The sequence below is a fragment of the Nitrospirillum iridis genome (genome assembly GCF_014205765.1).
Lineage (GTDB): Bacteria > Pseudomonadota > Alphaproteobacteria > Azospirillales > Azospirillaceae > Nitrospirillum > Nitrospirillum iridis.
The window spans coordinates 1-112,302 of record NZ_JACIIZ010000008.1 but is presented as its reverse complement, the minus strand read 5'-3'; the positions used below and the strand labels follow the sequence as shown (position 1 = coordinate 112,302).

At 67.7% G+C, this 112,302-nt stretch carries 103 protein-coding genes, 2 tRNA genes and 1 other RNA gene (1 of these 106 only partly in view); 50 read left to right on the top strand and 56 right to left on the bottom strand.

Translation table 11 applies throughout. The features are described from left to right. Positions 1-1,344: the 5' portion of a DNA helicase RecQ gene (gene recQ / locus FHS74_RS15195; RefSeq protein ID WP_246463153.1), read on the bottom strand. Its footprint begins 654 nt before the window's first position; 1,344 of the gene's 1,998 nt are visible here — the first part of the coding sequence; the start codon lies at positions 1,342-1,344; its stop codon lies off the left edge, out of view. 541 nt (positions 1,345-1,885) lie between these two features. On the opposite strand from recQ, the gene FHS74_RS15190 reads away from it, so the two are divergent. Then, positions 1,886-3,145 carry a polyhydroxyalkanoate depolymerase gene (locus FHS74_RS15190; RefSeq protein WP_184802368.1) on the top strand — a complete coding sequence of 420 codons (1,260 nt, stop codon included), beginning with the start codon at positions 1,886-1,888 and terminating at the stop codon, positions 3,143-3,145. A 96-nt stretch (positions 3,146-3,241) separates the two neighbouring features. Here FHS74_RS15190 and FHS74_RS15185 read toward each other — a convergent pair whose 3' ends face one another. Genes FHS74_RS15185 through FHS74_RS15175 form a run of 3 tightly spaced genes read right to left on the bottom strand, consistent with a single transcriptional unit; the run spans position 3,242 to position 5,001 of the window. After that, complete coding sequence (locus FHS74_RS15185) at positions 3,242-3,793, bottom strand: hypothetical protein (protein WP_184801991.1); 552 nt, start codon at positions 3,791-3,793, stop codon at positions 3,242-3,244. 31 nt (positions 3,794-3,824) lie between these two features. Further along, complete coding sequence (locus FHS74_RS15180) at positions 3,825-4,514, bottom strand: hypothetical protein (RefSeq protein WP_184801989.1); 690 nt, start codon at positions 4,512-4,514, stop codon at positions 3,825-3,827. 13 nt (positions 4,515-4,527) lie between these two features. Further along, positions 4,528-5,001 carry a GNAT family N-acetyltransferase gene (locus FHS74_RS15175; RefSeq protein WP_246463152.1) on the bottom strand — a complete coding sequence of 158 codons (474 nt, stop codon included), beginning with the start codon at positions 4,999-5,001 and terminating at the stop codon, positions 4,528-4,530. Positions 5,002-5,071: 70 nt separating this feature from the next. Here FHS74_RS15175 and FHS74_RS15170 point away from each other — a divergent pair, with 70 nt between their 5' ends. Both FHS74_RS15170 and FHS74_RS15165 read left to right on the top strand, forming a co-directional pair. After that, positions 5,072-5,743, top strand: a complete 672-nt coding sequence (locus FHS74_RS15170) for a glutathione S-transferase family protein (protein ID WP_184801988.1) — start codon at positions 5,072-5,074, stop codon at positions 5,741-5,743. Positions 5,744-5,914: 171 nt separating this feature from the next. After that, a complete protein-coding gene (locus FHS74_RS15165) occupies positions 5,915-6,637 on the top strand; it encodes a hypothetical protein (protein WP_184801986.1) in 723 nt (240 codons plus the stop codon). Positions 6,638-6,667: 30 nt separating this feature from the next. On the opposite strand, the gene FHS74_RS15160 is transcribed toward FHS74_RS15165, so the two are convergent. Then, the gene (locus tag FHS74_RS15160) at positions 6,668-7,564 is read right to left on the bottom strand and encodes an SDR family oxidoreductase (protein WP_184801984.1); all 897 of its coding nucleotides are present in this window, start codon (positions 7,562-7,564) and stop codon (positions 6,668-6,670) included. A gap of 189 nt (positions 7,565-7,753) precedes the next feature. Between FHS74_RS15160 and FHS74_RS15155 the strand changes: the two genes are divergently transcribed. Beyond that, the gene (locus FHS74_RS15155) at positions 7,754-8,608 is read left to right on the top strand and encodes a tetratricopeptide repeat protein (protein WP_184801982.1); all 855 of its coding nucleotides are present in this window, start codon (positions 7,754-7,756) and stop codon (positions 8,606-8,608) included. Between the two features lie 7 nt (positions 8,609-8,615). On the opposite strand, the gene FHS74_RS15150 is transcribed toward FHS74_RS15155, so the two are convergent. Beyond that, positions 8,616-9,389, bottom strand: coding sequence for a hypothetical protein (locus FHS74_RS15150; protein ID WP_184801980.1), 774 nt, complete (start codon positions 9,387-9,389; stop codon positions 8,616-8,618). 266 nt (positions 9,390-9,655) lie between these two features. Between FHS74_RS15150 and FHS74_RS15145 the strand changes: the two genes are divergently transcribed. After that, positions 9,656-10,015 carry an acid-shock protein gene (locus FHS74_RS15145; RefSeq protein WP_184801978.1) on the top strand — a complete coding sequence of 120 codons (360 nt, stop codon included), beginning with the start codon at positions 9,656-9,658 and terminating at the stop codon, positions 10,013-10,015. A gap of 71 nt (positions 10,016-10,086) precedes the next feature. Here FHS74_RS15145 and FHS74_RS15140 read toward each other — a convergent pair whose 3' ends face one another. After that, positions 10,087-10,677, bottom strand: coding sequence for a class I SAM-dependent methyltransferase (locus tag FHS74_RS15140; RefSeq protein WP_184801976.1), 591 nt, complete (start codon positions 10,675-10,677; stop codon positions 10,087-10,089). Between the two features lie 158 nt (positions 10,678-10,835). Here FHS74_RS15140 and FHS74_RS15135 point away from each other — a divergent pair, with 158 nt between their 5' ends. Continuing rightward, a complete protein-coding gene (locus FHS74_RS15135; RefSeq protein WP_184801974.1) occupies positions 10,836-11,318 on the top strand; it encodes a DUF1178 family protein in 483 nt (160 codons plus the stop codon). Positions 11,319-11,324: 6 nt separating this feature from the next. Here the strand turns inward: FHS74_RS15135 and FHS74_RS15130 are convergent, their stop codons facing one another. Then, positions 11,325-11,504, bottom strand: coding sequence for a hypothetical protein (locus tag FHS74_RS15130; protein WP_184801972.1), 180 nt, complete (start codon positions 11,502-11,504; stop codon positions 11,325-11,327). A gap of 77 nt (positions 11,505-11,581) precedes the next feature. Beyond that, positions 11,582-12,325 (bottom strand): bifunctional 2-polyprenyl-6-hydroxyphenol methylase/3-demethylubiquinol 3-O-methyltransferase UbiG, encoded by a 744-nt coding sequence (ubiG, locus tag FHS74_RS15125; RefSeq protein ID WP_184801970.1) that lies wholly within the window; start codon positions 12,323-12,325, stop codon positions 11,582-11,584. Positions 12,326-12,722: 397 nt separating this feature from the next. Here ubiG and FHS74_RS15120 point away from each other — a divergent pair, with 397 nt between their 5' ends. The 11 genes from FHS74_RS15120 to FHS74_RS15070 all read left to right on the top strand — a co-directional run bounded on the left by FHS74_RS15120 (position 12,723) and on the right by FHS74_RS15070 (position 27,103). Continuing rightward, complete coding sequence (locus FHS74_RS15120) at positions 12,723-13,958, top strand: aspartate kinase (RefSeq protein WP_184801968.1); 1,236 nt, start codon at positions 12,723-12,725, stop codon at positions 13,956-13,958. A 179-nt stretch (positions 13,959-14,137) separates the two neighbouring features. Next, positions 14,138-15,235, top strand: coding sequence for an NAD(P)H-dependent flavin oxidoreductase (locus FHS74_RS15115; RefSeq protein WP_211106326.1), 1,098 nt, complete (start codon positions 14,138-14,140; stop codon positions 15,233-15,235). A gap of 161 nt (positions 15,236-15,396) precedes the next feature. Further along, positions 15,397-17,604: a phosphoenolpyruvate--protein phosphotransferase gene (gene ptsP / locus FHS74_RS15110; protein WP_184802362.1), complete on the top strand. Its 2,208-nt coding sequence runs from the start codon at positions 15,397-15,399 to the stop codon at positions 17,602-17,604. A gap of 141 nt (positions 17,605-17,745) precedes the next feature. Next, complete coding sequence (locus tag FHS74_RS15105; protein ID WP_184801966.1) at positions 17,746-18,966, top strand: helix-turn-helix domain-containing protein; 1,221 nt, start codon at positions 17,746-17,748, stop codon at positions 18,964-18,966. After that, positions 18,966-20,540, top strand: coding sequence for a GH39 family glycosyl hydrolase (locus FHS74_RS15100; RefSeq protein WP_184801964.1), 1,575 nt, complete (start codon positions 18,966-18,968; stop codon positions 20,538-20,540). The genes FHS74_RS15105 and FHS74_RS15100 overlap by 1 nt, the downstream gene beginning before the upstream one ends. Before the next feature lie 142 nt (positions 20,541-20,682). Continuing rightward, positions 20,683-21,819 (top strand): flavodoxin-dependent (E)-4-hydroxy-3-methylbut-2-enyl-diphosphate synthase, encoded by a 1,137-nt coding sequence (gene ispG / locus FHS74_RS15095; RefSeq protein ID WP_184801962.1) that lies wholly within the window; start codon positions 20,683-20,685, stop codon positions 21,817-21,819. Between the two features lie 175 nt (positions 21,820-21,994). Then, a complete protein-coding gene (prfA, locus tag FHS74_RS15090; RefSeq protein WP_184801960.1) occupies positions 21,995-23,080 on the top strand; it encodes a peptide chain release factor 1 in 1,086 nt (361 codons plus the stop codon). Continuing rightward, positions 23,077-23,943 carry a peptide chain release factor N(5)-glutamine methyltransferase gene (gene prmC / locus FHS74_RS15085; RefSeq protein ID WP_343066923.1) on the top strand — a complete coding sequence of 289 codons (867 nt, stop codon included), beginning with the start codon at positions 23,077-23,079 and terminating at the stop codon, positions 23,941-23,943. The genes prfA and prmC overlap by 4 nt, the downstream gene beginning before the upstream one ends. Before the next feature lie 360 nt (positions 23,944-24,303). Next, positions 24,304-24,753, top strand: coding sequence for a DUF4167 domain-containing protein (locus tag FHS74_RS15080; RefSeq protein WP_184801958.1), 450 nt, complete (start codon positions 24,304-24,306; stop codon positions 24,751-24,753). Between the two features lie 243 nt (positions 24,754-24,996). After that, positions 24,997-26,406, top strand: a complete 1,410-nt coding sequence (gene leuC / locus FHS74_RS15075; protein WP_184801956.1) for a 3-isopropylmalate dehydratase large subunit — start codon at positions 24,997-24,999, stop codon at positions 26,404-26,406. Positions 26,407-26,635: 229 nt separating this feature from the next. Then, positions 26,636-27,103, top strand: coding sequence for a GFA family protein (locus FHS74_RS15070; protein ID WP_184801954.1), 468 nt, complete (start codon positions 26,636-26,638; stop codon positions 27,101-27,103). A 3-nt stretch (positions 27,104-27,106) separates the two neighbouring features. On the opposite strand, the gene FHS74_RS15065 is transcribed toward FHS74_RS15070, so the two are convergent. From FHS74_RS15065 to FHS74_RS15020, 10 genes are all read right to left on the bottom strand, one after another. Beyond that, complete coding sequence (locus tag FHS74_RS15065) at positions 27,107-27,652, bottom strand: NUDIX hydrolase (protein WP_184801952.1); 546 nt, start codon at positions 27,650-27,652, stop codon at positions 27,107-27,109. Between the two features lie 198 nt (positions 27,653-27,850). Then, a complete protein-coding gene (gene ptsN / locus FHS74_RS15060) occupies positions 27,851-28,309 on the bottom strand; it encodes a PTS IIA-like nitrogen regulatory protein PtsN (RefSeq protein ID WP_184801950.1) in 459 nt (152 codons plus the stop codon). A 171-nt stretch (positions 28,310-28,480) separates the two neighbouring features. Beyond that, complete coding sequence (gene hpf / locus FHS74_RS15055) at positions 28,481-29,116, bottom strand: ribosome hibernation-promoting factor, HPF/YfiA family (protein ID WP_184801948.1); 636 nt, start codon at positions 29,114-29,116, stop codon at positions 28,481-28,483. Between the two features lie 138 nt (positions 29,117-29,254). Then, positions 29,255-30,796 carry an RNA polymerase factor sigma-54 gene (rpoN, locus tag FHS74_RS15050; RefSeq protein WP_184801946.1) on the bottom strand — a complete coding sequence of 514 codons (1,542 nt, stop codon included), beginning with the start codon at positions 30,794-30,796 and terminating at the stop codon, positions 29,255-29,257. 61 nt (positions 30,797-30,857) lie between these two features. After that, complete coding sequence (gene lptB / locus FHS74_RS15045) at positions 30,858-31,691, bottom strand: LPS export ABC transporter ATP-binding protein (protein WP_184801944.1); 834 nt, start codon at positions 31,689-31,691, stop codon at positions 30,858-30,860. Further along, positions 31,688-32,713: an LptA/OstA family protein gene (locus FHS74_RS15040; RefSeq protein ID WP_184801942.1), complete on the bottom strand. Its 1,026-nt coding sequence runs from the start codon at positions 32,711-32,713 to the stop codon at positions 31,688-31,690. The genes lptB and FHS74_RS15040 overlap by 4 nt, the downstream gene beginning before the upstream one ends. Further along, positions 32,710-33,357, bottom strand: coding sequence for an LPS export ABC transporter periplasmic protein LptC (gene lptC / locus FHS74_RS15035; protein ID WP_184801940.1), 648 nt, complete (start codon positions 33,355-33,357; stop codon positions 32,710-32,712). Before lptC ends, FHS74_RS15040 begins: the two co-directional genes overlap by 4 nt. 425 nt (positions 33,358-33,782) lie before the next feature. After that, on the bottom strand, positions 33,783-34,394 hold the full coding sequence (locus FHS74_RS15030; RefSeq protein WP_184801938.1) for a ribonuclease D: 612 nt from the start codon (positions 34,392-34,394) through the stop codon (positions 33,783-33,785). A gap of 154 nt (positions 34,395-34,548) precedes the next feature. Further along, positions 34,549-34,635 (bottom strand) — tRNA-Leu (locus FHS74_RS15025). Between the two features lie 258 nt (positions 34,636-34,893). After that, positions 34,894-34,980, bottom strand: a tRNA-Leu gene (locus FHS74_RS15020). 297 nt (positions 34,981-35,277) lie between these two features. On the opposite strand from FHS74_RS15020, the gene FHS74_RS15015 reads away from it, so the two are divergent. Beyond that, the gene (locus tag FHS74_RS15015; RefSeq protein ID WP_184801936.1) at positions 35,278-36,285 is read left to right on the top strand and encodes a complex I NDUFA9 subunit family protein; all 1,008 of its coding nucleotides are present in this window, start codon (positions 35,278-35,280) and stop codon (positions 36,283-36,285) included. Between the two features lie 114 nt (positions 36,286-36,399). On the opposite strand, the gene FHS74_RS15010 is transcribed toward FHS74_RS15015, so the two are convergent. Continuing rightward, positions 36,400-37,215, bottom strand: a complete 816-nt coding sequence (locus FHS74_RS15010; protein WP_184801934.1) for an undecaprenyl-diphosphate phosphatase — start codon at positions 37,213-37,215, stop codon at positions 36,400-36,402. A 495-nt stretch (positions 37,216-37,710) separates the two neighbouring features. Here FHS74_RS15010 and FHS74_RS15005 point away from each other — a divergent pair, with 495 nt between their 5' ends. Continuing rightward, positions 37,711-39,159 (top strand): NAD(P)-dependent oxidoreductase, encoded by a 1,449-nt coding sequence (locus FHS74_RS15005; protein ID WP_184801932.1) that lies wholly within the window; start codon positions 37,711-37,713, stop codon positions 39,157-39,159. Between the two features lie 22 nt (positions 39,160-39,181). After that, positions 39,182-43,756 (top strand): glutamate synthase large subunit, encoded by a 4,575-nt coding sequence (gene gltB / locus FHS74_RS15000; RefSeq protein WP_246463170.1) that lies wholly within the window; start codon positions 39,182-39,184, stop codon positions 43,754-43,756. Between the two features lie 189 nt (positions 43,757-43,945). Here gltB and FHS74_RS14995 read toward each other — a convergent pair whose 3' ends face one another. The 6 genes from FHS74_RS14995 to glpK all read right to left on the bottom strand — a co-directional run bounded on the left by FHS74_RS14995 (position 43,946) and on the right by glpK (position 51,516). After that, positions 43,946-45,046, bottom strand: coding sequence for a retroviral-like aspartic protease family protein (locus FHS74_RS14995; protein ID WP_184801930.1), 1,101 nt, complete (start codon positions 45,044-45,046; stop codon positions 43,946-43,948). 95 nt (positions 45,047-45,141) lie between these two features. Then, positions 45,142-46,194 (bottom strand): retroviral-like aspartic protease family protein, encoded by a 1,053-nt coding sequence (locus tag FHS74_RS14990; protein ID WP_184801928.1) that lies wholly within the window; start codon positions 46,192-46,194, stop codon positions 45,142-45,144. A 113-nt stretch (positions 46,195-46,307) separates the two neighbouring features. Then, complete coding sequence (locus FHS74_RS14985) at positions 46,308-47,396, bottom strand: retropepsin-like aspartic protease (protein ID WP_184801926.1); 1,089 nt, start codon at positions 47,394-47,396, stop codon at positions 46,308-46,310. A 201-nt stretch (positions 47,397-47,597) separates the two neighbouring features. Further along, positions 47,598-48,563: a retroviral-like aspartic protease family protein gene (locus tag FHS74_RS14980; protein ID WP_184801924.1), complete on the bottom strand. Its 966-nt coding sequence runs from the start codon at positions 48,561-48,563 to the stop codon at positions 47,598-47,600. Positions 48,564-48,840: 277 nt separating this feature from the next. Then, entirely contained in the window at positions 48,841-49,920 is a 1,080-nt protein-coding gene (locus FHS74_RS14975) for an aspartyl protease family protein (RefSeq protein WP_184801922.1), read from the bottom strand. A 108-nt stretch (positions 49,921-50,028) separates the two neighbouring features. After that, positions 50,029-51,516 (bottom strand): glycerol kinase GlpK, encoded by a 1,488-nt coding sequence (glpK, locus tag FHS74_RS14970; protein ID WP_184801920.1) that lies wholly within the window; start codon positions 51,514-51,516, stop codon positions 50,029-50,031. A 692-nt stretch (positions 51,517-52,208) separates the two neighbouring features. On the opposite strand from glpK, the gene FHS74_RS14965 reads away from it, so the two are divergent. Further along, entirely contained in the window at positions 52,209-52,922 is a 714-nt protein-coding gene (locus tag FHS74_RS14965; protein ID WP_246463150.1) for a M48 family metallopeptidase, read from the top strand. A gap of 205 nt (positions 52,923-53,127) precedes the next feature. On the opposite strand, the gene FHS74_RS14960 is transcribed toward FHS74_RS14965, so the two are convergent. Next, entirely contained in the window at positions 53,128-54,321 is a 1,194-nt protein-coding gene (locus FHS74_RS14960) for a phosphoglycerate kinase (RefSeq protein WP_184801916.1), read from the bottom strand. A gap of 153 nt (positions 54,322-54,474) precedes the next feature. Between FHS74_RS14960 and FHS74_RS14955 the strand changes: the two genes are divergently transcribed. From FHS74_RS14955 to FHS74_RS14945, 3 genes are all read left to right on the top strand, one after another. Beyond that, on the top strand, positions 54,475-55,059 hold the full coding sequence (locus FHS74_RS14955) for a hypothetical protein (RefSeq protein WP_184801914.1): 585 nt from the start codon (positions 54,475-54,477) through the stop codon (positions 55,057-55,059). Between the two features lie 124 nt (positions 55,060-55,183). Continuing rightward, positions 55,184-56,845 carry a CYTH and CHAD domain-containing protein gene (locus FHS74_RS14950; RefSeq protein WP_184801912.1) on the top strand — a complete coding sequence of 554 codons (1,662 nt, stop codon included), beginning with the start codon at positions 55,184-55,186 and terminating at the stop codon, positions 56,843-56,845. A gap of 36 nt (positions 56,846-56,881) precedes the next feature. Further along, positions 56,882-57,508 carry a ParA family protein gene (locus FHS74_RS14945; RefSeq protein ID WP_184801910.1) on the top strand — a complete coding sequence of 209 codons (627 nt, stop codon included), beginning with the start codon at positions 56,882-56,884 and terminating at the stop codon, positions 57,506-57,508. A 54-nt stretch (positions 57,509-57,562) separates the two neighbouring features. Here the strand turns inward: FHS74_RS14945 and FHS74_RS14940 are convergent, their stop codons facing one another. Further along, positions 57,563-59,491, bottom strand: a complete 1,929-nt coding sequence (locus tag FHS74_RS14940; protein WP_184801908.1) for a di-heme-cytochrome C peroxidase — start codon at positions 59,489-59,491, stop codon at positions 57,563-57,565. A 234-nt stretch (positions 59,492-59,725) separates the two neighbouring features. On the opposite strand from FHS74_RS14940, the gene FHS74_RS14935 reads away from it, so the two are divergent. The 3 genes from FHS74_RS14935 to FHS74_RS14925 all read left to right on the top strand — a co-directional run bounded on the left by FHS74_RS14935 (position 59,726) and on the right by FHS74_RS14925 (position 62,566). After that, positions 59,726-60,487, top strand: a complete 762-nt coding sequence (locus tag FHS74_RS14935) for an SDR family NAD(P)-dependent oxidoreductase (protein ID WP_184801906.1) — start codon at positions 59,726-59,728, stop codon at positions 60,485-60,487. 231 nt (positions 60,488-60,718) lie between these two features. Next, on the top strand, positions 60,719-61,291 hold the full coding sequence (locus FHS74_RS14930; RefSeq protein WP_184801904.1) for a PAS domain-containing protein: 573 nt from the start codon (positions 60,719-60,721) through the stop codon (positions 61,289-61,291). Between the two features lie 135 nt (positions 61,292-61,426). Continuing rightward, entirely contained in the window at positions 61,427-62,566 is a 1,140-nt protein-coding gene (locus FHS74_RS14925) for a TAXI family TRAP transporter solute-binding subunit (protein WP_343066922.1), read from the top strand. On the opposite strand, the gene FHS74_RS14920 is transcribed toward FHS74_RS14925, so the two are convergent. Continuing rightward, on the bottom strand, positions 62,563-63,225 hold the full coding sequence (locus FHS74_RS14920) for a glutathione S-transferase family protein (protein WP_184801901.1): 663 nt from the start codon (positions 63,223-63,225) through the stop codon (positions 62,563-62,565). The genes FHS74_RS14925 and FHS74_RS14920 overlap by 4 nt on opposite strands. A 174-nt stretch (positions 63,226-63,399) precedes the next feature. Here FHS74_RS14920 and FHS74_RS14915 point away from each other — a divergent pair, with 174 nt between their 5' ends. Continuing rightward, on the top strand, positions 63,400-64,794 hold the full coding sequence (locus FHS74_RS14915) for a leucyl aminopeptidase family protein (RefSeq protein WP_184801899.1): 1,395 nt from the start codon (positions 63,400-63,402) through the stop codon (positions 64,792-64,794). A gap of 79 nt (positions 64,795-64,873) precedes the next feature. On the opposite strand, the gene FHS74_RS14910 is transcribed toward FHS74_RS14915, so the two are convergent. Then, positions 64,874-65,098, bottom strand: coding sequence for a hypothetical protein (locus tag FHS74_RS14910; protein WP_184801897.1), 225 nt, complete (start codon positions 65,096-65,098; stop codon positions 64,874-64,876). 429 nt (positions 65,099-65,527) lie between these two features. Here FHS74_RS14910 and FHS74_RS14905 point away from each other — a divergent pair, with 429 nt between their 5' ends. The 6 genes from FHS74_RS14905 (at position 65,528) to FHS74_RS14880 (ending at position 70,721) form a co-directional block, all read left to right on the top strand. After that, entirely contained in the window at positions 65,528-65,971 is a 444-nt protein-coding gene (locus tag FHS74_RS14905; protein WP_184801895.1) for a MarR family transcriptional regulator, read from the top strand. 6 nt (positions 65,972-65,977) lie between these two features. Further along, complete coding sequence (locus tag FHS74_RS14900; RefSeq protein ID WP_184801893.1) at positions 65,978-66,850, top strand: C40 family peptidase; 873 nt, start codon at positions 65,978-65,980, stop codon at positions 66,848-66,850. Positions 66,851-66,960: 110 nt separating this feature from the next. Continuing rightward, entirely contained in the window at positions 66,961-68,490 is a 1,530-nt protein-coding gene (locus tag FHS74_RS14895; RefSeq protein WP_184801891.1) for a PAS domain-containing sensor histidine kinase, read from the top strand. Then, the gene (locus FHS74_RS14890; protein WP_184801889.1) at positions 68,480-69,133 is read left to right on the top strand and encodes a response regulator transcription factor; all 654 of its coding nucleotides are present in this window, start codon (positions 68,480-68,482) and stop codon (positions 69,131-69,133) included. The genes FHS74_RS14895 and FHS74_RS14890 overlap by 11 nt, the downstream gene beginning before the upstream one ends. A 229-nt stretch (positions 69,134-69,362) precedes the next feature. Further along, positions 69,363-69,746, top strand: coding sequence for a response regulator (locus tag FHS74_RS14885; protein ID WP_184801887.1), 384 nt, complete (start codon positions 69,363-69,365; stop codon positions 69,744-69,746). Between the two features lie 261 nt (positions 69,747-70,007). After that, positions 70,008-70,721 carry a cyclic nucleotide-binding domain-containing protein gene (locus tag FHS74_RS14880; protein ID WP_184801885.1) on the top strand — a complete coding sequence of 238 codons (714 nt, stop codon included), beginning with the start codon at positions 70,008-70,010 and terminating at the stop codon, positions 70,719-70,721. 85 nt (positions 70,722-70,806) lie between these two features. Here the strand turns inward: FHS74_RS14880 and FHS74_RS14875 are convergent, their stop codons facing one another. From FHS74_RS14875 to FHS74_RS14865, 3 genes are read right to left on the bottom strand one after another with little or no spacing between them, the layout of a single operon-like run. Beyond that, entirely contained in the window at positions 70,807-71,739 is a 933-nt protein-coding gene (locus tag FHS74_RS14875; protein WP_184801883.1) for a 2-hydroxyacid dehydrogenase, read from the bottom strand. A 21-nt stretch (positions 71,740-71,760) separates the two neighbouring features. After that, positions 71,761-72,645, bottom strand: a complete 885-nt coding sequence (locus FHS74_RS14870; RefSeq protein ID WP_184801881.1) for a prephenate dehydratase — start codon at positions 72,643-72,645, stop codon at positions 71,761-71,763. A gap of 15 nt (positions 72,646-72,660) precedes the next feature. Next, positions 72,661-73,440 carry a 3-deoxy-manno-octulosonate cytidylyltransferase gene (locus FHS74_RS14865; RefSeq protein WP_184801879.1) on the bottom strand — a complete coding sequence of 260 codons (780 nt, stop codon included), beginning with the start codon at positions 73,438-73,440 and terminating at the stop codon, positions 72,661-72,663. A 273-nt stretch (positions 73,441-73,713) separates the two neighbouring features. Here FHS74_RS14865 and FHS74_RS14860 point away from each other — a divergent pair, with 273 nt between their 5' ends. Further along, positions 73,714-74,256 carry a c-type cytochrome gene (locus tag FHS74_RS14860; protein WP_184801877.1) on the top strand — a complete coding sequence of 181 codons (543 nt, stop codon included), beginning with the start codon at positions 73,714-73,716 and terminating at the stop codon, positions 74,254-74,256. 121 nt (positions 74,257-74,377) lie between these two features. Next, positions 74,378-75,181, top strand: a complete 804-nt coding sequence (hisN, locus tag FHS74_RS14855) for a histidinol-phosphatase (protein ID WP_184801875.1) — start codon at positions 74,378-74,380, stop codon at positions 75,179-75,181. A gap of 16 nt (positions 75,182-75,197) precedes the next feature. Here hisN and nudC read toward each other — a convergent pair whose 3' ends face one another. Continuing rightward, on the bottom strand, positions 75,198-76,154 hold the full coding sequence (gene nudC / locus FHS74_RS14850; RefSeq protein WP_425491300.1) for an NAD(+) diphosphatase: 957 nt from the start codon (positions 76,152-76,154) through the stop codon (positions 75,198-75,200). 133 nt (positions 76,155-76,287) lie between these two features. Between nudC and ffs the strand changes: the two genes are divergently transcribed. The 5 genes from ffs (at position 76,288) to recR (ending at position 80,555) form a co-directional block, all read left to right on the top strand. Further along, an RNA gene (gene ffs / locus FHS74_RS14845) (signal recognition particle sRNA small type) lies at positions 76,288-76,385 on the top strand. Positions 76,386-76,466: 81 nt separating this feature from the next. Next, complete coding sequence (locus tag FHS74_RS14840) at positions 76,467-78,455, top strand: DNA polymerase III subunit gamma/tau (protein WP_184801871.1); 1,989 nt, start codon at positions 76,467-76,469, stop codon at positions 78,453-78,455. A 3-nt stretch (positions 78,456-78,458) separates the two neighbouring features. Further along, a complete protein-coding gene (locus FHS74_RS14835) occupies positions 78,459-78,782 on the top strand; it encodes a YbaB/EbfC family nucleoid-associated protein (protein WP_184801869.1) in 324 nt (107 codons plus the stop codon). 171 nt (positions 78,783-78,953) lie between these two features. Beyond that, positions 78,954-79,868 (top strand): hypothetical protein, encoded by a 915-nt coding sequence (locus FHS74_RS14830; protein WP_184801867.1) that lies wholly within the window; start codon positions 78,954-78,956, stop codon positions 79,866-79,868. A 78-nt stretch (positions 79,869-79,946) separates the two neighbouring features. Continuing rightward, the gene (gene recR / locus FHS74_RS14825; protein WP_211106324.1) at positions 79,947-80,555 is read left to right on the top strand and encodes a recombination mediator RecR; all 609 of its coding nucleotides are present in this window, start codon (positions 79,947-79,949) and stop codon (positions 80,553-80,555) included. Positions 80,556-80,571: 16 nt separating this feature from the next. On the opposite strand, the gene FHS74_RS14820 is transcribed toward recR, so the two are convergent. The 3 genes from FHS74_RS14820 to FHS74_RS14810 all read right to left on the bottom strand — a co-directional run bounded on the left by FHS74_RS14820 (position 80,572) and on the right by FHS74_RS14810 (position 83,350). After that, positions 80,572-81,087 (bottom strand): energy transducer TonB, encoded by a 516-nt coding sequence (locus tag FHS74_RS14820; RefSeq protein WP_184801865.1) that lies wholly within the window; start codon positions 81,085-81,087, stop codon positions 80,572-80,574. 94 nt (positions 81,088-81,181) lie between these two features. After that, entirely contained in the window at positions 81,182-82,336 is a 1,155-nt protein-coding gene (locus tag FHS74_RS14815; RefSeq protein WP_184801863.1) for a TonB family protein, read from the bottom strand. A 159-nt stretch (positions 82,337-82,495) separates the two neighbouring features. Further along, complete coding sequence (locus tag FHS74_RS14810; RefSeq protein WP_184801861.1) at positions 82,496-83,350, bottom strand: TonB family protein; 855 nt, start codon at positions 83,348-83,350, stop codon at positions 82,496-82,498. A 237-nt stretch (positions 83,351-83,587) separates the two neighbouring features. Between FHS74_RS14810 and def the strand changes: the two genes are divergently transcribed. The 3 genes from def to truA all read left to right on the top strand — a co-directional run bounded on the left by def (position 83,588) and on the right by truA (position 85,910). Next, complete coding sequence (def, locus tag FHS74_RS14805; protein WP_184801859.1) at positions 83,588-84,094, top strand: peptide deformylase; 507 nt, start codon at positions 83,588-83,590, stop codon at positions 84,092-84,094. Positions 84,095-84,226: 132 nt separating this feature from the next. Beyond that, positions 84,227-85,168, top strand: coding sequence for a methionyl-tRNA formyltransferase (gene fmt / locus FHS74_RS14800; protein WP_184801857.1), 942 nt, complete (start codon positions 84,227-84,229; stop codon positions 85,166-85,168). Between the two features lies 1 nt (position 85,169). Continuing rightward, complete coding sequence (gene truA, locus FHS74_RS14795) at positions 85,170-85,910, top strand: tRNA pseudouridine(38-40) synthase TruA (protein WP_184801855.1); 741 nt, start codon at positions 85,170-85,172, stop codon at positions 85,908-85,910. Positions 85,911-85,916: 6 nt separating this feature from the next. Here the strand turns inward: truA and FHS74_RS14790 are convergent, their stop codons facing one another. From FHS74_RS14790 to FHS74_RS14770, 5 genes are all read right to left on the bottom strand, one after another. Further along, a complete protein-coding gene (locus tag FHS74_RS14790; RefSeq protein WP_211106323.1) occupies positions 85,917-87,275 on the bottom strand; it encodes an eCIS core domain-containing protein in 1,359 nt (452 codons plus the stop codon). 93 nt (positions 87,276-87,368) lie between these two features. After that, positions 87,369-87,974, bottom strand: coding sequence for a hypothetical protein (locus FHS74_RS14785; protein ID WP_184801853.1), 606 nt, complete (start codon positions 87,972-87,974; stop codon positions 87,369-87,371). Then, positions 87,974-89,197 carry a succinyl-diaminopimelate desuccinylase gene (gene dapE, locus FHS74_RS14780; RefSeq protein WP_184801851.1) on the bottom strand — a complete coding sequence of 408 codons (1,224 nt, stop codon included), beginning with the start codon at positions 89,195-89,197 and terminating at the stop codon, positions 87,974-87,976. Before dapE ends, FHS74_RS14785 begins: the two co-directional genes overlap by 1 nt. Before the next feature lie 5 nt (positions 89,198-89,202). Continuing rightward, complete coding sequence (gene dapD, locus FHS74_RS14775; protein WP_184801849.1) at positions 89,203-90,048, bottom strand: 2,3,4,5-tetrahydropyridine-2,6-dicarboxylate N-succinyltransferase; 846 nt, start codon at positions 90,046-90,048, stop codon at positions 89,203-89,205. A 165-nt stretch (positions 90,049-90,213) separates the two neighbouring features. Next, the gene (locus tag FHS74_RS14770) at positions 90,214-90,945 is read right to left on the bottom strand and encodes a pyrimidine 5'-nucleotidase (protein ID WP_211106322.1); all 732 of its coding nucleotides are present in this window, start codon (positions 90,943-90,945) and stop codon (positions 90,214-90,216) included. Between the two features lie 236 nt (positions 90,946-91,181). Here FHS74_RS14770 and FHS74_RS14765 point away from each other — a divergent pair, with 236 nt between their 5' ends. Next, positions 91,182-92,969 (top strand): sensor domain-containing diguanylate cyclase, encoded by a 1,788-nt coding sequence (locus FHS74_RS14765; protein ID WP_184801845.1) that lies wholly within the window; start codon positions 91,182-91,184, stop codon positions 92,967-92,969. Further along, positions 92,969-94,219 (top strand): DUF2336 domain-containing protein, encoded by a 1,251-nt coding sequence (locus FHS74_RS14760; RefSeq protein ID WP_184801843.1) that lies wholly within the window; start codon positions 92,969-92,971, stop codon positions 94,217-94,219. The genes FHS74_RS14765 and FHS74_RS14760 overlap by 1 nt, the downstream gene beginning before the upstream one ends. 264 nt (positions 94,220-94,483) lie before the next feature. Here the strand turns inward: FHS74_RS14760 and FHS74_RS14755 are convergent, their stop codons facing one another. Further along, positions 94,484-97,213: a TonB-dependent receptor gene (locus FHS74_RS14755; protein ID WP_246463149.1), complete on the bottom strand. Its 2,730-nt coding sequence runs from the start codon at positions 97,211-97,213 to the stop codon at positions 94,484-94,486. Between the two features lie 422 nt (positions 97,214-97,635). Between FHS74_RS14755 and FHS74_RS14750 the strand changes: the two genes are divergently transcribed. Next, on the top strand, positions 97,636-98,448 hold the full coding sequence (locus tag FHS74_RS14750; protein WP_184801839.1) for an IclR family transcriptional regulator: 813 nt from the start codon (positions 97,636-97,638) through the stop codon (positions 98,446-98,448). Positions 98,449-98,510: 62 nt separating this feature from the next. Here FHS74_RS14750 and argB read toward each other — a convergent pair whose 3' ends face one another. The 6 genes from argB to rpmH all read right to left on the bottom strand — a co-directional run bounded on the left by argB (position 98,511) and on the right by rpmH (position 103,105). Further along, the gene (gene argB, locus FHS74_RS14745) at positions 98,511-99,437 is read right to left on the bottom strand and encodes an acetylglutamate kinase (protein WP_184801837.1); all 927 of its coding nucleotides are present in this window, start codon (positions 99,435-99,437) and stop codon (positions 98,511-98,513) included. Positions 99,438-99,566: 129 nt separating this feature from the next. Beyond that, positions 99,567-100,232, bottom strand: a complete 666-nt coding sequence (gene yihA / locus FHS74_RS14740) for a ribosome biogenesis GTP-binding protein YihA/YsxC (RefSeq protein ID WP_184801835.1) — start codon at positions 100,230-100,232, stop codon at positions 99,567-99,569. A 105-nt stretch (positions 100,233-100,337) separates the two neighbouring features. After that, the gene (gene yidC, locus FHS74_RS14735) at positions 100,338-102,065 is read right to left on the bottom strand and encodes a membrane protein insertase YidC (RefSeq protein ID WP_184801832.1); all 1,728 of its coding nucleotides are present in this window, start codon (positions 102,063-102,065) and stop codon (positions 100,338-100,340) included. 123 nt (positions 102,066-102,188) lie between these two features. Next, positions 102,189-102,518 carry a membrane protein insertion efficiency factor YidD gene (gene yidD, locus FHS74_RS14730; protein ID WP_184801830.1) on the bottom strand — a complete coding sequence of 110 codons (330 nt, stop codon included), beginning with the start codon at positions 102,516-102,518 and terminating at the stop codon, positions 102,189-102,191. Continuing rightward, a complete protein-coding gene (gene rnpA, locus FHS74_RS14725) occupies positions 102,515-102,961 on the bottom strand; it encodes a ribonuclease P protein component (protein WP_184801828.1) in 447 nt (148 codons plus the stop codon). The genes yidD and rnpA overlap by 4 nt, the downstream gene beginning before the upstream one ends. 9 nt (positions 102,962-102,970) lie before the next feature. Beyond that, positions 102,971-103,105, bottom strand: a complete 135-nt coding sequence (gene rpmH / locus FHS74_RS14720) for a 50S ribosomal protein L34 (RefSeq protein WP_044558639.1) — start codon at positions 103,103-103,105, stop codon at positions 102,971-102,973. A gap of 294 nt (positions 103,106-103,399) precedes the next feature. On the opposite strand from rpmH, the gene FHS74_RS14715 reads away from it, so the two are divergent. The 3 genes from FHS74_RS14715 to FHS74_RS14705 all read left to right on the top strand — a co-directional run bounded on the left by FHS74_RS14715 (position 103,400) and on the right by FHS74_RS14705 (position 105,246). Next, positions 103,400-103,987, top strand: coding sequence for a VTT domain-containing protein (locus FHS74_RS14715; RefSeq protein WP_246463166.1), 588 nt, complete (start codon positions 103,400-103,402; stop codon positions 103,985-103,987). Positions 103,988-104,040: 53 nt separating this feature from the next. Next, positions 104,041-104,808 (top strand): methyltransferase domain-containing protein, encoded by a 768-nt coding sequence (locus FHS74_RS14710; protein ID WP_184801823.1) that lies wholly within the window; start codon positions 104,041-104,043, stop codon positions 104,806-104,808. Positions 104,809-104,886: 78 nt separating this feature from the next. Continuing rightward, a complete protein-coding gene (locus FHS74_RS14705; protein ID WP_184801821.1) occupies positions 104,887-105,246 on the top strand; it encodes a hypothetical protein in 360 nt (119 codons plus the stop codon). Positions 105,247-105,290: 44 nt separating this feature from the next. On the opposite strand, the gene FHS74_RS14700 is transcribed toward FHS74_RS14705, so the two are convergent. The 7 genes from FHS74_RS14700 to FHS74_RS14670 form a co-directional block, all read right to left on the bottom strand. Further along, positions 105,291-106,361 (bottom strand): cation diffusion facilitator family transporter, encoded by a 1,071-nt coding sequence (locus FHS74_RS14700; RefSeq protein ID WP_184801819.1) that lies wholly within the window; start codon positions 106,359-106,361, stop codon positions 105,291-105,293. 86 nt (positions 106,362-106,447) lie between these two features. Beyond that, positions 106,448-107,446 carry a response regulator transcription factor gene (locus FHS74_RS14695; protein ID WP_184801817.1) on the bottom strand — a complete coding sequence of 333 codons (999 nt, stop codon included), beginning with the start codon at positions 107,444-107,446 and terminating at the stop codon, positions 106,448-106,450. Between the two features lie 221 nt (positions 107,447-107,667). Beyond that, positions 107,668-108,990 (bottom strand): thymidine phosphorylase, encoded by a 1,323-nt coding sequence (deoA, locus tag FHS74_RS14690; RefSeq protein ID WP_184801815.1) that lies wholly within the window; start codon positions 108,988-108,990, stop codon positions 107,668-107,670. A gap of 69 nt (positions 108,991-109,059) precedes the next feature. After that, positions 109,060-109,875 (bottom strand): deoxyribose-phosphate aldolase, encoded by an 816-nt coding sequence (deoC, locus tag FHS74_RS14685; protein ID WP_211106320.1) that lies wholly within the window; start codon positions 109,873-109,875, stop codon positions 109,060-109,062. Positions 109,876-109,899: 24 nt separating this feature from the next. Further along, positions 109,900-110,364, bottom strand: coding sequence for a cytidine deaminase (gene cdd / locus FHS74_RS14680; RefSeq protein WP_184801813.1), 465 nt, complete (start codon positions 110,362-110,364; stop codon positions 109,900-109,902). A gap of 196 nt (positions 110,365-110,560) precedes the next feature. Further along, complete coding sequence (locus FHS74_RS14675; RefSeq protein ID WP_184801810.1) at positions 110,561-111,397, bottom strand: protein phosphatase CheZ; 837 nt, start codon at positions 111,395-111,397, stop codon at positions 110,561-110,563. Positions 111,398-111,402: 5 nt separating this feature from the next. After that, on the bottom strand, positions 111,403-111,792 hold the full coding sequence (locus tag FHS74_RS14670; RefSeq protein ID WP_044558558.1) for a response regulator: 390 nt from the start codon (positions 111,790-111,792) through the stop codon (positions 111,403-111,405). Positions 111,793-112,302 lie beyond the last annotated feature (510 nt).

The window sequence follows — 112,302 nt, the reverse complement described above, 5'->3', positions numbered from 1 at the left end:
GTTGCCGGGATGCTCCTCCCCGAAATAGGTCAGCAGCACCTGGCGGCGGCAGTGGGCGGTCTCGCAGAAGCCCAGCAGCGCGTCCAGCTTGCGCCGTTCCGTCCGCTTGTGCTGCTCGCTGCTGTCCGACGCGTCCATCATCTGGCGCAGCATGACCACGTCCTGCAGGCCGTACAGCATCAAGGCGTTGGCGGGCAGTCCGTCGCGGCCGGCGCGGCCCGTCTCCTGATAATAGGCCTCCAGGCTCTTGGGCGCGTCCATGTGCGCCACGAAGCGGACGTTGGGCTTGTCGATGCCCATGCCGAAGGCGATGGTCGCCACCACCACCACGCCCTCGCCCTTGATGAAGCGGTCCTGGTTGGCCTGGCGGATGGCCGGGTCCAGGCCGGCGTGGTAGGGCAGGGCGTCCAGTCCCTGTTCCCGCAGCCAATCGGCCAGCGCCTCCACCCGGGCGCGCGACAGGCAATAGACGATGCCCGCGTCCTCCGCATGGTGGCGGCGGATGAAGTCCAGCAGCTGTCGACGCTCATTGTCCTTGGGCGCCACGCGATAGGTGATGTTGGGCCGGTCGAAGCTGGAGACGAACTGCCGCGCCTCACCCAGGGCCAGGCGTTCCACGATGTCGGCCTGGGTCTGGGCGTCGGCCGTGGCCGTCAGGGCGATGCGCGGCACGGTGGGGAAGCGTTCATGCAGCACCGACAGCTGCAGATACTCCGGCCGGAAGTCGTGGCCCCACTGGCTGACGCAATGCGCCTCGTCCAGCGCGAACAGGGAGATGCGCGACCGCTCCAGCAGTTCCAGGAAGCGCGGGGTCACCAGCCGCTCCGGCGCCACGTAGAGCAGGTCCAGGTCGCCGCGCTCGCAGGCCCGCTCCACGTCCAGGGCCTCACGCCAGTCCAGGGTGGAGTTCAGGTAGGCCGCCCGCACCCCGGCCTGACGCAGGGTGTCGACCTGGTCGCGCATCAGGGCGATCAGGGGGCTGACGACGATGGCGACCCCCGGCCGGGCCAGCGCCGGAATCTGGAAGCACAGCGACTTGCCGCCGCCCGTGGGCATCAGCACCAGGGCGTCGCCGCCCTGGATGACGTGGGTGATGATGTCTTCCTGGTTGCCGCGGAAGGCCGAATAGCCGAAGACGCGCTTCAGGATGTCACGGGCCGCCGTCACCGGGTCCCGCGTCACCTGGGGGCCTTCGTCGTCCGGCCAGTCGCCGTGGACGATGCTGGGCTCGGGCGCTTCGCCGTAATGGTCCGGCACGAAGTCGCCCATGTCCGGGTGGCCGCTCTCCGGAAAATCGGGTTCCTGATCGAACAGGCTGGTGGGAAGGGGCCGGGCGTTGGACATGACGGCTCTGGGGCAGGGGCCGGCCCCAGGCAGGCCAAAGGGGCCAGGATGCCAAGGCAGGGGCCAGGGATAGCGGGTATCGGCGCAGGATAAGCCCATATCTAGGGGCCATAGGGGGGCTATGTCCACTGCTTCCTGTGGGGCGGGTCTCATCGCCGGAACATCCAGGGAACGTCGGCGGTTTCGACGTGTGGGCGTGACGCTGTTTCAGCGCGGGCCGCGTCGCCGTCGCCGGGAGCCAAGGGGCCGTCGACGCAATATTCTTGAACATTTTGGCGGAGTGTGTGAATGGATATTGCGGAAATGTGACCGGTATCGTTTGGTGCCCTCACCCTTCATTAAGGGCCTTTTCATCCTTACCCAGCTAGGATAAGGGACGAGGCCGAGTTGAAAGGCCGCCTACCCCCTTGGAGATGGACCCCGAGGCTGGCAGTTGGGTAAGCGGCGTGCCTGGGGCCGCCTTCGCGGCAAGCCTGCTGTCCCCGAGACGCCGACCCCAAGACACAAGGGGCCCCCGGCGCCGCCACGTCCAATGACGAGGATGATCCGCGTGCTGTACCAGCTGTTTGACCTGCACCATGCCGCTTTGACCCCGCTCCGCCTGGTGGCGGAGGCGACACAGGCGACCTTCCGCCACCCCTTCGTCCCCGCCTCCTACACCGGGATGGGCCGTGCCATGGCCGCGGCGGGCGAACTGATCGAGCGCACGACGCGCCGCTGGGGCAAGCCGGACTTCGGCCTGAACATCACGCACATCGATGGCCGCGAGGTGGCGGTGACGGAGGAGGCGGCGCTGCGCAAGCCCTTCTGCGTGCTGCGCCACTTCCAGCGCGCCACGCCGCACAGCGACCCCAAGGTGCTGGTGGTGGCCCCCATGTCGGGCCACTACGCCACCCTGCTGCGCGGCACGGTGGAGGCGCTGCTGCCCGCCCACGACGTCTACATCACCGACTGGATCGACGCGAAGCTGGTGCCCCTGTCGCGGGGCCGCTTCGATTTCGACGACTACGTCGAATATGTGATGGATTTCATCCGCTTCCTCGGGCCTGACACCCACGTCATCGCCGTCTGTCAGCCGGCCGTGCCGGTGCTGGTGGCGGCCGCCGTGATGGCGCAGACCGAGGATGCCTGCCAGCCGCGCAGCATGACCCTGATGGGCGGCCCCATTGACACCCGCGTGTCGCCCACCCAGGTGACCCAGCTGGCGGAAACCCGCGACATCGGCTGGTTCGAGCGGACGGTGACCACCTCGGTCCCGGTCTACTATCCGGGCGCCATGCGCCACGTCTATCCGGGTTTCGTGCAGCTGACCGGCTTCATGTCCATGAACCTGGACCGGCATGTCGGCGCGCATGTCGACCTGTTCAAGCACCTGGTGCGGGGCGACGGTGAGAGCGCCGAGTCGCATCGCCGCTTCTACGACGAATACCTGTCGGTCATGGACCTGACGGCGGAGTTCTATCTGCAGACGGTGCAGATCGTGTTCCAGGAACACAATCTGCCGAAGGGCACCCTGGAATACCGGGGCGTGCGGGTCGACCCGTCGGCCATCAAGAAGACCGCGCTGTTCACGGTGGAGGGGGAGTTGGACGACATCTCCGCCCCCGGCCAGACGGTGGCGGCGCATGCCCTCTGCTCGGGCCTGCCCGAGACGCTGAAGCAGCACCACCTGCAACAGGGCGTCGGCCACTACGGCATCTTCAACGGCCGGCGCTGGCGGGAGCACATCATGCCCCGCGTGCGCGACTTCATCCGCAGCCACGAGCGCGCGGCCCAGTCGCGCCGGGATGTGGCCGTCTGATCGGGTGACCTCTGGTCTGGACATGAAAAAGGGCGGCTCCGACGGGGCCGCCCTTTTTTCATGGAAATATCGATTCTGTTTGGTTGACGGATAGGGCTATTTGGGGCCAGCGGCGACGCAGACGGAATTGATCAAGCCGTCCGTCTTTAACCGACCGATTATCGCTTCGGCCATTTTCTCGGCTGGAGACCATTGGTGATGAAGGTCAATGATGGCCGTCCAGACCACTGATTTGCTTTTTAGATCAGTAAGCCGCAACTGATAGTGGATGATGTAGGTAGCTCCCTGGGTCTGCGCCGACAGCCAGCGGATGCTAAGCACGGAATCAGGTCCGAACTTCCGAATCCGATCCGGCATCGTGTCATTCAACGCTAGCGCGTCTCGTGTGTGAAAATCGGAGTCGGTGCCGCAGGACGCTAGTGTGTTTTTGACTGTGGCGATGAAATCACCAGTTTCGTCATCGACGGTTGTCCGCAATCCCTCGCCCATGTCCATGTCAATGAACAGGCGCTTCACCGGGCCTGTAAACTGCGCCGATTTGGTTGATTGGACGGTGGTGCTGCTGCATGCCCCCAAAGGCGATGTCACCAGAAGGGCACAGAGGATGATGCCGCGGGTTTTTTTGGTAAGCACGTGACCAACAGGCATTTGCCTATCCATGGGTTGTGGAATGGGGAAATTAGCGCTTGGCCGAGGGGCCGGCGCAGGTGGCGCTGATCAGGGCGTCTTTTTTCATGCGGCCTACCAATGCACCGGACAGCTCTTCGGACGCCTTGAAATACTGGGTGAGGGTGATGTTGGCCTTCCAGACGACGGACTTGCTCTGGGCATCGTAGAGGGACGCCAAGTAGTCAATGATATGGCCGTTGGTTCCCTTGCTCTCCTTGACCCATGTGATGGTCAGGATGGTGTCGGGAGCAAATTCAGCGATGCGCTGCGGCGTGGGATCATTCTGGGCTTGGGGAATTTTTGCGTAAGAGGCCGATTGAATTCCGCATTCTGCCAAGCTGCGGCTGACCCCGTTCAGAAAGGCGTCTGTCTCGTTCCCTTCAGATGTATATAAGGTCATGCCAAGATTAGCGGCGATGAATAATTTGTGTATATTGGCGACGTACTGGGGAGACTTGTTCGATTCAACGGTGCTTGTTGATGTGCACCCGGAAATGGAAAAGAGTAAGGCGGCAATAGTAAAACCCTTCAGAATGTTCATCTTTGTCTGGCTTCTTTTTTTGAGGTCATTTGAAATATAATGGCTTTTCAGCGCGATCCTGGCAGAGTGACGCTCCATCTTCGCTTGCGATAAAGCAAAGATGCTTGCGTTTTTGTCAACGACGACCTCGCGATCGCTCGATCGACCGGCATGCGTCAAAGCGTCGCACGCCCTACGCCCGTATGACGTAGCGCACGAAGCCATCGGCGCCGTCGGTCACGCTGTCGTACAGGCGCCGGGCGGTGGTGTTGGTCTCCTGCGTGTGCCAGTAGATCCGGCCCCAGCCCTGTTCCCGTCCCAGGGCCACCAGCCGCCCGATCAGCGCCCGGCCCACGCCGCGACCACGCGCGGCGGGGTCGGTGAACAGATCCTCCAGATAACAGATCAGGCTGACGCCCCAGGTGTTGGGGTGCAGGACGTAGTGGCAGAAGCCGAGGATGCGGCCATCGGCCCCGCGCGCCACCAGCGCCCTGACAGCCGACGTGGGGTCCATCAGCCGGGTCCATAGCGTGGATGTCACGCCCGGATCGACGCTGACCTGGTAAAAGGCGCAGTATTGGTCCCATAAGGGACGCCATGCGGCCTCGTCAGCCGGGCCGATGGGCTCTATCTTAATTTCCAGGGCGGTCGCCTCGGTCATGGCCATAGGGTGATCTCCGCTTAAGGCCTTTAGACTCTGTTGAAATCCACACACTTACGTTAGATTGCCGGCCCACATGCGTACACTTGTCCATCATCCCTTGTCGCCGTTCGCGCGCAAAGTGCGCGTCGTCCTGGCGGAGAAGCGCCTTGAGGTCGACCTTGAGGTCGAGAAGCCGTGGGAACGCCGTGAGGAGTTCCTGGCGCTCAACCCCGCCGGCGAGCTGCCGGTGCTGATCGAGGATGACGGGGCGGCGGTGGTGGAGCATGCCGCCATCTGCAATTACCTGGAAGAGGCCTATCCCCACGCCCCGACGCTGCTGGGGCGCGAGGTGCTGTTACGGGCGGAGGTGCGGCGCCTGGCGGCCTGGTTCGACGTCAAGTTCAACCTGGAAGTGACGGAGAACCTGGTGGGGGAGAAGCTGATCAAGCGCTTCTCCGGATACGGCACGCCGCATGCCCAGGCCATCCGCGCGGGCCTGGCCAACATCCATTACCACCTGGACTACATCGCCTATCTGGCGGACCGGCGCAAATGGCTGGCGGGTGATGATTTCTCGCTGGCCGACATCGCGGCGGCGGCGCACCTGTCCACCATCGACTATCTGGGCGATGTGCCCTGGGACCAGCATCCCGAGGCCAAGGACTGGTACATGCGTATCAAGTGCCGGCCCAGCTTCCGTCCCCTGCTGGGCGACCACCTGCCGGGCGTCCCCCCGCCCAAGCACTACGCCGATCTGGATTTCTAGGACGCGACCGGGGCCGTGCCTTGTCCAGCCTGACGACAGGCCCCAAACCGCGGGCTTGCCGTTCAGCCATTCCGCCGTTTTTTCCCGCCATAAATCCGCCGCGCCCCTGTGCCACAAGCATGGGACGGCCTGGGCATTCCGCCCCGGCCCCGAACGGATGGGTGGACCCCGATGCGTCGCCTGCTTGCCGCCTCCCTGATCGCGACCGCCAGCTTGGCGGCCCTGCCCCTGGCCAGCGCCCCGGCCATGGCCCAAATGATGGGCCAGCCGGCGCAGGACCAGGTGACCCTGACGCTGACGGCGGAGGACTGGGTCAAGACCGACACCGCGCGCGTCAGCCTGACCGTTGATGCCGGTGGCGGCAATGCCGGGTCCGCCCGCGCCGACGTGCTGAAGGCGGCGCAGGCCGTTTCCGACAAGGGTGAATGGCGCGTGGTTTCCTTCGATCGCCAGCAGGATGCCGCCGGCCTGGACCATTGGCGGGCGGAGCTGGAGGCGCGCCTGCCGGAAACCCAGCTCGGCGGCCTGGCCGACCGGGCGCGCCAGGCCAGCCGCGCCGGCCTGCAGATCAAGGTGGCGGGCATCGACTTCACCCCCACCCTGGCGGAGCAGGAGGCCGTGCGCGCCCGCCTGCGCGAGGCCCTCTACCGCAGGGTGACGGAGGAAATGAAGGCCCTCAACACCGCCTTCCCCGGCCGTGACTTCCGTGTGGGCCGCGTGGATTTCAACGCGGCGGTGATGCCGATGATGCAGCGCGCGCCGATGATGGCCATGGCCAAGATGGCCGACGCGGCACCCGCTGAGGGCGGCGGGGGCCTGGACGTGGCGCAGAAGGCCACGCAGTCGGCCCACGTGACCTTCAGCGCCGTCGCCCCCGCGCCGGCCGGCCGCTGACGTGTGCCGCTGACGTGTGCCACTGACGTGTCAGGTGCGGCCGGCGGCCCGCTCCGCCGCCAGCTGGTCGTCCAGTCCCTCGCGATAGCTGGGATAGCGCAAGCTCACCCCCAGCTCCGCCTTGATGCGGGCGTTGGCGATGCGCTTGTTCTCGCCATAGAAGCTGGTGGCCATGGGCGACAGGGCCGCCTGCTCGAACGGCACCAGGGGCGGCGGCTCCACGCCCAGCAGCTGGGCGGCATAGGCCACCACCTCGGGCGAGGGGCAGGGGTGGTCGTCGGCCACGTTGTAGATCGCGCCGGGGTTGGGGGCCGTCATGCTGGCCATGACGGCGCTGCCCAGGTCGTGGATGTGGATGCGGCTGAACATCTGGCCCTTCTTGTCCACCCGCCGGGCGGTGCCTGCCCGCATCTGGTCCAACGCGCTGCGCCCCGGGCCATAGATGCCGGGCAGGCGGAAGCGGTGGACCGGCAGGCCGTGCGCGTCATGCAGGGCCATCCACTGCGCCTCCGCCACGGCGCGGGCCTGGCCCCGCTCCGTCGCCGGTTGCACCGGGGCCGATTCATCCACCCAGCCGCCGTCCTGGTTGCCGTAGACGCCCGTGGTGGAGAGATAGCCCACCCAGCGCAGGTCCGGCAGGGCCAGGATCTCGGGCGTCAGGGCCGCCAGCACGACGTCGCCCGTGGCCGTCGGGGGCACAGAGTCCAGGAGGTGGGTGGTGCCGGTCAGCGCCGCCGGGTCCAGGGGATGCCCGGGGGCGAAGACATGGGCCTCGATGCCCCGGGCGCGCAGGGCGGCGGCCTTCTCCGCTGTACGGCAGGTGCCGGCCACGTGCCAACCGGCGCTTGCCAGGCGGTGGGCCAGGGCCGTGGCGCTGAAGCCCAGCCCGAAGCAGAACAGGCGGCCGGGGACGGGGGGCAAGGGCATGGTGACAGGCTCCGTTAACCAAAAGGGGGTGCGCATCGGCGCCCCCCGCAACCAGAAGATGGCAGGGACCCGCGCCAGCCGCGACGGCGCCGCCCGTGCTATCCTCGTGACCCGTTGCCGCATCCCCCTGGAAGCGGTCCCGGCATGAAAGCACTTGCGATCCATCCGCCGTTCGGGACTCTAGGCGCCATGATGATTACCCTCAAGCACACCCTCACTTTTTCGGCTGCCCGTCTTTCCGCCCGTCGGCTTACGGCCGGCGCGGCGCTCGCCGTCCTCTGCGGTATCGCCGTTCCCGCCGGGGCCGTGCCCGTGGCGCTGAACCGCGACACCTGCCTGGAGCGGGCCAAGGAACTGCCCGACTTCGCCTATGCCGAGGCCAAGCTGTGGGAGAGCAAGGGCGGCGGCAACGACGCCCGCCTGTGCCAGGCCATGGCCCAGCTGTTCCGGGGCGAATACAAGGAGTCGGCCGTGGCGCTGGAGGCGGTGATCCCTGATCTGGGCCTGCCGCCCAAGGTGACGGCGGGGCTATGGGGCAAGGCCGGCTGGGCCTGGTTCAACGCCAAGGACCATGCCAAGGCCGATGTGGACTACACCAAGGCCATCGGCCTGCAACCCACCGACCCCGACCTGCTGATCGACCGCGCCACCGAGCGGGCGGGGGCGGAGCGCTGGTGGGACGTGCTGCGCGACCTGGACCGGGCGCTGAGCCTGGATGGCGGCCGGGTGGAGGCCATCGTCCTGCGGGCGGAGACCAAGCATCGCCTGGGGCGGGATGTCGAGGCCGGGCGCGACTTGCGCATGGCGCTGTCGCTGGACCCGGACAACGGCCAGGCCCTGCTGCTCAGCGGTAACATCAAGGCCGACCGGGGCGACAAGCCCGGCGCCAAGGCGGACTGGACCCGCGCGGTGCAGGTGGCTAGCGCCAGCCCCGCCGGCATCGCCGCCCAGGACAATCTGCTGCGCCTGGATGGCAAGGACCCGTTGAAGGATGAGGTCGCCGGCAAGGGCGACGCGAAGGCCGGGGACAAGCCCAAGTCCTGACCGGCGCTTAACCCGGAATGCGGCGGGCGCCGCCGCCCGGCGCCTGGTCCAGCCGCCGCCGCTCGATGAAGCCGACCGTCAGGCCCTGTCCGGTATGGACGCGCACCTTCACCCAGCCGGTCGGGGTGTCGTCGGACAGCACCTCCAGGTCCGTGGTCGGCGGCAGCAGGGTCAGCGCGGCCTGCTCATTGGTGGGGGCGGGGTAGAGGAAGGCGCTGCGGCCGGTCACGGTGGCGTGGGGCCTGGCCTGACCGGTGGGCGAGGCCGCCGGCGGGAAGACACCCGTGGCGGCCCCCACGGCGGCCCCCACGGCGATGGTTCCCGCCACGGCCAGCAGGGCGGCCTGGGCATAGCCCTGCCGGCGGCCGCGGGGCGCGGCCCTCACCCCGGGGGGCGGGGGCGGCACGGCGGTGGCGCGGGCCTGGTGCTGGACCGCCACCAGTTCACTGACCAGCTGGCCCGCCTGATCCTCCGCCTTGTCCGCCCGGGCTTGCGCGGTGCGCAACGCGCGCAGGGCCTCCGCCCGCTGGCGTTCCAGGGCGATGATGCGGTCCTCCATGAGCCTGGCGTCCGGCGGTGGCGGTGCGGCGACCGGACGATAGATCACCCTGGCCGGGGACTGGATCCATTGGCCGACATCGTTGAAGCCCAGGCCCCGTTGTGGCAGCAGCCGGCGCAGCTTGGCCAGCGCCGTGACCGCCTCCCCCTCGAAATTCGATCCCAGCAGACGGATGAATTTCGCCACATGGTCGCGATTGGCCTGGTCGCTGTCGGTCTTCATGCTTCCGCCTCGACAATCCGTGCGCGAATGTAACGATAAGGCGCTGCCCGGGTTCCCTGGAAAATCGTCGGAAGCCGAAAGGCTGAGGGGTACCTGCCGGTCAGGTCGGAACCACGGCCTTTGGCGATCAGTTCGGCGGAAAGGCGGCGAAGATATCCTGCCGCTGCCACAATCCGGTCCAACCGCCGCCCCCATCCCTTGGGACTATGACCCTGCGCCCCGATGGTGGGACGCCGACAAGACCACCCGATCCAAGGATCAAGACCATGAGCATGTTCGCCCACCGCCGTCCCCTCCTGGCCCTCGCCGCCGCCACGGCCATGATGGTGTCGTATGGGGCGTTCGCGGCGGATACCCCCGCCGCTCCTGCGACCACCACCCCGGCGACGGCGCAGAAAGCCCCCGAGGCAGCCCCCGCCGCCAAGCCGGCGGTCGAGGCCAAGGCCACCGAGGTGAAGACCGACGCCAAGGCCGGGGTCGAGGCTAAGGCAACCGAGGCTAAGGCCGATGCCAAGGCCCCCGAGGCCAAGGGCGAGGCCAAGGGCGAGGCCAAGACCACCACCCACCACCACGCGAAGAAGGCCAAGGCCCACGTCGGCGCCGAGACCACCGCGCCCAAGAAGTAAGCCGCCTTCTGATCTGTTCCAGCCAGGACGGCCCCGGCCCCAGCGGTCGGGGCCGTTCCTGCTTTCAGGGGTCAGGCCAGCGGTAGGGGGCGCGGCTCCGGCTCGCCCTCCAGGTCCGGCGCCGCCATGGGCCGCACGGCGGCCAGGCGCTGCACCACGGCGGCGCGGGGCAGTGAAATCTCCCCCTGCTCGAACGCCACCACCTGCAGGCCGGCGTCGTTGGCCAGGGCCAGCAGTTCGCCGGAGCGGAGCAGGAAGGCCGGGCTGGATGGCCGGCCGTGGCGCTGGTTGCCCTGGGCGAAGGTTTCATAGAGCAGCACCCCGCCAGCGGCCAGCAGGCCGGGCAGGCGGGCCAGCAACGGCCGGTTCAGGTAGTTGGTGACGACGATGCCGGCATAGGGCCCGCCCAGATCAACGGGCGCGCCGCCCTCCAGGTCCGCTGGGCGGATGGTGATCCCGGGTTGGCCTTCCAGGTCGGCCATGCCACGGGTGTCGATGTCCACCGCCGTCACGGGATGGCCCAGGGCGTGGAACAGCCGGGCATGCCGCCCTCCCCCACAAGCCACGTCCAGAACGGCGCCGCCCCGGGCAACCAGCGGAGCGAAGCGCTGGACCCAGGCGGAGGCCTGGCCCCGTGGATCATGGTGTGGCGCTGGGGGCATGGGGTGTCCTTATGCGAGGGCGCTGGTGTCATGCGGGGCATGCGCATTGCCGGGGCGGCTTTCCCCACCCACATCCAGACTGTATATGACATTTCCTGATGCGGCCGCCTTGTGGCGGCGCCCGTGCCCCGCGATCTTGCCCCCCATGATCCAGCCCCATGATTCTGTATGAAATGAAATGTGGCCAGGGCCACACCTTCGACGTCTGGTTCCGCAACGCGGACGCCTGCGACGCCCAAGTTGCGGCGGGGGAGGTCAGCTGCGCCGTTTGCGGCGACCGCACGGTGGCCAAGGCACCCATGGCGCCGCGCATCGCCAAGTCGCGCGGCACCCGCGCCGAGGAGGCACCCGCTCCGGCTTTGCCAGCGCCCGCCCCCGAGGTGACGCCCGCGGCGATGGCCGAGGCTGCGTCCCAGGGGCCGGCGGCGGTCATGTCCCTGCTGCGGGAGATGCGCCGGCAGGTGGAGGCCAACGCCACCCACGTGGGCGACCGCTTCGCCGAGGAGGCGCGCAAGATTCATTACGGCGAGGCTGACGCCAAGGCCATCTATGGCGAGACCACGGATGAGGAGGCGGCGGAGCTGGAGGATGAGGGCGTGACCTTCACCCGCATCCCCTGGGTGTCGAAACACGACACCTGAGGGATCTCAGCCCGCCGGGGTCTGTTCGGCGATCACTTCTTCCAGAACCTGGATGGCGCCGGCGATGCGCAGCAAGGTATTTTGCAGCTCGGTCCGCCGTGCGTCCAGTGCGCGCAACTGCGCCTCCCCGGCCTCGTGTTCCCGGCGCAGTTGTTCGACGCGCTGGCGCAGAATCGCTTCGTCCATTGGCGGGGCCCTCTATCATCAATGGGTTACGGGTACGACGCGATCGCGCGTGATCGCTTCCTGCTCCATGCCGGGTTTCAGCGGCTGGCCCACAGCAGGTAGTTGACGTCCAGGTCGCGGGCGTCCAGGCGGAAGCGGTCGGACAGCGGACTGTAGGTCAGGCCCATGACCTCGCGCACCGCCAGGCCGGTGGCGCGCAGGCCGGCGGCCAGTTCCGACGGCTTCAGGAATTTGCGCCAGTCGTGGGTGCCGCGCGGCAGCCAGCGCAGCACGTACTCCGCGCCGATGATGGCCATCAGGTAGGATTTGGGCGTGCGGTTCAGCGTCGCCATGACCAGCAAGCCCTCGGGCTTCATCAGGGCCGCCAGGCTCTCCAGGAACAGGGGCACGTCGGCCACGTGCTCCACCACCTCCAGCGACAGCACGGCGTCGAAGGTCTCACCGGCCGCCACCAGATCCTCCGCCGTGGTGTGGCGGTAGTCGACCGGGGTGCCCGTCTCGGCCGCGTGGGTGGCGGCGGTCTTGACGTTGCGTTCGGCGGCGTCGATGCCGACGACGTCGGCGCCCATGCGGGCCAGGGGTTCCGACAGCAGCCCACCGCCGCAGCCGATGTCCACCAGGCGCAGGCCCTTCAGGGGCTGGGGCGCCAGCGGGTCGCGGCCGAAATGGGCGCAGAGGCGGTCGCGGATATATTCCAGGCGGACCGGGTTCAGCTTGTGCAGCGGCCGGAACTTGCCCGCCTCATCCCACCATTCGGCGGCGATGGCCGAAAAGCGCTGGATTTCCCCGGGATCGACGGTGGTCGTGGCGGTCTGGCTCATCATGGGCACCTTGAAGCGGAACGGGCCAGAATATGGGCCGTCACCGCCGCCAACTCAACACCGGCCGGAGCGCAGCACCCGCACCGCCGCCACAAAGCATGCCGGAGCGCGGCGACAAGGCGGCGAGCATTGCCGCCGCCTGGGGGCGCGACAAAACAAGAAATAGAAATGCTCTGTCGCCCGGTTTACGCAACCCTGACCTTTTATTACCCGTTTCTTGCCTGGGCGGTTCCGACGGGGTAAGGATAGCGCGCTTCCGACCCGCCCCGCGAAGGCTCCGCCCGATGGTGTGGAATCCCGCCGCGCGGCCGGGGGCTTTTTTGCATCCACCGCTGGTTTCGGCCGGCATCGCACCCCGCCGGCCCATGGGCCGGCACGAACAAGGCAGACACGGGTTATGGCACGCCTCGTTTTGAAGTTCGGCGGCACATCGGTCGGCACCATCGACCGGATCAAGAATGTCGCCCGCAAGGTGAAACAGGAGGTCGACGCCGGCCATGAGGTGGCGGTGGTCGTCTCCGCCATGTCGGGCGTGACCAACCAGCTGGTGGACTATGTGAAACAGGTGGGCCGCCTGGCGGACGAGCGTGAGTATGACGCCGTGGTCGCCTCGGGCGAGCAGGTGACCAGTGGCCTTCTGGCCATCGCCTTGCAGGAGATCGGCATCCCCGCCCGGTCCTGGCAGGGCTGGCAGATCCCGCTGATCACCGACGACGTGCACGGCAAGGCCCGGATCGAGCGCATCGAGTCCGGTGACCTGGTGGCCCGCATGGCCACGGGCGAGGTGGCGGTGGTCGCGGGCTTCCAGGGCGTGTCCAAGGACGGGCGCATCGCCACGCTGGGCCGCGGCGGTTCCGATACCTCGGCGGTGGCGCTGGCGGCGGCGGTGGGCGCCGAACGCTGCGATATTTACACCGACGTCGACGGCGTCTACACCACCGATCCGCGCATCGTGACCAAGGCCCGCAAGCTGGGCCGCATCACCTACGAGGAAATGCTGGAGATGGCGTCCCTGGGCGCCAAGGTCCTGCAGACCCGGTCGGTGGAAATGGCGATGAAGCACCGCGTGCGTGTCCAGGTGCTGTCGACTTTCGAGGAAGCGGCCGGCAGCGCGTTGCCGGGAACTCTTGTCGTTGATGAGGACGAAATCGTGGAACAGGAACTGGTCAGCGGCATCGCCTACAGCCGGGATGAGGCGAAGGTGACCCTGGTGGGCGTGGAAGACCGGCCCGGCGTGGCGGCCGCCATTTTCGGGCCGCTCACCGACGCCGCCATCAATGTCGACATGATCGTGCAGAACGTGTCGGAAGACGGCACCACCACCGACATGACCTTCACCGTCACCAAGGCCGACCTGGACCGCACCGTGCAGGTGCTGGAAGGCGCCAAGGCGGATCTGAAGTTCCGCCGCCTCAGCGCCGACAGCAACGTGGTCAAGGTCTCGGTCATCGGTGTCGGCATGCGTAGCCACGCTGGCGTGGCCCAGCGCATGTTCAAGGCGCTGGCCGACCGCGGCATCAACATCCAGGTCATCTCCACCAGCGAGATCAAGGTCAGCGTCCTGATCGCCGAGGAATACACCGAACTGGCGTTGCGCGCGCTGCACACCGCTTACGGCCTGGACCAGGCATAAGCATCTGAGCGACACTCTGCCCCGGGGGACGGAAGCGTCCCCCGGGGCATTGTTGTTTTCGGAGGCCATTTCGGGTTAGGGATCGGCATCGCCCACGATGCCGCGCCCGGTTGGCCGGGCCGGTTGGGGTGAAAATCCCCTTTCCGCTCCCAATTTTTCGCTCAAGGGAATCGTTTTTGATGTCGACCATCGCCACGATCGGAACCGCTCGCGACAGGCTGGACGCGTTGTGGGGCCGTGGGCGCGATTTCCTGGGAACCGAGTTGGCCGTCATGGGCGGCGCCATGACCTGGGTGTCGGACGCCGGCCTGGTGGCCGCCATATCCAACGGTGGCGGCTTCGGCGTGCTGGCCTGCGGCGCCATGACGCCGGAGCTGCTGGCGCAGGAGATCGACGCCACCCGGGCGCTGACGCGGCGGCCCTTCGGCGTCAACCTCATCACCCTGCACCCGCAGCTGGACGTGCTGGCCGATGTCTGCCTGGCCCATGGCGTGCACCATGTGGTGCTGGCCGGCGGCCTGCCGCCCGCGCCAGTGATCAAGCAGCTGAAGGATGGCGGCGCCAAGGTCGTGTGCTTCGCCCCGGCGCTGGTCCTGGCCAAGAAGCTGGCGCGCATGGGCGTGGACGCCCTGGTGATCGAAGGCATGGAGGCCGGCGGCCATATCGGCCCCGTCTCAACCTCCGTCCTGGCGCAGGAAATCCTGCCCGAGATTCGGGACGTGCCGGTGTTCGTGGCCGGCGGCATCGGCCGGGGCGAGGCCATCGTGGCCTATCTGGAACTGGGGGCGGCCGGTGTGCAGCTGGGCACCCGGTTCGTCTGCGCCACCGAGTCGCGCGCCCATCCCAACTTCAAGCGCGCCTTCATCCGCGCCAGCGCCCGCGACGCCATGCCGTCCGTCCAGCTGGACAGCCGCTTCCCCGTCATTCCCGTGCGCGCCCTGCAGAACGAGGGCACGCGCCGCTTCATGGACTTCCAGCGCGATGTGGTGGAGCGCTTCAACCGCGGCGAGGTGGACCAGAAGGACGCCCAGCTGGAGATCGAGCATTACTGGGCCGGCGCCCTGCGCCGGGCCGTCATCGACGGTGACGTGGAAAACGGCAGCCTGATGGCCGGCCAGTCGGTGGGCATGGTGACGCGCGAGCAGCCGACGGCGGAGATTCTGGCCGAGCTGGTGAGCCAGGCGGAAGAGGCGCTGGCCGGGCGGTATGGGTATGCCCCGGCCCCCGCGCGCGGGGAAACGGGACCGGTGCTGGCGCTGGCGGGAGCGGCCGGCTAGTGGCACCGCATTCCGGAACCCCCTCCAGTCTTACCGGGCCGGGTCTGGTCGACCCGGCGCCCGTGGTTCCGGAATCCGCCACCGTCGTCAAGACGGACGCGCGGCGCTCCGCCGATGCCGCCGGCGGCGCCCGCCGCCTGTTGGCCCGCCTGCGCGACGTCATGGCCGCCAGCGGCACGGCGCAGGCGCGGCTGGACAAGATCGTCATGCTGATCGCCGCCGAAATGGGGGCGGATGTCTGTTCCTGCTATGTCATGCGGGCAGGCGAGGTGCTCGAGCTGTTCGCCACCATCGGCCTGAACCCCGACGCCGTGCACAAGACCCGCCTTCGGGTGGGCGAGGGCTTGGTGGGCGACATCGCCGCCCACGCCCGGCCGGTGGCCCTGGCCAACGCCCCCAGCCATCCCAATTTCGCCTACCGCCCGGAAACGGGCGAAGACCCCTTCGACAGCTTCATGGGCGTGCCCATCCTGCGCGGCGGCCGGGTGCGCGGCGTGCTGGCCATCCAGCACATCGCGCGGCGCGCCTATGACGAGCAGGACGTGGAGACGCTGGAGACCATCGGCATGGTGGTGGCCGAGTTGGTCGCCACGGGCGAACTGGTCGACAATCGCGAGCTGCAGGTGGCCAACGACCTGGTGCTGCTGCCCTCGCGCCTGGACGGGGTCAGCTTGAACCGGGGCATCACCATGGCCGTGGCCGTGCTGCACCGGCCGCAGCTGACCATCCGCCAGATGGTGGCCGATGATCCCGAGCTGGAGCTGCGCCGCCTGCGCGAGGCGGTGGACAGCATGCATTCGGCCATCGACCGGCTGCTGATCCTGTCGGGCGAGAGCGGGGGCGAGCATCACGAGATCATCGAAACCTACCGCATGTTCGCCACCGATCGCGGCTGGCTGTCCCGCATCCGCGAGGCCATCCGCACCGGCCTGACGGCGGAAGCGGCGGTACAGCAGGTGCAGAACGACAACCGCGCCCGCATGGCGTCGGTGACCGACAGCTACATCCGCGAACGCCAGCTGGACCTGGACGACATCACCAACCGCCTGCTGCAGCACCTGGCCGGCCGTCAGGACAAGGCGGACGGCGGCACCCTGCCGGACGAGTTCGTGCTGGTGGCCCGCAACTTGGGCCCCGCCGAGCTGCTGGATTATGACCGCACCCGCCTGCGCGGCCTGGTGCTGGAGGAGGGGGCGGCCTACAGCCACGTGGCCATCGTCGCCCGCGCCCTCGACATCCCCGTGGTGGGCCAGTGCACCGGCGTGCTCAGCCGCGTCGACCCGCTGGACTTCGTCATCGTCGACGGTGACCACGGCCAGGTTTTCGTGCGCCCAGCCGAGGACATCACCGAAGCCTTCCTGAAAAGCATCGAGGTGGGGGAGGAGCGCAAGCGCGAGTTCGCCGCCACCCGCTTGTTGGACTCGGTGACGCGCGACGGAATCCCGGTACGGCTGATGCTGAACGCCGGCCTGCTGATCGACCTGCCGCACCTGCACGCCACCGGCGCCGACGGCATCGGCCTGTACCGCACCGAGATCCCCTTCATGGTGCGGCACACCTATCCCGACACGGCCATCCAGAAGGAAACCTACGCCAAGGTGCTGGACGAGGCCGGGGACAAGCCCGTCACCTTCCGCACCCTGGACGTGGGCGGCGACAAGACGCTGCCCTACTTCCCCGATTTGGGGGAGGAGAATCCGGCCCTGGGCTGGCGCGCCATCCGCATCGGTCTGGACCGGCCGGCCATGCTGCGCAAGCAGCTGCGGGCGCTGTTGTGGGCGGCGTCGGGGCGCGATCTGCGCCTGATGTTCCCCATGGTGGCCGAGGTGTCGGAGTTCATCCGCGCCCGCCGGGTGCTGGACCTGGAACTGCGCCGTCTGGAACAGGACAAGATGGCCCCGCCCCGCGACCTCAAGGTCGGCGTGATGATGGAGGTGCCGGCGCTGCTGTTCCAGCTGGACGCCCTGCTGCCCCATATCGACTTCATGTCCGTGGGCTCCAACGACCTGCTGCAGTACCTGTTCGCCAGCGACCGCGGCAATCCCATGCTGAACAACCGCTATGACCTGCTGTCACCGGCCATGCTGACGGTGCTGCGCATGCTGGTGCGGCGGTGCGAGGCGGCGGGGGTTCAGCTGTCGCTGTGCGGGGAAATGGCCAGCCGTCCGCTGGACGCCATGGCGTTGCTGGGCTGCGGCTTCCGCACCCTGTCGATGAGCCCCGGGGCGTTCGGTGAGGTCAAGACCATGATCCGCTCGCTGGATGTCGGCGTCCTGCAGCCTTTCCTGGACAGCCTGCTGAACCGTCAGGACCGGTCCCTGCGCCAGCACCTGCTGGCCTTCGCCCGCGACCATGGCGTGCGGCTCTGACCCTCTTTCGGAAATTCTGGCGGCAGCATGGTTGCGGTACCGTGAAGCCCTTGATAAGACTCCGGCCACAGCGCCGCTGGCGCAATAATTGAACCGGCGGTTGGCAAAAATCATGCACCCTCCTGTGCTGGGACAGCCCTTATGACGGATCGCCGCGACCGATATCGGGACATGATCGACGCCGGCCGCTCCACCGAGCCGCAGGCGCCGCGCGAGGCCGTCGGCGACACCCTGCGCCTGCGGCGCGAGGAGCTGGGTTACGACCTGGTGGGCGTGGCCAACGTCCTGCGCATACGCCGGGTCTATCTGGAAGCCATCGAGGACGGGCGCCACGCCGATCTGCCGGGCCAGGCCTATATCCTGGGTTTCCTGCGCAGCTATGCCGACCTGCTGGGCCTGGATTCGGGGGAGCTGCTCAACCGCTTCAAGGATGAGACGGCTGGCCGGGTGATGCCGGCGGAGCTGTACCTGCCCATTCCCGTCAGCGAGAACCGCGTGCCCAGCGGTGTGCTGATGGTGGCGGCCGTGGCGTTGGCCGCGGTGCTCTACGGCGGCTGGTATCTCTATTCCGCCGCCGACCGCAGCGCCCTCAACCTGGTGCCCAAGCTGCCGGAACGCTTGACCCATCTGACGGGTGGTGGCGACGCCTCACCGCCGCCGGCCAACGTGCTGCCGGCTCCGGCGGTGCAGGCGCTGCTGAACCAGGCGCAGCCGACGGCGCCGGAAGTGGGGGCCGCCCCTGACGCCGCCGCCCCGCTGGCCGACGCGGTGCCGGGCCCCGTCCCGGTGGCGCCCCAGGCTTCGGCGACCCCGCCCGCCGGTCAGACGGCCGCCCCGCCACCGGCGGCCCCGGGCAAGAACGCCCCTCCCTCCGCTCAAACCCCGGTCGCCCAGGCTCCCGCCCCCGCCGGGGCCGCCGCCTCGGAAGCGCCGGATGACGAGGCGCCGCAGATGCCGGACCTGGGCCAGCCCAAGGCCGTGGCCGCCGACACCGACACCGCCGGGGCCGCCGCCGAGGCCAGCATGCGCCCCGACACCACCGCTCCCGGCGCCGCGCCGGCCCCGGCCAAGGGCCGGGTCTTCGGCCAGACCGGCCCCGCCCGTGTGGTGGTGCGCGCCACGGACGAAACCTGGATCCAGGTGCGTGACGCCAAGGGCACGCTGTGGGCATCGCGCGTGCTGCACCCCGGTGACAGTTTCCGCGCCCCCGACGTGCCGGGCCTGTCGCTGGAAACCGGCAATGCCGGTGGCCTGGTGATCAGCCTGGACGGCAAGGACCTGCCCACGCTGGGTGCCAAAGGCCAGGTGGTGCGCAGCTATCCCCTGCAACCGGACGATATTCAGGCTCGGGTGACCCATTGATGACATCACTGTTCCGCCGCAGGGTGGCTGCCTGCCTATCCGCCTGCCTGCTGCTGGCCGGCGCCGCCCAGGCGGCCGATCGTGCCCGTCAGGTTGACATCGACGTGGCCAAGGCCACCCAGCCGATGGACCGCTTCTTCGACCTGTCCATCGGCTCGGACTTTCCCGGCACCCTGATCCGACCGGACAGCATGGCGCAGCTGAAGACCACGCAGGATGAGGTGGGCTTCCGCTACATCCGCTTCCACGCCATCTTCCACGACGTTCTGGGCACGGTGAAGGAGCAGAACGGCGCCCTCACCTACGACTGGACCAAGATCGACCAGCTGTACGACGCCTTGCTGGCGCGCAAGCTGAAGCCCTTCGTGGAACTGGGTTTCACGCCCAAGGCGATGGCGACGTCCGAGAACAAGATCTTCTACTGGGAGGGCAACACCTCCCATCCCAAGCCCGACGCCTGGCGCGACCTCATCACCGCCTTCGTCCAGCACATCGAGGCCCGCTACGGCCAGGCTGAGGTGCGCAGCTGGTATTTCGAGGTGTGGAACGAGCCCAACCTGGCGGGCTTCTGGGAAGGGGCGGACCAGCAGGCCTATTTCGCGCTCTATGATCTGACGGCCAATACCATCAGGGCCATCGATCCGGCCTTGCGCGTGGGCGGGCCCGCCACCGCCGGCGCCGCCTGGGTTCCGGAATTCCTGGACCATGTCGCCCACAGCGGCGCGCCCGTGGATTTCGTCGCCACCCACACCTATGGCGTGGATGGCGGTTTCCTGGATGAGGCCGGCGTGGCGGACACCAAGCTGTCGCCCTCGCCCGACGCCATCGTCGGCGACGTGCGCAAGGTGCGCCAGCAGATCGCGGCCTCGCGTTTCCCCACCCTGCCGCTGTTCTTCACGGAGTGGAGCACCAGTTACACCCCCCGTGACCTGGTGCACGACAGCTACATCAGCGCGCCCTACATCCTGGCCAAGCTGAAGGCCGGCCAGGGCATGGTCCAGGGCATGAGCTACTGGACCTTCAGCGACCTGTTCGAGGAGCCGGGCCCGCCCACCGCCCCCTTCGAAGGGGGCTTCGGCCTGATGAACCGCGAGGGCATCCGCAAGCCCGCCTACTTCGCCTACAAGTACCTGCACGCCCTGCAAGGCGACGCCGTGCCGGTGACGGATGGCCAGGTGCTGGCGGCTGCCGCGGAGGGCAAGGCGGCGGCGCTGGTGTGGGACTTTGAACAGCCGCGCCAGCCGGTCAGCAACCGCTCCTTCTACAGCAGGATCGTGCCCAACAAGCCGGCGGCGCCTGTCACCGTCACCTTCAAGGGGCTGAAGCCGGGCCCCTATCGCCTGGCCGTCCATCGCACGGGCTTCCGCGCCAACGACGCCTATTCCGCCTACATCGACATGGGCGCGCCCAAGACGCTGTCGCCGGAACAGCTGGCCAAGCTGACCGACCTGACGCGCGACCAGGCGGAGACGGAGATGAAAGTCACCGTGGGCGCCGACGGCCGTGTCGCCACCACCCTGCCCATGCACAGCAACGACATCGTGCTGGTGACCTTGGACGCCGCGGCCAAATAGTCGCATCCGTTCAGCTACCCAACCGTTGCCGGCCGGGGCGTCCCGCACGGCGCGCGGTCATGCCTTGTGCGATGGCCTCTTGATCCCGGGGCCGTCCGGCAGCACTTTACGGGGCAAATTCCTTCACGAGGCCAGTTCCGCCATGTCCACCACCCATCGTGCGTATCGCCAGATCCTGCGCCGGACCTCCCGTCAGATCCGTGTCGGCAATGTCCTGGTCGGTGGCGACGCGCCGATCTCCGTCCAGACCATGACCAATACGCTCACCGCCGACGCCAAGGCGACGATCGAGCAGGTGCTGCGCGCCGAAGAGGCCGGCGCCGACCTGGTCCGCGTCTCCTGCCCGGATGAGGAGTCGACGGCGGCGCTGAAGGAGATCGTGAAGGCGGTGAACGTGCCCATCGTGGCCGACATCCACTTCCATTATAAGCGCGCCATCGAGGCCGCCGAGGCGGGTGCCGCCTGCCTGCGCATCAACCCCGGCAACATCGGTTCCGCCGACCGCGTGCGCGAGGTGGTGCAGGCCGCCAAGGACCACGGCTGCGCCATGCGCATCGGCGTGAACGCCGGTTCGCTGGAGCGCGAACTCCTGGAAAAGTATGGCGAGCCCTGCCCGGAAGCCCTGGTGGAAAGCGCGCTGACCCACGCCAAAATCCTGGAAGACCATGACTTCCGGGAGTTCAAGATTTCCGTGAAGGCGTCCGACGTCTTCCTGGCGGTGGCCGCCTACCAGGGCCTGTCCGAGGCCTGCGACTATCCCCTGCACATCGGCATCACCGAAGCGGGCGGCCTGCGCGCCGGCACGGTGAAATCGTCCATCGGCCTTGGCATGCTGCTGTGGTCGGGCATCGGCGACACCATCCGCGTGTCGCTGTCGGCCCCCCCGGAGGAGGAGGTCAAGGTCGGCTTCGAGATGCTGAAGTCCCTGGGCCTGCGCCGCCGCGGCGTCACCGTCATTTCCTGCCCGTCCTGCGCCCGCCAGCAGTTCGACGTCATCAAGACGGTCGAGGTGCTGGAGGAACGGCTGTCTCACATCACCACCCCCATGACCGTCTCGGTCATCGGCTGCGTGGTCAACGGCCCGGGCGAGGCCACCATGACCGACATCGGCTTCACCGGCGGCGGCAAGGGCGTGCACCAGGTCTTCCTGGCGGGCCAGCCGGCCCACCGCCTGAAGGACGAGAGCATCGTCGACCACCTGGTGTCGCTGGTGGAAAAGAAGGCCGAGGAGATCAAGGCCGCGCAGGCCGCCGAAGAAGCCGCTGCCGCCGCCGAGTGATACAAGGCCCGCGGCATCAGTCCCGGACTCATGCCGCTAGGCCGCGACTGCGGCCGCCGGAACTTTCCGGGAAGCGTCAGCGGACTGGAAAGTGAGGACAAGCCAAGGCGGCGGATGCCGCCGCCCGGCGCTTGAGGGCTCTAGTCAGCCCGGATACGGGATGACGGAAAAAAACATGACCACTCTGGAAGAACGGTTCGGGGACACGCTGGCCAAGCTGTCGGCCCGGCATGACGAGCTGCGCGACGCCCTGGCGTCAGGCACGCTGGCGGCCGACGCCTATACCCGCATGAGCAAGGAATTCGCCGAGCTGACGCCGGTGGCCGAGTCCATCGCCGACTTGCGGCGCGCCCGCGCCGACCTGGGCGACCTCGCCCGCATGGCGGAGGCCGAGGCCGATCCCGAGATGCGGGAACTGGCGCAGGATGAGCTGGTGCAGGCGGAAAAGGCCCTGCCGGCCCTGGAACGCCAGGTCATGCTGGCCCTGCTGCCCAAGGACGCGGCCGACGACAAGAACGCCATGCTGGAGGTGCGCGCCGGCACCGGCGGCGACGAGGCGGCGCTGTTCGCGGCCAATCTGTTCGACATGTATCGCCGCTACGCCACCATCCAAGGATGGCGCTTCGAGGTGATGGAGATCTCCGAGACCGGCCTGGGTGGCTACAAGGAGGCCATCGCCAGCATCTCCGGTCGCGGCGTGTTCCGTCGGCTGAAGTTCGAATCGGGCGTGCACCGGGTGCAGCGCGTGCCGACGACGGAGACGCAAGGCCGCATCCACACCTCCGCCGCCACCGTGGCCGTGCTGCCCGAGGCGGAGGAGGTGGACATCCAGATCGACGACAAGGATCTGCGCATCGACGTGTACCGGTCGTCGGGCCCTGGCGGCCAGTCGGTCAACACCACCGACAGCGCGGTGCGCATCACCCACCTGCCCACCGGCCTGGTGGTCATCCAGCAGGATGAGAAGTCGCAGCACAAGAACAAGGCCAAGGCCCTGCGCGTGCTGCGGTCCCGTCTCTACGACCAGCAGCGCAGCGCGCTCGACGCCGAGCGGGCGGCCAACCGCAAGAGCCAGGTGGGCAGCGGCGACCGCTCCGAACGCATCCGCACCTACAACTTCCCCCAAGGCCGGGTGACCGACCACCGCATCAACCTGACGCTCTACAAGATCGACAAGGTCATGGCGGGCGAGGCGCTGGATGAGGTGGTGGAGGCGCTGATCGCCCAGGACGAGGCGGAGCGCCTGGCCGAACTGCAGTGAGCGGCCCGGCCCTCCTCCGCGATGTGCTGAAGGCGGCCGAGGCGCGGCTGGCGGCGGCGGGGTGCGCCAGCCCCCGGCTGGACGTGCGCCTGCTGGCGGAACAGGCCCTGGGCTGGTCGCGGACCGCCCTGCTGCTGGACGGCGACCGGGAAGTGCCGGCGGAGGCTAGGGCGACCTTGGATCGGTTGCTGGACCGCCGGGCGGCGCGCGAGCCCGTCTCCCGCATCCTGGGCAAGCGGGAGTTCTGGAGCCTGGAGTTCCAGCTGGCGCCCGACACGCTGGATCCCCGGCCCGATACCGAAACCCTGGTGGAGGCCGCCTTGCGCCACTTGCCCGGCGGCGACCGGCCCCGGCGCCTGCTGGATCTGGGCACGGGCAGCGGCTGCATCCTGCTGGCGCTGCTCTCGGAATTGCCGGGCGCCTGGGGTTTGGGCGTGGACATCGCCCCGGGGGCCGCGCGGGCCGCCGCCGCCAACGCGGGGCGTCTGGGCTATGCCGGGCGCAGCGCCTGGATGGTGGGCGGCTGGGCGGACGCGCTGGCGATGGATGGGCGTTTCGACGCCGTCGTCTCCAACCCACCCTACATCCCGGCGGCCGACATCGCCGGCCTGGAGCCCGAGGTGCGGACGTTTGACCCGCGGCGCGCGCTGGATGGCGGGCCGGATGGGCTGGACCCCTATCGACTTCTGGCCGGAAGCGCCGCCGGCCTGCTGCGGTCCGACGGCATCATCGCGGTGGAGCATGGGATGGGCCAGGGCGCGGACGTGGCCGCCCTGTTCCAGGCCGCCGGCCTTGTGGTGCTGGAACGGGTGGACGATCTGGCCGGCCATGATCGTGTGGTCGTGGCGCGGGCCCCCGGCTGACCCATCCGGAGGGTGAAGTCCCGCTCTCCTGTCCGCCTGCGCCGGGAGCGCAAGGGCGCGTATCCAAAAAAGATGTTGGTTTAGCGGGGGACAGCGTTTAGGGTCATCTCGCGTGGTGGAAGGCCGAAGGGGCGACGCGCCAGATCCGAAACCGGGAAACACCGGTGTGGGGATCAGGCTAGCGTTCATGGGCCGATGATGATCACCACGGCATGCCAGTTTGCCCAGCATGGTCGGTCCGGTGACACCCCCGGTGGGGGATTGATTCCGGGATCGGGTGCGAGAGGCGCGGATGGAAGACGTCCGCCCCCATTGGCACGGGCATGCATCGAACTCCAACGGGGCTAGAGCAGCAGTCGGATGAGACAGGGACCGAACACCAGGCGTTCGCGTGGGCGCGGCGGTAACAGCGGTGGCAATGCCGGCAACGGCGGCGGCAACGGCAATAGCGGCGGCGGCGGTAACAACCGCCGTCAGAACGTGCCCTTGCGGCACCAGACCTTTGACAGCAATGGCCCGGATGTGCGCATTCGCGGCAACGCCTTCCAGGTGCACGAGAAGTACCTGGCCCTGGCCCGGGACGCCCAGTCGTCCGGTGACCGGGTGGCGGCGGAAAACTATCTGCAGCATGCGGAGCACTACTTCCGCATCATCACCCAGATCAATGAAGCCGAACAGCGTCAGCGCGGCGGCGACCCCCGGCCCTATCAGCCCCAGTCGGGCTTCGAGGGCGAGGAGGGCGGCGACCAGGGCGACGAGGCCGAGGTCGACAACTCGGCCGAAGACGAACGCGAGCCGATGAACGCCTAATTTCGAAAAGCCCCGCCCACAGGCGGGGCTTTTTCGCACCAGCCGCGTTCTTTGAACGCCTGCGGCTGGGGTCGCGGGCTGGGGTGAAGATGGCCGTGACATAGGCCCTATGCGATCAGCGGCGACGGGCGGCCCTTGTCCGCGACAGGACCGGTCGTTATTCTGCGCCTCCGTGAAACAAAAAGACCCGCCACGCGGGTTTCGCCGTTTCAAAAATGTCGGTCCGCATCAGAGTGAAGATCCATGGGCAAGCCGCGCACCCTCTATGACAAGATCTGGGACAGCCATGTCGTCCACCGGCAGGAGGATGGCACCTGCGTGCTCTACATCGACCTTCACCTTGTCCATGAGGTGACCAGCCCGCAGGCTTTCGAAGGCCTGCGCATGGCTGGCCGCAAGGTGCGCCGTCCGTCCGCCACCCTGGCCGTCGCCGACCACAACGTTCCCACCAGCCATGACCGCCTGGCCGGCATCAAGAACGAGGAAAGCCGCATCCAGGTGGAGCAGCTGGCCATCAACACCAAGGAATTCGGCGTCGACTACTACGACATGTCCGACATCCGCCAGGGCATCGTCCACGTGGTGGGGCCGGAGCAGGGCCTGACCCAGCCGGGCATGACCATAGTCTGTGGCGACAGCCACACCGCCACGCACGGTGCCTTCGGCGCCTTGGCCTTCGGCATCGGCACGTCGGATGTGGAGCACGTGCTGGCGACGCAGACCCTGCTGCTGAAGCCGTCGAAGAACATGCGCATCACCGTGGACGGCGACCTGCCGGTCGGCGTGACCGCCAAGGACGTGGTGCTGGCCATCATCGGCAAGATCGGCACCGCCGGCGGTACCGGCCATGTCATCGAGTTCGCCGGTTCCGTCATCCGCGGCCTCAGCATGGAAGGCCGTATGACCGTGTGCAACATGGCCATCGAGGCGGGGGCCCGCGCCGGCCTGATCGCGCCGGACGAGACCACCTTCGACTATCTGAAGGGCCGTCCGCAGGCGCCCAAGGCCGCCACCTGGGAACAGGCCGTCAACTGGTGGAAGAGCCTGCCCTCGGACGAGGGGGCCGTGTACGACCGCGAGGTGGTGCTGAAGGCCGAGGACATTGCGCCCATGGTCACCTGGGGCACCAGCCCGCAGGACGTGCTGCCCATCACCGCCACGGTGCCTAACCCGGCCAACGAGACGGATGAGCATCGCCGCGCCGCCATGGAACGCGCGCTGAAGTATATGGGACTGGAGGCCGGCATGCCGCTGGACGCCATCCCGGTCGACAAGGTCTTCATCGGCAGCTGCACCAACAGCCGCATCGAGGACCTGCGTGCCGCCGCCAAGGTGGCCGAAGGCCGTCATGTGAAGGACGGCGTCTATGCCATGGTGGTCCCGGGTTCCGGCCTGGTGAAGGAACAGGCGGAGGCCGAGGGCCTGGACAAGGTGTTCGTGGCCGCCGGCTTTGACTGGCGTGAGCCCGGCTGCTCCATGTGCCTGGCCATGAACGACGACAAGCTGAAGCCCGGTGAACGCTGCGCCTCCACCTCCAACCGCAATTTCGAGGGCCGCCAGGGCCCCGGTGGCCGCACCCATCTGGTGAGCCCGGAGATGGCGGCGGCGGCGGCCCTGACCGGCAAGCTGACGGATGTCCGCACGCTCAACTGAGCGCGTAATATAGAGTGAGTGACGCGACGGCGCGGGCCCCCGGGGTTCCGCGCCGTCTGTCTTTCAGGCCCGGTGTGGAGGATGGAGCGGATCACCCGAAGGCGGAATCGCCCTTGGGCGTGAAGCCGCTCGCGGACAGACTGAGCTATAGCCGGCTATAGTGGCTGCGCTGTCGGCGCCCGGTGGGTGCTGGCCGACATCGGGGACGCTGGGAGAACGGAGCGGCGGAATGAGCGACAGCATGGCGGTGGATAAAAAGGGCGGCACCTCCGGCGGATGCCAGTGCGGCGCGGTGCGGTACCACAGCACCATGGCCGTGGAGGGGGTGCATTTCTGCCATTGCCGCATGTGCCAGCGGGCCGTGGGCAATGTCTTTGCCGCCCTGGCCGGGGTGCTCAAGGACACGGTCAGCTGGACCGGGACGGGACGCCCTGTCTTCTATGCGTCCTCCTCCGTGGCGGAGCGGGGGTTCTGCCCGCGATGCGGCACGCCACTGACCTTCGCCTATCCCGACAGCGACTGGATGAGTTTCACCATCGGCAGCCTGGACGATCCCGAGGCGGCGGTGCCGGAAGCGCATTGCGGGGTGGAAAGCCGCCTGTCCTGGCTGCGTGTGCAGGAGGGGTTGCCAGAGGAATACACCGATCCGAAGAACGACCGGCTGCGGGGCATGGTCAGCCACCAGGCCCGGTTCTGACCCTCACAGCCCGTCCACCGGATTGGTGGCGGGGGCGAAGGGCCTGCCGGCCTGGATCAGCTCCCGCCGTGTCTCATACTCGCGCAAGGCCCAGTCGACGCTCGGGAAGGCCAGATCGGTCCAGGGGATGTCGTCCCAGGCGAACAGGGCGACCTCCTGGCTTTCCGGTCCGGGGGCGATTTCAGGGCTGGTCAGGTGGGCCAGGTAGATCAGTTGCACCTGGCTGATGCGGGGGATGTTGTAGACGGCCAGCAGGGGGCCGATGGCCAGGCGGGCGCCCGCCTCCTCCCACGCTTCGCGGGCGGCACCGTCCTGGGATGTCTCCCCCAGTTCCATGAAACCGGCTGGCAGGGTCCAGTAGCCGATGCGGGGCGGGATGGCCCGGCGGCACAGCAGGATGCGGTCACCGGACAGGGCGATCGACCCCACCACGATCTTGGGGTTGTCATAGGCGATGTACCCGCAGTCGGGACAGACCAGCCGTTCCCTGTCCTCCCCCGGCGGCACCGTCACCACACGCGGCCCGGTTGTCGGCACTGGATCGGACATGGGCGCTCTCCCGGCTTGTTCTCCGCCCACTATACCGGTCGGCGCGCCAATGCGAAGCCGCCCCATAGGTTAAGAAAGCTCACGGCGCTTAGGCCGCGACTGCGGCCGCCGGACTTTTTCGGGGAGCGGCAGCGGACTGAAAAAGGAAGATAAGCCAAGCCGGCGGATGCCGGCGCCCGGCGTTTGAGGGACGCGGAATCACGCCGCGTTGCTGGCTTCCGTGTGGGTCAGCAGGGCGTAGATCGCGTCGGCGGTATCGGCGCCGCGCAGTTTTTCGCAGAACAAGGGGTTGCGCAGCATGCGCGACACCAGGGCCAGGGCCTTCAAATGGTCGGCACCGGCCGATTCCGGCGCCAGCAACAGGCAGATCAGGTCCACCGGCTGTTCGTCGATGGAATCGAAGTCCACCGGCCGGTCGAGGCGCGCGAACAGGGCGCACACCTTGGGCAGCGTCGGCAACTTGCCATGGGGGATGGCGATGCCCCGGCCGACACCGGTGGTGCCCAGGCGCTCCCGCTCCAGCAGGACGTCGAAGATGGCCCGCTCATGCTGGCCGGTCAGTTCCGCGGCCCGCTTGGCCAGTTCCTGAAGGACCTGCTTTTTTGAGGAGGCCCGGAGATTGGCGACAATGCCGTCTGGCTTAAGAAGCTCGATCATTGGCGTCAAAACAAACTGGGACGGCATTGCCACCACACTCGCTTACCCGTCTAATCGCTTGAAGCAGTATAGGGCGGAAAAGTTTATCAAACTTTTCCGCCCAACCCCCGGATTCAAGCTTCGGCTATCCCAGGCCCCAGGTCAATGGGGGTGGCCCAGGGGCCCGCCGCCTCAGTGGGCGGCCACGGATTTGCCATCGGAGGGGTCGACCCAGCCGACGTTGCCGTCGGGCCGGCGATAGACCATGTTCAGTTGGCCGTGCGCCCGATTGCGGAACAGCAGCGCCGGCAGTTCCGCCAGATCCATGCGCATCACCGCTTCGCTGACCGTCAACATGTCGATGTTGGTCTGCATCTCGGCGATGATCATGGGGTGGTGGTCGGCGCCGTTGCCGTTCACCGCATGACCGTCCGCCGCCGGCGCGTTCACGCCGTCGTCGGCCTCATCATCATGGGCGTCGGCGTTGATGATGTATTTGCGGGCGGGCACGGCGGCGTCCGCCTGCTCGCGCTGGTGATGGTCGCGTAATCGGCGCTTATAGCGTCTCAGGCGCTTGGCGACGCGCTCGGCCGCGTCGTCGAAGGCGGGGTAAGGCTCGGTGGCCTCGGCATAGGCTTGCAGGATGATGCCGCGTCCGACATGGGCCTGGATATCGGCCTTGTACAGATGCGCCTCGCGCGACAACACGACGGTCGCCTCAAGCGGGTTGCTGAAATATTTCTCGACCAACCCGGTCAGTGTCGTTTCGACATGGGTGCGCAGGGACTCGCCAACGTCTAGCTGCTTGCCTTTGACGATTATATGCATGGCCTGTCCGTCTCGCTTGGTTGGAAGCCAGGAGTGGCGGCGGCGTGGTGCCTTGCCGTCGGCCTTTACAATAGCCCGCGGCCGGCCTCGTGGTGCTGGTAAGGCCAGCCGTCATGCGCCATCCATCGGGCGCATGTTTCAGATCCCAAGGGCCTTCTCCCGGCGACGCTGGACTGAGGAAGGGATCTTCATGGCTTCACGATACTTGGCGACCGTCCGCCGTGCAATGTCGATCCCCTCTTCCCTGAGGATCTCGACCAGGCGGTCATCCGAAAGGATCTCCTCCGGCTTCTCCGCATCGATCAGCATCTTGATGCGGTAACGCACCGCCTCGGCGGAGTGCGCGGCCTGGCCGTCCGCCCCGGAAATGGCTGATGTGAAAAAGTATTTCAGTTCGAACAGCCCGCGCGGCGTGGCCATGAACTTGTTGGTCGTCACGCGGCTGACGGTCGATTCGTGCATGCCGATCGCCTCCGCTATATCCCGAAGGATAAGGGGGCGCAGGAACTGCAAACCATGCAGGAAGAAGGCGTCCTGCTGCCGCACGATCTCCGTCGCCACCTTCAGGATGGTGTTGGCGCGCTGGTGCAGCGACTTCACCAGCCAGCTGGCCGACTGGAATTGCTCGGTCAGGTATTCCTTGTCCTGCTTGTTGCGGGCGGCCCCCTGGATACGGGCGTAGTAGCGCTGGTTGACCAACACCCGGGGCAGGGTGTCGCTGTTCAGTTCGATCATCCAGCCGCCGCCCGGCTGGGCGCGCATCATGATGTCCGGCACCACGGTCTGCACCGGCGCATGGTCGAAGGCCAGGGCCGGCTTCGGGTTCAACGCCTTGATCTCGCCGACCATGTCGGCCAGATCCTCCGCATCGACCTGGCAGACCTTCAGCAGTGCTGGGACGTTGCGGGCGGCCAGCAGCGGCAGGTGGTCCAGCAAAGCCTGCATGCAGGGGTCCAGCCGGTCCAGCTCCCGCAGCTGCAGGGCCAGGCACTCCTTCAGGGATCGGGCGAAAATCCCAACTGGATCAAGACGTTGCAGCCGTTCCAGCACCGAAATGACCTGTTGCTCGGTACAGCCCAGCTGGTCTCCCACCAGGCCGACGTCGCCGGTGAAGTACCCCGCCTCGTCCAGGTAATCCATCAGGGCGAACGCCACCATCCGATCCAGCGGATCGGCGATGTCCATGGTGATCTGTTCGGTCAGGTGGTCGCGTAGCGAGACGGTGCCGGACAGCGTCTGCTCGAACGAGCTTTCATCATCCTCGAAGCTACCGCCCCGGCCGGACCAGTTGGCGAAGGCCTCGCCACTCTCGCCCACGCCGCCCGCGTCCGCTGCCATGTCCACGGCGCTGGAATTGGTCCAGACATTCTCATAGTCGGTGTCCAGCGGCGCGTCGCTGGCGGGGCCCAACCGGTCGGAGGAGGTGAGGTCGACCGTGTCGCGTACGGGCATGTCATCGCCACGCGCCACGGGATCCTCGCGATCCACCCCATCGGGTGCCGGATCGCGGTTACGGTCGCCATCATCGCGTTCCAGGAGCGGGTTCTGCTCCATCTCGCGATCGACGTAGTCGGCCAACTCCAGATTCGACAGCTGCAACAGCTTAATGGCCTGTTGCAGCTGGGGAGTCATCACCAGCGCTTGGGTTTGCCGAAGATCTAGGCGTTGTTGAAGCGCCATCACCCGCCCGAATAAGAACTGTGGCCCGAAATGGAATCGCGCATTATGCGCTTATACTTGACTACAGACTGAACCGTTCGCCGAGATAGACGCGCCGCACATCCTTGTGCGCCACGATCTCCGACGGTTCACCCTCCATCAATACCATACCGTCGTGCAGAATGTATGCGCGATCAACGATGTCCAGGGTTTCGCGAACGTTGTGGTCGGTGATCAGGACGCCGATGCCGCGCTCGCGCAGGTGGCTGACCAACTCGCGGATGTCGTTGACGGCGATTGGGTCGATACCGGCAAAGGGCTCATCCAGCAGGATGAAATTGGGCTGGGATGCCAGCGCGCGGGCGATTTCCACACGGCGGCGTTCGCCGCCCGACAGGGCCAGGGCCGAGGTGCGCCGCAGGTGGCTGATGGAGAATTCCGCCAGCAGTTCGTCCAGCGTGGATTCGCGCTTGTCGCGGTCGGGCTCCACCACCTCCAGCACGGCGCGGATGTTGTTCTCCACCGTCAGGCCGCGGAAGATCGAGGCCTCCTGCGGCAGATAGCCAATGCCCAGGCGCGCGCGCCGGTACATGGGCAGGTCGGTGACCTCCAGCCCATCCAGCGTGATGGCGCCGTAGTCGGGCATGATCAGCCCGGTCATGATGTAGAAGCTGGTGGTCTTGCCGGCGCCGTTGGGACCCAGCAGCCCCACGACTTCACCCCGCCGGACGCTGACGCTGACGTCGCGCAGGACGGGGCGGCCCTTGTAGCTCTTGCCCAGCTTGGTCGCCGTCAGGCCGCTGTTCGGATTGTCCGACACCAGGCGGGGGCCGCCAGCCATGGCGTCCTTGGTCTTGGCGTCCTTGGCCGTGGCGGGGGCCGCCGGCGCCTTGGTCGTCTCAGACGTCTTGCTCATGGCTGCGCTCCGCCGCCGGGGTTGTTGGCGCCCGGGGCCGGGCTTGCGGCCGGCTGATCGGACTTCTTGGGAACCAGCACGCTATGCACGCGCCCGCCCTTGACGTTCTCGTCGGGCAGCATGCGGCTGACCCCCGTGGCGTTGTTGACCTCGGCCCTGTGGCCATTCACCTGGTTCTGACCCTGGGTCAGCTTCACATCGCCGGTCAGGATGGCGATGCGCGTCTTCACGTTATAGGTGCCTTCGCTGCCGCGCGCGATATCCTTGGGGGTGACGATCAGCACGTTGCCCTTGGCATCCATGCGCGTCATCTCCAGCTGCTTGGCGGCGTTCTCTTCCATGATGCCGACCAGCACGTCGCCGCGGATGCGGTCGCCCTTGTCGTTGATGGCCACGGCGTTGCCGCGCGCGACCAGCAATTGCTGCTGTTTCCAGTATTCCATGGTGTCGCGGGCATAGACCGTGTCGCTGCGGGTGACCATGTGCAGGTGGTCGCCGGTCATGACGGTCACGTCCTGGTCCACGTCATAAACGGCGTGGTCGCCGAAGGCCTGCTGGCTGGGCGAGGTCAGGACCACCTGGCCATCGGCGGCCATGCGGTACATCTCGGTCGAGCCATCCTTGGTCTTGCGGTAGTAGACCACCAGCGTGTCGCAGTGCAGGGTGTCCTGCCCGCGCACGACCACCACATGGCCACGCGCCACGGCGGCCAGCTGGTCGTCGTGCCACTCCATGGTTTCATCCGACGTGATGTCGATGGCGCCGGGCGGGGCGGCCGTCACCTCGGTGGGGGTGAAGGGCAGCAGCCCCGGCTCCCCGGCCACCGCCGGGTTTTGCGCCGGCGGGGCGGCCTTCTTCGCCTTGGCCGAGCCCGCGGGCTTTTCGGCAGCGGGCTTTTCGGCCGTGGTCTCGCCCGCGTGCGACGCTGGCGCCACGGCGAAGAGGGCCGTGGCCGCCACGGCCAGGGTGCCGACCAGCAGGGTCCGCATCGTCGGGACCGTCTTCAGGGACCGGATGTTCACGGTTGCTTGCCTCCGGACCGCGGTGCCGCGGCGGGTGTCTTGCCGGACGCGGGGGCGGACAGCGGCCCGGGCATCATGGGTGCCTGGCCGTCCCCGTGGCGGTCTTTCTCCACCAGGCGCAAACGCGCCTTGCCGGTGAAAACGATGGTGCTGCCTTTGTCCGTCATGCGGAAGCCGCCGGCGTCGATGTCGCCGAACGGCCCCTGGCCGGCCACGCGCGTGTTGCCCCAGGCGATGTTCTTGCTGGTGTCCACCTCCGCCTTGTCGGTGGTGAGCTCATAGCCATGGTCGTGAAACAGCGTGACCCTCCCCTCCAGCGTCAGGTGGCCAGACTGCTTGTCGTACCGCCCGGTGTCCCCGTTCAGGGTCACCCACTGGCCATTCTTTAACGTGATCTCCGCCTCGGGCGAAACAAGATCGATGAGATTGTCCTGATTGCTTTCCTGCATGGCCCGGTCGGCGCGCACTTCCACCGGCCGGTCGGTCTTGTCCGTGCCCAGGAAATGGGCGTCCAGCATCTCCAGCTGGCCTGTGCCGGGATCGGCCTGGCGCGGGCTGGTCGTTTCCTTGATCAGGGGCCACAGCGCGATCGCGGCGATGGTCAGACCCGCCAGGGTGGGCAGCACCACCTTGGCCTGGTTCACGCGCCGGGTATGCCGGGCGCTGCTGGCCCGGTGGGTCGGTTGGTCGCCGGGGCGGGGGGGGGCGGACGGGGCAGCGGAACCGGCCGGGCCTGCCGGCTGCCGAATCCCGCCCGCGTCGCCGCTTTCGGCGCCGGGGTTTTCTGAAGGGGGGGGCAGGGTCATGGTTCCACGGGGTTTGGCCACCAATTGTGGCGCGGGCATGTCGGGTGGCCACCACCACCGCTTCGGACTCAATCTAGCTGAGCGGGGATTCCACGGTCAAATCGTCATGCGCCGTCCCCATTTCCAGGGGCGGCGTGCGCCACCCTACCATGCGCTCCTCCATCGAGGGGCGCGGCACAAGGATGGGGGGGGTATTGCACCGGTTTGAACAGGGGCGGCAGATGCCGCCCCCGCCCGGCGGCCGTCACTCAATGGGCGAACACTCAGTGGGCGAAAATGTCGGGCTCGTCCCAGCCGGCCAGGTCCAGCAGCGCGCGATGGGGCAGGAAGCGGAAGCACGCGTCAGCCAGTTCCGTCCGGCCTTCGCGGGCCAGAACGGCGTCGAACTTCGCCTTGATCTCATGCAGGTACAGCACGTCGGAGGCCGCGTACTTCAGTTGTTCGGCCGTCAGCTCCTCCGCGCCCCAGTCGGAGGACTGCTGCTGCTTGGACAGGTCCACGCCCAGCAGGTCGCGGCACAAATCCTTCAGGCCATGGCGGTCGGTGTAGGTGCGGACCAGCTTGGACGCGATCTTGGTGCAGTAGACCGGCGCGGTCACCACGCCCAGGTACTTGTTCAGCACGGCGATGTCGAACCGCGCGAAATGGAACAATTTCAACTGAGCCGGGTTGGTCAGCAGGCGCTTCAGGTTGGGCGCGTCATACTGGCCCTGGCGCAGCTGCACCAGATGGCTGCGGCCATCGCCGGACGACAGCTGGATCAGGCACAGCCGGTCACGATGCGGGTTCAGGCCCATGGTTTCGGTATCGATGGCCACCACCGGGCCCAGGTCCAGGCCGTCGGGCAAATCGCCGTCATAAAGATCGATGGGCATCATACCGGTCCTTCGTACTGGTGGGGCTGCCGAAAAGGATTATCGACGCCGGGGCCGTTCGAGGGCAGTGGGAAAACGGACCCCAGAAACGCCGCGGGCCGCCGGCGTCCCATCGGAACATCGGCGGCCCTGCGACCTTAAACCCGCGCTGAATTGGTGCCCAGGAGAAGACTCGAACTTCCACGACATTTCTGCCACAGGTACCTGAAACCTGCGCGTCTACCAATTCCGCCACCTGGGCAGCGCGGGCCGCCTAAGTACGATTATGGATCGAGGCTGTCAACACCCTTCTTCCAGGCAATGAACTTTTTTGGGGGAGGGTGGCGCCGGATGCGCGGCAGGGCGTTCCATCCGCTGAGGGCGCGGTGGGCACCGGTAAGGCGGCATCGAATTGGAGGGGGGCAAGGGGCCGTCCCACGGAGATGCGGGCCCCAGAAACGCCGCGGGCCGCCGGTTCCGTTTGGAACTCGGCGGCCCTGCGTTAAACCCGCGCTGTAATTGGTGCCCAGGAGAAGACTCGAACTTCCACGACATCTCTGCCACAGGTACCTGAAACCTGCGCGTCTACCAATTCCGCCACCTGGGCAGCGCGGGCCGCCTAAGTACGATTATGGATCGGGGCTGTCAACACCCTTCTTTCAGGGCATTTCATTTTTTAGGCGGCTGGGCTGGGGCCGGTATTTCCACCCCGCGCGGGCCTGCATGGGCGGCCGCGTCGCCTTGCATTCCAAGCGCCTAGCCCTGGCCCGCCGGCTTCGCTATAAGCTTGGGTCTTCGGCCGCCGCCGGCCTTGGGGACCGCCTTGCGCACCTGCACACGCGGGGGATCAAACCCTATAGGTAACGGTGGGATCATTCGTTTAGTGGGCAGAGGGTCTAACAGGATGGGCACTAGCATTCGTATCGCCACCGTGTTCGGCGGGGCCGGCTTCATCGGCCGCCATGTCATCCGGCGCCTGGCCAAGACGGGCTGCGTCATCCGCGTGCCCGCCCGCCATCCGGGCGAGGCCGCCTTCCTCAAGACCAACGGCGCCGTGGGCCAGATCGTCCCCATGGCGGTGGACATCGCCGACGACGCCTCCGTCGCCCGCGCCATCGATGGCGCCGACGTCGTCATCAACCTGATGGGCATCCTGGCCGAATCCGGCCGCCGCCAGCGTTTTGACCTGGTGCACGCCGAGGCCGCCGGCCGTATCGCCCGCTTGGCCAAGGGGGCCGACGTCGCCCATCTGGTGCATGTCTCGGCCCTGGGCGCCGACGCCAACTCCCGTTCCGCCTACGCCCGCAGCAAGGCGGCGGGGGAGCAGGCGGTGCGCGCCGTGTTCCCCGAGGCCGTGATCCTGCGGCCCAGCATCGTCTTTGGGCCGGAGGACAATTTCTTCAACCGGTTCGCCGGCATGGCCGCGCGGCTGCCCTTCGTCCCGCTGATCGGCGGCGGCGCCACCCGCTTCCAGCCGGTCTATGTCGGTGACGTCGCCGACGCCATCGTGAACGCCGTCCTCAACGTCGGCGCCGCCGGCAAGACCTTCGAGCTGGGCGGCCCGCGCGCCTACAGCTTCCGCGAATTGATGCAGTTGATCCTCGATACGACCGGTCGCAAGACGCGCCTGGTGTCGCTGCCATGGGGATTGGCCAGCCTGCAGGCGACTTTCCTGGAGATGGTGCCCGGTAAGCCGTTGACCCGTGATCAGGTCACCTTGCTGAAAAGCGACAACGTGCTGTCCGGCAAACTGCCCGGCCTGGCCGAATTGGGCGTCGCGCCCACCGGCGCCGAGGTCATCCTGCCGACATACCTGGACCGCTTCCAGGTCGGCGGTCGCTTCGCCAGCCATCGCCAGGGCCCGTCCCTGCCGCAGCTGACCAAGGTGGATGCCCACGGCACGCATTACTGAGCCTGACCGTAAACCCAGGGCAATATAAAAGGGGCGCCCTCCCGGCCGGGAGGGCGCCCCTTTTTATTGGCGGATTCGGCGGAGGGGCGGGCCGGGGCCCGCCGCCACACCTTATTAAAGGTAAATCATGCCGAGGACGACGATGCCCAGGGCCCAGCAGTAGAAGGCGAAGGGGCGCATGGCGTTGACCTCGTGACGCTTGAACCAGCGCATCAGGGTCCAGACGGCACCGAACGCGCAAATACCCGCCACCACGCCGCCGGCCACCGCGCTTTGGATCACGTCGCCATCCGCCTGGCGCAGCATCTTGGGTACCACCAGCAGGCTGGCGCCGATGATGATGGGCGTGGCCAGCAGCATGGAGAAGCGCGCGGCCTCCTCATGTTTCAGGCCCACCCAGAAGCCGGCCACCATGCTGGCGCCGGAGCGGGAGAAGCCGGGGATCAGGGCCAGCGACTGGGCCAGCCCGATCAGGAAGGCCTGGCCGAATCCCAGTTGGGCCAGCGTGCGGTCACCCCGCCCGCGCAGCCGCTCGCCGAAGAACAGCAGCAGGCCGTTGATCATCAGGAAGATGGCGGCGTTGAACGGGTCGCTGAAGGCGGCGCGCAGCACCTTCTCGAACGCCAGGCCCAGCAGGGCCGCGGGGATGGTGCCGACCACCAGCAGGAACAGGACGCGGCGATCCTCACCCCTCTTCACCACGCCCACCAGCAGATTCACCCAATCCCGCCAGAAGAAGACCAGCAGGGCCGCCGCCGTCCCCAGATGCAACATCACCAGATAGGGCAGGAAGTGTTCCTTGAGGAAGGCCTGGTCCAGGCCCCAGCCCAGCAGGAAGGGCGTCAGCACCCCGTGGGCGACGCTGCTGATGGGGAAAAGCTCGGTGATGCCCTGGATGATCGCGAAGATCAGGGTCTGCAAAAAAGACATGGCGCCTCAACGTCTAGGGGCGAAGGACGGCCGGACGGGGCCGGGCCGAAGGGTTGGCAGGCTGCTTATAGCAGCGGTCTCGCTGCCCCGCGATATCGCCATCGCCAGCGGGAGACGGGCCGCCGAGGGGTGTCGTTGCTCTATATATTTATGTATATCAATTAGATGGGTGTATTTGGTAAGCAAATGCGTACCATATGTCGCAAGCGCGAAAGGCACAGTCACCGCTTTTCCACACGCGAGTCCATGCCCGCCCCCACAATAGGACAGTTATGCTGACTTAACGTGTAAAAAGTGCTGGAGCGATAGGCTGGAACGACTTATATGAACTTCGCGCCCCCTAAGCGCGCAAGCCCGTGACCCGGCGGCTGTCGCCCGGGGTTGGCCAACAGGGGAAGCACCTCCGCCGGCCGCCGCAATCGGCAGGTGGGGAGAATATTGGGATGGCTGGTCCGGGGACGCGCCGGCCGGTTAGAGCACGAAGGGATCAAGGCCATGGCGCAGAAGCAGCAGATGCTCCAGTTCGTCCACACGGACCAGCAAATGCCCGATAAACGCGAGCCCGCGCTGCGCCGGCAGGATTTCGATGAGATCTACGCCCGCTTCGCCGACGGCCAGGCCGTCACCCAGGCCTCGCGCTGCTCGCAGTGCGGCGTGCCTTTCTGCCAGGTCCATTGCCCCGTCTCCAACAACATCCCGGACTGGCTGAAGCTGACGGCGGAAGGCCGGCTGGAAGAAGCCTACGAGGTGTCGCAGGCCACCAACAACTTCCCCGAAATCTGTGGCCGTATCTGCCCGCAGGACCGCCTGTGCGAGGGCAACTGCACCATCGAGCAGTCGACCCACGGCACGGTCACCATCGGTGCCGTGGAGAAGTACATCACCGACACCGCCTGGGAACGCGGCTGGGTGAAGCCCGCCACGCCCGTGCGTGAACGGGCGCAGAGCGTGGGCATCATCGGCGCCGGGCCGGCGGGCCTGGCCGCCGCCGACCAACTGCGCCGCAAGGGCTATCAGGTGCATGTCTACGACCGCTACGACCGCGTGGGCGGCCTGCTGATCTACGGCATCCCCAGCTTCAAGCTGGAGAAGGACGTGGTGGAGCGCCGGGCCAAGCTGCTGGCCGATGCCGGCGTCATCTTCCACCTGGGTTTCGAGGTCGGTCGCCACGCCACCCTGGGCCAGCTGCGGGTGCAGCACGACGCCATCCTGATCGCCACCGGCGTCTACAAGGCGCGCGAACTTGAGGGGCCCGGCAGCGGCGTGGACGGCATCGTGCCAGCGCTGGACTACCTGACCGCCAGCAACCGTACCGGCCTGGGCGACACCGTGGTCGATTTCGAGAATGGCCGCCTGAACGCCAAGGGCAAGAATGTCGTCGTCATCGGCGGCGGCGACACCGCCATGGACTGCGTGCGCACGGCCATCCGCCAGGGCGCCAAGTCGGTGAAGTGCCTCTATCGCCGCAACCGCGCCAACATGCCGGGCAGCCAGCGCGAGGTGGCCCATGCCGAGGAAGAGGGCGTGGAGTTCGTGTGGCAGGCCGCCCCGGACGCCTTCCTGGGCGACCGGCAGGTGACGGGCGTGCGCGCCCACCGTATGCACATGGGCGTGGCCGACGCGTCGGGCCGCCAGACGCCGCAGGCCATCGAGGGCTCGGCCTTCACGCTGGAGGCCGACCTGGTGATCAAGGCCCTGGGCTTCGATCCGGAGCCGCTGCCCACCCTGTTCGGTGAGCCGAACCTGAAGGTCAGCCGCTGGGGCACCGTCATGGCCGATCCGCGCACCTTGATGACCAACCTGGAAGGCGTGTTCGCCGCCGGTGACATCGTCCGCGGCGCGTCCCTCGTCGTCTGGGGTATCCGCGATGGCCGTGACGCCGCCGCCGGCATCCACACCTACATCACCGCCCGCGCCGCCGCGGGCCAACTGGCCGCCGAGTGAAGGGGGATTTGAGATGAGCGAGATGATCGAAAACGGCAGCCCCCTGGTTTCCCGGAACATGTCGGCCGAAACCGGCGCGGAGTTCGTTGAGCGCTACCACGCCAGCGCCCGCCGCCTGGAAGAGGCGCACGTCTGGTCGCCGGAGATGGAGCATGACGCCTGCGGCGTGGGCTTCGTCGCGTCGCTGGACGGCAAGCCCCGCCGCTCCGTCGTGGAGAAGGCGGTGGAAGCCCTGAGCGCCCTGTGGCACCGCGGCGCCGTCGACGCCGACGGCAAGACGGGTGACGGCGCCGGCATCCACCTGCAGATCCCGCAGAGCTTCTTCCGCGAGCACGTGGCGCGCAGCGGCCACCTGCCGCCCGACGGCCTGATCTCCGTCGGCCAGGTCTTCCTGCCCCGCACGGACATGGAGGCGCAGGAGCGCTGCCGCTGCGTGGTCGAAACGGAAATCCTGAAGTTCGGCTACACCATCTATGGCTGGCGCCAGGTTCCCATCAACATCGAGATCATCGGCGAGAAGGCGAACGCCACCCGCCCGGAGATCGAGCAGATCATGGTGGGCAACCCGCGCAACGTGCCGGAAGACCAGCTGGAGCGGGACCTGTACGTCATCCGCCGCCGCATCGAGAAGGCGGTGAAGGCGGAGTCCATCTCCGACTTCTACATCTGCACGCTGTCCTGCCGGTCCATCATCTACAAGGGCATGTTCCTGGCCGAACAGCTGACGTCCTTCTATCCCGATCTGCTGGACGAGCGCTTCGAGTCCAACTTCGCGATCTACCACCAGCGCTACTCCACCAACACCTTCCCCACCTGGTGGCTGGCCCAGCCCTTCCGCATGCTGGCGCACAACGGCGAGATCAACACGCTGCGCGGTAACGTCAACTGGATGAAGGCGCATGAGACCCGTATGGGTCACGAGATCTTCGGCAACCTGATCGAGGACGTGAAGCCCATCATCCCCGCCGGCGGTTCCGACAGCGCCTGCCTGGACGCGGTGTTCGAGGTGCTGGTGCGCTCCGGCCGCTCCGCCCCCATGGTCAAGACCATGCTGGTGCCGGAGGCCTGGTCCGACCGCGAGACCATGCCGCAGAACCACCGCGACCTGTACAGTTACGCCAACGCGGTGATGGAGCCGTGGGACGGCCCGGCGGCGCTGGCCATGTATGACGGCCGCTGGGTCGTGGGCGGCATGGACCGCAACGGCCTGCGGCCCATGCGCTATGTCGTCACCGGCGACGGCCTGCTGATCGCCGGGTCCGAGACCGGCATGGTGAAGGTCGAGGAATATTCGGTCCGGGAGAAGGGCCGCCTGGGGCCGGGGCAGATGATCGCCTTGGATCTGGCCGAGGGCCGGCTCTACAAGGACCGGGATATCAAGGACAAATTGGCCGCCAGCAAGCCTTATGGCAGCTGGGTGCGCCACATCACGGTGCTGGACGACCTGGTGAAGGGGGGACCCGCCACCACGGCCGAACTCAGCCGCGACCAGTTGCGCCGCCGCCAGGTGGCCTACGGCATCTCCATGGAGGATGTGGAGACCATCCTGCACCCCATGGTCGAGGATGCGAAGGAGGCCGTCGGTTCCATGGGCGATGACAGCCCCATGGCCGTGCTGTCGGACCGTTATCGTGGCTTGCACCACTATTTCCGCCAGAATTTCAGCCAGGTGACCAACCCGCCCATCGACAGCCTGCGCGAGCAGCGGGTGATGAGCCTGAAGACCCGCTTGGGCAACCTGGGCAACATCCTGGACGAGAATGACACCCAGACCCGCCTGCTGCAGCTGCAGACCCCCGTCCTGACGACGGCGGAATTCATCGCCATGCGGCGCTATATGGGCGACACGGCGGCGGAGATCGACTGCACCTTCGATCCGGCGGTGGGTGAGTTCGCCATGACCGACGCCCTGCGCCGCGTGCGGCAGGAGGCGGAGGACGCGGTGCGTGGCGGCGCCACCCACCTGATCCTGACGGATGAGGCCATGGGGCCCGACCGCGCCGCCCTGCCCATGATCCTGGTGACGGGGGCGGTCCATACCCATCTGATCCGCCAGCAGCTGCGCACCTTCACCTCGGTCAACGTCCGCTCGGGCGAATGCCTGGACGTGCACTACGTTGCCGTGCTGATCGGCGTGGGTGCCACCACGGTCAACGCCTACCTGGCGCAGGAGGCCATCGCCGACCGCCAGCGGCGCGGCCTGTTCGGCGACATGCCCTTGGAGAAGTGCCTGGAGCGGTACAAGAAGGCCATCAATGAGGGCCTGCTGAAGATCATGTCCAAGATGGGCATCTCCATCGTCTCCAGCTATCGCGGCGGCCTGAACTTCGAGGCGGTGGGCCTGTCCCGCTCGCTGGTGGCCGAGCACTTCCCCGGCATGATCAGCCGCATCTCCGGCTTGGGCCTGGTCGGCATCCAGAAGGACGTGCTGGAACAGCACGCGCTGGCCTGGAACGAGGAGGTCGTGGCCCTGCCCATCGGCGGTTTCTACAAGTTCCGCAAGGGCGGCGACCGCCACGCCTGGGAAGGCGGCCTGATCCACCTGCTGCAGCAGGCGGTGTCCAACGACAGCTATTCCACCTTCAAGCGCTACTCCGAAGGCGTGCACAAGCGCCCGCCCCTGCAGCTGCGCGACCTGCTGGACTTCCGCCCCTCCAAGGGCAAGGTCGCGGTGGACGAGGTGGAGAGCATCACCGCCATCCGCAAGCGCTTCATCACCCCGGCCATGTCGCTGGGCGCCCTGAGCCCCGAGGCCCACGGCACCCTGAACGTCGCCATGAACCGCATCGGCGCCAAGTCCGACTCGGGCGAGGGTGGTGAGGATCCGGCGCGCTTCAAGCCGGACGCCAACGGCGACAACTGGAACTCCGCCATCAAGCAGGTGGCCTCCGGCCGCTTCGGCGTGACGGCCGAGTACCTGAACCAGTGCCGCGAGATCGAGATCAAGGTGGCCCAGGGCGCCAAGCCCGGCGAGGGCGGGCAGCTGCCCGGCTTCAAGGTGACGGAACTGATCGCCCGCCTGCGCCACAGCACGCCCGGCGTGATGCTGATCAGCCCGCCGCCGCACCACGACATCTACTCGATCGAGGATCTGGCGCAGCTGATCTACGACCTGAAGCAGATCAACCCGGACGCCAAGGTCTGCGTGAAGCTGGTCAGCCGCTCGGGCATCGGCACCATCGCCGCCGGCGTGGCCAAGGCCGGCGCCGATGTCATCCTGGTGTCGGGCAATGTCGGCGGCACCGGCGCCTCGCCCGTCACCAGCGTGAAGTTCGCCGGCTTGCCGTGGGAAATGGGCCTCAGCGAGGTGCAGCAGGTGCTGACGCTGAACCGCCTGCGCCACCGCGTCACGCTGCGCACCGACGGCGGGCTCAAGACCGGGCGCGACATCGTCATGGCGGCGATGCTGGGGGCCGAGGAGTTCGGCGTGGGTACCGCCAGCCTGATCGCCATGGGCTGCATCATGGTACGCCAGTGCCACAGCAACACCTGCCCGGTGGGCGTGTGCGTGCAGGATGAAAGCCTGCGGCAGAAGTTCGTCGGCACGCCGGAGAAGGTCGTCAACCTGTTCAGCTTCATGGCGGAAGAGGTGCGCGAGATCCTGGCCAGCCTGGGCTTCCGCACGCTGCGGGAGGTCATCGGCCGCACCGACCTGCTGCACCAGGTCAGCCGCGGCGCCGTGCACCTGGACGATCTGGACTTGAACCCCCTGCTGGCCCAGGCCGACCCGGCCGGCGACAGCGCGCGCTACTGCACGCAGACCGGCCGCAACGAGGTGCCGGACACGCTGGACGCCCAGATGATCCGGGACGCCCGCCAGCTGTTCGAGGACGGCGAGAAGATGCAGTTGGCCTACAACGTGCAGAACACGCACCGCGCCATCGGCACGCGGATGTCGGCCATGATCACCCGCAAGTTCGGGATGAGCGGCCTGCAGCCTGGGCACTGCACGGTGCGCCTGCGCGGCTCCGCCGGCCAGTCGCTGGGCGCCTTCGCCGTCCAGGGGCTGACCCTGGAGGTGTTCGGCGACGCCAACGACTATGTCGGCAAGGGGCTGTCGGGCGGCACCATCATCGTCCGGCCGCTGACGGCCACGCCCTTGAAGTCCAACGAGAACACCATCATCGGCAACACGGTGCTGTACGGTGCCACGGCGGGCAAGGTGTTCGCCGCCGGCCAGGCGGGTGAGCGCTTCGCCGTCCGCAACTCCGGCGCCACGGTGGTGGTGGAGGGCTGCGGTTCCAACGGCTGCGAGTACATGACCGGCGGCATGGTGGTCATCCTCGGGTCCGTGGGTGACAACTTTGGTGCCGGTATGACCGGCGGCATGGCCTTCGTCTATGATCAGGCGGGCACCCTGCCGCTGCACATCAACCCCGACAGCGTCATCTTCCAGCGTATCCAGGTGCAGCATTACGAGGATATGCTGGTGTCGCTGATCGAGGAGCATGTGGCGCGGACGCAAAGCCGCTGGGCCATGACCCTGCTGAACGACTGGCCGCTGGTGCGCGGCCACTTCTGGCAGGTGGTCCCGAAGGAGATGCTGCACCGCCTGGCGGTGCCGGTCCTGCCGCCCCAGGCGCTCAGCGCCGAGTAGGGGGCGCCCGAGTAAGCCGCCATTTCGGGCGCCCCGGCCTTTGGGCCGGGGCGCCTCCCGCCTAGGGAGCCCCACGAAGAGGGACGAAGAAGAGGGGGCACGGGGGTTCCGCCAGGAGCCCGCCGCCGCTCCCCGGAAAACGCGACCGCCGCCGGATACCCTCTGGTGGCGGTTTTTCTTTGCGGGCGCCTACTGCGGGGTGGCGCCTCCCTTTTCCGACAGGGCGGTGTCCTCCCCGCTGCGGTCCCGCATCATGGCCTCGCCCTTGGTTTGGAAGACGGGGCCCCCGGCGTAGGTGAAATAGATTTTGCGCTGACTGAAGGCCACGTACACTCGGTGGCTGCGCAGGAAGTCCGCGCCCAGGACCATGTCCACGCCGCCGCCGAAGGCGTCGTCCAGGCGGGCGTCGGTAACTAGCTGCCCTTTGTCGTCCGGGTGGGCTAGATATCGCATCTTGGCGTTCTTGATGGTCTCATCGCCAATGCTGACGGTTCCGAACGTGCTGATGAGCGTGGGGAGGTACAGGCCGCCGATCCCTCGGATGGCGCCGCCGGGCTTGACGTCCGCCTCCGGCCCCACGCCGACGTTGGCGGTATCGCGCCCCAGGTGGCGCATCGCCTTGGCGTCCAGCAGGCTTACGGTGGCACCGCTGTCCACCAAGGCATGCAGCGGCTGCCCATCGACAGTGATTACCAGGCGAATAGCGGCGCGTGTGCGCCAAACCCTGTCCAACTCCACCATGCTGTAGGAGTCGGCCCAGTACGCGAGTTCGACGTCGTCGCAGCCTTCGGGTTTGTACAGGTTCAGTAAATTGTGCGCGAAATCGAATTCCAGGTCGTGCCGTTCCAGGAAGTCCATCCCCAGGACGCCCACCACATCTTCGCCCGCGCCGAACTCGTTATGGCCGCCGACGAAAACACGCACATCCTTGCCGTGGTAGGTGCCCATCTCTATCGTGTTCATGGTCGACTGCAGCAGGCGGCTGGATCCGTTAAGGCCAATAAGCTGGCCACCGGTGTCCTTGGCGTACAGACCCAAACGGGCTGCGGCCGGGCGACTGATGATGGAACTGTCAGCGCCGGTATCCAGCAGGAAATGCACAGGCTTCCCATTGACCACGGCGCTGACCAGGGGCTGATTGCCGTCCAGGGTGACGGGAACGCTGCCCACTTTGGCCAGCTTGCAGGAGGACGAACCGGCCAGGGCCGGCGCGGCGCCGACCGCCAGACTCACCAGGGCGCTGGCGCCCACCCCCCGTGCCAGGTGTCGCGCCCAGGTGCGTAAAGTCATTGTGCCCCCTATCATCCCAGTCCCGGCGGACTTCCTATGCCCGGCCGCTCCCCCAACAGTGCGTAACCGCGGGCATCGCGCCGGAGGGCGGGGTCCTACCGCGGCGCCGTCGCTTCCGGCTTTTGCCGGGTGACATTGAACACCGGGCCACCATTGTAGGTGAAGTACAGCCTGTTCTGGCTGTGGGCGATCAGCACATGGTGGGCCTTGAGGAAGTCGGCCCCCAGCAGCATGTCAGGGCTGGACTGGCCGGAGGCGGGGTGGGCCATCCGCGAACCGGCATCGGTATAGGTGGCGGTCTGGTTCAGAAAATCGCCGAAGCGCAGCTTGGCATGCTTGATGGTCTCATCCCCCAGGGTGAAGCCGTCGAACACGCCGATCCATTCCTGGGACGTCTTGGCACCGATGCCCGAGGCCAACTCCGCCATGGTCACGCCGGGGGTGTCCGGCGTGACGCCGGCACGGGCGGCGGCGGACAGCGACAGCACCGAGCGGGTCGCCCCACTGTCCAGGGCGGCCTTCACAGGTTGGCCGCCCAGCGTGACATCCAGCAGGATCTCGGGGTTTTGTGGGTTCAGCGGCCGAATGTCGGCGGTCAGCGCGCTTTCCGACCAAAAGCCCAGGAAGGCGTCGCCGCAGCCACGCGGCTGGTACAGGTTGATGATGTCGTGCGCCAGGTCGAATTCCACATCGAACTTGCGGAACACGTCTTCCCCCAGCAGGCCCACCACGTCGGCGCGGCCTATGGCCCGCTCTCCGGCCAGCGCCAGGGGCATGTCCGTGACCGTGTGCTGGCCCAGGGTGAAGGTTTTGATGCGGGTGCCCTGAATGTCGCTGCGGCCGCCGACGCCGATGATCTCGCCATTGCGGCCGCTGAAGCTCGGCAGGTCCAGTTCCGCCGCCTTGGAGCGTAGGATCATGCTGAGGGCGGCACCGGTGTCGATCAGGAAATAGGCGGGATGGCCGTTGACCTCGACCTTCACCAGGGGCTGGTTGCCGTCCATGACCACGGGCAGGCTGTCCGTCTTGATCATCTGGCAGGTCTCGGCACCCTTGGCGCTTGTCCCGCTGGCCAGCGTCAGCGCCGCCACGACCAGTCCCCAGGCCCAGGCAGGCCCCCGCCGGGCGCCGTCCCCTTCCTTCCGCATCCGCATCCCCGTCTTGCCGCAAGGCGGTGTTGGCATTTTTGCACCCATAGGGATGCACGCAAACGCGGTGCCGATCAAGCGATGGCCAATGAAGGGCGGTGCCGTGTCGCGGCTTACTCCCTGGTCGGTTGCGGCGCCGCCGCCGATGGCTTGTCCGCTCGCCCGCCGTTGGCCGCCGTCGACTCGTCCTCTTCCGGCGGGCGCACCGGGCCTATCATCTGGAACACGGGGCCGCCCTGGTAGGTGAAGTAGATCTTGCGCTGGCTGGAGGCGACGTAGACGCGGTGGCTGCGCAGGAAATCGACGCCCAGGTACATGTCGGTGTCGCCGTAGGACGTGGCCAGCTTGCTGCCGACCAAGCGTTCGCCCACGCGATTGTACAGATCGGTCACCCGCAGCTTGGCGTGGCGGATGGTCTCATCCCCGATGCTGAAGCTGTCGAACGTGCCGATGTGATCTTCGATCTTGTAGCCATTCACGCCCTGCGCTCCCCCGCCCTTCTCGGCTTCTCCGGCGGCCACGTCCACGCCCACGCGCCTGGCCACGCCCTCATCCAGGACGGTCAGGCTGGCGCCACTGTCCAGTTGGGCGTGAACGGGCTGCCCGTTGACGGAGACGGTCAGGCGGATGCGCGAGCGGGTGCCACGCCCGGATTCCATGTCGGTGACGTTGTAGCTGTCCGACCAGTAGGCCAGGACGTCGTTATCGCACTTCTCCGGCTTGTACAGGCTCAACAGCTTGTGGGCGAGGTCGAATTCCATATCGTAGCGTTCCAGCAGGTCCATGCCCAGCAGGCCTACCGCGTCGCCCCCGAAAGCGCGGTAGCCGCCGACATAGACGCGCACGTCCCGCCCCCGCCACGCGCCCAGTTCCAGGCTGTCCAAGGTGGTCTGCAACAGTCGGCTTTTGCCGTCGATGCCGATCAGTTCACTTTCGGCGTCCACCGCCTTCAGGCCCAGTTGGCCCAGTGAGGGGCGGCTCAGCAGGGACATCCAGGCGCCGGTGTCGATCTGCATATGGGTCGGTTTGCCGTTGATGGTGACGGCGGCCAGCAGTTGGTTCCCGTCCATCTCCAGCGGGATGGCCGCCACCTTGACCAGCTTGCAGGAAGACGCCGCCCGGGCGGGGGCGGCGAGAGGGATGGCCGCCAGGCAGAGGGCTGTCGCCACGGCCAATGTTCCGCGCAGATGGTTCACTATCATCGCCAAGCCCATGCTCGTTCCCCAGGCCAGTTCCGTGATGTGTTCCGCCCCCCAGGCTGGCGTCAGCCTGAGCAAGATGAGATGTCGCGGCCCGGCCTTTTATCCGCAGGCGCGCAGCAGCCCGTTACAAAATCGCAATTACCCATCTTTTTCATTCCGATCCCCAGGCACCCCTCTGAGCGCAAGTCTCTTGCCCCGTCGTTAGTCCACCTTCAATCGGGGCGGATCGGCGCTGTCGGTGGCCGGGGGTGTCGACACCGGCGCGGGCGCTCCATCGGTTTGAAAGACAGGCCCCCCGACGTAGCTGAAGTAAAGCTTATGCTGGCTGTGGGCGATCAGGACGCGGTGGCTGCGCAGGAAGTCAGCGCCCAGGAGCATCTGGTTTTCGCGAACGGCCATGAAATCACGGTCGTTGCTGGTCCAATAAGCCTCGTAACTGATTTCACCGAATCGCAGCTTCGGATGCTTGATGGTTTCATCCCCAATGGTGAAGCTGTCGAAAGTCGCCACCCACGCCCGCACCCTTCCCCCGTTTATTCCGGTGATGGGGGGCACTGGTGTGACACCGGGAGCATCGGCTTTGACACCCAAGCCCCTGGCCTTGTCGACCGTTAGGATGGAGTAATAGGCGCCGCTGTCCAACAGCGCCTGAACGTGCTGCCCGTTGAGTTGCAGATCCAGGATGATCTGCGGCAGGAACGATGTCAGGGGGCGGAAGTCAGCGACCGAATAGGCGCCGTCCCATGTCATCAGGTCGGCGTCACCGCAATCGTGGGGAGTGTAAAGGACCATCCGGCCGTGGGCGAAATCCATCTCCACGTCATAGTGACGCAAGAAGTTCTCACCCATCACGCCAACGACGTCGGGCCCCCCCAGGCTATCGCCACCACCGCCGATCATCATCGGCACATCGTTGGCGCTGGCGTTGTTCAGCGTCAGGGTTTTGATGACGGTGGAGGTGATGTCGCTTTCACCGCGATCCACGCCGGTGGCCGCGCCGCGCAGCTTTCCCTTCACCAGGCCCAGGCGTTTGGCCGCGCCAGGAACGATGAAACTGGCGGTGGCGCCGGTGTCGATCAGGAACTTGACCGGCGTGCCGTTGATGGCGCCAGGGATCAGGGGTTGGTTCCCCTCCATGACGATGGGGATGACGCCCCATTGCTCCATCCTGCACGGAGCGGCCCTGGCATTACCCGTTAGGCAAAGTGATCCCCAAATGCACAGCAAGCCCGCCAAGCGCGTCATGTCGGTGCGCATTGCTACTCCGTCCCCCCCAACGTGCAGCGTCCGGCGGGTGCCGGTTCCGCCTGAAATTGCATCGGCCGACCGGTGGCGGCCCCGTGGTTGTGGGCCATTACGCGTCCATCGGGTCGCGGGTGTGATGGCAGACGCACCCGAGCGGCGCCCTGCACGATGTTGCTGATGCCGCTATCCTGAAAAGCCGTCATCGGCCGGGCGGCTGGTCGGACTGCGGAGCGGTGGCCACGCCGTCCTTCGTGTCCGCACCGGTCGGCGCTTGAGGGGGCGGGGCTGTCTGGAAGACCGGGCCGCCAATGTAGCTGAGATACAATTTGTTCTGGCTGTGCGCGATCAAGACATGATGGGCCCGCAGGAAATCCGCGCCCAAGAGCATCTGCGTTTCCAACACTTGGCTGGGCAGCCGCGACCCGGTCCATGTGACAGTGGCGTGTTTGAAGATGTCGCCGAAGCGCAGCTTGGGATGGCGGATGGTTTCATCGCCGATGGTGAAGCTGTCGAACTTGCCGACCCACACCGCTTCTTGGCGCGCGCCGATGCCCCAGGCGCTGCCCCCCGATGTGACTCCGGGGCTCTCGGGGGTGATGCCCAGGCTGGCCGCCTTTTCTTTTGTCAGGGTTGAGTAATAGGCCCCTGAATCCAAATCACCACGGACAGTCTCGCCATTTATCAATATTTGCGGAGAGATATGGGTGTGGGTGGTGCTGACAGGGGGGAAATCGACGACGGTGTAGGCTCCTGTCCAGGGAAGAAGGTCCACGTCATCGCAATCGCGCGCTTCGTATAAGAAGATCTGTTCGTGAGCAAAGTCCATTTCCACATCGAATCTTCGGAGTATGTCTTCGCCTATGACGCCAGCAATCTTCACGGGATCATCTTTTTTACTTTTGTGCGTGCCTGTCACCATCAGGCGTAGGTTATGGACGGATGCTTGATCCAGCGTCAGGGTGTCCAACGATGTCATCATGACTTGGCTTTCGCCGCCCACGCCGAAGACGGTGGCCCCTTGTATGGCAGTCAGGTGGAGGCCCAATTTCTCCGCGGCGTCGCTAAACAGCAAAGTGGCGAAAGACCCCGTGTCGATCAGGAACTGCACCGGGTGGCCGTTGACGCTGCCCTCCACCAAGGGCTGGTTACCCTCCATCTTGATCGGCAAGTTGGCCACTTTGGCGAATTGGCATTTCGTCTCCGCGCCGCCGGGCGTCGCCAGCAGCATCGGCACCACCAGGCCCAGCGCTATTGCCAGGCGCCCCACCCAAAAGCCCATCTGTGTCCCCAACCTCCTTAGCGGGCGGTCGCCCCCCGGCGACAACGCCCGCGCACCGCGACCCTTATACTAAAAAGTGCTCTTGATTGCACGCCGGGGCGCGCCGGCTCACGCCGTCCGCACCCTGGCCACCGCCCGTTTCCAGCCATCATACAGCCGCTCCCGCTGGGCGGGGTCGGCGGCGGGGTCGAACCGGCGCTCTTCCCGCCATAGGGTGGAGATGGCCTCCAGGTTGGGGAACAGCCCCGCCGCCAGGCCGGCCAGGAAGGCGGCGCCCAGGGCGGTCGTCTCCGTCACCGCCGGCCGTTCCACCGTCAGGTCCAGTTGGTCGGCCAGGAACTGCATCAGCCAGTCGTTGGCGACCATGCCGCCATCGACGCGCAGGGCCGTCAGGGCGCAGCCGCTGTCGGCCGCCATGGCGTCCATCAGGTCGCGCGTCTGGTAGCAGACCGATTCCAGGGCGGCGCGCACGATGTGGCTGATGCCGCTGTCGCGGGTCAGTCCCAGGATGGCGCCACGGGCGTCGGGGTCCCAATAGGGCGCGCCCAGGCCGGTGAAGGCCGGCACCAGATAGACGCCGCCCGTGTCGGCCAGGGCTTCCGCATGGCCTTGGGATGACGCGGCGTCGGGGATGAGCTTCAGGCCATCGCGCAGCCACTGCACCGCCGCCCCCGCCACGAAGATCGATCCCTCCAGCGCATAGCTGGCGCGGCCCTCCAGGCGGTAGGCCAGGGTGGTCAGCAGGCGGTGGGATGACGGGCGCGGGGTGTCGCCGATGTTCATCAGGGCGAAGCAGCCGGTGCCGTAGGTGCTCTTGATCATGCCCGGGCCTAAGCAGGCCTGGCCGATGGCGGCCGCCTGCTGGTCGCCCGCCATGCCCAGGACGGGGATGGGGCGGCCCAGCAGGTCGGCGGTGGTGATGCCGAAGGGGCCGCTGTTGTCGAGCACCCGGGGCAGGATGGAGGCCGGGATGCCGAACAGGCGCAGCAGTTCCTCGTCCCAATCCAGGGTTTCCAGGTTGAACAGCAGCGTGCGGGCGGCGTTGGTGGCGTCGGTCGCGTGCACCTGGCCGCCGGTCAGGCGCCACAGCAGGAAGCAGTCGATGGTGCCGAAGGCCAGGTCGCCCGCTTCGGCCCGGCCCCGCGCGCCCGGCACCGTGTCCAGGATCCAGGCCAGCTTGGTGGCGGAGAAATAGGGATCCAGCAACAGGCCGGTGCGCCGGCGCACCATGGCCTCCGCCCCCTCGCGCCGCAGGGCCTGGCACAGTCCGGCGGTGCGGCGGTCCTGCCAGACGATGGCGGGGTGCAAGGCCTCGCCCGTGCGCCGGTCCCACACCACCGTCGTCTCGCGCTGGTTGGTGATGCCGATGGCGGCCACGCGGGCGGCATCGACCCCGGCCTTGGCCACCGCCCCCCGGCAGACCGCCACCGTGTCGCGCCAGATGTCCTCCGGCGCATGCTCCACCTGGCCATCGCCGGGGTAGTCTTGCCGCAGTTCGCGCTGCGCCGTGGCGAGAGGTCGGCCGCGGCCGTCGAACAGGATGGCGCGGGTGGAGGTGGTACCCTGGTCGATGGCCAGGATCAGGTCGGCGGTCATGGGGGCGGCCCCTCCCAGGGTCTTGTTATCGCGCCGCTTTCGCGCGCGCGTGGTAACACCGACGGTGCGGCGGCCGGCCCCGACCTGTCAACGGTCGGGGCGGAAAAAGCTATCCAGAAGGGGGGCGAAAGGAGGTGCGTAATGGGGTTGACGCCGAACTGTAACAGGTGCACGATCTGTCTTATCGAAGCACTCAGGAGGGTTCAGAACCCAGATTAACCCACCAGATCAGGTAAATCTTCGAATGCATTCAGTATTCGATGTGTTGCCCGTAACCAGGAGGGTGTGTCAAATCATGACTCCACCGATGCGTACTGTATGAGCTGTGTGACGGCTCCTCATATATAGCGGTAGCTAAATGCCGGTTTCTGGCCGGCATATCGCTCGATGGACTATCTGAGCTTCGCTGAAGCCAACAGAACCCCCGTGGCCCTGACCGGCGCGGGGGTTCGCTTTTGTGGGCGCCGGCCCCCATCGCTGCCCCCGCTTCAACCGCCGCCCCCAGCGCGTGCCCGCGCATATGGGGGTGCGCGTGGTGGCCATACCCCTTATATAGGGAACAGCGGCGGGCCGATGGTGCGGCCGCCGAAGCATGTCGAGGGCCGGGACCAATGGGGTTGATGGGCCTGTTGCGCGGCATGGGGCTGGCCGCCCCGAAGAAGCCAGCGCCGAGAACCAGGGCGAAGGTGCCGATGGCGCCGACCACGGTGACCCAGCTCCGGGTGGCCGGTATCGACGCGCCCGTGGAAGTGCGGCGCAGCCCCCGCGCCCGGCGCCTGTCCCTGAAGGTCGACACCGCCACCGACACCGTGCGCGTGACCGTGCCGCCCCGCGTGGGCGATGCCGAGATCACCGGCTTCGTCGGCCGCCATCTAGATTGGGTGCACGCCCGCCTGGCGGCCCTGCCGCCGCGGCAGCCCTTCACCGACGGCATGGCGCTGCCCCTGCTGGGCCGTTCCACGCCTATCCGCCATGAGCCTGGCCGCCGGGGCGGCGCCCGCCTGGTGGAGGGGCCGGCGGGCCCGGAGCTGCGCGTGGGCGGGGAGGCGGAGTTCCTGAACCGCCGCGTCACCGATTTCCTGAAGGCGGAGGCCCGCCGCCATCTGTCGGCCCTGACGGCGGAGACGGCGGCCCGCGCCCGCCTGCGCGCCAGTGCTGTCACCGTGCGCGACACCCGCAGCCGCTGGGGCAGCTGCTCCGCCACCGGCCGCATCAGCTATTCCTGGCGCCTGATCCTGGCCCCGCCGCAGATCGTGGCCTATGTCGTGGCGCACGAGGTGGCGCATTTGGCGGAAATGAACCATGGCCCGAAGTTCTGGGCCCTGTGCGAAGATCTGGCCGGCGACGTGGACAGGCCCCGGGCCTGGCTCAAGGCGCACGGTGCCAAGCTGCATCGGTTTGGTTAGAGCGGGTCGCCCAAAGGTGGAATCGCCTTTGGGCGTGAAGCCGCTCGCGGACAGACTCAGCTATAGCCGGCTGTGGTTCCGATTAAACGCAGCCGGCTATAGGGCCGCTGACGCCGCCTTTGAACCGAGGAAGCCAAGCCGCCGGATGGCGGCGCCCGACGTTTGAGGGTGCCCTTGATCGGTGACGACCAAGGGCACCACCGCACTACGCCACTTCCAGCGCCTTCACGCCGGGCAGTTCCTTGCCTTCCAGCCATTCCAGGAAGGCGCCGCCGGCGGTGGAGATGTAGCTGAAGGACTCGGCCACGCCGGCATGCTCCAGCGCCGCGACCGTGTCGCCGCCGCCGGCCACGGACAGGACGGTGCCGGCCTTGGTCAGGTCGGCCACGATCTTGGCCACGGCGTTGGTGGCGGCGTCGAACGGCTCGATCTCGAAGGCGCCCATGGGGCCGTTCCACACCACCGTCTTGGCGGTGGCCAGCTTCTCACCGTAATAGGCGACGGTGGCGGGGCCGGCGTCCAGGATCATCTCATCGGCGGCGATGTCGCCAGGGGCGGCGATGCGCGATGCGGCATGGGCCTTGAACTCGCGGGCGACCGCGCCGTCCTTGGGCAGTAGGATCTGGCAGCCGGAGGATTCGGCCTTGGCCAGGATGGCGCGGGCCTGGTCGGCCATGTCCTTCTCCGCCAGCGAGGCGCCGATGTCCACGCCCTGGGCATAGAGGAAGGTGTTGGCCATGCCGCCGCCCAGCGCCAGGATGTCGACCTTGCCCACCAGGTTCAGCAGCAGGTCCAGCTTGGTGGAGATCTTGGCGCCGCCGACCACGGCGGCCACCGGCCGCTGCGGTTGGCCCAGGGCCTTGGACAGGGCCACCAGTTCCGCCTGCATCAGGCGGCCGGCCGCCGCCGGCAGCAGGCGGGCCAGCGCCTCGGTCGAGGCGTGCGCCCGGTGGGCGGCGGAGAAGGCGTCGTTGACGTACAGATCGCCCAGCTTGGCCAGTTCGGCCGCGAATTCGGGGTCGTTCTTCTCTTCACCGGTGTGGAAGCGCAGGTTCTCCAGCACCAGCACGTGGCCCTTTTCCAGGGTGCGGATGGCTTCCTTGGCCTTGGGGCCGATGCAATCCTCGGCGAAGGCCACCGGCGCGCCCAGGGCTTCCGACAGGGCCGGCACCACCTGGCGCAGGGAGTTCTTGGTATCCGGGCCGTTCTTGGGGCGGCCGAAATGCGACAGCACCACCACCTTGGCGCCCTTGGACGCCAGCTCCTTCAGGGTCGGCACCAGACGGACCAGGCGCGTGGCGTCCGTCACCTGGCCGTCCTGCACCGGGACGTTGAGGTCGGCGCGGACCAGGACGGTGCGGTTCGCGGGGGCGATATCGTCTAGGGTCTTGAAAGTCATGGCGTCGGTTCCCGGCCCTGAAATGGAAAAAGCGTGAGACGGGCCAAGGAAGCATAGGCGGGACCCTGTTGCAACCGCACAAGCCGGCCCGCTACACCAGTCTGGCCGAAAGGCGGATGGGAAGGGCATGAAGCCATAGGGGAGCGCGTACCCGTGATCTACTACATCGGTTTCCTGATCCTGCTGGCGCTGCTCACCCTGGTGCTCGTGCGCCGCGGCCTGCTGGAGGGGCGGGTGCTGGCGGCCGGCCTGCTGGTCCTGCCCGGCGTGACCGCCATGGAGGAATGGGCGGGCCGCGACCTGGGCGTCCTGGGCTTGGCCAGCGGCCATGTCGGGCCGGTCACCGCCCTGCTGATCCTGGGGGCAGCGGTGGAGGAGGCGGGGCGCTACCTGTTGCTGTCCTTGAGCCACCGGAACGCCCGGGCGGCGGTCAGCGCCGGCTACGCCTGGTCCGCCTGGGAATTGGGGGTGGCGGTATGGGCGCTGGCCCGGGGTGTCCTGCCCCTGTGCGCCGCCGGCAACGCCCACTGCCTCAGCCTGGGCTTCCCCCCGCTGCTGGCCCTGGGCACGGTGCTGGTCGCCCGCTCCGTGCCCAGCCTGCTGCACGTGGCCTTGTCGTTCGGCCAGCTGTGGGCGGTGCGGGCGACCTACCCCGCCGCTCGCACCCTGTGGTTCGTGCTGATGGTGGTGCTGCACCTGGCCATCAACCTGGCCATCGTCCGTCACGGCCATCTGTGACGGACTCCGCCCGAAAGTTTAACCATTCACCATATTGTCGCCGCCCGGGGGGTCCTATAGCGTTGGTGGTCACGGGGGCGCCCAGCCGGCCGCTGCCCTCAATCAATGCCGGACCCCCGCCTTGATGCCTGACCATCCGTCGTCGCCCCCCGTGCCCCCCGCTCCTGCGCTGGAGGGGACGCCCGCTTCCGCCCCAGTGACCCCGCCGCAGGAAATCGAACTGAAGCTGGCCGTGAAGCCGGAACATCTGGCGCGCCTGAAGGCGGCGCCGGCGCTGGTGGGGGGCCGCGCCGTCACCAAGACCCTGCGCAACACCTATTTCGACACGCCGGAGGGCGAACTGGCCGCGCGGGGCGTCAGCCTGCGGCTGCGCCATTCCGGCACCAAGGTGCTGCAGACGCTGAAAGGCCCCTCGACCGGCAACGGCATGGCGCTGGCCCGGTCGGAATGGGAGATCCCGGCGCCGGATGGCCATCTGGTGCCCCAGGCCTTCACCGACGCCGACGCCCAGGCATTGCTGGATGGCGTGGACCTGCGCCGCCTGGCGCCGGTGTTCAGCAATGAGGTGAAGCGGTGGATCCGCGCCGTGCCCTTGGCCGCCGGCCTGGTGGTGGAGGTCGCGGTGGACCAGGGTGTCACCCGCGCCGCCGACGGGCGGGAGGAGCCGATCGCGGAGCTGGAGCTGGAGCTGTCGGCCGGCCATGACCGTCGCGTGCTGTATGACCTGGCGCTGGCCCTGCATCGCACCGTCCCCCTGCGCATCGAGCTGCGCACCAAGGCCGAGCGGGGCTACGCCCTGGCGCGGGGGGAGGCGGCGCCAGTCAAGGCGGTGAAGGCCGCCGCCATCGAATTCAGCCCCGATGACACGGTGGAGGCGGCACTGGCCGGAGTGGCCCGCGCCTGCCTGCGGCATATGGCGGCCAACGAGGCGGCGGTGCTGGCGGGCGATCCCTCGGGCGTGCACCAGTTGCGGGTGGCGGTGCGGCGCCTCCGCTCCGCCCTCACGCTGTTCAAGGCCATCCTGCCGCCGGCCCAGAGCGCCGGTCTGAAGGTGGCGCTGAAGGGCCTGGCCGACGCCGTGGGCCCCGCCCGGTCCTGGGATGTTTTCCTGGAGGAACTGCTGGTGCCGGTGACGACGGCGATGCCGGAGCAGGAGAGCCTGGACGCGCTGGCCGTCGCGGCGCACGGCGCCCGGGGCCGGGGCCATGTCGCCGCGCGCGCCGCCGTGTCGGGGCCGACCTATACCGAACTGCTGCTCACCCTGGGGCGCTGGGTGGACGGGCGGTGCTGGCGCGATGACGCCCCGGCCGATCGCCTGGCCTGGCTGGGCCAGCCGCTGCCGCCCTTCGCCGATGCCGTGCTGACCCGCCTGCGCCACCGTGCCGCCAAGCGCGGCCGCCATTTCGCCCGCCTGGACGCGCCGGCCCGCCACGGCCTGCGCATCGCGCTGAAAAAGCTGCGCTACGCCGTGGACTTCTTCCGCTGCCTGTATCCGCAGAAAGGCGTGCGCCGCTATGTCGACCGCCTGTCCGCCTTGCAGGACGGCCTGGGGCACCTGAACGACGTCGCCACCATGGATGGCCTGATCCGGGCGCTGCGGGCCGACCTGGCCGCCGCCCGGGACGCGGCGCCCGCCGGCTGGGACATGGGGGCGGGCCTGGTGCTGGGCTGGCATGCCGCCCACATGGCGGTGGGTGAGGAGGCGCTCTGCCGCGCGGTGGAGGACTTCCTGGACGCCGATCCCTTCTGGACGCCGGCCGACCACTGGCCGCACCCGCCGTCCTGACCCCTTTTCGCCGTAGCTCTAAGGATTCAGTGCCTCATGCTTTCCATCCTCGTGGCCAACATCAAGGGCGGTGTGGGCAAGACCACGGTCGCCACCCATCTGGCCGCCGCCTTCGCCGCCACCGGCAGGCAGACCGTGCTGGCCGATGTCGACCGGCAGAAATCTTCGCTGGGCTGGCTGGCCCGCCGACCGGTGACGGCGACGGTGATCGCGGCGTTGGACTGGACGCGGGAGATCGGCAGCGTGCCCAAGGGCACCGAGGTGCTGATCATCGACGCCCCGGCCGCCCTGAAGGCCAAGGACGTGGAACAGCTGGTGGCGGAGGCCGACGTGGTGGTCCTGCCCCTGCTGCCCGGCGCCTTTGACGAGCAGGCGACGGAACGTTTCCTCAAGAGGCTGGAGGAGCTGAAGCCCATCCGCAAAAGCCGCAAGGCGGTGGCGGTGGTGGGCAACCGCGTCCGCGCCCGCACCCGCGCCGCCGACCGGCTGGACACCTTCCTGGGCACGGTGGGCCACCGCGTCGTCACCCGCCTGCGCGACAGCCAGGCCTATCCGGACGCGGCCGCCGCCGGCCTGACCCTGTTCGACCAGAAGGCCAAGCGCCTGGCCGACCTGCGCCAGGACTGGGCACCCCTGATCGCCTTTATCGAAGACCCCAGCTGAAGTGACACCTCAGGTCTTTTGGTTGATGCGGCGTGGTGGCAAGGACGCGATCCTCTAATAGACGCTCTTCCACAGCTGGTCCTTGGTGGTCAGCATCTTCAGGAACTCCAGCACCGCCCACAGCTGCTCATCGGTCAGTTCGCTGCCGTCGGCCCGGCGGTAATCGTCGTGGCCGTAGTTGCAGTTGCCGGGTAGGCGGGTGTCGTAGACCCAGGTGCCGGGCGTGCCCAGGGCGCTGACGTGACCCACCCGCACGGGGTCGAACTCGCGGGCGCCGACGGTGAAGGCGGCGGGCCGCGCGGATGACTTCAGGACGCCCCACAGGGTGGGGACGGAGCCATTGTGCAGATAGGGGCCGGTGGCCCAGATGCCGAACAGGGGCCGCGCCTCATAGACAGGCGGCGTCTGGTCGCCCGCCGCGCCGTCGCTGGTGACACAGGACGTCCGGTGCGCCGGTGGGCCCGCCGGCGGCACTGTCTTGAAGGCGGGGCCCGTGGCCTTCTCCACGTCGTTCATGGCGCCGGTCTTCTGGTCGATGGCCAGTTTCAGCAGGCTCAACGGCGTCAGGCCCAGATTGGCGTAATCGTCGTGGTTCAGCTTCCCGCCCTTCTGGTTCAGCAGGCCGTCGACGATGCTGCCGATGACGCCGTCGGTCAGGACGCTGACAGCCTCGGCATTCGCCGGCATGTCGCCGATGCTGACCGATCCCTGGTCATCGAACAGCAGGGCGCGGGTGCCGTTCAGCGGGCCGGTCTGGGCCCAGCGCTTGGCGTTGCGATACATGGTGGGGTCGGTGTCGGTTGGCCGCTGGTCCATCACCGGCCAGACGTCCTGGCTCAGCGCCGCCTGGGTCATGTGGTGGCAGTCGGCGCAGACCTCGTTGAACAGCTGGCGGCCCTCTTCCGCCTTGCCCGAATCCACCGGGCCGAAGACGGTGGACGGCCAGGCGGGCGGCGCCAGCTGGGTGATGGCCCATTCCAGCTTCATCAGGCCCGGCACGCTGACCGAGGTGTCGTAGAAGGGGATGTGGGGGAACAGCTTGGAGGCGAAGCGCCGCCGGTCGCCCGGGCAGGCCTTGCCGGCGATGTCCTTGCCGGCGACGCAGACGTTCAGGGCGCCGAACACGCCCAGCACCTCACCCGTGTTGCGGGTCAGCGCCTTGATGTAGTTGCCGTTGGGCGCCGACAGGTTCCACTGCACCGCGTCCTGCTGATGGGCGTTCCACAGGAAGGGGTAGCTGACCGGGGCATGCGCCGGCAACACGTTGGCCGGCACCCTGAAATCCAGGCCGGTCAGGCGGTTGAAGATCATGCTGAAGGCGTCCAGCCGCGCCGGGCCCCAGGACTGGCCGTCCAGCGCCGCGCCGAAGAATTGGCCCCAGGCGGCGGCGAAGGCCGTCAGGTTGGCCTTGAGGACGTTCCTGTCGGTCTCCCCCCCATTCTTGGCCACCCGGGCGGCGAATCGGTTGAACTTGGGGCCGTCGGCCACCGTTTCGGCCAGGGTCGCCGACATCTCCACCAGGAAGCCCTGGAAATCGGCGTCGGCCGGGCCGCCGTCCACACGCAGGGCGGTTCCCTGGTAGGTCATCTGCCCGGTGTGGCAGGCGGCGCAGGTCATGCCGACATAGGTTGGGCCGGTGCCCCGGTCCAGGGCGAAGCCGACGGGCAGGCCCTCCGGGTTCTCGGCCGAGACCTCGTTGGGTAGATAGCCGAAGCGGGCCAGCCGGTCGGCGGCGAACAGCTCGGTCGTGCCGGGCCGCTCCAGCGCCTTGAACCAGCTGTACAGCATCAGCTGCGAGCCCTGGCTGGTGGTGTAGAAGCCTTGGCGCACGGATTGCGGCCAGTTCTGGTCCATCAGCCGCACGACGGCGGGGGGCACCGCCGTCGTCTGCGCCCGCGCCGTACCCGCCGCGCCTCCGGCCAGGATCACCGCCAAACCCAATGCGGCCGCCACCGCCGCCCGCCGCGCGTTGGACCCACGCATGGATTGCCCCCCGATCTGGCCCCTCCCCAGGGGCGACTGCACGCAGCGTATACAGTTGTTCGAAAAATATTCAACCTTCGCGATATGTGGGGCGGCTGGGTGCCCGTCCGACACACGGGCGGCCGACCGGGTGTCCCCTGGACTCGGGCGGCCATCCTTGCAAGAAAGACGGCAACGGGGCCGGTGTTGCGGCCGGCCCGGCTATCATCGACCTTCGGAAAAAAGGGGAGAAGCATGCAGGTTCAGGGTGTTGCCGCCATCATCACCGGTGGTGGGTCGGGTCTGGGCGCCGCCACGGCGCGCCGGCTGGCGGCTGAGGGCGCCAAGGTCGCCTTGCTGGACGTCAACCTGGCTGCGGCCGAGGCGGTCGCCGCCGAGATCGGCGGCCGGGCGTTCAGCTGCGACGTGACCAGCGCCGACAGCGCCGCCGCCGCCATCGCCGCCGCGCGCGAAGCCCATGGCGCCGCCCGCATCGCCGTGAACTGCGCCGGTGTGGCCACCGCTGGCCGCGTGTTGGGCCGTGAGGGCCCGCTGGCCCTGGACGCCTTCCGCAAGGTCATCGAGATCAACCTGATCGGCACCTTCAACATCCTGCGCCTCGCGGCCAGCGACATGAGCGCGCTTGATCCGTTGGCGGATGGCGAGCGCGGCGTCATCATCAACACCGCCTCCGTCGCCGCCTTCGACGGCCAGGTGGGACAGGCGGCCTACAGCGCCTCCAAGGGCGGCGTGCACGCCATGGCCCTGCCCATCGCCCGCGAACTGGCCCGTGTCGGCGTGCGCGTCATGACCATCGCCCCCGGCATTTTCTGGACGCCCATGGTGGCCGGCTTCACCCAGGAGGTGCAGGACAGCCTGGCGGCCTCCATCCCCTTCCCCAAGCGTCTGGGCAAGCCCGAGGAATACGCGGACCTGGCGCTGACCATCTGCCAAAACGTCATGCTGAACGGCGAGACCATCCGCCTGGACGGTGCCGTGCGCATGAACGCGAAGTGAGACGGCGCCGGTGGCGGGCGCGGGCATGTCCCCGTCCCCGCCGCCGGCTGGCTCCCCCCGCGTTGTTCCAGCGCTTCCGCGCGATGGGGCGGGGGCCTCATCCGGGCGGAACGGGGGTACGCACGGCACCGTAAAGTTTCAAGATCGGCCATCCATGACCGTAAAGGTGTACCAGGCATGCCGCTCTAGTGGCTGGCGGTTGACCCGTCCTGCCGCTATGGTCAAATCACCATGCCGTTGAAAGCCTCCGATCCCCTGCCGGATATCGCGGGCGTCATCCATGCCCGCGATTTGCCCGACGGCCCCATCACCCATGCCTACGCATGGTGGCGGGGGCTGGGTGGGGGTGTTGTGCCCCCGCCGTCCAGCGCGCTGGACCTGACGGCCGTGCCCGCCAGCTTCCTGCCTTATCTGGCGGTGACCACGGCCTTCCGCGCCGACGGCAGGGTGCGGGTGGTGTTCTGTGGTTCCTTGTCGGCACTGGCCGCCGGCACCGACCCCACGGGCCACTATTTCGATGAGTTCTATCCACCGGACATGCTGGAGGCGGCGCTGGGTTTTCAGGCCGCCATCGTGCGCGATGCCCAGCCCATCTTTGGCCAGGACCAGATCGGCACGGATGAGGGCGTGATGTACCATGTCCCCCGCCTGGGCCTGCCCTTCCAAGGGGCGGATGGCGGCCTGGACCGGCTGGCCATCGTCATGCATTACCAGCCGACGCCGGAAAACTTCAAGGTGCGGCTACGCGTGTTCCAGGACCGGGCGCGCCTGCTCCGCCGCGCGCTGCGACTCGTCGTTCCCTGATCCCACCCCCGGTCCCCACCGCGCCAGCGTGGCATTCAAACGTTGCGCGCAAGATGGGGTTGGCGCGATAATAATTGCGCGAGCGCGCCCTGTCGCCCGGGGCCGCCGCGCGGTCCGTCGAAGGATATTCCCCCCGTGTCTGAGGCCCCCCATACCCGGCCCCCGCGCCCGTTATCAGGGAAGGGCCGTGCGGATGTCCTCACCCAGGCCACCCCCCTGCCGCAGGCGCCCCTTTCGCGCCGTCAGGTGCTGGTGGGGTCCGTGGGTGTGCTGGCGGCGGCGGGTTTGGGCTGGGGCGGGGGTGGTCATGGCCCCCGCGCCGAATCCATCCGCTTCCTGACCATCGGCACCGGCACCGCCGGCGGCACGTACTTCCCCATCGGCGGCATCCTGGCCAACGCCATCAGCAACCCACCGGGCAGCCCCGGCTGCGACCGGGGCGGCAGCTGTGGTGTGCCCGGCGTCATCGCCGTGGCCCAGACCACATCGGGCGCGGTGGAGAATGTCGAGGCGCTGCGCACCGCCCGCTATGAGACGGGGCTGGTGCAGGCCGACATCGGCTTCCTGGCCTACAAGGCCAAGGGGCCCTATGCCGGCAAGCCGCCCTTCACCGAACTGCGGGCCCTGGCCAACCTGTACAGCGAGACGGTGCACCTGGTGGTGCGCGGCGACAGCCCGATCAAGACGGTGAACGACCTCAAGGGCCGGCGCGTCGCCCTGGGGGAGAAGGGCTCCGGCACCCTGCCCACGGCGCTGCTGATCCTGCAGGCGCACGACCTGTCGGAAAAGACGGTGCAGCCCTTCTACCTCAACCCCGGCACGGCGGGGGATCGGCTGGCCTCGGGCCAGCTGGACGCCTTTTTCATCATCGGCGGCTATCCCCTGCCGGCGGTGGCCGACGTGGCGGCACGCCTGCCGGTGCGCCTGATCTCCATCATCGATTCCCGCCTGCCGCGCCTCAGCCCGGGCCTGCCGCTGTTCACCGAGACCATGATCGGGGGCGACGGCGCCTATGTCGGCGTGCCGGAAACCAAGACCCTGGGCGTGGGCGCCCAGTGGCTGGCCACCACCGCCCTGCCGGACGAGCTGGCCTACGGCATCGTCAAGGCCCTGTGGCACCCCAACACCCACCGCCTGCTGGTGGCGGGCCACCCGCGCGGCGACAGCATCCGCAAGGAGGCGGCGCTGACCGGCCTGGCCGTGCCCCTGCACCCCGGCGCCGCCCGCTACTACCGGGAGCAGGGCTTCGACGTCACCCTGGCGACGTCGGGTTAATCCAGCAGCATGTCCAGCACCAGGGTCTCTTGCGCCGCCGCCGCGCGCCAGTCCCGCAGGGCGGGCAGGCCCTCGATGGCGGCGACGTAAGCCGCCGAGGCTTCGGTCAGCGGCACCTTCCAGGTCTGGAAGCGGGTGACCACCGGCGCGTACATGGCGTCGGCGATGGTGAAGGCGCCGAACAGGAAGGGGCCACCATACCGTTTCAGGCAATCGGCCCACAGCACCTCGATCCGCGCGATGTCCCCGGCGGCCTTGGCCAGGCGTTCCGGCCGGTCGATGGTGCGCGCCAGGTCCATGAACAGGGTGCGGCGCATGTCCATGAAGCCGGAGTGCATTTCCGCGCTGACGGAACGCGCGTGCGCCCGCGCGGCCCGGTCCTGTGGCCACAGATGGGCGTCGGGCGCCAGCTCGGCCGCGTATTCGCAGATGGCCAGGCTGTCCCACACCGTGACGTCGCGGTCACCCGTGTGGTGAACCAGCGCCGGCACCTTGCCCGCCGGGCTGTGGGCCAGCATGCGCGCCTTGCTGTCCGCCTGGCGCAGGGGGATCACCACCTCCGCGAACTCCAGGCCGGCATGGCGCAGCGCCAGATAGGGGCGCAACGACCAGGAGGAATAGGTCTTGCTGCCCAGGATCAGGGTCAGGTCGGCGGTCATGGGGCGGGGCTCCGGTATCAGGCGGGGGACGGAAGGTTAACGGGCGCCCCGGGTCTTGCCAATGGGGGCCAATGGGGCGTCCCGCCCCCCGTGTGACGCCACCATGTTTGAAACATGACGGCGGATGTGGAACCCTGCCGACCTGTCTTTCCGAATCCCGAAAGGTTCGCCCCCGTGCTGCCCTGCTTCCTGGCCGAGAAGGCCGCCGATACCGTCACCCTGGTCCCCGTGCGCAAGGAGGGGCTGGACGCCTGGCTGGAAACGGCCCCGGCCGCCACGTCCGCCTGGGTGCGCAGCACAGGATTCACCGCCGAGCCGGGCACGACATCCCTGCTGCCCGCAGCCGATGGGCGGCTGGACCGCGTGCTGGTGGGCGTGGGCGAGACCTTGGATCTGTGGAGCTTCGCCGGACTGCCCACCACCCTGCCGGCCGGGAAGGGGCAGGCCAGCTACGCCCTGGACGACAGCCTGACGCCGGCGCAGGCCACGGCGGCGGCCACCGGCTGGGCGCTGGCCAGCTACCGCTTCACCCGCTACCGCAAGGCGGCCAAGGAGCTGCCACGCCTGGTGCTGCCGGCGGCGGCCGACGCCGAGGCCGTGGACAGCATGGCCCGCGCCGTCACCCTGGTGCGCGACCTGATCAACACCCCCGCGGAGGACATGGGGCCGGCCGACCTGGCCGCCGCCGCGCGGGCGTTGGCGGACGAGTTCGGTGCCGACGTCTCCGTCATCGTCGGCGACGACCTGCTGGCCCGGAACTATCCCACCGTCCACGCCGTCGGCCGGGCGGCGGCCAAGCCGCCGCATTTCATCGACCTCACCTGGGGTGACGCGGCCCAGCCGCTGGTCTGCCTGGTGGGCAAGGGCGTCTGCTTCGACAGTGGTGGCCTGGACATCAAGGCGGCCGGCGGCATGCTGCTGATGAAGAAGGACATGGGCGGGGCCGCCCACGTGCTGGGCCTGGCGCGCCTGGTGATGGCGGCCAAGCTGCCGGTGCGCCTGCGCGTGCTGGTGCCGGCGGTGGAGAACGCCATTGCCGGCAACGCCTTCCGCCCCATGGACATCATCACCACCCGCAAGGGCCTGACGGTGGAAATCGGCAACACCGATGCCGAGGGGCGCCTGATCCTGTGCGACGCCTTGGCCGAGGCCGACAGCGCCAAGCCGGCCCTGATCCTGGACTTCGCCACCCTGACCGGGGCGGCCCGCGTCGCCCTGGGCACCGACCTGCCGGCCTTGTTCGCCAATGACGACCAGTTGGCCGACGACATCCTGGCCGGCGCCAAGGAGACGGGCGACCCCCTCTGGCGCCTGCCGCTGTGGCAGGGCTACGCCAAGCAGCTGGACAGCAAGATCGCCGATCTCAACAACGCGCCCGGCGGCGGCTATGGCGGCGCCATCACGGCGGCGCTCTACCTGGAACGCTTCGTCAGCAAGGGCACGCCCTGGGCCCACATCGACCTGATGGCCTGGAACACCACCACCCGCCCCGGGCGGCCCGAAGGCGGCGAGGCCATGGGCTTGCGCGCGACCTTTGCCATGCTGAGCCGGCGCTTCCCCAAGGCTTGAGCCATCATTCGAATGTCCCGTTCCATGGTCCGGTGCGCCGGTCAGATGCGCTGGACCATGGGCACGGATGGTGTAGGTATCACCGAGCGTAGAACTCCACGATGTGGCAGAAGCCCTGGCTGTCTTTTGTGATGGTCGCCTCGATTGTCTTGCCGGCGACCCAACTTGACATCAAAAGCGAAGAGTAGACTTGGTAATTGCCATCATCTGCGTTGATGTAAATAAAGGCATATTGGCACATATTGGAGTTGACGCTATCCAAATACACACGAAGTGCGTAATTTCCTGGGCCGGCAGCAAACATCTGAGTTATTTTTCCCGTGTACACTTCTGCCTGCGCAGATGTAAGGGTAAGGATTAAAGTTATGGCAGAAATGAAAAATATATTTATAAGATTTCGCATTTTATCTCTTTACCTATTTTGGAGAAGGAGAGGCAAGCTTAGAACATTAGTTGTTGTTTCTCAAGACTGAACGCTTCTGCCAGATGACGGCCTAAAAGATGTGGTCCCTTCCTGGATATAGCCCAGCAAGCGCCGGGACCCGGACGATGCTCCTGTTGCCTGTCCGCAGAGAGAAAATGCGCAGATGCGCCAACTGCTACCCCGAATGGGGTGGCAGGCCCTTGCCGCTGGGCGGGACTTTCGGCACACTTCCGAAAAGTTGCGGCGGGCCCGATACGCTGCCGGAACAACAGTTCGGCCGGATGAACGTTTCCGGATGCGGGGGGCAGCATGTCGCGTAATCTCGAAGCCCTGGAACTTTGGCGCGGCGCGCTGGTGGCCAGTGTGCGGGCCGCCAGCCCGGACCTCTCGGCCCGTCAGCTGGCCCTCTTGCTGACCGTCTACATGACGCCGCCCCCCCACACCGTCCGCGGCCTGGCGGCGACGCTTGCCGTGTCCAAGCCCGCCATCACCCGCGCGCTGGACCGGCTGGGCCGCCTGGGCTTCACCAAGCGCAAGCGCGACGCGGAGGATAGGCGCAACGTCCTGGTCCAGCGCACGGTCAAGGGCTCGGTGTTTCTGCATGAATTCGGGCAGATGGTGATTGACGCCGGTGCCGTGCAGGGTGCACTGGACGGCGCACGGCTGGCCGCCTCGCGGTCCGCCCCCGCTTCCCCCCCCGGTGCGCCTGCCGCCGCGCCGCCAGCTTCGGAGCCGGTTTCAGCACCGGTATGATGTGAGATGTCGTCCAAGCCCAAGAACACGCCGGCTTTAGACCCGCGCGTGAACCCTTACCGTTCCGATCTCGCCTCCGCCCATCTCTATGGCAAGGTGACGGCCGAGCGCTATGTCGACGGGGTGCCGTGCCAGGTGCGCGCCGGCTACGTCACCTTGAAGGAGGAGCCGTCCTTCACCGCCCGCCAGTCCAGCCAGCTGCTGTTCGGTGAGGTGTTCACGGTGTTCGAGGAGAAGGACGGCTGGGTCTGGGGCCAGAACGCCACGGACGGCTATGTCGGCTATCTGCAGCTGGAAGCGCTGGATGACGAACTGGCCGAACCGACGCACAAGCTGACGGCCCTGCGCAGCTTCTTCCACCCCGAGCCCGACCTGAAGACCCCGCCCCTGGACATGATCAGCCTGGGCGCGCCCTTGTGCGTGGTGGAGATCGACGGCGGCTTCGCCGGTGTCGCCGGCGGCGGCTGGGTCCCCCTGGTGCATGTGGCGGAAATCGGGGCGGTGAAGGCCGATCCGGTGGACACGGCCCTGCGCCTGTTGGGCACGCCCTACCTCTGGGGCGGCCGAACCAGCGTGGGCATCGACTGCTCCGGCCTCATCCAGTTGGCGCTGGACGCCGCGGGCCTGGCCTGTCCGCGCGACAGCGACCAGCAGCAGGCCGCCCTTGGCACCCTGGTGTCGGCCGATGGCGCCGGCCACGCCTACCAGCGCGGCGACCTGGTGTTCTTCCCCGGTCATGTCGGCATCATGGCCGATGAGACCCACCTGGTGCACGCCAACGCCCACCATATGGCGACGGTCCGCGAGCCCCTGGCCGACGTTCTGGCCCGCGCCGCGGCGGGCAAGGGCGTCAGCGCGGTGAAGCGGCTGGGGGCCTGAGGGCCGCCGATTGCTTGGCATCCGCCATCTGGGTGTGGGGAGGGAGGTATTTCAACCCTTTGAATTGACGCTGAAGTGGATCAGTGTGTGAACCGTTCGGGCGGGAGCATATGCCGTCCGTGGCGGAGGACACCTTGCTCTCACCCCATTTCCGCGCGCTGGTGGATACCCTCCCTGACGGCGTGATCGTCATTGATGGCCAGGGCACGATCCAATCCTTCAATCCCGCCTGCGAAAGCCTCTTCGGCTGGACGGCGGGGGAGGTCATCGGCCGTAACATCAAGCTGCTGATGCCGGCGCCTTATCAGGAAGAGCACGACCAGTATCTGGCCCGGTATCGCGCCACGGGTGAGCGGCGGATCATCGGGATCGGCCGTGAGGTCACGGGGTTGCGGCGGGACGGGACCACCTTCCCCATGGAGCTGTCGGTGGGCGAGGCGCAGCAGCAGGATGCCCCCCCCGCCTATATCGGCATCATTCGCGACATCAGCGACCGGCAGGCGGCGGAGCAGGCGCTGCGCAACCGCGAGGCGCGTCTGGCCTCCATCATCGAGACGATCCCGGACGCCTTGATCGTCATCGACGGGCAGGGACTGATCCGTTCCTTCAGCCCGGCCGCCCAGCGTCTGTTCGGGTATGCCGAGGCCGAGGTGGTGGACCGTAACGTCAGCATCCTGATGCCCTCGCCCTATCGGGAACAGCATGACCAGTACATCGCCCGCTACCTGGCCACGGGGGAGAAGCGGATCATCGGCGTGGGCCGCATCGTGTCCGGCCAGCGGCGGGATGGTTCCGTCTTTCCCATGGAGCTGGCGGTGGGGGCGGTGGATCTGGAGGGCGAGCGTCTGTTCACCGGCTTCGTTCATGACCTGTCGGAGCACCAGGCGGTGGAACGGCGGCTTCAGCAGATTCAGGCGGAGCTTCTGCACGTCAGCCGGGTCAGCGTCATGGGCCAGTTGGCGTCGGCGCTGGCCCATGAACTGAACCAGCCGCTGACGGCCGTGGTCAATTACATCAAGGCGTCCCTGCGGCTGCTGGAACGGCCGGAGGGGACCGACATGCCCCTGGCCCGCGAGGCCATGGAAAAGGCTTCCGAACAGGCGCTGCGGGCCGGTCAGATCATCCGGCGCCTGCGCGATTTCATCGCCAAGGGCGGTACCGACAGGCGGATGGAAAGCCTGGATGGCGTCATTGAGGAGGCGGCGGCCCTGGCCTTGGTCGGCGCCAGGGACAGCGGCGTGCGGATCGAGTTGCGGCTGCAGCGGCAGGAGCGTCGCGCGGTCATCGACAAGATCCAGATTCAACAGGTGTTGCTCAACCTCATCCGCAACGCCGTGGAGGCGATGAGCGGCCGGCCGGAGCGGGTTCTATCCATCACGGCGGCTTCTGACGCGGAGGGGTTCATGGAGGTCGCTGTGGCCGATACCGGCCATGGGCTGGATGACGCGGTCATGGCCCGGCTGTTCCAGCCCTTCGTCTCCGGCAAGGAACGCGGCATGGGCGTCGGCCTGTCGATCAGCCGGTCCATCATCGAGGCCCATGGCGGCCGGTTATGGCCGGAACGAAACGAGCGCGGCGGGGCCACCTTCCGCTTCACGCTGCCGCTTGTTTCGGAGACGGAGGGCACTGATGGCGTTTGATCCCATCATCGCCGTCCTGGATGACGATGCCGCGGTCCGCGACTCCCTGCGGTTTTTGTTGCTGGCGTCGGGCTATCAGGTGGAGGCCTTCTCCTCGCCGCTGGATTTCCTGTCCTCGGACGCGCCGTCGCGCTGCGCCTGTCTGGTGGTGGACGTGCGCATGCCGGAGCTGACCGGGCTGGAGGTCCAGGAAAGATTGGTCTCGGCGGGGGTCGGTCTTCCGGTCATCGTCATGACCGGCCATGGCGACGTGCCCCTGGCGGTGGCCGCGATGAAGGCCGGGGCGGTGGATTTCATCGAGAAGCCATTCGAGGAGGAGACGTTGCTGTCCTCCATCCAGGCGGCCTTGTCGCGCCCGCCCGCCGTCGCCAATGCCCCGCTCCCGTCTCCGGCGGGACTGGCCGAGGGGGCGCCGTCCCCCGAGATGCAGGCACTCCTGGACACGTTGACGGCGCGGGAATTGGATGTGCTGCGCGGCCTGGTCGACGGCAAGCCCAACAAGATCATCGCCTTCGATCTGTCCATCAGTCCCCGGACGGTGGAGATACACCGTGCCCGGGTGATGGAGAAGATGCGCGCCAGCAGCCTGTCCCACCTGGTGCGCCTGGCGCTCGCGGCCGGCATCCGCCCGGGGCCGGGCTGATCCGCATCAAACCCGGCGAATATACGGGAAAACCCTTATTACCCCTGGCCCGCCGACCTCCTAAACTTTGATCAGTCGACAGAGCCGGCATCATTCCGCTGCTGGTGGCCCTGCGCCCTAGAGCGGAACGCGATCAGGTGGAATCACCTGATCGCGTTCCGCTCTATCATGAACAGATTACGAGCGAGATGCGATCACAGGTGATCGCATCTCGCTCTAGGAGGTTTGAGTGGCCGAGACCGCGCCAGGACGGGTCTATGTCGTCGATGATGACCAGTCCGTCCGGGATTCCCTGAAGTTCCTGCTGCGGCTCTATGGCTTTGAGGTTGACCTCTATGCCTCCTGCCAGGATTTCGTCGCCGCCTTCGACGGTACCGGCGGATGCCTGGTGCTTGACCAGCACATGCCGGAGATGACCGGCATTGATTTCGTGGAACGGCATGGCGCGGCGCTGGGCGGGCTGCCCGTCCTCATGATGTCCGCCAATGTGGAGGCGGAGACACGGGATCGCGCCACCAGGGCCGGCGTCGCCGCCTTCCTGGAAAAGCCGGTGGATACCAGCCGGCTGGTGGATGAATTGCGGCGGCTGACCGCGCCTGCCGACCACCCCTGACGACACCCTTCCATCTGTGGCTCACTGGCTGTGGCTCACTGGCCATCTGTGGTTCGTTGGCGCCCTCCGCCGATGGAGGGTGCGCGTATTCCCGCCTGCCCGAATCCCGCCAGGGCCGGTGGTCCGCATACGGGGTTTTACGCATATACGGGGTTTTACGTAGGTAGAAGACCGAACTGACCATGCACGCGGCAGGGCGCTAACGTCGCGGCACGGAATGACGAGGGGCTGCTGGACAGCCCGCAAAAACGGGAGCCACAGATGACACCTTCGCTCGCCAACGCCCCTGCCATCGCCCCCAGCCCCGCCATTTTCAACGCCCTGGCGTTGCCATCCGGACGGTCCACGCCGTCCGGTCCGCTTCTCCCCTGGGGGGATGAGGCATGCGCCTATGCTCGCGACCAGGTGATCTTCTCCGAGGGCGACCCCGCCAGCAGCGTTCGCATCGTCACCTCCGGCATGGTCCGGATATCGAGGATGATGGCGGATGGCCGGCGGCAGATCGTGGGGTTCCTGCAGCCCGGCGACATGCTGGGCCTGGCGCAGACCGGCACCTTTCTGTATTCCGCCGAGGCCGTCATCCCCGTAACCCTGCGCCGTCTGTCCCGCACGCAATTCGATGGGCTGCTGGAACGGGACTTCGAGTTGCGCCGGCGCCTGCTGGCCGTCACCGCGACGGAACTGCAGATCGCCCAAGAGCAGATGCTGCTGCTGGGCCGCAAGACGGCGCCCGAGCGGCTGGCCAGCTTCCTGCTGAGCCAAGCCCGGCGGAAGATGGTCGAGCCGGAGGACCATTGCCGCATTTCGCTGCCCATGACCCGCACCGACATCGCGGATTTCCTGGGGTTGACCATGGAAACCGTGTCCCGCGCCTTCACCCGGCTCAAGACCAGCCGCCTCATCCGGCTGTTGCCCGACCAGATGGTGGAACTGGTGGACATCAACGCCCTGACCGATCTTTCGGAAGGCTGCTGACGCGGAGGAAGGTCAGACGCCGGGCGGCATGCGGCTAAGCCCTGCCGGAACCGCCCTCGCTCATGCCGCCCTCTCCGTCTTGGTGTCAGTAGCCGCGCTGGCGGTCCACCAGGTTGACCAGCGCTTGGCCGGCGGCCAGCCGCTTCAGTCCGCCCACCACCTGTTCCACCGCCGTGCGCGCCTGGGTGATGGCCGCCACGTGGGGGGTGACGGTCACTTTCGGGTGGGTCCAGAAAGGGTGGTCGCGCGGCAGCGGCTCGGTGCGGAAGACGTCCAGGGTGGCGCCGGCCAGGTGGCCGCCGTCCAGCGCCGCCAGCAGGTCCTGTTCCACCAGGTGCCGCCCGCGGGCGGCGTTGATGACGACGGCGCCCCGGGGCAGTTGGGCGAAGAGGCCGGCGTCCAGGATATCTTCCGTGTCCGGCGTCAGGGGCAGCAGGCAGACCAGGATATCGGTGCGTGCCAGGAAGGGCGCCAGGCCATCGGCGCCGTGGTATGTGGTGATGCCGTCGAGGTCCTTGGGGGAACGGCTCCAGCCCGCCACGTCGAAACGCAGGGCCTTCAGCGCCCGCGCGGCGTCGCTGCCCAGGGCGCCAAGGCCCAGGATGCCCACCCGGCGCTCCCGCGCCAGAGGCTGGTGGGTCAGCTGCTGCCAGACGATGTCGCGCTGCTGCGCCTCGAACAGGGGGGCGTCACGGTGCCAGCGCAGGACATGCAGGCAGACATACTCGGTCATGCCCTCGGTCAGGCCCGGCTCCACCATGCGCACCAGCGGCAGGTCGGGCAGGGTGGGATCGGCCAGCAGGGCGTCCACCCCGGCGCCCAGCGAGAAGATGACTTTCAGGTTGGGCAGGCTGGCCAGCAGTCCCGCCGGCGGCTTCCACACCAGGGCGGTGTCGATTTCCGCCGGGTCGCCCATGCCATCCGGCCACACCCGGACCTCGATGTCCGGAAGCTGGGCGTTCAGCTCCGCCGCCCAGTCGGCGGCATGATCATGGGCGGACACGAACAGCAAGGCCATGATATCGGTCCCGATGTCAGACTAATCCTGCCCGTCGTCCTGCTGGCTGCTTTCGGTCCGGAAGGGGTGGGCGGGATAGACCCCCAGGATCTTCAGTTCGCGGGCGAAGAAGTCCAGTTCCTCCAGCGCCAGGCGCAGGGGGCGATCCTCGGGATGGCCTTCCACATCGGCATAGAACTGGGTGGAGGCGAAGCGGCCACCCACCATGTAGCTTTCCAGCTTGGTCATGTTGATGCCGTTGGTGGCGAAGCCGCCCATGGCCTTGTACAGGGCCGCCGGCACGCTGCGCACCCGGAAGACGAAGCTGGTGATGACGGGGCCCTGGCCACGGGGGGCCACCTCCGCCTCCCGCGCCAGGATCAGGAAGCGGGTGGTGTTGTGGTCGGCGTCCTCGATGCCCTGGGCCAGGATGTCCAGGCCGTAGATCTCGGCCGCCAGGTCGGAGGCGATGGCGCCCTGGGTCGGGTCGCCCCATTGGGCGACGTCGGCGGCGGCGCCGGCGGTGTCGGCGTGGGTCACCGGTTCCAGGCCATGTTCCCGCAGATACCCCCGGCACTGCGACAGCGCCTGGATGTGGGAATGCACCTTCTTCAGGCCGTCCAGCGTCGCGCCCTTGGGCGCCACCAGGCAGTGGACGACGCGCTGGAAATGCTCACCGATGATGTGCAGGCCGCCCTGGGGCAGCAAATGGTGCATGTCGGCCACGCGGCCCGCCACCGAATTCTCGATGGGGATCATGGCCAGGCGCGCCCGGCCCTCCGTCACGGCGGCGAAGGCGTCCTCGAACGAATGGCAGGGCAGGGGGACCATGCCGGGAAACACCCGGCGGCAGGCCAGGTCGGAATTGGCGCCCGGCGCCCCTTGGTAGGCGATGGTGTTGTCCGCTTCCCGCACGCTGCTCGACATACTCGTTTTTCCTTTTTATTTGGCCGTCATACTGCCGATGAGCGCCCGCGCCCGGTCCAGATCCTCCGGCGTGTCCACGCCCAGCGGCACGGCGTCGACCACCGCCACCTCGATGCGCATGCCGTTGGCCAGCGCGCGCAGCTGTTCCAGCTTCTCCCGCTGCTCCAGCGCCGCCGGCGGCAAGGCGACGAAGCGGGCCAGCGCCGCGCGGCGATAGGCGTAGAGGCCGATATGGTGATAGTGCGGCCCCGCCCCCCAGGGCGTGGTGGTGCGGGTGAAATAGAGGGCGCGGCCCACCCGGGCGCCGGGCGCCAGTTCGATCACCGCCTTGACCACGTTGGGGTTGTGCCGCTCCTCCTCCACCGTGATCTCCACGGCCAGGGTGGCGATGTCGACGCCAGGTTCGGCCAGGGGGCCGAAGGCGGCGCGCACCGTGGCCGGTTCCACCGTCGGCAGGTCGCCCTGGACGTTGACCACGGCGTCGTGCCGGCCGTCGGGGTCCACCTGGCGCAGGGCCTCATAGATGCGGTCGGATCCCGAAGGATGGTTGGGATCGGTCAACACCGCCTGCCCGCCGGCGTCGCGCACCGCCTCCACGATCTCCCGTTCGGCCGCCGCCACCAGCACGGGGCCGATGTCGGCCTCCGCCGCCCGGCGCCACACCTGCACGATCATGGGCGCGCCGCCGATATCGGCCAGCGGCTTGCCCGGCAGGCGGGTGGAGGCCATCCGCGCCGGGATGATGACGATGGGGGAGGTCGGGGCGCCCGTGGGCGGGGGGGGGGTGGACGACATGGCGGGCATATGCCTACGATTTGATATGGCTCATGGCTGGGGCAGGCGTGCGACATTTACCTCCCATGGTCAAGCCGGTTTGCAAACGGGGCGCCGAACTATCTTGCCCTGGTTGAACAGGCCGCTTATCGTCGCCCGGAATTTGGGAGAACGATGGCCGGACCATAACGGCCCGGGCATCGACAAGCGTCACCACCTCGCGTTAACTTCAACGCCAGGAACCATAACCAGCACGCGAACCGCAAGCAGCGTGGGACATGAGGGCTTGATCTGATGGCGGGTAGCTTATTCAACAAGATTTCCATGGCCGTTCTGCTGGGGGCGCTGGTCGCCCTGTTGGCGGGGTTCATCGCCAAGAAGGCCGTGCACCCGACGATGCTGGCTGAGAACGTCTACAAGATCGAAGGGGTGGAGGCCGCCCCCGCCGCGGGTGGTGAGCCGGCGGCGCCGGCCAAGCCAGACCCTGTGACCCCCCTGCTGGCCAGCGCCAGCGCCGAGAACGGCGCCAAGCTGACCAAGGTCTGCCAGGCCTGTCACTCGTTCGACAAGGGCGGCCCGGCCAAGGTGGGCCCCAACCTGTGGGCCATCATCGGCAACAAGCAGGGGCATATGGAGGGCTTCGCCTACTCCGACGCCATCAAGAAGCTGGGCGGCACCTGGGATTACGAGAAGCTGAACGAATTCCTGGCCAGCCCCAAGACCTACGCCCCGGGCACCAAGATGACCTTCGCCGGCTTCAAGTCTGTCAAGGACCGCGCCGACGTCATCGCCTATCTGCGCAGCCAGGCCGACAGCCCGGCCCCGCTGCCCCAATAAGGCGCTGATGGGATAGCCCGCCGCCTTGGGTTTGAGGCGGCGGCCCGTCCGGTATACAAGCAGGGGCGGTCCCAGCCGGGGCCGCCCCTCTTTGCATGTCCCGCTTGCCCAGGAAGAATCCATGACCACGCCCGTGCCATCCCAGCCTGTGTCGGGCGATCTAATCGCCCTCGCCCATCGCATGGCCGAGTCGGCGGGGGCTGTCATCCGCCGCTATTTCCGGGCGGATGTGGAGATCGACGCCAAGTCCAACCTGACGCCGGTCACCATCGCCGACCGCCAGGCGGAAGAGGCCCTGCGCGCCATCCTGGCCGCCGAGCGTCCCGACGACGGCATCCTGGGGGAGGAGTTGGGAACCCACGGCCTGGACCGGGAGTATGTCTGGGTGCTGGACCCGATCGACGGCACCAAGAGCTTCATGACCGGCCGGCCCATCTTCGGCACCCTGATCGGCCTGCTGCGCCAGGGCCGCCCGGTGCTGGGCATCATCGACCAGCCCATCCTGGGCGAACGCTGGATCGGTGGCGTGGGATATCCCACGCGCTTCAACGGCAAACCTGTGCGCACCCGCGCCTGCCCCACCCTGGCGGAGGCCACCGTCACCACCACCAGCCCCGACATGTTCAAGGGGGAGGAGGCGGAGCGTTTCGCCCGGCTCAAGGCCGCCTCGCGCTATGTCGTCTACGGCAGCGATTGCTACGGCTACGCCCAGGTGGCCAACGGCTGGTTGGATATCTCGGTGGAGCGCGACCTGGCACCCTGGGACTGGGCCGCCTTGGTGCCGGTGGTGGAGGGGGCGGGCGGGCGCATGACCGACTGGCAGGGCCGCGACCTGGTGCTGGGCGCCGTGGGTGAGGTGGTGGCGTCCGGCGACATCCGGTCGCATGCCGAGGCGCTGGCGATCATGGGTGGGAAGGGGGACTGATCCCCCGACTTGGTGACTAGATGTCCCCGTCCAGCCAATCCTCGATCAGGCGGCGGGCGATGCTGTCGGCGGGGGGCAGGCGCAGGGTGCCGTCCGGGGGGCCGCGGCGCAAGCTCGCCTCGCGCACTTCACCCCGGGTGAACCAGCGCGCGTCCTCCAGCTCTTCCAAATCCACCTTCACCTCGGTGGTCAGGGCGCGGGCGTGGAAGCCCAGCATCAGGGAGGAGGGGAAGGGCCAGGGCTGGGACGATTGATAGCGCACGTCCGTGACCTGGACGCCCGCCTCCTCCATCACCTCGCGCGCCACCGCTTCCTCCAGGCTTTCGCCCGGCTCCACGAATCCGGCCAGGGTGGAGTACATGCCCAGGCCGAAGCGGCTCTGCCGGCCCATCAGGCAGCGGTCGCCATCGTGCACCAGCATGATGACGGCGGGGTCGGTGCGGGGGAAATGCAGGGTCAGGCAGTCGGGGTTGGCGCAGCGGCGGACGTGCCCGCCATCGATCACCTCGGTCACCGTGCCGCAGACGCCGCAGAAGCGGTGGCGCTGGTGCCAGCCCAGCAGGCCGCGCACATAGGCCAGCAAGCTGGCCGTGGACCGGTCCACCTGGTGGGCCAGGGTGCGCAGGTCGGTGGGGGTGCCCAGGCCGGCCAGGTGCGGGTGCCCTTCCTCCAGTCCCGACAGGTCGACGGCGAAAAAGGCCGACTCGCCTTCCACGCCCAGGAAGGCCGGGGCCAGTGTCGCGGCCTCGCGCCACCATGGGCTGCCGGGGTCGAGGAAGACGGGCTGGGCGCCGGTCTCGGGCGGCGCGCCTTCCGGCGGGGACGCCACCAGGAATTGGCCGCGCCAGACGGCCAGGAATCGGCTTTCCGGCGCCGTCAGGCGCTGGGCCAGCCAGTCGGCCTGCTTGCGGGCGACGGTGGCGCGGTCCAGGCCGGCGCCGGTGTAGAAGTTCTTTTGGGACCGGTTCGTCATGATCACCATTGGTCTCATGGCGGGCCGAAGGCGGCAAGTGGCCCCCCTTTCGGGCGGCGCATCGGGACGGGCGGATCGGCCCTGCCGCCTTTTCACTTGCCATGGGGAGGGGCCATGCCGATATATGGCGGCGGGAGGTTGGCGGCGGACGTGTCCCTCGCCAACCCGGTCAGGTCCGGAAGGAAGCAGCCGTAACGAGTTTCGGCGCGGGTCGCATGTCCAGCCTCCCACCTCAAAAAATCTAGAAGCGTCGGGCCCCGGCCTTGGGTTGGTGGCTCCGCCCCGCCAGCGCCGGAAGGGTTGAGCGATCCCGTGACCGATCAGAGCCCGCTTTCCCCCGCCGCCCAGGCCATTGACACCCCCGCGTCCGGCTCTCCCGCCTCGGGCGGTGCCGTCTACCGCGTCCTGGCCCGCAAGTACCGTCCCCGCAATTTCGATGAGCTGATCGGCCAGGACGCCCTGGTGCGCACCCTGCGCAACGCCATCCAGTCGGGGCGCATCCACCAAGCCTATATGCTGACCGGCGTGCGCGGCGTGGGCAAGACCACCACCGCCCGCATCATCGCCCGCGCGCTGAACTGCACCGGGCCGGACGGCAAGGGCGGGCCCACCGTCAGCCCCTGCGGCGTGTGCGAGCAGTGCGTGTCCATCGCCCAGGACCGCAATGTCGACGTCATCGAGATGGACGCGGCCAGCAACACCTCGGTCGACAACATCCGCGAGATCATCGAGGGCGTGCGCTACGCCCCCGCCGGCGCCCGTTACAAGGTCTACGTCATCGACGAGGTCCACATGCTGTCGCGCAGCGCGTTCAACGCGCTGCTGAAGACGCTGGAGGAGCCGCCGCCGCATGTGAAGTTCGTCTTTGCCACCACCGAAATCCGCAAGGTGCCGGTGACGGTGCTGTCGCGCTGCCAGCGTTTCGATCTGCGCCGGGTGGACCAGGGCACCCTGCAGGCCCATTTCGGCCGCATCGCCGCCGAGGAATCGGTGGCGGTGGAGGCGGAGGCCTTGAGCCTGATCGCCCGGGCCGCCGATGGCTCGGTACGCGACGGCCTGTCGCTGCTGGACCAGGCCATCGCCCTGGGGGGTGGTGCCGTCACGGGCCTGCAGGTCCGTGACATGCTGGGCCTGGCCGACCGCACCCTGGTGGTGGACCTGTTCGAATCGACCATGTCGGGCAAGCCGGCCGACGCGCTGGCCGTGCTGGATGATCTGCACAAGCGCGGCGCCGACCCCGTGGTCATCGCCCAGGACCTGCTGGACTTCACCCATTTCCTGACCCGCGCCCGCGTGGTGCCCGGCACCGCCCAAGACCAGGGCATCCCGGAGATGGAGCGGGTGCGCGGCGGGGACCTGGCGTCCAAGCTGGGCATGCCCGCCCTGGCCCGCGCCTGGCAGATCCTGCTGAAGGGCCTGGGGGAGGTGCAGCAGGCGCCGGTGCCCATGCAGGCCCTGGAAATGGTGCTGATCCGCCTGGCCTACGCCGCCGACCTGCCCAGCCCGGGCGATCTGGTGCGCAAGGTGATGGAGGGTGGTGACATCGTCCGTGGTGGTGGCGCCCCCCCCGGCGGCGGCGCCCCGATGGGGGGTGGCACTGGCGGCGGCGTCACGGCGCGCGGCATGTCCATGCAAGGCGGCGGCCCGCCGAACGGCGCCCCCATGGCGGTGCTGCGCGGCGGTTTGGGCGGTGGCCTGGGCGGTGGCTTGGCCGGTGCCGCGCAGGCGGCCCCCGTTCCGATGGCGGCCCCCGCTCCGGTGGTGGAGGCCCAGGCCCTGCCCTTGGCCGAGCCCAAGACCTTCCGCGACGTGGTGGACCTATTCGGCGCCCGGCGCGAGGGCATGCTGCAGGGCAACCTGCTGAGCATGGTCCACCTGGTGCGGTTCGAGCCGGGCCTGATCGAGTTGCGGCCGACGGCCATGGCCGTGCCCAACCTGGCCGGCCGCGTGGGCCAGCTGCTGACGGAATGGACCGGCCGGCGCTGGATCGTCAGCGTTTCCGGCGCGCCGGGCGAACCCACGCTCAGCGACCAGGACCGCGCGGCGGAGAACCGCACGCGCGAACAGGCGGCCGCGAACCCGCTGGTACAGGCCCTGATGGCCGCCTTCCCCGGCGCCAGGATGGGCACGGTGCGTGACCTGGACCAGGTGGCCGCGGCCGCCGCCAAGGCCGCCGCGGAAGAGGCGGCCCTCACCCCCGCCTTCCCTTCTTCCGGCGATGGCGGTATGGATGCCCCCGACAACCCCTATTTCGACGCGCCGCCCGACATGGGGGATGGCGACTGGGAAGGAGATTTTTAGGCGATGAAAAACATCGGCCAGATGATGAAGCAGGCCCAGCAGATGCAGGCCAAGATGCAGGAAATGCAGGGCAAGCTGGGCGAGATCGAGGCCGACGGCCAGTCCGGCGCCGGCATGGTCCGCGTCGTGGTCAACGGCAAGGGCGAGCTGAAGAAGGTGAAGCTCGACAAGTCGGTGGTCGATCCCGAGGATGTCGAGGTGCTGGAAGACCTGCTGGTCGCGGCGTTCAACGACGCCAAGGCCAAGGTCGAGGCGCACATCGCCGAAGAGACCAACAAGCTCATGGGCGGCCTGAAGCTGCCGCCGGGCATGAAGCTGCCGTTCTGATCGGCCGCGACCTTCAGGGTGTGGTTTTGAACGCCGGGCCTGGCGACGGGCCCGGCGTTTGCTTTATCGGTGATTTGTTCCACAAGCCCACGCCAGAGGTCCAAGTTCCGACCTTGCCCCCTCGGCCCCTGACTGACAAAGATGTCGAGGGTGTTTGACGAAGGGGGCCCGATGACTCGTTCCGTGCTGACGGGGGTATTGGCATGCGCCATCCATATTGTGATGGGTGGGCATGTTTCGGCAGCCGAGAACGCCCCGGCGCCACCAAACCGAGGCCGTGCGGAATGGCTGCTGCGGCGCGTGAAGACATTGGCGGATGAAGGTGCGGTTCTGGATCAGGCGGTGGTTTTCGAGTTGTTCGCTCTGAAAACCAAAAACATAAATCGACGCGATTTTGGTCCACACGATTTCGGTTGTTCTGAAATCAGCGACGAGTATCTCGTCAAGAGCGCCGGCTGGTATCGGTCTACACCGGAGGGCCGGGTACAGCTTCTCGGGGGTGGGCTCATGAATCCGGCGGTCATGAAATTTGACCGACCTCATGTCTCGTATTGGTTTCATGACTATTCGAAATGCATAAATAATAATACTTATGAAATTACGCCGTCGTCATATAGGGAGGCGGATGTGGCGTTTGGGGAAGTAAACGCCTTCGCCTGCATAAAGCCGGAGCTTCTTCGAAAGTTATTCCCGTCAATAGGATACAGTTTCGGCTCTGATAGCTACGGTGAGTGGCGGTATGTCGGAAAATGGGACGACCATGCGCAAACTACCATCACGTTTGACGGTGGCCCCAACTGCGTAATCAACGTCACCGTGAAGCAGACGGAGTTATCGGGGAAACGTTTTGAACGGGCGCTCGCCCGATTCCTGAATTGCAGGAAGCAGGTCAGGGCGGCCTTCTGCCAAGGACGGCAGTCCTTTTCCGAAGACGATCCACTGTATCGGGAATTGCAGACGCTCGTCGCTACCCGCTGCCAGCCGATCGAGAGCTATCACGAGGCCGAACCCTGGTCGGGGGAAACACCACCCGAATTGCCGATCCTCGGGCGGGAAATTTGCGGTCGTGATGATCCGGACGAGTGAGATCGGTGAAAGGTCCTCTTGGATCGTAACGCGTTTCCCCGCTGGAACAAAGCCGGCACAGCCCCTATCTTGGGCACCATGATCGGCCCTGACATCGACCGCCTGATACAGCTGTTGTCGCGCCTGCCGGGCCTGGGCCCGCGCTCGGCCCGCCGCGCCGCCTTGCACCTGATCAAGAAGCGCGACCAGCTGATGGATCCCCTGGCCGAGGCGCTGGCCGCGGCCAGTGCCAGCGTCGTCACCTGCCCCGTCTGCGGCAACCTCGACACCGTGGCCCCCTGCGGCGTGTGTGCCGACCGGGGCCGCGACCGCACCATCCTGTGCGTGGTGGAGGAGGTGGGCGACCTGTGGGCCCTGGAACGCACCGGCGCCTATCGCGGCCTCTACCATGTGCTGGGCGGCACCCTGTCGGCGCTGGACGGCATCGGCCCCGATGACCTGTCCGTGCCAGGGTTGCTGGCGCGTGTGGCCCAGGGGGCGGACGGGACGCCCGTGCGTGAGGTCATCCTGGCCCTCAACGCCACCGCCGGCGGCCAGACAACCGCCCACTACCTGACCGACCGCCTGTCCGGCCTCAACGTCGCCATCACCCGCCTGGCCCATGGCGTGCCCGTGGGCGGCGAGCTGGACTACCTGGACGACGGCACGCTGACGGCGGCGTTACGGGCGCGGCGAGCCTTGGGGTGAGGGGCTGGCAGAGCGGCTATCGATGCTGGCTCTTGCCGGCGTCGGGGAGTTGGAAGCGGTAGGCCATTTTTGCTGAAACAGACGGTACCGCTTGGCCGTCCTTCATGGCCGGGGCGCATCGCCACCGGCGGGATCGTGCGGCCTTTACCAGGGCCGCGTCCAATCGGTCGGAGGAGCTGCTCTCCCAGACCCTGGCGTCATAGACATGGCCTTTGGCGTTACAGAAGGCGATGAAGACCACCCTGCCTTCCTCGCCCCGCTTTACCGCCGCCGCTGGATAGGCCGGCGGAAAGCGGTGAAAGGTATCCGCATCAACTCTGGTGAGAGGCCAGGCTGCATAGGGCGCTGCGTGTTGGTTCGAATCGAGGATGGGGGGAGGCGCCACCCGAAACTCATAAATTATGATCTCGACATCAAATGCGGGATGGAACACCCGTTCGGTGGCATGTGAAGGAACCGGTGCCGTTGCCGGCCAACAGGCCAGCACGACGAGAATACCGCTCAGAACCGCGTGTACCGCACTCGTTCGCATGAATGGCCCTCTCTCCCCGAGGGATAGTCGTTGCAGAAGTGGCGGTGGTTGTCGCAGGTCGGTTTCGCCCGCTTCACCCACCGCCTGTCCGGCCTCAGGGGTTGGGCGTGGCCGGTGGGGCGCCTTTCTTCGCGAGGGGGAGTTGGAACAGGTAAGTCGCCTGTACTCGAGTCGATATCGGTGCCCTCGTCGATCTGGGGTCCGCACACCGCCAGCGATGTGAGTCCACTGCTGCCAACAACGCATCGTCCAGTCTTTTGTAGCCGCTGGACGATAGGATGAAGGCCGACGTGAACATGCCGGCGGCGTCGCAAAAGGCGCTGAAGTGAACCCGGCCCTCTTCTTTCAGCAGTACGGATTCGGGTGGGTACGGCACGGGCAGGCGGGGCAGGGCCGCACTGTCGATTGATGGCAGCGGCATTGGCGGACGGTGGTCCCAGATCGTCACAGGGGGACTTGGTGCGGCCGGCGGTTCCGGGGCCGGCGGTGCCGATACAGGGAAGATGCGGAACGTGTGGCTGTACGAACCCGCCATCGGTCCTTGTGCATCAACGGGCAGCTGGCATCGCCATTTCCTACCGCGCGCGGCCGACAGGGCCGCCTCGTCCAAGTCGGCGTATGAAGAAGAGTGGTCGATCGTGATGTCACTCAGCCGGCCGTCGGGTTGGCAGAGGAAGCGCAGGTCGACCCTGCCTTGCTCCCCGGCGGCGCGCGCGGCGGCCGGATAGACCGGCGGTGACACCGTTTCCGGGCGCACTGTCGCTTCCGGTGGCGGCTGGGGGGGGGGCTTAACAGGATTCCCGTCATACATCCGAAGTTGGAAGCGGTACGCGAACCTAGTATTCGCCCAGACGGCCCGCCGAATACCGTCTGGAGGGGCGCCGCCGTCATTGCGGACGGTGCATGCCCATTGATGAGTCCGTGCGGCGGCTATTAGGGATTGGTCCAGCCGCTCGTGGGTGCTGCTTTCCGTGATCATGGCATCGCTGACCATCCCGTCAACGTCGCACAATACGATGAAGACAACGCGTCCCTCCTCCTGCGCGGCGGTGGAGTCTGCGGAATACATTGGCTGGGCACGGGAGAAGGACATCGGGTCCAACCAGATGTTGGGCAGGGGGAGTGGTGAGTCCTTGGGGCCAATAACGACCGATGTTCCCGATGTTAGGGCATAGGCCCCCATAGTCCAGGCGCCGCACCCCACGCTGAGAAGCGAAAGCCCGATTAATTGGCCGCCCTGACTCGCCATATTTCCCTCCCGGCTGTCGTGACCAGAATCGTTGCAGAAATAGCAGAGGCCGTCATGGTCCAAATCGCCGGCGGCGGCGGGTCAACGACTCAGTGCGCGACCTCAATGCATACGCTCCGGCGAAAGGTCGCTGTCCGTGGAGCCGGGCACGGCCGCCGGCTAAGGCTGGGGTGGTGGCTGCGCGGCCTTGTTGGTGGGGGCGGCATCCGGTGGCGCGAACACATAGGCCAGCATGCCCCAGGAGGTGACGGGCGGGCCGCCCTTGCCGGCATGGGCCGGTTGGCAGGCGCCGCCGGGGGGCAGGGCGTCAAGCAGGGCCTGATCCAGGCGCGCCACCCCGGAGGACCGGATCAGCCGGGACCGCAGCACCGTGCCATCGCGGCCGCAGAGGAAGGCGGCGCTGACCGTCCCCGTTTCACGCCCCGCCACGGAGCCTGCCGGATAGGCGGGATGGGGGAAGCTGCCGGGACCGGGACGGGCCTCCAGGGTCATGGACCAAGCGGCGTCGTAACCTTTCGGGTCGCTTCCCGATGGAATGGAAAGGTCAGGATTGGCGGCCCGCGCCTCCTCGATCAGGGACAACGCCTCCTCGCGGCTGATCTGCAGCGTCGTGGGATGGGTCGGCGGCGGCGGTGGCTGCGTCAGGGCGTAGCGATAGCGGAACTTGAGCGCGGCGGCCACGGCCTGGCCGGTGGCGGGGTCATGGGCGGGAAAGCAGCGCAGCGCGCCAACCATGGCCAAGGCCGCTTCGTCCAGCCGGGCGAAGCCTGTGCTCTGCTCAACGGTCGCGTCGTCGACATGGCCATCCGGACGGCATTGGACGGCGATCTGCACCAGCCCTTCTTCCCCCGCCTTTATTGAGTCGGCGGGATAGTCCGGCCTGCCGAAGGACGACAAATCGAAGCGTGGCTTGGTGGGATCGTCCCCGTTTTCCTGGGCACGGGCATCGGGCAGGCCCATCAGGCAGGCGGTGGCGGAGGCCAGCAGGAAGAGGTTCAGGCGGCGGGCGATCATTGCGGTCTTTTGCGGGAGGGGGGGCTGCGGCCAGGGGCCATCCGCGATGGTTGCAAAAATAAAGCGCGTTGTCGCGGGCGAAGCGGCCACACCGGCCTGTTTTGTCCTTGCCCGCATACCCCCCGGGCGCAACCGGGCCTTGCCCCGGCGCCAGCCATCCCCTATCTCGCCAGGGAACAAATGTTTATACTCGGCGCCCTTGATTCTCTAGCCGACCCTGACCTGGACACGACCGCCATGGCCCTTCTGCCCATCCTGACCATTCCCGACGCCCGCCTGAAGAAGAAGTGCGCCCCCATCGCCAATGTCGACGGCCGCGTCGTGAAGCTGATGGATGACATGCTGGAGACCATGTACAAGGCCCCCGGCATCGGCCTGGCGGCCCCGCAGATCGGCCTGTTGGAGCGCATCATCGTCGTCGACGTGTCGGAGCATAAGGAAGGCGCCAAGGAGCCCATCGCCATGGCGAACCCCGAGCTGCTGTGGCTGTCGGACGAGACCTGCGTGCACAATGAGGGCTGCCTCTCCATCCCCGAGGTCTACGCCGACGTGACGCGGCCCAAGCAGATCCGCGTGCGCTATGTCGACCGCGCCGGCAGCGTGCAGGAGCGGGACTGCGACGATCTGCTGGCCCGCTGCATCCAGCATGAAGTCGACCACCTGAACGGCGTGCTGTTCATCGACCATCTGTCGTCCCTGAAGCGCAACATGATCATTCGCAAGGTGAGCAAGGCGTCTCGCTGACGCTGTTCCCTCAGGCGCCGGGCGCGGCCGTCCGGCCGCTTGGCTATCCTCGATTTCCAGTCCGCTACGCTCCCCAGAAATCTCCGGGGCCTGCGGTCGCAGGCCTGGTTCACTTTTTGGTTGGAGGCCGCCATGACCCGCCTGCGCCTTGCCTTCATGGGCACGCCCGACTTCTCCGTTCCCGTGCTCGACGCCCTGGTCGCGGCGGGGCATGAGGTCGCCTGTGTCTACAGCCAGCCGCCCCGCCCCGCCGGGCGGGGGCATAAGGAACAGCTGACGCCGGTGCACGCGCGGGCCCAGGCGCTGGGCCTGCCCGTGCGTACCCCGCGCACCCTGCGCAACGAACAGGCGCAGGCCGAGTTCCGCGACCTGGCCCTGGACGTGGCCGTGGTGGTCGCCTACGGCCTGATCCTGCCGCAGCCGGTGCTGGACGCGCCGCGCCTGGGCTGCCTCAACATCCATGCCTCGCTGCTGCCGCGCTGGCGCGGCGCGGCGCCCATCCAGCGCGCCATCCTGGCCGGGGATGCCGAGAGCGGCGTCACCATCATGCAGATGGAAGCGGGCCTGGATACCGGCCCCATGCTGCTGGAGGAGCGCATCGTCCTCGGCCCGCGCATGACCGCCAGCCAGTTGCACGACGGCCTGTCATCCATGGGCGCCCGCCTGATCGTCACGGCGCTGGACCGCCTGGCGGCGGGCGACCTGCCGGCCACGGTCCAGCCGGAAGCTGGTGTCACCTACGCCTCCAAGCTGACCAAGGACGAAGGGCGCCTGAACTTCACCCGGCCGGCCGTTGAGCTGGACCGCCAGGTGCGCGCCCTGACCCCCTGGCCCGGCACTTGGTTCGAGGCGCCCGTCGAGGGCGGCGGTATCGAGAAGATCAAGGTGCTGGCGGCGGAGCCCGTCGTCGCGTCGGCTGCCCCCGGCACCCTGCTGGACGCCCACTTGACCGTGGCCTGCGGCGAGGGGGCGCTGCGCCTCATCACCGTGCAGCGACCGGGCAAGGGCCCCGTCGAGGGCGCCGCCTTCCTGCGCGGCTTCCCCCACGCCGTGGGCGGCCGGATCGCCCAGTAGCATGGCTCGCTGGAAACTCACCGTCGAATATGACGGCCGGCCTTATCAGGGCTGGCAGCTGCAGCCGCACGGCCCCTCCGTCCAGGCCTGCGTGGAGGAGGCCATCCGCCGCTTCTCCGGCGAGACGGTGCGGGTGCATGCCGCCGGCCGTACCGACGCCGGCGTCCATGGCCTGGGCCAGGTCTGCCATTTCGACCTGGAAAAGCCCACCAAGGCGGACACGGTACGCGACGCGCTGAACTTCCACCTGCGGCCGGAGCCGGTGGTGGTGGTGAAGGCGGAGGCGGTCGCGGATGATTTCCACGCCCGCCTGTCGTGCAAGGGCCGCGCCTATCTCTACCGCATCGTCAACCGCCGGGCGCCGCTGGCGCTGGACATCGGCCGCGCCTGGCATGTTCCCGTGGCCCTGGACGCCGACGCCATGAACGAAGGCGCCCAGCGCCTGGTGGGGCACCACGACTTCACCAGCTTCCGCGCCAGCATCTGCCAGGCCAAAAGCCCGGTGAAGACGCTGAGCCTGGTGACGGTCAGCCGGGTGGGGGAGGAGATCCACATGGTGGCCCGCGCCCGCTCCTTCCTGCATCACCAGATCCGCAACATGATCGGCACCCTGCGCCTGGTGGGCGAGGGCAAGTGGACGCCGGACGACGTGACCAAGGTGCTGGAAGCCCGCAGCCGCGCCGCCGCCGGCCAGACCGCTCCGCCGGACGGGCTGTACTTCACCGAGGCGTGGTACGAGTGATTACGGTCAGGCGTCGTCAGTGAGGTCTTCCGGGCGGGCCGCCGCCTTGACCAGGTGGAAGCTCTTCACCGGGATGACAATTTCACTGCCGCCCGACATCACATAATAACATTCCAATCCTTCGGTTTCCTCATCCAGCAGCGCCGTATTATTCATTTCCTCGCTAGGCGATCTGAATTCAATCGCCGATTCGGCGATGTAAATCGCTGCGAAGTGAGAGCCATATTCTATGCCTTTGATTGCATTATATAGGGTCTTTTGGCCGACATGGGTCACATAGAACCCTTCACCTTTGCCCAGTCCATTGCCATCTCCCATCTTTTCGGCGCTTGGGCCATTTTGGACTAGGGTTGCGATATTCTCGCCCGTGGTTTCGTGCACCCCGAGCTTTTTGTAGCCGCCGATAGTGTCGGGGAAAGTCTGCCATCCGAAGTTATCGGCGGCTTGTCGTCTTTTTTCCTCTTGTTCTTCGGGGGATAGGAAGATCTCCCCAGCGCCAATGGCGACTTCATTTTCGCTCCCCTCGTTGCCCTCCGCGTCGTCCAGATCCTCTTCCACCTGTTCGATGATGTCGGCGATGGTGTCGTCGTCCTGGTCATCCCGCTGACGCAGTTCCGCCAGCAACTCTGTCAGCTGGGCAGCACTCAGGTCCCTTCGAATTCCCGTGAGGTTGGAGAAATTCAGGGCCGCGATGACGTCCTCGCGCGGCGATGCCTGGGTGATGTCCCGACCGCCAATCATGACCCGCTGCACGATCGGACCCTGAGGGCCGGCGGAGGTGCTGAGCTGTTGCTGGACTGGGGCGTCCGCTCCTTGCAACGCCTGGGCGCCCATGGCATCGGCCTCGCGTTCCAGGCCCGCGTCATCGCTGATGGGGGGCCCGCCCGCCATTTGCAGGGTCGGCCGGACACGTCCCTGCTTCTGCTGCACCACATGCCAGGCCTCATGCGGGACGTGCTTTTCCTGGCCGGGGGCGACATGGATGTCCGTTCCCTGGGCATAGGCCAGGGCCTGCAACTGGGCGGGTTGAGGGGAATTATAGTGGACCTTCACGTCGTCCAGGGACACGCCCGACAAGCGTTCGATCCCGGTCTTGAGCCCGTCCGGCAGGCCGGTCCGGTTGGGCTGGGCGGTGTCGGGGCCCGCCGGCGCCGTGGCACGCTGGGCCACGCCGCTTGATCCGGGGAGGTTGACCTGGCGCGCCAGCGCTTGGAGTTGGTGGACGCCGGGGCCGTCGTTGATCTGGGCCTGCAGCCTTTGCAGGGGCGCGGCGCCGGCCCGCTCCGCCGTTGAGGACGGTCCCGCCCTGCGGGCGGCGATGGGCCGGGCATCCGATTTTTGCTGGTGGCCGTTGTTCACGATCACGCCTCCCCCAAGGTGGCAGGGACGCGTTCCTTGCCGTCTGGGGATGATATATCGCCCGTACAGTTCCCGTAATAAGGGAAATTTAGGGCCCGCTCAGCCCGCCGCCGTCAGCGGCCCGTGCACCAGGGTGCTGACCAGGTCGGTGGTGGCCACGTCCAGGATGACGAAGCCGGTGGCCGTCAGCCAGCCGCCCCCCAGGACGGCGCGCACTACATAGGCCTCATAGATCAGCGTCCAGAAGAAGGCCGCCACCTGGATGGCGGCCGCCAGGGGCAGGGAGATCAGGCCGCTGTGGGTCAACATCGTCAGGGGCAGCAGCAGGGCCAGGGTCACGACGCTGGACCAGTTGGTGGCGGCGACGAAGCGGGCGAAGTGCCGCCCCATGCCTTGCAGGCGCAGGATGCGGTCCACCATCACCAGATAGCCGAAGGTGGCGATGGCGAAGGCCAGCAGCGTGGCCGGCACGCCGCGCGCCAGGAGTACGATGGTCTCAGGGGCGCTGGCGCCACTCAGCGGCGCCAGCGGATGGCCCATCCAGCGGTCCACCGTGTCCAGCGCCACCACGCCCGGCAGCAGGACCAGCAGTACCCAGAAGCTGCGCAGCGCACCAGCGCGGTCGTCCGGGAACAGGGCGGCGCCCGCCTTGTCCAGGAAGGCCAGGCGCAAGGCGCCAGCCAGGCCGCGGCGCAGTTCGCCCATCACGGGGTGGTGTCCACAGGGGTGGTGGCGGGGGCGGTGCCGGCGTGGGTTGCGCTCCAGTCCGCCAGCACCCGGGCGTAGATGTCGGTCAGGCGGGCCAAATCGTCCACGGCGATGTGCTCATCCACCTTGTGCATGCTGGCACCCACGCCGCCGAACTCCACCACCGGGCAGTGGTTCTTGATGAAGCGGGCGTCGGAGGTGCCGCCGCTGGTGCTCAACTCCGGCTCCAGCCCCGTGACGGATCGCACCGCCTGCGAAACGAGGGCGCTCAGTTGGCCCGGCGGCGTCAGGAAGGCATCGCCGCTGACCGCCACCTTCACGTCCCACGCGCCGCCCACCTCGGCCAGCACGCCGCGCACCCGCGCCTCCAGGCTGGCCGGCGTGTGCAGGTCGTTGAAGCGGATGTTGAGGACGGCGGTGCCCTTGGCCGGGATGATGTTGGTGGTGGGGTTGCCCACGTCGATGGTGGTGATCTGCAGGCTGCTGGGCTGGAAGTGGGGCGTGCCCGCGTCCAGCGGCTCCCCCGACAGCCGGGCCAGGGCCTGGGCCAGGCGGGGCAGGGGATTGTCGGCCAGGTGGGGATAGGCGACGTGGCCCTGGGCGCCCAGGCTGGTCAGGGTGAAGGTGACGCTGCCGCGCCGGCCGATCTTCATCATCTGGCCCAGCGTCTGGGGGTTGGTGGGCTCCCCCACCAGGCAGGCGTCCAGCGCCTCCCCCCGGTCCTGCAGCCAGCCCAGCACCTTGCGCGTGCCGTTGATGGACGGGCCTTCCTCATCGCCGGTGATCAGCAGGCTGACGCTGCCGGCCAGGGGCAGGCTGGCGGCCCGGTGCCGGGCGACGGCGGCGATGAAGGCGGCGATGGCTCCCTTCATGTCCGACGCGCCCCGGCCGAACAGCCGGCCGGCTATGATCTCGCCGGCGAAGGGCGCCACCGACCACGCCGCCTCATCGCCCACCGGCACCACGTCGGTATGGCCGGCGAAGCAGAAGTTGGGGCGGGCGGTCCCTAGACGGGCGTAGAGGTTCTCCACCGGCGCCGTCCCCTCCTCCGTGAAGGGCAGGCGGTGGCAGGTGAAGCCCAGGCCGCCCAGCACCCCCTCCAGCACGCCCAGGGCCCCGGCGTCGGCCGGGGTGACGCTGGCGCAGCGGATCAGCGCCTGGGTCAGCGCCACCGGATCGGTCGCGTCGAGCGGGACGCCGGCGGGGGTGGGAACGGGCATGGGGCTCAGTCCCGCAGCAGGTCGTTGATCGAGGTCTTGGCCCGGGTCTGCTCGTCCACACGCTTGACGATGACGGCGCAGTACAGGCTGGGGCCGGGGGTGCCGTCGGGCAGGGGTTTGCCGGGCAGACTGCCGGGCACGACGACGGAATAGGCCGGCACGCAGCCCACGAACACCTCACCCGTGGTGCGGTCGACGATCTTGGTGCTGGCGCCGATGTAGACGCCCATGGAGAGGACGGCGCCCTCTTCCACCACCACGCCCTCGACCACTTCCGAGCGGGCGCCGATGAAGCAGTTGTCCTCGATGATCACGGGGCCGGCCTGCAGGGGCTCCAGCACGCCGCCGATGCCCACGCCGCCCGACAGGTGGACGTTGGCGCCGATCTGGGCGCAGGAACCGACCGTGGCCCAGGTGTCGACCATGGTGCCCTTGCCCACGCGGGCGCCGATGTTGACGAAGCTGGGCATCAGCACCACGCCGGGCGCGATATAGGCGCTGCGCCGCACGATGGCACCCGGCACGGCGCGGAAGCCGGCGGCGCGGAAGCGGGCGTCGTCCCAGCCTTCGAACTTGGTGGGCACCTTGTCGAACCAGGTGCTGCCGCCGGGGGCGCCGGGGATGGGCGCGCTGTCCGTCAGGCGGAAGGACAGCAGCACCGCCTTCTTCAGCCACTGGTTCACCACCCAGCCGCCGTCCACCTTCTCCGCCACCCGCAGGTCACCGCGGTCCAGCGCCGACAGGGATTCCTCCACCGCGTCGCGGGTGGCGCCCTGGGTGCTGGCGTTCAGGGTGTCGCGGGCTTCCCACGCTTGCTCGATTTGGCTTTGCAGGTCGGTGAAAACGGTCATGGGGCGTCGTCCGGATGGCGCCTTGGCGGCGGCTTGTGATCGGGAGTGTCCGATGGGGCGGGGGGACAATGGCGGGCGGCTTCGCCCCCTGTCAACGTCCCCGGGAACAGAACAGACCCTACTTTAGCAGCCCCTGCCGGACAGATTCTTACCCGCCGGGACCCGTCAGTCGCGGGGCCGGGGCAGGGAAAGATCCGCTGCCACCTGGGCCAGCCATGCCGGCACGTCGGTGATGCGGTGCTGCACGTAGGCGGGCAAGGGGCCCGGCGCCTGCGGATTGGGCAGGGAGAAGGGGGAGCCCGTGTCCACGAACACGGTTGCCATGCCCAAGGCCGCCGCCGGCTCCAGGTTGCGGGCGATGTCCTCCACCATCACGGCGCGGGTGGGGTCGATGCCGTGGCGCTGGATCAGCGTGGTGTAGGGGGCTGCCTCCGGCTTGGGCGTGTAGTCGGCGGCCACGATGTCGAACACGGCGTGGAAGTGGTCGGCCACGCCCAGCCGGCGCATCACGTTCTCGGCGTGCCCCCTGGAGCCGTTGGTGTAGATGATCTTGCGCCCTGGCAGCGCCGCCAGGCTGTCCGCCATGCCGGGCTGCGGCAGGATGGCGCTGACGTCGATGTCGTGGACATACTCTAGGAAGGGTTCCGGCGGCATCCCGTGGTTCAGCATCAGGCCGCGCAGGCTGGTGCCGTACTGGCGGAAATAATCCTTCTGCAGCCGCTTGGCGGCGTCGGCGTCCAGGCCCAGGGCCTGGGCGATGTAGGCGCCGATGCGCACGTCCACCTGGGCGAACAGGTTGCACGCCGCGGGGTAGAGCGTGTTGTCCAGGTCGAATATCCAGGTGTCGACATGGCGGAAGGGGCCAGCGGCGGGCGGGGGGGCGTCTTTGGTCATCATGGCTCTGAACATGGGGCCAGCGCCGTCCGGGGGCAAGCGGCCCGCGCGCGGGCACGCCGGCTATGGCGCGCGGCACCTATCCCGACGCCGAGCGGGCTGCCCGTCCGGGCCAGTTGCCGCCACCCGGGGAGTAGGCTACTCCTTTGGTTATGGTACCTTTCGTCCCAAGGGCTTGGCCCCAAGGGTTTCGCGCTCGCGCTCCAGCGGGGACGCGGGTGACGGCGAACGAGGCGGGCATGGCATCCGATTTCCACGACACCCAGTTCGACGCGCCGGCGCCTGGCCATGCCGGACAGGCCGGTCCGGCGGAGGCCCAGGTGCTGCTGGACGGGTGGGCCGGTCCGGGGCTGGAGGTCGACGCGGCCGGCCGCGTCACCGCCGTCAACGCGGCCGGCGCCGCCTTGCTGGCGCGCGAGGATGGCTGGCTGGACCTGCTGTCGCGCTGGGTGGCGGATGGTGGCGTGCTGCTGCCCGGCACCCATTCCAGCCCCTTGCCCGATCAGGAGGTGGTGGAGTGGACGCCCCTGGCCCTGCCGCCGCGGGGCGCGGGCCAACGGCACTATCTGTTGCTGGGCCGCATGGCCACCCTGGAGCGCCGTCTGCGCCAGGCGCTGACGGAGTCGCGCCAGCGCTACAAGGACCTGGTGGAAATCTCCAGCGACTTCGCCTGGGAAACGGGGCCGGACGGCTGTTTCGCCTTCGTCTCGCCCGCCGGGGCCATCGGCTACCGCCCGGACGATCTGGTGGGGCGCCACCCCAACGATTTCCTGCTGCCGGAATTCGACGATGGCCTGTCGCCGTTCGAGGCGCGCGAGGCCATCGAGCGGGTGGAGGTCTGGTTGCGTGCCGCCGATGGCCGCCCCGCCTGCCTCATTTCCTCCGCCCTGCCGCTGACGGGGGCGGACGGCCAGTGGATCGGCGCGCGCGGCGCCTGCCGTGACATCACCGAAGCCCGGCTGCGCGCCATGGAACTGGCCCAGGTGCGCCTGCGCGAACGGTACCTGGGCTATATCGTCTCCTCCACCCGCGACGACGTCGACCCCGCCCGCACGCTGGAGATCGCGGCCGGCGTGGCGGTCAACGCCACCGGCGCCGCTGGTTCGGCGCTCCGCGCGCGCGGCGAGGGCACGGGCGGCTATGGCCCCGTGGGCGTGGCCGAAAGCCTGCCGCCGGAACTGGAGACGACGCTGGCCGAACTGCCCCACCGGGCGGCGGAAAGCGAGGGGCCGGTGACGGTGACGGCGGCGGGCTACGACGTGCTGGCCGCGCGCACCCTGTTCCGGCATGAGGTCAACGGCGCGGTCCTGATCTGGCGCCCCGCCGGTCAGGGCTCGGCCAAGGAGGATGGGGGCGGGGTGGAGGGCGGCTGGTCGGCGGACGATCTGTCCATGGCCCGCACCATCGCCGACCATGTCGGCGCCGCCATTGCCCAGGCCCGCTATCAGGAACGGCTGAAGACCCTGTCGGAACGTGACGGCCTGACCGGCCTGTACAATCGCCGCACCGTCATGGATATGCTGGAACAGCGCTTGGCGGTGAAGACCGGCGGGTCCTCCGCCCTGCTGTATTTCGACCTGGATAACTTCAAGGCGGTGAACGACTTGCGCGGCCATACGGCCGGTGATGACGTGTTGCGGGCGGTGGGCGATCTGCTGCGGCGCATGGCGCGGGCCGGCGACCTGGCCGGCCGGCTGGGTGGTGACGAATTCGTGCTGTGGGTGGATCGTGTCGACCAGGCCCAGGCCCTGTCCGTCGCCGACCGTCTGCTGCGCGAGGCGGCGGAGTTCCTGCGCCCCCTGTCGGCCGCGGCGGAGAAGCCGCTGGGCGTGTCGGTGGGCGTGGCCGTGCACCAGGGCGGCGGTGGCGAGCCGGTGCAAAGCCTGGTGGATCGCGGCGACCAGGGCATGTACGCCGCCAAGCGGCTGGGCAAGGGCCACCGTAGCCTGTCGCCCGCCTACGCGGCGGATGGGGCGATGGCCGATGATGACACCGGGAAAGAGGGTCCCGGGGAAAAGGATATGTGATGGGCGGACTGGATTACGATACCGCCAAGAAGCTGGCCGCCAGCGGGGACGCGGCTGACCGGCGTTTCGTCGCCTCGCGCGAGGAAACGCAGCCGGAGATCCTGTACCTGCTGGCCATGGACCAGAACGTGGAGGTGCGGCGCGAGATCGCGTTGAACACCGCCACGCCGCGCCAGGCCGACATGGTGCTGTCGACCGATGTGGATGAGGGCGTGCGCAGCGGCCTTGCCAGCAAGATCGCGGCGCTGGTGCCCAGCCTGTCCGCCGACCGGGTGGGCCAGATCGAGCGCATGACCCTGCAGATCCTGGAAACCCTGGCTCGTGATCGGGCGGTGGCGGTGCGCGGCGTCATGGTGGCGGCGCTGAAGGACCTGCCCAACGCCCCGCCCTCGATCATCCAGCAGTTGGCCCGCGATCTGGATGCCACCATCTCCGGCCCGGTCCTGCGCCACTCCCCCCTGCTGACCGACGACGACCTGCTGGAGATCATCGCCGGCGCGCCGGAGGATGAGCGGCTGTGCGCCATCGCCGAACGCGCCGACGTCAGCGTCGCCGTGTCCGACGCCATCGTGCAGACGGAGCGCGAGGCGGCGGTGGCCAGCCTGCTGGGCAACGCCAGCGCCCAGATCCGGGAAGAGACGCTGGACCGCATCCTGGACCTCGCGCCCAAGCACGAGCCCTGGCACGCCCCCCTGGTTCGGCGGCCCAGCCTGCCGGCCGCCGCCGCCGCCCGCATCGCCAGCTTCGTCACCGACAGCCTGGTGAAGGTGCTGGAAAGCCGCACCGACCTGCCGCCGGAAACCCGTCAGGCCATCACCCAGGCGGTGCGCCAGCGCCTGCCCGCCGCCAAGGCCGGCATCGGCACTGGCAACGGCCTGGTCGAGGAGGACGAGGCGCCGAAAGAGCGCCCCGCCGACCGCGCCCGGCGCCTGCACAAGGAAAAGAAGCTGACGGAGGACACGGTGTCCATGGCGCTGGGCCAGGGTGACCGCGGCTTCGTCCTCGCCTCGCTGGCGCTGCTGTCTGGTCTGCCCCTGCCCATCGTGGACAAGATCATCGCCGGCCAAAGCCCGCGCGGCGTCACGTCGCTGTGCTGGAAGGCCAAGCTCAGCATGCGCGCCGCCCGCCAGGTGCAAATGCGCCTGGCCCAGATCCCGCCGTCCAACGTGCTGAACGCGCGCGACGGCACCAAGTACCCGATGACCGACGACGAGATGAAATGGCAGTTGGAGTTTTTCGGGGTGGAGTGATAACGGCGGCACGAGTTTCTGACTCGTGCCGCCGGTAGCCCGCGACTGCGGGCACCGGAGATTTCTGGGGGCCGAAGGCGGACTGGAAATCGAGGATCAGCCCAGCCGCCGGATGGCGGCGCCCGGCGCTTGAGGGGGCGTTTGAGCGGTCACGATCAAATGCCGTTAGTATGACACGTCGCCTCCCGCATCCGTGTCGGTGGATTATAGCCGGCTGCGGCCATTCGGTGGCGCAGCCGGCTACAGAGGGGGCCGCGATCCGCTTTAGTAGGTGACGCGGGCCGTGAAGCTGAAGCGCCGATCCGAGATGGTCGCCGTCCGCGGGCGCGTGCTTATCCCGAAATATGAGAGTTTGAGCGCGTTGTTGATATTGCGCGCGTCAACGCCGAGCGAGAAATTCTGGTTCACCTGATATGTCAGCGATCCGTCGAGCTGACCATAAGGCTGGTCAAAGATCGGCAGATTACCAGTGCCGACGCCCGAGGTCGTCTCCACAAACTTGCTGCGCCAGTTGTATGCGAGACGAAGCGACACCGGTCCCTTCTCGTAGATGCCAATGAGGTTGTAGCTATACTTTGACAACATCTCGAGCGGCACATTGGTGACTGGGCCCGAGGTGGCCGGGCTGGGCGCTTGGGAGTCGACATAGGTGAAATTCGCCTGAATCCCGAGGCCATCGAACGGATCCGGCAGGAAATCGAAGAACTGCTGGAACGAGAACTCGGCCCCCTTCACTTCCGCGTCGGCCGCGTTGGTATAGGATGTGACCTGATAGGTGTATGTTTTCCCATCCGGGAAAGTGATGTCGCGGGGCGTGATCGCGGTCTGGATGTATCCGTTGATCTTTTTGTAGAAGCCCGCGACCGATACATACTCATGGTCCGAGAAATACCATTCCAGCGAGGCGTCGAGGTTGCGCGACGTCATCGGCTTGAGCAACGGGTTGCCGCCGGTCGCGGTATGGATCTCGGCGTGCTGCGACGGGCCCGGTTCGGTCAGCGTCAGGCTGGGGTTCAATTGCGAGAAGGTGGGGGTCGCCAGGTTGGTCGATGCCGCCATGCGGAGCTGCAGGTTATCCGTCAGGTGATAGCGCAGGTTGAGGCTGGGCAGAAACTTGGTGTAGGAATCCTTGAACGCGATGGCGGCGTACTCGGGATCGCCGGTCGCCGTCGATCCGTCAGGCTGCGCAACCTGCGGCACCTGCTGATAATATCCCGACACGCTCACATTGGTTTTGACGACGCGGACGCCGATATTGCCATCCAGCGGAATCGACCAGGGACTGGCGTCGAAATAGGCGGCCCCATACTCCGCATAGGTCTGCTGGCTCTGCGCGTTCGTGCCGCTGGGGAGGTACGCCGGCGCCCCGTTGATTCCGAACGAGGAAAGCGTATTGGCGTAATTGCTGAGGTTCTCCAAGGGGAAGGTGATCACGCTTCCGAACACGTTCGCGTCACCGCGAAAGATATCGCTCAGGTCATAGGGGACGAGTTCGCCCCGTCCATTGATGCTCGAATATCGATAGCCGGTATCCCGCGTCGAGTTGTTTCGATCCGTATATCGGAATCCGGCGCGTAACGACTTCAGCACGCTATTGTCGAAGCTGTACTTGACGTCAAGGCGGCCACTCTTCTCCGATCCGTAAGACTTCGAGAAGTCGTCAAGGAAGCCGTTGTTTGAATATAGTGAGGCGTTGGTCGTGTTGCTTGCCGGGATGGTGGAGAACGATGCCACGTCGCCCGATACATTCTGTTGAAAAGTGGTGTTGGGACCATTGGTGAGGACGATGAAATTGCTCTGACTGGTGTCCGACCGGACATATTGGCCGTCGGCCGTGACCTCCAGGTTCGGTGTCGGGGTCCAGTGCGCCTTCAAGGAATAATCGGTTGTCGTCGACTCACGCGTGGTCTGGCTCGCATAGGACCCTACCGGAACGTCGTCCCACGTCCCGCTGATGAAATCGCCATTGCTGGCGAATTTGAAGTCGGCGCCGGGATGCGGCGTGATGGCCCCATCCCCGGTCGTCGCGAAGAAGGCGTTGCCGCGAATGTTGAATTTGTAATTGTTACGGAGCACCTCGCCCGTGACGTCGAGCGTATCGCTCGGCCGCCACTGCAAGGCGACATCGGTGCCGAAGCGCTGCCGGTTGCCGTAGTTCTTGTTCAGGCCGCCGCCGTGCGGGATGGTCGTGACCTGGCCTGAGCGCCCCAGTGCCGCCGCGGTGGCCGCATCGGATGGATTGACGAAACTGCCATCGGCATTGCGGCTCTGATTCAGCGTGTAGAACGGCTCGGTCGTGATCTGGTCGTCGCGGAAGTAGTCTTTCTGATAGGCGACGTCGGCAAGCACCCCGATTTCGCCGATGCCCGTGTTCCAGCGATCACTGACCAGCACAGACCCTGAGGGCCCGGTCTTGTCCGCCAGGTCGTAATAATTGCCGGTCACCCCGCCGGCGAACTTGAAGCCATCGAAGTCGAAAGGCTTGCGCGTACGGAAATTGATGACGCCGCTGAGCTGCCCTTCGATCTGTTCCGCCGAGGGGTTCTTGTAGACATCGATGCCCGCGAGCAATTCAGCCGGGACATCTTCAAGATTCAGCTGGTCGACGCCGCCGGCGGTGAAAATGTCCCGGCCGTTCAATTCGGTACGCACCTGGGTCAGGCCCCGGATCGCGACCGAACTGCCTTCGCCGTAGTTGCGCTGGATCTGAATGCCGGCGACGCGCTGCAACGCCTCGGCGACGTTGCGGTCAGGAAGCTTGCCGATGTCTTCGGCGACGATGGAATCGACGATCTCCGGCGCGTCGCGCTTGATCGCTTCGGCCGATTTCAAACTCGCGCGAACGCCGGTGACGACGATTTCTTCCAGCGCCTCCGGATTGGTCGTTGGGGCGGCGGCGGGGGTATCAGACGGCCCCTGGGCGGGGTGCGCGGTGTCGATCGTTTGTGCGATGGCCGGCGCGGACCAAATCAAGGCCAGCGGCAGGCCAGCCAACAGCGTGAATCCAGACAAGCGGTGCCGACACGACATGAGCGTTCTCCCTGATCGCTTTTTTGTTCGGAATGTTTTTCATCAGTACAATTAGGTTCTCGTATATGCAATCGGAACTTTAGGATATCTGCAACGAAGCCCGAGTCGTCCGGCCGTGCCCGGCCTGCGCCGCTGTGGCTCAGGCCGGAGGGCTTCCGAGCGCGGGGGATGTGGGGTATCGGTGACGGCAGGATCGGCCGATGGGGAACTGAGAGGCGGTGGGGAGCCGACGGATCTAGGCGTGATGTGGCTGGGCGGCGGGCGCTTGCCGTCCGTCGGGGCGCGGCTCAGCCAGTGAACCGCCTTGACGGACGCCGACCGCGAAGTGGATCGATCTTGAGACGGGACTGGCTCAATCCGTCCGCGTTGATAACCAGGGGGAATACATGACCCGAGCAGGCCCTAAGGGCACCTACGCCGCGCCAGCTATCGAAAAGGCGTTTGAAATTCTTGAGATGCTGGCGAATCAACGCGACGGGGCACTCGTCAGCGAGATGGCGACGCGCCTAAACCGCTCGGTGGGTGAGCTGTTCCGCGTCGTCATCGTGATGGAGCAACTGGGCTATCTTCAGAAATCCGCGAAATCGGATCGCTATACGGCGGCCTATAAGCTGCTCGACCTTGCCTACCGCGCGACCCCCGCGCAGAACCTCATCCACGCGGCGCTGCCCGAGATGCGCCAGCTCGCGATCGAGACGGGACAGTCGTGCCATTTCGTCGTCCCCAATGGGGGCGAGGGGCTGGTCATCGCGCGCGAGGAAAATCCCGGCGAGCGGGGGTTTTCGCTGCGCCTCGGCGCGGCGATCGACATGGTGAGGAGTTGCTCCGGGCAGGTGATCCTGGCCTTTTCCAAACCCGACCGCGCCGATCATATCATCGCCGAGGCGGAGGCGGTTCAGGGCGCGCCGGCGGATCGCGATTGGTTGGCCGAACGGCTGGCCACCATCAGGCGGGACGGCTTCGATCATCGCAAGAGTCCGATCACCCACGGTGTGACCGACATCAGCTATCCTGTGTTCGGCTTCGACCGGGATGTCGTCGGGGCGCTGACCATTCCGTTTCTGGCGCTGATCGATGGGTCGCAGAAGGTTGATTTTGAAACGGCCCGGCGGCTTCTGCAGGCCGCCGCCGGCAATATTTCTGCGACGCTGGGCTATGCCCCGACCAATGCGGTCGGTTCATCGGCTTCCAGGCCATAAACAAAAAACGCCGGGCGGAGTGGGCCGCCCGGCGTTTCGCGTCCTGACGCAAGCAGTAAGGCTTACTTGTGCCCGATCAGGGTGCCGGCGCCGCCCTCGGTGAAGATTTCCATGAGGATGGCATGGGGCACGCGGCCGTCCAGGATGACGGAGGCGTCCACGCCGTGCTCCACCGCCTGGATGCAGGTCTCGATCTTGGGGATCATGCCGCCGCTGGCGGTGCCGTCGGCGATGCAGGCCTTGGCCTGCTCCACCGACAGTTCGGGGATCAGGGCCTTTTCCTTGTTCAGCACGCCGGCCACGTCGGTCAGCAGCAGCAGGCGCTTGGCGCCCACGGCGGCGGCGACGGCGCCGGCGGCGGTGTCGGCGTTGATGTTGAAGGTCTCGCCATTGGGGCCGAAGCCGATGGGGGCGATGACGGGGATGAGGCCGGCGTCCTGGATGCGGCGGATCATGCCGGGGTTGACCTTGTAGGGGTCGCCGACGAAGCCCAGGTCCAGCACCCGCTCGATATTGCTGTCGGGGTCGCGCTTGGTGCGCATGACCTTCTTGGCCTCGATCAGCTCACCGTCCTTGCCCGACAGGCCGATGGCCTGGCCGCCCTGGTCGTTGATCAACTGCACCAGCTGCTTGTTGATGGAGCCGGACAGCACCATCTCGACGATCTCCACCGTCTCCTTGTCGGTGACGCGCAGGCCGTCGATGAATTCCGACTTGATCTTCAGGCGGTCCAGCATCTGGCCGATCTGGGGCCCGCCGCCATGCACCACCACCGGATTGATGCCCACCTGCTTCAGCAGGACGATGTCGCGGGCGAACATCTCACCCAGGCGTTCGTCGCCCATGGCGTGGCCGCCGTACTTGACGACGAAGGTCTGGCCGGCATAGCGGCGCATATAGGGCAGCGCTTCCGACAGGGTCTGGGCCTTGCCCAGCCACTCTTCACGGGAAGCGGCCAGGGAAGCGGAAGCGGCGGTGGCAGCGGTCATCGGGTTGGGATCCGTGTCACGGGATGGAAAGGCGGTTCGTATCTATACCCGACCCGGGCCCAGGGCAATCCCCCCTGGCTCCCGGCGCGGCGATGGGAACAGCATAGCGGACGCATGGCCGCCGGGGTGTTACGGATTGGCTAAAGCGGCCAGGCTGGCGCGCAGTTCCGGCACGCCCTGGCCGGTTTCGCTGCTGGTGAACAGCACTTCCGGATGGGCGGCGGGGTGCTTCTTCAGCGCGCCGGCCGTGGCGGCATGCACGTGGTTCAGGGCCTGGCGGGTCAGCTTGTCGGTCTTGGTCAACACCAGCTGGTAGACCACGGCGGCGTTGTCCAGCATGGCCATGACCTCCAGGTCGATGGGCTTGAGCCCATGGCGGCTGTCGATCAGCAGGCAGCAGCGCCGCAACGTCACCCGCCCCTTGAGGTAGGAACGGACGAAGTCGTTCCAGGCCGCCACCTTCTCCTTGCTTTCCTTGGCGTAGCCATAGCCCGGCATGTCGACCAGTGACAGCCGGTCGCCCAGGTCGAAGAAATTGAGCTGCTGGGTGCGGCCCGGGGTGTGCGAGGTGCGGGCCAGAGTCTTGCGGCCGGTCAGCGCGTTCACCAGGCTGGATTTGCCGACGTTGGACCGGCCGGCGAAGGCCACCTCGGGCAGGCCCTGGGGCGGCAGGTCGCCCTGGGCCGCGGCACCCCACTTGAACTCGCACTCCCGGGCGAACAGCAGGCGGCCCTGCTCCAGCGCTTCGCGGGTGGGGGGCTGCAGGACGGGCAGGGGGGGCAGTTCGGCGGCCATGGGCCATACTCTCTTCAGGACAACGGTCGGACAAAAAGCCTGGGGGCATGGAACCATCGTCCCATGCCCCCAGGCCGGATATAAGTCAGGTGGTGAGGCCCGGCGTTACGTGGGCTTCACACCCATGCGGCGCATCAGCACGTACTGCTGCGTCACGCTGAACAGGTTGGACCAGACATAGTAGATCACCAGGCCGGCGGGCAGGGAGCCCATCATCCAGGTGAAGACCAGCGGCATGGTCATCATCACCTTCTGCTGCGTCGGATCCATCCCCGGGGTGGGGGTCATCTTCTGCAGCAGGAACATGGTGCCGCCCAGCAGGATGGGCCAGACGCCCAGGTGCAGGAAGGCCGGCGAGGCGAAGGGCAGCAGGCCGAACAGGTTGAAGACGCTGGTCGGATCGGGCGCCGACAAATCGTGGATCCAGCCGAAGAAGGGCGCGTGCCGCATCTCGATGGTGACCGACAGCACCTTGTACAGCGACCAGAAAATCGGCATCTGGATCAGGACCGGCAGGCAGCCGGTCATGGGGTTGGCGCCTTCCTTCTTGTACAGCGCCATCATCTCGACGGACGCCCGCTGCTTGTCGTCGCCGGCGCGCTTGCGGATCTCCTCCACCTGCGGCTGCAGCTTCTTCATCTTGGCCGCACTGCGGAACTGCTTCTGCGCCAGCGGGAACATCAGCGTGCGCAGGCAGATGGTGAACAGCATGATGCCCAGGCCGAAATTGCCCAGCAGGCGGCCGAAGAAGTCCAGCGCCAGCGAGAACGGCATGGTCAGGAACCACAAATGGCCGAAGTCGATGGCGCGGTTGAACAGCGGGATGCCCAGGTTGTCCTGGTAGGCGTCCAGCAGCTTCATCTCCTTGGCGCCGGCGAACAGGCGCGCGGTGCTTTCCGTGCTCTGCCCGGCCTCCAGCGTCACCGAGGGCTCGGCATAGTCGGTCTGGTACAGGTCGCCCTTGTCCTGGTGGGTGACATGGGCCGTCAGGCTCTTGCCCTGGTCGGCCACCAGGCTGACCAGCCAATACTTGTCGGTGATGCCCAGCCAGCCGCCCTTGGTGTCGAAGGACTTGGAGATGTCGCCCGCCACGTCCTTGTAGGAGATTTCGCGCAGCGTGCCGTCCATCAGGCCGATGGGGCCCTCATGCAGCATGTAGGAGCCGAGCAGCGGCGGGTGGCCGGCGCGGGCGATGCGGGCATAGGGGTAGAGGGTGACGGCGGCGGCACCGCCATTGGTCACCTTCTGGGTGATGGTGAACATGAAGTTGGCGTCGACCGCCACCGTCCGCTCGAACGTCAGCCCCTGGCCATTGTCCCAGCGTAGGGTGACCGGATGCTCGGGCGTCAGGTCGCCGGCGTCGGCCACCTGCCACTCCGTGGTGGGGCCCGGCACGGCGGCGCCATTGGCGGTCCAGCCGTATTCGGCGAAATAGGCGCCGGCGGCGCCGCTGGGTGACAGCAGGGTGACGGCCGGGCTCTGCTTGTCCACCGTCTCGCGGTAGTCCTGCAGGCTCAAATCGTCGAACCGGCCGCCGCGCAGGTTCAGCGTGCCGGCCAGGCGGGGGGTGCGGATGGTGATGCGCTGCCCCTCGGTCAGCATCGTGGCGCGGTCGCGCAGCGCGTCGGCGACGCCACCGCTGGCCACGGCGCCGGGGGCGCCAGTGGGGGCGGCACCGGGGGTGCTGGGCGCGGCCAGGGCCTGGGCCGCCTCCTGCTTGGCCTTCGCCTCCTGCAGGGCGCGCTGGCGCGGCGCCTCATAGAAGAAGTGGAAGCCCAGGAGGATGGCGGCCGACAGGCCGATGGTGATGAACAGGTTCTTCTGATCGCTCATGTATTCACTTCCCACACAACCCCGGCCTCTTCGGCCCGGCCCCCTTGTCCGGCCCATCCCTTGAAGACAAGGCGGACCGGCCGGCGATGACGGCAATCTCTCAAGGACGAACGCGGCAGGACCCTAACGGGCCGCGCGGCCCCCGTCCATATGGCAGCAATGAATGTCAGGCGAATGACGCTGGAAAAGGTCCACTTTGCGAGAAAGGTCCGATTTCGGCGCCATATGGTCCGCCGGGGGCACCGGATCCAGTCCCCCGCCCCCCCAGGGATGACAGCGGGCGATCCGCCGCAGGGCCAGCCAGCCGCCTTTTACCCCGCCATGCCGGGCCAAGGCCTCCAGCGCGTAGGCTGAACAGCTGGGCTCGAACCGGCAGCGGGGCCCGAGCAGAGGGGCCAGCAGCAACCGGTAGGCATGGATGGGCAGGGACGCCAGGCGGGCCAGCGGGCTCATGACGCCGGTGGCTCCGGCCGGGCCACGTCCTGGGGCGGCGTGGGCACGGCGACAGCCTGGGCGCCCTCGGTCCAGGCGCCCAGCTTTTTCAAGGCCAGGGTCAGGTCGGCCAACAGATCGGCATATCGCCGGGTCACGGTTTCACCGCGCGCGATGACGACGAAATCGTTGTTGGGCTTGCCATGAACGGCCAGCACGGCACGAACGGCCGCACGGAGGCGTCGCCGGGCGCGATTGCGCTTGACGGCGTTGCCGACCTTCTTGCTGGCGGTAAACCCCACACGCACCAAAACGTCGCCGGCGGCGGGCCGCTGGCGATCGTCGTGGGCACGGGCTTGTAGAATCAGGCCGGGGGTTGCCCATTTACGGCGCGCCCCGGCAACGGCCAGAAACTCCGACCGCTTCAAGAGGCGCCCCACCACGGCTATGCGCCGGGGCGCCATCTCTCGGCCTTAGGCCGACAGACGCTTGCGGCCCTGGGCGCGGCGGCGAGCCAGAACCTTGCGACCGCCGGGGGTGGCCATGCGGGCGCGGAAGCCATGGCGGCGGGCACGCACGAGCTTGCTCGGCTGGAACGTACGCTTCACGACGGATACTCCGGATAAAAAACTGGAAAAAGGAAGGGCGTTGTATAGTGGCGGCCCGGCGCGGAGTCAATGCGCCTGTTTCGACGCATGAGGATGGCCGCTTTGCCTGTGGAAGATGGCACCGAGGATTATGAAGGCACTGGGGCCGGCCGTCCATCGCCCTTGCCGGAACCGTCGCCGTCACCGTCGGCATTACCCCCCGGGGCGGCCTGGATTCGGCGCCTCGCTCCTCTTGCTCTTTTGCTGGCGGGGCTTTTTGTGGTGCTGGCGGCGGGCGGACACCACTGGTTGACGATGGAGGGGCTGATCGGCCGCTTGCAGGCCCTGTCGGACCTGGTGGACGCGCACCCCCTGGGGACGGCGGCGGCGACGGTGGCCGTGGCGTTCGCGGTGGCGGCCCTCTCCCTGCCGGCGGCGACGGTGGTCAGCCTGGGGGCGGGCTACGCCTTCGGCGCGCCGCTGGGGGCCGGGTTATCGGTGACCGGCGGCACGCTGGGCGGCCTTGTCGCCTTCCTCGCCCTGCGCCGCGCCGGCGTCGGCGGCCTGGGCGCGCGTCTGCCCGCCTGGCTGAAGCCGGTGGCGGGCCAGCCCTGGGCCGTCATCCTGGTGCTGCGCCTGCTGCCCGTCCTGCCCTTCTCCGCCATCAACGTGCTGGCGGTCGCGATTCGCATGCCGTTGGCCATCTTCGTGGGCGGCACCGCCCTGGGCGCCTATCCGCCGCAGTTCCTTTACGCCTTGCTCGGCGCCCGGCTGCCGGCCCTGCTGGCCGACGGGGTGCGGCCGGGGCCGGGCCTGCTGCTGCGGCCGGAGGTGGGCGGGCCGCTGGCCGTGCTGGTCCTGCTGGCGCTGGTACCCGTGGCGGCCCGGTACTGGCGCCGCTGATATCCCCGATTCGCCTCCCCATATAGGGAGCGACAGAAAGAGGAGGGCCGCCCATGGCCTGGGACCCCGCACAGTACGGTTTGTTCGAGGCGGCGCGCGCCCGCCCGGGGCACGATCTGATGGCGGCGCTGCCGCCCCTGAAACCCGCCACCGTGGTGGATCTGGGCTGTGGCGCCGGCAAGCTGACCATGGCGTTGGCCAACCGCTATTCGGTGGCGGAGGTGGCGGGTGTCGACAGTTCCGCCGCCATGCTGGGCCGGGCCGCCCTGCTGGACACCCGTGTCGCCTGGCAGCTGGGCGATATCCGGCACTGGCGGCCGGCGGCGCCGGTGCACCTGCTGTTCTCCAACGCCGCCCTGCAGTGGGTGGAGGGGCACGGGGAGATCTTCCCCCAGCTGCTGTCCTATGTGGCGCCGGGCGGCGTGATGGCGGTGCAGATGCCGCGCAACTTCACCTCCCCTTCCCATGCCTTGCTGCGCCAGGTCGCGGCGGACGGTCCCTGGGCGGGCCTTCTGGAAGGCCGCCTGCGTGAGGCGCCGGTCCACGAGCCGGCCCAGTATTACGACTGGCTGGTGCCCGGTGCCGCCCATGTCGATGTGTGGGAGACGGAGTATCTGCATGTCCTGGACGGTCCCGACCCCGTGCTGGAATGGACCAAGGCCACCGCCATGCTGCCGGTGCTGGAAACCCTGACGGGGGCGATGCTGGCCGACTTCATCGAGCGCTATCGCGCGGCGCTGGCCGCCGCCTACCCCCGCCGGGTGGATGGCCGCACCCTCTTTCCCTTCCGCCGCCTGTTTATCGTCGCCACCCGCGCATGACGCCCCCGGGCCGATTGACGCTCGCGGGCCGCGCACGGAAAATGGTGGGCCGGTCCCCCTTTTCCCGCATGAGGCCCCATGTCCGTTCTTGAGGTCGCCGTTTACGCCCTGGTGTTGACCGGGGGAAAGACGGCCTTTTTCTGTGAGCAGAAGGAGCTGACGGCGGAGCGGGCGGTGGTGGACTGCACCAACGGCCTGTCGGCGACGGAGGAAAAGGGCGTCATCCGCTATGACAGCGGCGTGGTGGTGACTCGCCTGCCGGACGGCGGCCTGTCCTTTTCCAACGGCATCACCGCCCATTGGGGGGCCGGCAGCTGGGTGCAGTTCAGCAATGGGGTCAGCCTGCGCCGTGTGGCCGGCGGCAATTTCAGATCCTCCACCGGCATGCTGTGCGAGGCGGGCGGGATGGTGAAGGCGTCATGCCACAAGGATGACTGACACGCCCCGATAGGGATCGACCAGGACCGCCGCAGCGCGGCGATTCAGACCACGCTGTCCGGCGCCAGGGCGCAGGGCTCGCCCTGGCCGGTTTCCACCTGCACGGTGGCGTGGTTGATGCGGAAGCGGGCTTTCAGGTCACGGCACATCTCGGCCAGCAGGTGGTCGCCGTCGGCGTTGTCGGGCCGCACCAGATGGGCGGTCAGGGCGGTGTCGGTGGTGCTCAGCGCCCAGACATGCAGGTCGTGCACCTCCGTCACCCCTGGCCGGCCCGCCAGATAGGCGCGCACCGCGTCCAGGTCGATGCCCGCGGGCACCGCGTTCAGCGCCAGGTTCAGCGATTCGCGCAGCAGCGACCAGGTGCCCAGCACGATGACGACGCTGATCACCAGGCTGATCACCGGGTCGACCCAGCCCCAGCCCGTCCACAACATGACGGCGCCGGCGATGACCACGCCCAGGGTGACCAGGGCGTCGGAGGCCAGGTGCAGGAAGGCGCCGCGCAGGTTCAAATCATGCTCCGACCCGCGCATGAACAGCAGGGCCGTGCCGCCGTTGACCAGGATGCCGCCGGCCGCCACCCACATCATGGTGGTGGGGGCGGCGGGGACGGGCTCGCTGAAGCGGCGTACCGCCTCCCAGGCGATGCCGCCGGTGACCAGCAGCAAGGCGACGGCGTTGGCCAAGGCCGCGAGGATGGAGCTGCCGCCCAGGCCGTAGGTGTAGCGGCTGGACGGCCGCCGCCGCGCCAGGATCACCGCCACCCAGCTGGCCGCCAGGCCCAGCACGTCGGACAGGTTGTGGCCGGCGTCGGCCAGCAGGGCCAGGGAGTTGCTGACCACGCCGTAGAACGCCTCCGCCCCGACATAGGCCAGGTTCAGGACGATGCCGATGGCGAAGGCCGTGCCGGCATCGGCCGGGGCCGCGTGATGGTGGCCGCCCAGCCCGTGGCTGTGGTCATGCCCGTGCCCGTGATGTCCATGATCGTGATCGTGCCCGTGATCATGCTCATGACGGTGCGCGTCGTCATGGTGTTCATGCCCGTGCCCGGCGCAGCCATGGTGATCATGGTCATGCGTGGGCTTGGACGGGGCGTGGTCGTGTGGCGTGGCCATGGGCATGAACGGGGGCGGCTGTGGATATGGGCGCCAACCATACCGTGGGCCGCCGGGGGCCGCCACCGGCTTGGCGGCCGGCGGGCTTATGCCGCAGGGCCGGGCGATGCCGTCGCCATCGCCGCCGCTTCGGGTGCCGCCTTGGCCAGGGTCAGCTGTTCCAGCCGGCTGCGATAGCCGGTCACGGCGGCCATCACCTCATGCACGCGCTTTTCCGCGTCGTCCACCCGGCTGGTCAGGCCCATCAGGGCGTGGGCGTCCTGGCGCAATTGCTCCAGATCCTTGCCGGCCAGGCCGCCGCGGGTTTTCAGGGCGTGGATCAGGCCTTCCATGCGGCGGATGTGGTGGGTGGCCTCCACCCGCAACTCACCGGGGGGTAGGCGCCGCTCCAGATCCTCCAGCACGCCCGTCACCCGCAGGGCGTGGTCCATCGCCCGCTTCTCCGGGGGCTGCATGGCCAGGCCGGGCAGCGCGAATTCCACCAGGAAGGCCACCTGGAAACCGTGGCGGATCACCTTTTCCGAATCGATGATCTGGACGGCCTGGGCGGTCAGCTCATGGATGTTCACCCGTTCGAACTCGCCGGTGCACTTCAGGCGCAGGGGGTTGGGCACGTCGATCAGCTGCACCACCTGCCCCTCGCGGGGGCTGCGGCGGCGGTCGGGACCGATATAGTCGCTGGTGACGACGAACTTCTTGCGGTTCTCCACCAGGTTCAGCAGCCGATCATGCACCTGTTTGGGCGAATAGGGCTTCACCAGGATGTCGTCGGCGCCCGAACTGGCGAAACGGATCATCAATTGCTGGGTGGGGTTCCAGGTCATGATGATGGCGCCGACGAAGGGGTTCAGCGTCGTCAGCCCGTGGCGGATGGCGTGGATCCAGCGAAACGCCGCGCCATCCGCCTGGTCGGCGTCCAGAATGACCAGATCGATGGTGGAGGGGCTGCCGGCCGCTTCGGCCAGCGTGCCGTGGTCCAGCACCTTCTCCATCCCCAAGCGGGCCAGCATGGCGCGCAGGATGCGTCGCGTGTTCAGGTCGGCGTCAACCAGCAGGGTCTGGATCTTGCTGAGATCGGTGGACATGGGGATGGGCGGGGCGTTCTAGGCTTGAGGGCCGGGGCGGCGTCTCGGGAGACTGGCGGCGATGGGTGGCGGAGAGGATCGTTCCGATGGCCCAACGACGCCGCCGAATCATGGCCGTTAAACGGCAGGAATGCAATAAATGGTGGAAAGGGCGCGCCATTGAGGGGGACCGGAGCGTCCAGGCGTCCCGGTCCCGTCGCGGCGGCATGGGCGTGCGGGTATTACCCGACGATGCGGTCGGCCACGGTCGGGCCGCGCTTGGCCCCGTCGTGGCCCAGCGTGATGGCCCGGCGCAGGGCGGTGACGGCGGCGTCGGCGTCGGCCGCGGTCGCGGCGTGCACGCGGGCCAGCGGCCGGCCGCCGGACTCCACCCTATCGCCCAGGCCGACGATGTCGGTGAAGCCGACGCGATGGTCCACCCCGTCCTGCGGCCGGGTGCGGCCACCGCCCAGCGCCACCACGGCGATGCCCACGGCGCGGGTGTCGACGGCGCTGACGACGCCGGCGGATTCGGCGTGGATATCGCGCACCACCGGCGCGGCCACCAGGTATTTTTCCGACCGCTCCAGGAAGTCGGCCGGGCCGCCCAGCGCCGTCACCATGCGCTGGAACCGGTCGGCGGCGCTGCCATCGGCCAGGGCCCGCTCCACCTTGGCCCGTGCCGCGTCCAGGTCAGGGGCGAGTTTGCCCAGCAGCACCAGCTCGGCCGTCAGGTCGCGCGTCACTTCCCACAGGCGGGCCTCCGGCTTTTCGCCGCGCAGGATGGCGACGCATTCCGCCACCTCCACCGCGTTGCCGGCCGTGGTGCCCAGCACCTCGTTCATGTCGGTCAGCAGCGACACGGTGGGCAGGCCCGCACCCCGGGCCACGGTGGCGATGCTGCGGGCCAGGGCCTCGGCCTTGTCATAGTCGGCCATGAAGGCGCCGCTGCCGAACTTCACGTCCATGACCAGGCCGTCCAGCCCGGCGGCCAGCTTCTTGGACAGGATGGAAGCGGTGATCAGGTCGATGCTTTCCACCGTCGCGGTCACGTCGCGGATGGAGTAGAGGCGGCGGTCGGCTGGGGCCAGGTCGGCGGTGGCGCCGATGATGGCGCAGCCCACGTCCCGCACCACCCGGCGCAGATGCGCCAGGTCGGGCTGCACGACATAGCCGGGGATGCTTTCCATCTTGTCGAAGGTGCCGCCGGTGTGGCCCAGGCCGCGACCGGACAGCATGGGGACGAAGCCGCCGCAGGCCGCCACCAGGGGCGCCAGCAGCAGGCTGACCTTGTCGCCCACGCCGCCAGTGGAATGCTTGTCGAGGATGGGGCCCGGCAGGTTCTGTGAGCGCCATTCCAGCACCGTGCCCGACTGGGTCATGGCGCGGGTCAGGGCCACGCGCTCCTCCATCTCCAGGCCCTGGAAATAGACGGCCATGGCGAAGGCCGCGGCCTGGCCCTCGGTGACGCGCCCATCGGTCAGGCCGCGCACGAAATCGGTGATGCTGTCGGTGCTGAGGCGGCCGCCGTCGCGCTTCTGGCGGATGATTTCTTGGGGAAGCATGGATGGTCCGTTCACGGGTGGTGGCGCGCCGGCCCTGCCGGGGCGGTGGCGAAAGGTCGGGGGAGGGTGTCAGTAAGCGCTGGACGGGGGCGGGTGCGTCCCCCCGTGGCCCAGGGCGGCCAGCAGCGCGTCCAGCAGGCCGGAGGCGCCAAAGCGGAAGGTGGCGGGGCTGACCCAGCCCGGGCCGCAGATGTGGTCGGCCAGCGCCAGGTAGTCGCGGGCGCCATCCAGGTCACGGATGCCGCCGGAGGCCTTGAAGCCGACACGGCGGGGGCTGCCCGGCTTCAGGCTGTCGCGGCAGGCCTCCAGCATGATGCGGGCGGCCCCCAGCGTGGCGCCGACCTGCACCTTGCCGGTGGAGGTCTTCAGGAAATCGGCGCCGTTGCGCACCGCGATCTCCACCGCCCTCTCGATGAAGACGGGCTTGGCCAGGCATCCCGTTTCCAGGATCACCTTCATCACCGCGTCGCCCGCCGCCTCCCGCGTGGCGGCCAGCACTTCGTCGGGCTGGGTGCTGTGCGGGTAGTGCATGATGCTGTGATAGGGGATGACGACGTCGATCTCATCGGCGCCGTCGGCCAGCGCTTCGGCCGTCTGCTCCGCCACCTTCTCCGGCGCCAAGCTGCCGCCGGGGAAATTCACCACCGTGGCGATGCGCACGCCGGTGCCGGCCAGGCGTTCACGGGCCTGGGGGATGAAGCGGGGCCACAGGCAGACGGCGGCCACCGGCCCGGCCGGGCTGACGGCACGGGCGCATAGCGCGTCGGTCGTGGCCTCGTCCTCGTCCTCGTTCAGGCTGGTGAGGTCCAGCAACGGTAGGGCGCGGTGGGCGATGGTCCAGCTTTCGTCGGACATGGCGCCCTGGTCAGGATGCGGATCGGTCATGGTGGTTGGACGCTTGGGGTGGCTTCAGAAACTCAGATTGTCCGGCCCGAAGGAGAAGGGCAGCAACTGGTCCATGGTGAAGGTGGCGCGCACCCCCTCCGGTCCGGCGACATGGATCGGTGTGCCGGGGGTGGCGAATTCGCGCAGGCGCTGGCGACAGCCGCCGCAGGGGGTGCACAGGCCCGACGCGTCGGCGGCGGGATCGGCCGGCGCCCCGATGATGACGATTTCGGCGATGCGCTTGCCACCACCGGCCACCATGGCGCCGATGGCGCTGGCCTCCGCGCATTGTCCCTGGGGATAGGCCGCGTTCTCCACATTGGCGCCGGCGAAGATGCCGCCGTCCGGCGTGCGGATGGCGGCCCCCACCAGGAAGCGGGAATAGGGCGCGTGCGCCTGGCCGCGGGCGGCGCTGGCGGCGGCGAACAGGCCGGCCACGGCTGGGGTGGCAGCGGGCGGCGGCGGTGAGGCGGGCGGGTTGGCGGTCATGGCCGTCAGCGTCTCCTGCGTCGGGGGATGGGTCTCAAGGGCGCGCGCCCCGTCCCACAACCTGACCAAATGGTCAAGTCGCAGGGTGTGCCTGAAGGCGCCAAATCGCAAGGCCCGAAAAGCGAGAAAGCGGTCTCCGCAGGACCGCTTTCGTCATTTTCCGGCCAGCGGCCGCCCGGGCTGGGGCGGCGGGTCCTCAGTCAAACAGGGCGTCGATGTCGGACTGGCTGCTGGGGCCGGCCGGCTTGGCCGGCTTGGGCGCGTCGTCCCCGGCATTGAACAGGGCGTCGATGTTGTCCTGGCTGACCGCGGTCAGGGCCGGGCCGTGCAGCAGATGGGCATCGGGGCGGGTGTCGCCGGGCTTGGTCGACATCATCGGGTCGCCGTTGCCCTCCACCCCCCAGATGCCGATCATCGCCGCCACGCGATGTTCGATATAGCGCAGGGTGTTCACCACCTTGGTGGTGCGCTGGCCGGTGATGTCCTGGAAGCTGCAGGCCATCAGGATGGACATGACGTGGTTTTCGATATCGGTGGCGATATCGATCACGTCGATGTGGCCGGTGCGGGCCAGACGTTCGGTGGTGGCCTGGATGGCCTCCGCCGCTGACAGGATGTCGCTGGTCGCCCGTTCTGTCGCGGTGACGATGGCGTCCAGTTCCGAGGTGGCGGCCAGGATGCGGCTGTTGGCCGAGTCCTTGGGCACCATCTGGGCGATTTCCTGCTTGGTCTGCTCGATGTGCGAGGACAGCTGCCGCAGTTCCTGCCGCATCATGTGCATGTGCGGATGCTGGCCGGCGATGGCGATGCTGCCGTCGCCCAGCTGATGGCTCATGGACTGCAGCTTGCCGACTTCGGCCTTCAGGGCCCCCAGCAGGTCGCCGCCCGCAGCCGCCCCGACGTTCCGCATGTGGGTGTCGCGCCTTTCCAGGAAGGCACGGGTCCGCGGGTCGCGCAGCAGGTCGGCCTCAATAGCTGTGTAGTCGGCGGCCGTGAGGGCCGCCGTTTCAACCACACCCGTCTTCTGGCCCATGCGGGTCACTCCAGCGTGCCGAGGACGCTCTCGATCTTCTTTTTCAGCGTTTCGGCGTTGAACGGCTTCACGATGTAGTTGTTGACGCCGGCTTCCTTGGCGGCAACGACGTTCTCGGTCTTGGATTCGGCGGTCACCATGATGAACGGCGTGCCCTTCAGGCGGACATCGGCACGCACCTCCTTCAGCAACTGCAGCCCTGTCATGGGCTCCATGTTCCAGTCGGAAATGACCAGCCCGACGCTGGAGCCGCGCAGCTTGCCCAGGGCTTCGGCGCCGTCAGCCGCCTCCTCGATCTGGGTGAAGCCGATCTGGGTTAGAAGGTTGCGCACGATGCGACGCATGGTGGCGTAGTCGTCAACAACGAGGACGGGGGTGGCAGAGGCCTTGGCCATAGGAACGTGTCTCCGGAGGGTACTTGGCGTTAGGGTGAACGTTTAAGCGCTGAACGTGATATCCGGGCAGAACCTAACACGAGACTCGGTTTTCGCCCATCACCCACCCGTATGGGGAGCGTCGAAAGAACACGCTTCACCATCGATGCCCGAGGGGGCGGTGACGTGGGTGTCCGTGTGTTGCAAAACGCAAAGCGTAAATATATGACCCTAACCTAAGGGTGTGATGCGGTGTGCAACGAACAGGTTACCTCGAGCGGGGGATGTAAAGGCGCGTAAACGAGGCTCCCGGGTGGAGCTCAGAAACAGTAGCCTGAAGTTATTGAGATTTGGTTACTTGGCCCGGGCGGTGGGCGGCCGACTGGCACGGTGGGTGCAGTTAACAAGTCATAAACCAACCGGGCTGAAGCCCCTCCCCACCGAACCGATAGGAATTACGCCATGATCCGCCGCATCGCCGCCGCCGTCGCCGCCACCGCCCTGGTTTCCGGCGCCCTGTTCGCCGCCCCG

Bases quoted from the DNA above. Each gene is read 5' to 3' on its own strand.
- FHS74_RS15190 (WP_184802368.1), top strand. From the start codon at position 1,886: ATGATCCGCGTGCTGTACCAGCTGTTTGACCTGCACCATGCCGCTTTG.
- FHS74_RS15185 (WP_184801991.1), bottom strand. From the start codon at position 3,793: ATGCCTGTTGGTCACGTGCTTACCAAAAAAACCCGCGGCATCATCCTC.
- FHS74_RS15175 (WP_246463152.1), bottom strand. From the start codon at position 5,001: ATGGCCATGACCGAGGCGACCGCCCTGGAAATTAAGATAGAGCCCATC.
- FHS74_RS15170 (WP_184801988.1), top strand. From the start codon at position 5,072: ATGCGTACACTTGTCCATCATCCCTTGTCGCCGTTCGCGCGCAAAGTG.
- FHS74_RS15165 (WP_184801986.1), top strand. From the start codon at position 5,915: ATGCGTCGCCTGCTTGCCGCCTCCCTGATCGCGACCGCCAGCTTGGCG.
- FHS74_RS15160 (WP_184801984.1), bottom strand. From the start codon at position 7,564: ATGCCCTTGCCCCCCGTCCCCGGCCGCCTGTTCTGCTTCGGGCTGGGC.
- FHS74_RS15155 (WP_184801982.1), top strand. From the start codon at position 7,754: ATGATGATTACCCTCAAGCACACCCTCACTTTTTCGGCTGCCCGTCTT.
- FHS74_RS15150 (WP_184801980.1), bottom strand. From the start codon at position 9,389: ATGAAGACCGACAGCGACCAGGCCAATCGCGACCATGTGGCGAAATTC.
- FHS74_RS15145 (WP_184801978.1), top strand. From the start codon at position 9,656: ATGAGCATGTTCGCCCACCGCCGTCCCCTCCTGGCCCTCGCCGCCGCC.
- FHS74_RS15140 (WP_184801976.1), bottom strand. From the start codon at position 10,677: ATGCCCCCAGCGCCACACCATGATCCACGGGGCCAGGCCTCCGCCTGG.
- FHS74_RS15135 (WP_184801974.1), top strand. From the start codon at position 10,836: ATGATTCTGTATGAAATGAAATGTGGCCAGGGCCACACCTTCGACGTC.
- FHS74_RS15130 (WP_184801972.1), bottom strand. From the start codon at position 11,504: ATGGACGAAGCGATTCTGCGCCAGCGCGTCGAACAACTGCGCCGGGAA.
- ubiG (WP_184801970.1), bottom strand. From the start codon at position 12,325: ATGAGCCAGACCGCCACGACCACCGTCGATCCCGGGGAAATCCAGCGC.
- FHS74_RS15120 (WP_184801968.1), top strand. From the start codon at position 12,723: ATGGCACGCCTCGTTTTGAAGTTCGGCGGCACATCGGTCGGCACCATC.
- FHS74_RS15115 (WP_211106326.1), top strand. From the start codon at position 14,138: ATGTCGACCATCGCCACGATCGGAACCGCTCGCGACAGGCTGGACGCG.
- ptsP (WP_184802362.1), top strand. From the start codon at position 15,397: ATGGCCGCCAGCGGCACGGCGCAGGCGCGGCTGGACAAGATCGTCATG.
- FHS74_RS15105 (WP_184801966.1), top strand. From the start codon at position 17,746: ATGACGGATCGCCGCGACCGATATCGGGACATGATCGACGCCGGCCGC.
- FHS74_RS15100 (WP_184801964.1), top strand. From the start codon at position 18,966: ATGACATCACTGTTCCGCCGCAGGGTGGCTGCCTGCCTATCCGCCTGC.
- ispG (WP_184801962.1), top strand. From the start codon at position 20,683: ATGTCCACCACCCATCGTGCGTATCGCCAGATCCTGCGCCGGACCTCC.
- prfA (WP_184801960.1), top strand. From the start codon at position 21,995: ATGACCACTCTGGAAGAACGGTTCGGGGACACGCTGGCCAAGCTGTCG.
- FHS74_RS15080 (WP_184801958.1), top strand. From the start codon at position 24,304: ATGAGACAGGGACCGAACACCAGGCGTTCGCGTGGGCGCGGCGGTAAC.
- leuC (WP_184801956.1), top strand. From the start codon at position 24,997: ATGGGCAAGCCGCGCACCCTCTATGACAAGATCTGGGACAGCCATGTC.
- FHS74_RS15070 (WP_184801954.1), top strand. From the start codon at position 26,636: ATGAGCGACAGCATGGCGGTGGATAAAAAGGGCGGCACCTCCGGCGGA.
- FHS74_RS15065 (WP_184801952.1), bottom strand. From the start codon at position 27,652: ATGTCCGATCCAGTGCCGACAACCGGGCCGCGTGTGGTGACGGTGCCG.
- ptsN (WP_184801950.1), bottom strand. From the start codon at position 28,309: ATGATCGAGCTTCTTAAGCCAGACGGCATTGTCGCCAATCTCCGGGCC.
- hpf (WP_184801948.1), bottom strand. From the start codon at position 29,116: ATGCATATAATCGTCAAAGGCAAGCAGCTAGACGTTGGCGAGTCCCTG.
- rpoN (WP_184801946.1), bottom strand. From the start codon at position 30,796: ATGGCGCTTCAACAACGCCTAGATCTTCGGCAAACCCAAGCGCTGGTG.
- lptB (WP_184801944.1), bottom strand. From the start codon at position 31,691: ATGAGCAAGACGTCTGAGACGACCAAGGCGCCGGCGGCCCCCGCCACG.
- FHS74_RS15030 (WP_184801938.1), bottom strand. From the start codon at position 34,394: ATGCCCATCGATCTTTATGACGGCGATTTGCCCGACGGCCTGGACCTG.
- FHS74_RS15015 (WP_184801936.1), top strand. From the start codon at position 35,278: ATGGGCACTAGCATTCGTATCGCCACCGTGTTCGGCGGGGCCGGCTTC.
- FHS74_RS15010 (WP_184801934.1), bottom strand. From the start codon at position 37,215: ATGTCTTTTTTGCAGACCCTGATCTTCGCGATCATCCAGGGCATCACC.
- FHS74_RS15005 (WP_184801932.1), top strand. From the start codon at position 37,711: ATGGCGCAGAAGCAGCAGATGCTCCAGTTCGTCCACACGGACCAGCAA.
- gltB (WP_246463170.1), top strand. From the start codon at position 39,182: ATGATCGAAAACGGCAGCCCCCTGGTTTCCCGGAACATGTCGGCCGAA.
- FHS74_RS14995 (WP_184801930.1), bottom strand. From the start codon at position 45,046: ATGACTTTACGCACCTGGGCGCGACACCTGGCACGGGGGGTGGGCGCC.
- FHS74_RS14990 (WP_184801928.1), bottom strand. From the start codon at position 46,194: ATGCGGAAGGAAGGGGACGGCGCCCGGCGGGGGCCTGCCTGGGCCTGG.
- FHS74_RS14985 (WP_184801926.1), bottom strand. From the start codon at position 47,396: ATGATAGTGAACCATCTGCGCGGAACATTGGCCGTGGCGACAGCCCTC.
- FHS74_RS14980 (WP_184801924.1), bottom strand. From the start codon at position 48,563: ATGGAGCAATGGGGCGTCATCCCCATCGTCATGGAGGGGAACCAACCC.
- FHS74_RS14975 (WP_184801922.1), bottom strand. From the start codon at position 49,920: ATGGGCTTTTGGGTGGGGCGCCTGGCAATAGCGCTGGGCCTGGTGGTG.
- glpK (WP_184801920.1), bottom strand. From the start codon at position 51,516: ATGACCGCCGACCTGATCCTGGCCATCGACCAGGGTACCACCTCCACC.
- FHS74_RS14965 (WP_246463150.1), top strand. From the start codon at position 52,209: ATGGCGCCGACCACGGTGACCCAGCTCCGGGTGGCCGGTATCGACGCG.
- FHS74_RS14960 (WP_184801916.1), bottom strand. From the start codon at position 54,321: ATGACTTTCAAGACCCTAGACGATATCGCCCCCGCGAACCGCACCGTC.
- FHS74_RS14950 (WP_184801912.1), top strand. From the start codon at position 55,184: ATGCCTGACCATCCGTCGTCGCCCCCCGTGCCCCCCGCTCCTGCGCTG.
- FHS74_RS14945 (WP_184801910.1), top strand. From the start codon at position 56,882: ATGCTTTCCATCCTCGTGGCCAACATCAAGGGCGGTGTGGGCAAGACC.
- FHS74_RS14940 (WP_184801908.1), bottom strand. From the start codon at position 59,491: ATGCGTGGGTCCAACGCGCGGCGGGCGGCGGTGGCGGCCGCATTGGGT.
- FHS74_RS14935 (WP_184801906.1), top strand. From the start codon at position 59,726: ATGCAGGTTCAGGGTGTTGCCGCCATCATCACCGGTGGTGGGTCGGGT.
- FHS74_RS14930 (WP_184801904.1), top strand. From the start codon at position 60,719: ATGCCGTTGAAAGCCTCCGATCCCCTGCCGGATATCGCGGGCGTCATC.
- FHS74_RS14920 (WP_184801901.1), bottom strand. From the start codon at position 63,225: ATGACCGCCGACCTGACCCTGATCCTGGGCAGCAAGACCTATTCCTCC.
- FHS74_RS14910 (WP_184801897.1), bottom strand. From the start codon at position 65,098: ATGTTTGCTGCCGGCCCAGGAAATTACGCACTTCGTGTGTATTTGGAT.
- FHS74_RS14905 (WP_184801895.1), top strand. From the start codon at position 65,528: ATGTCGCGTAATCTCGAAGCCCTGGAACTTTGGCGCGGCGCGCTGGTG.
- FHS74_RS14900 (WP_184801893.1), top strand. From the start codon at position 65,978: ATGTCGTCCAAGCCCAAGAACACGCCGGCTTTAGACCCGCGCGTGAAC.
- FHS74_RS14895 (WP_184801891.1), top strand. From the start codon at position 66,961: ATGCCGTCCGTGGCGGAGGACACCTTGCTCTCACCCCATTTCCGCGCG.
- FHS74_RS14890 (WP_184801889.1), top strand. From the start codon at position 68,480: ATGGCGTTTGATCCCATCATCGCCGTCCTGGATGACGATGCCGCGGTC.
- FHS74_RS14880 (WP_184801885.1), top strand. From the start codon at position 70,008: ATGACACCTTCGCTCGCCAACGCCCCTGCCATCGCCCCCAGCCCCGCC.
- FHS74_RS14875 (WP_184801883.1), bottom strand. From the start codon at position 71,739: ATGGCCTTGCTGTTCGTGTCCGCCCATGATCATGCCGCCGACTGGGCG.
- FHS74_RS14870 (WP_184801881.1), bottom strand. From the start codon at position 72,645: ATGTCGAGCAGCGTGCGGGAAGCGGACAACACCATCGCCTACCAAGGG.
- FHS74_RS14865 (WP_184801879.1), bottom strand. From the start codon at position 73,440: ATGTCGTCCACCCCCCCCCCGCCCACGGGCGCCCCGACCTCCCCCATC.
- FHS74_RS14860 (WP_184801877.1), top strand. From the start codon at position 73,714: ATGGCGGGTAGCTTATTCAACAAGATTTCCATGGCCGTTCTGCTGGGG.
- hisN (WP_184801875.1), top strand. From the start codon at position 74,378: ATGACCACGCCCGTGCCATCCCAGCCTGTGTCGGGCGATCTAATCGCC.
- nudC (WP_425491300.1), bottom strand. From the start codon at position 76,154: ATGACGAACCGGTCCCAAAAGAACTTCTACACCGGCGCCGGCCTGGAC.
- FHS74_RS14835 (WP_184801869.1), top strand. From the start codon at position 78,459: ATGAAAAACATCGGCCAGATGATGAAGCAGGCCCAGCAGATGCAGGCC.
- FHS74_RS14830 (WP_184801867.1), top strand. From the start codon at position 78,954: ATGACTCGTTCCGTGCTGACGGGGGTATTGGCATGCGCCATCCATATT.
- recR (WP_211106324.1), top strand. From the start codon at position 79,947: ATGATCGGCCCTGACATCGACCGCCTGATACAGCTGTTGTCGCGCCTG.
- FHS74_RS14820 (WP_184801865.1), bottom strand. From the start codon at position 81,087: ATGCGAACGAGTGCGGTACACGCGGTTCTGAGCGGTATTCTCGTCGTG.
- FHS74_RS14815 (WP_184801863.1), bottom strand. From the start codon at position 82,336: ATGGCGAGTCAGGGCGGCCAATTAATCGGGCTTTCGCTTCTCAGCGTG.
- FHS74_RS14810 (WP_184801861.1), bottom strand. From the start codon at position 83,350: ATGATCGCCCGCCGCCTGAACCTCTTCCTGCTGGCCTCCGCCACCGCC.
- def (WP_184801859.1), top strand. From the start codon at position 83,588: ATGGCCCTTCTGCCCATCCTGACCATTCCCGACGCCCGCCTGAAGAAG.
- fmt (WP_184801857.1), top strand. From the start codon at position 84,227: ATGACCCGCCTGCGCCTTGCCTTCATGGGCACGCCCGACTTCTCCGTT.
- truA (WP_184801855.1), top strand. From the start codon at position 85,170: ATGGCTCGCTGGAAACTCACCGTCGAATATGACGGCCGGCCTTATCAG.
- FHS74_RS14785 (WP_184801853.1), bottom strand. From the start codon at position 87,974: ATGGGCGAACTGCGCCGCGGCCTGGCTGGCGCCTTGCGCCTGGCCTTC.
- dapE (WP_184801851.1), bottom strand. From the start codon at position 89,197: ATGCCCGTTCCCACCCCCGCCGGCGTCCCGCTCGACGCGACCGATCCG.
- dapD (WP_184801849.1), bottom strand. From the start codon at position 90,048: ATGACCGTTTTCACCGACCTGCAAAGCCAAATCGAGCAAGCGTGGGAA.
- FHS74_RS14770 (WP_211106322.1), bottom strand. From the start codon at position 90,945: ATGATGACCAAAGACGCCCCCCCGCCCGCCGCTGGCCCCTTCCGCCAT.
- FHS74_RS14765 (WP_184801845.1), top strand. From the start codon at position 91,182: ATGGCATCCGATTTCCACGACACCCAGTTCGACGCGCCGGCGCCTGGC.
- FHS74_RS14760 (WP_184801843.1), top strand. From the start codon at position 92,969: ATGGGCGGACTGGATTACGATACCGCCAAGAAGCTGGCCGCCAGCGGG.
- FHS74_RS14750 (WP_184801839.1), top strand. From the start codon at position 97,636: ATGACCCGAGCAGGCCCTAAGGGCACCTACGCCGCGCCAGCTATCGAA.
- argB (WP_184801837.1), bottom strand. From the start codon at position 99,437: ATGACCGCTGCCACCGCCGCTTCCGCTTCCCTGGCCGCTTCCCGTGAA.
- yihA (WP_184801835.1), bottom strand. From the start codon at position 100,232: ATGGCCGCCGAACTGCCCCCCCTGCCCGTCCTGCAGCCCCCCACCCGC.
- yidC (WP_184801832.1), bottom strand. From the start codon at position 102,065: ATGAGCGATCAGAAGAACCTGTTCATCACCATCGGCCTGTCGGCCGCC.
- yidD (WP_184801830.1), bottom strand. From the start codon at position 102,518: ATGAGCCCGCTGGCCCGCCTGGCGTCCCTGCCCATCCATGCCTACCGG.
- rnpA (WP_184801828.1), bottom strand. From the start codon at position 102,961: ATGGCGCCCCGGCGCATAGCCGTGGTGGGGCGCCTCTTGAAGCGGTCG.
- FHS74_RS14715 (WP_246463166.1), top strand. From the start codon at position 103,400: ATGGAGGGGCTGATCGGCCGCTTGCAGGCCCTGTCGGACCTGGTGGAC.
- FHS74_RS14710 (WP_184801823.1), top strand. From the start codon at position 104,041: ATGGCCTGGGACCCCGCACAGTACGGTTTGTTCGAGGCGGCGCGCGCC.
- FHS74_RS14705 (WP_184801821.1), top strand. From the start codon at position 104,887: ATGTCCGTTCTTGAGGTCGCCGTTTACGCCCTGGTGTTGACCGGGGGA.
- FHS74_RS14700 (WP_184801819.1), bottom strand. From the start codon at position 106,361: ATGGCCACGCCACACGACCACGCCCCGTCCAAGCCCACGCATGACCAT.
- FHS74_RS14695 (WP_184801817.1), bottom strand. From the start codon at position 107,446: ATGTCCACCGATCTCAGCAAGATCCAGACCCTGCTGGTTGACGCCGAC.
- deoA (WP_184801815.1), bottom strand. From the start codon at position 108,990: ATGCTTCCCCAAGAAATCATCCGCCAGAAGCGCGACGGCGGCCGCCTC.
- deoC (WP_211106320.1), bottom strand. From the start codon at position 109,875: ATGACCGATCCGCATCCTGACCAGGGCGCCATGTCCGACGAAAGCTGG.
- cdd (WP_184801813.1), bottom strand. From the start codon at position 110,364: ATGACCGCCAACCCGCCCGCCTCACCGCCGCCGCCCGCTGCCACCCCA.
- FHS74_RS14675 (WP_184801810.1), bottom strand. From the start codon at position 111,397: ATGGGCCAGAAGACGGGTGTGGTTGAAACGGCGGCCCTCACGGCCGCC.
- FHS74_RS14670 (WP_044558558.1), bottom strand. From the start codon at position 111,792: ATGGCCAAGGCCTCTGCCACCCCCGTCCTCGTTGTTGACGACTACGCC.